The organism is Mycobacterium intermedium, from assembly GCF_002086275.1.
GTDB lineage: Bacteria > Actinomycetota > Actinomycetes > Mycobacteriales > Mycobacteriaceae > Mycobacterium > Mycobacterium intermedium.
Genome location: NZ_MVHT01000004.1, coordinates 1 through 114972 on the forward strand (window position 1 = coordinate 1; position 114972 = coordinate 114972).

A 114972-nucleotide genomic window follows, 5' to 3' on the forward strand; every position below is an offset into this window, starting at 1 on the left:
GGGCCCGGCAGCCCGGCCGCAGCCACCGCAGCGCCACCGTGGGGGGGTGCGGCGCGGCACGCCGTTTGGCGGCGAGGGGCGGCGGCCCCCAGCGACGGCCATTGATTGCCCTGCCCGGGAAAGACGAATGCGGTACGCGGCCTGGCACTCTGAGAGGATCGGGTCACCAGCGGGTGCTGGCGATTGTCGGCCAGCGCGCACAGCCCGGCCTCCAGTTCGCTGCGGTCCGCTGCTCGCACGAGAGCGCGGTGGCGACGCACGCGCCGGGTGCGCAGCAATGTAGCAGCCACCGCGTCGGGTGTCGCCTCGGCTCGGCCCCGGCCGCGCAGATATTCGCGAATCGCGGCTGCGTCCTTTGCGATCAGCTCTTCTTCGTGCGCACTGAGCAACACCGGCACGCGGTTGTCAGGCAGTCGGGCGTCCGGCATCATGCGGCGTCCGGTATCGCGACAATCACATGCGCATTGGTGCCGCTGATGCCGAATGCGGAAACGGCCGCGATTCGCTGCCCGTCCACGGCGGGCCACGGTGTGAGTTGCTGTGCCAGCCGTAAACCCTGGTTTTCCCAGTCGAGTTCGTGACTGGCTTCAGCGGCATGCAAGGTAGCTGGGATTGCACCGTGTTCGGCGGACACCAAAACCTTGGCCAGTCCCAGTCCGCCGGCAGCGGCTTGGGCGTGCCCAAAGTTGGACTTCACCGAGCCCAATAACGGACCGCGGCCCGGTTCGGTTTCTCCGTATGTCTCCGCCAGCGAATGCAATTCAGTGAGATCACCCAATCTGGTTCCGGTACCGTGTCCTTCGATCATTCCGACCTGTTCGGGCCAAACACCTGCCTGCCGCATGGCCCGGCGGAACAAGCGGCCCTGTGCCGCGCCAGACGGGGCGCTGATGCCCACACTTCTGCCGTCCTGATTGATCGCGCTGGAGCGGACTTCGGCGAGGACCCGCCTACCGTCGCGTAGTGCGGCCGACTTACGTTGCAGCACGAACATCGCCGCGCCTTCTGCCCAGACAGTTCCGCTCGCTGACGCACTGTATGGACGGCAGTGGCCGTCGTCGGAGAGGGCCTGGTGCTTGGAGAACTCGACGAAGAATCCGGGCGAGCCCATCACGCATACGCCGCCGGCCAGCGCCATGTCACAGTCGCCCGCCCGGAGGGATTGACCGGCAACATGAAACGCTGCCAGTGCCGACGAGCATGAGGCGTCGATCGTCAGGGCCGGACCGGCGAGGTCCAACAGGTACGAGATCCTGCCGGAGATTACGCCGGATGCGGTGCCGGTGATCAAATGGCCGCTATGGCGGGAGAACTCCGCCATTTGCGGACCATATCCGGTGAGGTAGGCGCCGACGTAGCAGCCAACGTCGTGTCCGGCCAGGTCATCCGGATTAATGCCGCCGCTTTCCAAGGCGCGCCAGGCGACCCGCAAGGCGACCCGCTGCTGTGGGTCCATTGCGATCGCCTCGCGTTGCGAAATCCCGAAGAACGCCGGATCGAATGTCGTTGCGCCGCACAGGAACCCGCCAGAATCGAGAACGCGCTTGAACCCGGGACGGCATGAGCCGGTCAGCAGTTCACGAATGGGCCATCCACGATCGGTGGGCAGCGGGCTCAACGCTTCCTGGTTCGTCGACAGCAGCTGCCAGTAGTCCTCGGCCGTTTCGATACCGCCGGGCGCTTCGACGGCCATGCCGACGACGACGACCGGGTCATGGTCGACGTTTTGAGGAGGGCTACCAGACATCGAAACGATTTGCTACGACCCGATGGCGGGGAGTCGACGCAATAACGCCCGACGGCGGGCTCAGCTCAGTCCGCACCGCGCCCCCGACCTGACTGAGCGCGACGGCACCGTTGGGACAAGGAACCAGCTCAAGATTGCTACCTCCACTCGTTGGCGCTTGGCTTCCCGATGGTTTTGTGGTGGGCACATGTCATCGTCGTTCCGGTGAACCGCGCGGTCTCAAGGACCGGCGACGGACCGGCGACACCAACCGGCAACTCGATTTGTCTGCGTTGTCTGGCGCTGAGTACCCGAGCGGGCCGGATGCAAACTGTGAAAGAGATGTGAATCGCGCAATCCGCTTAGTTGTTTCCGAGGGCGGAGCTGTTAGGGCGCAATCGGTTTCGGCACTTCCGAGCCCGAGCAGGTGTTTACTGTCCGGTCAATTCAGCGTCAGACTGTTGTCAGACATCGGTGATAACTCGATTGGCGAGGGTGTTGATGTGGTCATTGATGTAAAAGTGCCCACCGTCGAAATACGACGATGAGAACGAGCCGTCGGTGTGATCGGCCCACCGCTGCAGTGACCGCGCATCGACACGGCGATCCTGCCGGGCGCCCACGGCGTGGATATCGGCGCGAATGCGCACTCCGTCGGTGCATTGGTAGCGGTTGAGTGCCTGATAGTCGCAACGCGCCGCGTTAATTAGCAGTTTCGCAAATTCTTCGTCGGCCAACAGTCGGGGGTCGGTTCCACCCAGGTTGGCAAGATCGTCGAGTAGCTGCCTGTCGTTTGTCGGCAGTTCAGGAAGGTTCCTGACGGTTGCAGGCACCGGACCGGCCGACACCCAAAGTTTTTGCACCGCAATGCCGTGTCTTTCGGCGAGACGGGCGAACTCGAAGGCCACCACGGCGCCCATGCTGTGCCCGAACAGGCGCAGCGGTGCCACCCGGCGCCAGGGTCCCGCCTGAAACAGCCCGCGGGCAAGGTCGGGGATCGATTGCGGCGGCGGGTGATGCAGCCGCTCGGCGCGCTGCGGGTACTGCACGATGAACGTATCGCCACCGCCGGCCAAGGCGGTTGCGAACCTTCGGTAGCTCGCGGCGGCGGCTCCCGCGTGCGGAAACACCACGGTACCGCCGCGGTACGGCTGCCGGTTTGCTCCGGGCACATGCTTGATCCATGGCGCAAATACGGTCGGCGGAGGATTCGTCCTAGTCATTGTGTTCTCCTATGGACTCGGCGACTCGGGCCGCTCTGTTTAGCGGGCGGGTCATGCCTGCTGGGGACGTGATCGTCCGCGCAATACGGCAGTTCCCCGACAGGCCGATGTCAAACGCGCGCGGCACGCATAGATGACGTGTGTTGAATCACGTTGTACGTCCGCGTCAATACGGAACGAGTCGCTGTCCTGGCGTGCGGTTGGTGGACGAAATGGACAGCGAGCGAATGCGTCCCGAATCGAGTCCGCTTAGCATCGATAAAAGCGGCTACTCTGCGGGCAGCGGCCGTGCATGGGTGTCCAGCCGCACGTACACCAAGAAACCGAAAGCTCACCATTGCTAGACCAGTACAATCGGTGCGCGCGTCTGTGAGAAGCAACGTGTCCAAGCCCGAAGCGCGGCAAGATAATCAGCTGTCGTTCATGGATCAGGCCATGTTCTCTTCAATGCGTGCCATCGGGCGCTCCGCAGTCGTCCAGTGTGTGTGGATTTACGAGCACGACATTAACTTGGCGGGGCTGAGGCGGTTTCATCAAAATCTCGGCCGCGGATTGTTGGGGCGGCGCATCGAGCGTTCAACGCTGCCTTTCGCTCGCGACCGTTGGGTGTGCGACCCCGGACCCGCCGATATTGTCATTGACCAGCGCGTTCGCCCCCGTTGCGAACTGAGTGACTGGGTGGACGAATGTGCGCAACGACGGGTGGATCCCGAATATGGGCCCGGTTGGCACCTTGCGATGGCGCCCCTGACTGACGGCTCGACCGCGGTGAGCTTGGTGGCTTCGCATTGTTTGATCGACGGACTGGGAATCGTCGGCGCGGTCGCGGATGCGGCGAGCGGCAAGACCGCGGAACCTGCTTATCCGCCCCCTCGCTCACGAACCCGACGGCGCGCAATAATTGAGGACGCCCGCCAAACCGCGCGCGACGCACCCGAGATCGGACGGGCGGTCGTCGCGGTGGGCAAAATGACGCGTGGGCGGGCTGATTCGGCCAAGTCGACAAGACCGCCGTTCGACGCCGCGGACGACGTTGCCGGTCATGAGCCAATTGCGGTGCCCGCCATCGTCATCCATATACCAGCAGATGATTGGGATGCACGCGCAAGAACGCTTCGCGGAAGAAGTCACCACCTCGCCACGGGATTGGCGGCGAAACTCGGTGAATATCTGGGGCGCCGACGTGCCGATGACGGTTACGTCATTTTGCAGGTTCCACTCAGCGACCGCACAGAAGGCGACACCCGCGCCAACACGCTCGCGTTTGTCAGTGTGAACGTGGACCCGACCGGCGTAACCAGCGACCTGACCGACACCCGTGCCGCGATCAGGAAAACCTTCGAGTCTTTGCGGAATGCGCCAGAACAGGCATCGCCGACGACTGCGCTCTCTCCGCTGGTCACATTCGCGCCGAAGCGCTTACTGAAGCGGGTGACCGAGGAGGCATTCGCCTATGCGGATCTTCCGGTGGCGTGTTCCAGCATGGGCGATCTGACACCCATGGCTGCCCGCCCCGATGGAACCGAGGCCGAATACGTATTCGGTCGCGGAGTGATTCAAGGCATCACGCGGGAACAACTCGAGCGTACCCACGGCGAGCTCGCCCTGTGGTTCCTGCGAATCGGTGGCATGATGTGCATCACCGTCGCCGCTTATCAGCCTGGTGGGAGCTACTCCAAGCGCGAACTGCGCGCGCTGGTAGCGAAAACGCTGGCTGAGTTCGACCTCAACGGCGTGATCGAATGAGCTGGCGCTCCGTGGATATCGTTGTGCCGCGCGTTCATTCGCTCCTCTCTTTGATTAATTCCGGCTGCGGTGGGTAAGCCATGCGCGTGACACCCCTGCATGGTCGCCGACCCGCCGTCGTTACGCGCAAACCGGCAAACGGCTGGACCCACACCGAGTCGCCGTCAACCAATTTGCCTCCGGGGCCGCCACGAATAATCCCCAAGGCGCTGCAGGGGATTGCGTTCTTCACCCAACGGCGCTGGGTCACTGAACAGCTCGCGCGCCGCTACGGCGGAGCGTTCAGGCTCGACGTCCCGGTGTTCGGCCGGCTCGTGGTCGTGGTCGATCCGAGTTTGGCCAGGCAGATCTTCAGAAACAGATCGGACGAGCTTGGCGCCATCCAGCCAAACCTGAGTCGCCTCTTGGGTTCGGGTTCGGTGTTCGGGCTTGAGGGTGAGGATCACAGGCAGCGACGGAAATTGCTGGCTCGCCCCTTTCACGCCAACAATATGAAGAACTTCGAGCGGATAGTCGAAGAGGAAACGCTGCGGGAAATCGAGACGTGGCCCAACGGAAAGGCTTTCGCCACACTACCGCCGATGAAGCGGATCACGCTCAATGTCATCTTACGGGCGGTCTTCGGGGCGGAAGGGGACGACTTCGAGGAGTTGCGACGAGTTATCCTGCCGTGGGCCAAATTAGGCTCTCGGCTGTCTACGCTTCCGATGCCGGCCAAAACGTATGGCCGTTACACGCCGTGGGGTCGCCTGGCCGAATGGCGTAAAAAGTACGACGCAATCGTTGATCGAATGATCGATAAGGCACGGGCCACTGCTGCGACGGCGGACCATACCGACATCCTTTCGCTGATGTTGCAAAGTACATACGATGACGGCTCAGGCATGTCACGCAAGGATATTCGAGACGACCTGCTGACACTCCTGGTTGCCGGACACGAAACCACGGCGACCACCCTGGCCTGGGTGTTCGACCGGCTGAGCCGCGAGCCGGAAATACTTTCGGCGCTCGTCGAGGAAGCGGACACGGACGACAACGAATTGCGCCATGCTGCGATCTACGAGGTCCAACGCACCAGGGCCGTCATCGACTTTTCCGGTAGGCGGGTGCGGGCACCGGCGTTGAAACTCGATGATTGGGTGATCCCGAATGGCTACTCCATTGTGGTGAGTATTTCGCAATGCCACGCTAACTCAGATGCGTTTCCCGATCCCGGTCGCTACGATCCGCAGCGTTACATCGACGGTAAGCCGTCGCCCTTTGCGTGGATACCGTTCGGCGGTGGCACGCGGCGCTGCGCAGGCGCCGCATTCGCGAAAATGGAAATGGATGTGGTGTTGCGGACTGTATTGCGCCACTTGGTAGTTGAGCCCAATTCAGCGGGGCCGGAGAAACTACGTGCGGGTGGCCTTGGGTATCTCCCGAAAGATGGTGGTCGGGTCGTCGTGCGGCCACGTGCGAGTTAGCGTCGCTGCCGACAGACAGCATTGTCTCAGTTTGAATCCAGTGTTATTCCAGTTTGAAGCCGTACGATTCGGCTACAGGTAGTCACTATGAGCGCAATTGCCGTCGCCCCCGTTCTTGTCGTCAAGGGCGGTGGAACACAACGTCGTTTCGCGGCAGGTTGCGACGCGGTCGTGGGTAGCGACCCGCGTGCCGACCTTCCGCTCGCCGATCCCTCGATAGCCGGTGCCCACCTGCTTTTGCGGTTTGATCGGGACAGGTGGGTGGCGATCGACAACGGCACGCGCGGCGGTACTTTCGTCAACCATCGCCGCGTGCAGTCTTTCGACATTTGCGACGGCCAAACTGTCAACATCGGCGATCCCGAAGGCCCGTGTCTGACTTTTGAAGTAGCAACGGAGGGGAAGTCGGCCGAGCGACCACCAACCGCGGCGCCGACCCGTGCAGTCCAGGCGCACCCGCACCCCGGTCCGGCTCGGGGTCTGGTGCCGGCTCAGCCGCTGCATCCTGTCAGCCACCCACGGCCTACTGAGGCGTCGACACAACCGAGCGCGCTGCCACAACGTCGGCCGCGCAAGGTAATCAGCCAACGTCTGGCGCCCCCGCCGCCCCCGCGGGACGTGGTCCCGCCCCGACGGATGTCCACACCCGATAACGCGCCGCCGGATACCTCAAACCTCGCGACGAAGGCGCTACGGGTCCTTCGGCCGCGAGTAAGCAAATCGGAACTGCCACCGGGTATTACGACGATCGGCCGTTCCAAGGACAACGGCATCGTTGTCTCCGACGTCTTGGCATCGCGTTGCCATGCTTTCCTGGTCCAAACGCCCATCGGCACCGAAATTCGGGATTTCGACAGCACGAACGGGACGTACGTCAACGGGATCCGCGTCGGATCAGCCCTGCTGGAAGAGGGCAACGTCGTCACCATCGGCAATACCGATTTGGTATTCGCCGACGGAAAATTGCTCGACGAAAAGCAGGCCGAGAGGCTAGTCGGCGGCTTGCAGGTCAACTCCGTGCGGTTCAGCGTCGACGGTAAGGAACTGCTCGACAACGTCTCTCTGGCCGCTCGGCCGGGCACCCTGACCGCAATCATCGGCGGCTCGGGCGCGGGTAAAACCACCCTGGCCAGGCTCATCGCCGGCTACACACGGCCCAGCGCCGGTTCGGTCACTTTTGACGGACACGACATTCACGCCAATTACACCACCCTGCGAAGCCGGATCGGCATGGTCCCGCAGGATGATGTGGTTCACCGTCAGCTGACGGTCAACCAGGCATTGGGGTACGCAGCCGAACTACGGCTGCCGCCGGACACCAGCAAGGCCGATCGCGACCAGGTGGTGGCTCGAGTGCTCGGGGAGCTCGGGCTCAGCGAGCACGGCGACACCAGGGTCGACAAACTGTCCGGAGGGCAGCGCAAACGCGCTTCGGTGGCGTTGGAGCTGCTGACGGGGCCGTCCTTGCTGATGCTTGACGAGCCGACCACGGGTCTCGACCCGGCGTTGGATTCTCAAGTCATGGTCATGCTGCGCGAGCTCGCGGATGCAGGCCGCACGGTGGTGGTGGTGACGCACTCGGTGTCCTATCTCGACCTGTGTGATCAGGTGCTGTTGATGGCGCCCGGCGGCAGAACGGCCTATTTCGGCCCACCCGACCAAATCCAATCGGTGATGGGAAGTACCAACTGGGCCCGCATCTTCCTCGACGTGGGCGCCAATCCCGAAGAAGCCAAGCGGCGCTTCCTGTCTCAAAAGCGGGCGGAGCCCCGCCTGCCGAGGGCGGCGAGGCCCGGCGACCTCGGCGAGCCGGTGAACGTCGACGTCAAGCGGCAGTTTCTGACGCTTGCGCGGCGCCAAGTTCGGTTGGTCGTTTCCGACCGCTACTACACCGCATTCCTAGCCATCCTGCCCTTCATTCTCGGGGCGCTCGCGTTGACCGTTCCGGGCCACTCCGGATTTGGCTATGCCGACCCAAACGGTAAGACGCCCGCCGAGCCCGCGCAGATTCTGGTCTTGCTGATTGTTGGGGCTGTCTTCATGGGGAACGCCCTGACCATCCGTGACCTGATCGGCGAGCGCGCCATCTTTCACCGAGAGCAGGCCTTCGGCGTGTCCACCCGTGCCTACCTGATGGCCAAGGTGGTCGTGTTCGCCGGCTTCGCGACCCTGCAAGCCGCCGTTGTCACCACCATCACCCTCATCGGTAAAGGCGCGCCGACTAGGGGTGCGGTGCTCTTGGGTAATCCGACGCTGGAGCTGTTCGTGGCCGTCGCGACGACGTGCGTTGCCTCGGCCATGCTGGGGTTGGTTCTCTCGTCGGTGGCTCGCTCCAGCGAACAGATCCTGCCGCTACTGGTGGTGGCGATCATGGTGCAGCTGGTGTTCTCCAGCGGGATGATCCCTGTGACAAACCGCGTGGTACTTGACCAGCTGTCCTGGCTGGCGCCCGCACGTTGGGGGTTCGCCGCGTCCGCGGCGACGATCGACTTGAATGCCGTCGAACCCAGTCCGTTCAGCCCGAAGGACAGCCACTGGAACCACGACGCGGGCGCGTGGCTGCTGGACATGGCCATGCTCGCGGTGTTGTCCGTCGTCTACGGCGGGATCGTACTGTGGAAGACCAGGCTGAAGCGCTGACGCTGGGCCGTCCACGGTAAGCGTTTGACCAGCTCAGCTGGTGGTATTGGCATTCTCTTTTTTTGCAAGTACGTTATGCACTGATGGATAACGCAGCACACACCCCATCGGGTATTCCGCGCGCGCTGATATCGGCGCGGACGGCAACCTGGAACGAGTCGCGCTGAATGGCCGCCCGCATCCTGATCGCCAAGCCCGGTCTCGACGGGCATGACCGCGGGGCCAAGATCGTTGCCCGCACTTTGCGCGACGCCGGCTTCGAGGTCATCTACACCGGTATCCGGCAACGCATCGAGGACATTGCTTCGATCGCCGTCCAGGAGGACGTCGCTGTCGTCGGATTGAGCATCCTGTCCGGTGCGCACTTGGCGCTGACCGCCCGCACCATCGAGGCCCTGCGCGCGGCCGACGCCGCCGATATCGCCGTGGTCGTCGGTGGCACCATTCCACACGCCGACGTGCCCAAGCTCCTTACCTCCGGGGCGGCGGCGGTGTTTCCCACCGGAACGCCGTTGGACACGTTGGTGCGCGAGATCCGCGCGCTGACCGGCACCCCCGACCCGGACTCCCAAGCGTCGGAGGAATCTTGCGCGTCGGAGTAATGATCGGCGCCGAGCGCGGCGATATGGCCCGCAAGGTGGCCAAGCTGGCGTCCGACATCGAATGGGCCGAGTCCGCGGGTCTGGACACGGCTTGGATGCCGCAGGTGCCAGACGACTTCGACTGCTTGACCATGGTGTCGCTGATGGCCGCGCACAGTTCACGCATCGAGTTGGGCACCGCCGTGGTACCGCTGCAGGCCCAACATCCTATTGCGCTTGCCCGCCAAGCGCTTTCGGTGCATGCGGTGACCGGTGGCAGGTTGGCGCTGGGCGTCGGACCGTCACACCACTGGATCATCCGGGACATGCTCGGCCTGCCGTATGAGAAGCCGGCCGCCTACACCCGCGATTACCTCGAGGTGCTCAACGCCGCCATCGCCGGCCCGGGACCGGTTGACGTCGAGAACGATTCATTCACGGTGCACAATCCGACCGTGTTGGCGGCGGACCCCCCGATGCCGGTGCTGGTCGCCGCGCTCGGGCAGGTGATGCTGCAAATTGCCGGTGAATTGGCCGACGGTACGGTGTTGTGGATGGCCGACGAGCGTGCAATCGGTGAACACATCGCACCGAAGATCACCAAGGCGGCCGCGGATGCCGGACGTCCCGCGCCGCGGATCGTGGCGGGCATCCCGGTATGCCTTTGTGAGCCTTCCCGAGTCGAAGAGGCCAAAGAACGGGCCAACCGCATCCTGGGTGAGGCCGAGGTGTCGCCCAACTACCAACGACTGCTCGAGCGCGGCGACGCCCGGGATGTCGGTGACCTGTGCGCGGCCGGTGACGAGGCTGGGATCCTGGCGCGGATGCGCCGCTTCGCCGACGCGGGTGTCACCGATTTGTCGGTGCGGCTGTTGCCCATTGGAAACAACCGCGACGAATTGGTGGCTTCCAAACGGCGCACCCGGGAGATGATCGCAGAGCTTGCCGCGGAGCTGCGGTGAGTTCCGCTGATAGGAAAGCCGGGCCGCTGGCAGGAATTCGAATCCTCGAGGTCGGCACCATGCTGGCCGGGCCGTACGCCACCATGCTGCTCGCAGATCTCGGCGCCGACGTCGTCAAGGTCGAGCCACTTGCCGGTGAAATCTCACGCGGTGTCGGCAACAGCTACTTCGACAGCCTCAACCGCAACAAGTCCAGCGTCAGTCTGGACCTGAATTCCGAAGCCGGACAACAACAACTCGGTGAACTCGTCAAGGATGCCCATGCGCTGCTGGTGAACCTGAAGCCCTCGGCCATCCGCAGGCTCGGGCTCACCTACGACTCGCTGCGTCGGTGGAACGAGAAGATCGTCTGCGTGGCCATCACCGGGTTCGGCCTGAATGCCGGCGACGACCCGGCATTCGACTACGTGATCCAGGCCGCCACCGGCATCGCCGCTTTGACCGGTGACCCCGACGGACCCCCGACGCTGCCCGGCTATTCGTCGGCGGACAACTCCACCGGAATGTGTGCGGCGCTAGGTCTTTTGGCCAAGATCATCTCCGGCACGGGTGGACAGGTCGACGTGTCGCTGCAAGACGTGATGCTGTCGCAACTGAACTACCACGCCGCGGCCTACCTCAACCACGGCGTGGAGCCGCAGCGGCGTCCCAACGGCGCGCACTCGTATTACGTTCCAGCGCAACTTTTTCCGACCGCCGAGGGTTATCTGGCCCTGTTCATCACCCATGACGGATTCTGGAGATCCTTTGCCGGCGAGGCGGGTATCGGCGGATTCGAGACGATGGCCGAACGGGTGGCCAGGCGGGACGAGGTGTTGGCCGTTGTCACGGCCATGCTGGCGACCGACACCGCCGCCGGCTGGGAACAACGCCTGCGTCCGCTGGGCGTGCCGGCGGCCGCGGTTCGCAGCCTGCCCGAGGCGCTGGAGGCAACCCCGGACGTGGTTGTCAATGCTGGCGATCTGCGTTTTGTCGGCACCCCGATCCGCGTTGCCGGCTACCAGCCCGAATACCGCCCAGCGCCGGTATTGGGTGAGGGCCCTCGGTCCTAGCGGGTAGCCCGTTCGCACCGGTCGTCGGGCAGTACGGAATATATCCCTGGGCGACGACGCTTCAACCCGTCAGGAAACGGGAAGGTCGGACCATGACAAACCAGCACCGGGCGACCGCGACCGGGTTCCATCGGGGTGAGCTCGCCGTGCAGCGCCAGGCTGGTGTGCAGACCCAAGCTGCTCGACTGGTGTCAATGGTCGCCGGCGGCGAATTGCGCGCCGGTACGGGCTCATTTCTCGCCAAGGCCACGTTTGCCGCCATCGCCGCCCGTGACGGAGCAGGTCGACTCTGGACGTCGCCGCTGTTCGGGCCGCCCGGCTTCCTGCGCGTGGAATCGACGACCAGGCTGCTGATCGATACCACGCCGCGCGTCTCGGATCCGTTGCGGGACTTGCCCGCCGGGCAGCCGGCGGGCTTGGTCGTCATCGACTTCGCTACCCGCCGCCGGGTGCGCATCAACGGCATATTGGCCGCCACCTCGGGCGGACTGGCCGTCGACGTGGAGCAGGCGTATGGCAACTGTCCGCAGTACATCCACCCCCGTCACCTGTCCGTCAGCGCACCGAGTGGTGCGGAAGACGGCCCAGAAACGTTGCGTGGCGATCGGTTACAGCCACAGGACATAGCTTTCGTCCACGCGGCGGACACGTTCTTCTTGGGCACCACACATCCCGAATCCGGCAACGATGCCTCTCATCGCGGTGGGCCGGCTGGCTTCGTCCACGCGGCACCCGATCACTTGTGGTGGCCCGACTATCCGGGCAACAACATGTTCAACAGCTTCGGCAACCTGGCCATCGACCCCACCGCCGCACTGTTGTTCGTCGACTTCCGCAGCGGCGCAACGCTTCAGCTCTCCGGCACCGCGACCGTGCGCTGGGACGCGGGTCCGGTAGGCGAGGACACTCCGACCGGGCGGCGCGTGGTGTTCGCGCCGCAGCAGGTGATCGCCATCGAATCAGCACAGCATTCGCTCGCGGCGGCGGACTAATCCGGCATGGGTCCCGTCAGGTGCGCTTCGGCAAGCTTGCGGAATGCCAACACCAACCGGCTCCTCTCGCCCGCGCGGGTGGCCAGGACCACGTGGCTGGGTTCGACGCCTTCCAACGGAACGGTGGTGATGTCGGGGCGCACCGTGCTGCCGTGGTAGCCGGCGGTGATCGCCACCGCTTGGCCCGCGGCGATGAGTTCGAACTTGTCCTCGAGCGCCTCGATGAATGGACCGTCGGGTGCACGTGTCCCGTCGGGGCGGGGATCGATGCGCCAGAAGGCGCTAAACGCCGGATCGGAGTGCCGCAACCGTGGCATTGGTTCGTCGGCGATGTCCTCCAGGGTCGCCGACTTCCGGCCCGCCAGGCGGTGGTCCAGGGGCACCGCCAGAACCCGAGGCTCGTCATAGAGGACGGTCACGTGCAGTTGGTCGGTGGGGAATGGCAGTCGGGTTACCAGCGCGTCGACCCGATGATCCAGTAGCGCATCCCGACCCTCGGTCCAACACAGGTGCAGCACTTGGACATCGGCGTCGGGATGTTCGCGGCGCAATTCGCGTACCGCCGGTGTGGCGATGAGACCGCTCGTGTAGCCGATGGTGATGTGGTGGGGCTGGGCGGCGGCTCTTGCCTGGGCCGCGGCCTGGGTGGCGGAACGAAGCAGTGCCTTGGCGCGCGGCAGGAACACCTCGCCGGCCTCGGTCAGCCGGGTGCCCTGCGGCGTGCGGTCCAACAACCGGACCCCCAGTTGCTGCTCCAAGCGGCGGATCTGCCTACTCAACGACGGTTGTGCGACGTGCAGCGCGGCGGCAGCTCGACCGAAGTGGCGGTGCTCGGCCACCGTCACGAAGTAGCCGACGAGTCGCAAATCGAGGTCTACTACCAGCGATGTCGCGTTCGTCATGCGTTCTAGCTAACCACACTTTGCGGCAAATCAGTCCTGAAAACCGTACCAAGCTGCGGTGATGCCGATAGTGCATCGCGCCATCTGAAATAGGACTTGGACACCCGCGCCGGTCACGTCATTGACTGGTGGCACGAAAACTCAGCAACTGGGCAAGCAACTGGGAAGAGGGATCAAGCCATGCACGTCTTTGTCACCGGGGCCACTGGACACATCGGTGCCGTCGTCGTCAGCGAACTCCACGCGGCCGGACACCAGGTCACCGGCCTGGCGCGGTCAGACGATTCCGCCGCCGCCCTCGAGGCGGCCGGCGTCACCGCGCTTCGGGGGGATCTGGAAGACCTTGACGGTCTGGCCGCTGCCGCGGCGGCTTCGGACGGGGTCATCCACCTGGCCTTCAGGCACGACTTCGCCGACTGGGAAGGTGCCGCCCAGACGGACCTGCGCGCCGTCAACGCCATGGGCGAAGCGCTCATCGGCTCCGATCGGCCATTCGTCATCACTTCTGGAACGCTCATGCTGGCTTTCCGGGGAGAGGGCGGCTTCGCGACCGAAGACGAGACCCTGCCCAACGGACCGCGAATCGACTCCGAGAACGCCGCGATCGCCCTGGCCGAGCGCGGAGTGCGATCGGCGGTCGTCCGGCTGGCGCCCCTGGTGCACAGCGATCTCGATCACCACGGCTTCGCTCATCACCTGATTGGCGTCGCCCGTGACACCGGCGTCTCCGCGTATATCGGTGACGGGTTCAACCGCTGGCCGGCCGTCCACACCCTCGACGCGGCACACCTGTTCTGCCTGGCCGTCGAAAAGGCCCCGGCCGGAACGATTCTGCATGGGGTCGCCGACGAAGGAGTGCCGTTCCGCGACATCGCCGGCGTCATCGGCCGTCATGTCGGTGTGCCGGTGGTCAGCATCCCGCTCGAGCGGGCGGATCATTTCGGATTTCTCGGCCCGTTCGCATCGGCGGACAACCCGACCTCGAATGCCTTGACGCGCAAACAGTTTGACTGGGACCCGCAGGGGCCGGGGCTGATCGAGGATCTAGACGCGGGCCACTACTTCAAGTGACCGAAAGCGCTTGCGGCGTGGCCTGCTAGCCTTCCGGGCGGTAGTCGGTGATCTCCTCGAGCAACCGCATCACCGGTGGTGGATCGAACTGCAGGGCCGACGACATGTGCAACTTGTGCCCGTTGGCCTGCATGTTCTGCACCACAGCCGCTAGATCGTCCCCCTCGATCTCGTACAGGGCCACATACGGCCCCTTGCCGTCGACCGGCCTCAGTCGACGGGCCGAGACGATTCCGTCCAGTGCCACAAGCTCTTTCAGGTGGATCTCGTCGTACCAGGTGTTGTACTCCTGGTCGCGATCGGGCGAACTCGGGTAGGTCTCGACGTAGACGATTCCTTTGGCCATGTCGCCGCCTCTCTACTCGTAGCGAACCGTGATCGGTGCGCCGTCGGGAACTCCCTGGCACGTCAGGATGTATCCCTCCGCGACCTCGTCGTCGTCGAGGGCGTCGTTGACGCGCATGGTGGCGGTGCCTTCGACGAGCTTGGCCATGCACGTTCCGCAGTTGCCGGCCTCGCAGTTGAACGGCGGGTCCAGTCCGGCCCGACGCGCGCTTTCCAGCAGGGTCTCACCGGGCACCAGTGGGACCGTGGCCTTCCTGCGGTCGAGGTGGATCGTGACCATGCCGGGCTCCGTCATGTCCGCCGTGCGACCGCCTTCCTGTACTTGCGTTCTTTATTATAGAGAATACTATTCTCGCCAGGCGATAGTATCTTCTCAACGATCTGCCGGAGAGGAACGAGACGTGTGACCGAGCCCGCCGCGCTCGTGTTCGAGGAGCGGCGATTCAGCCTGCCCGAACTCGACGCGCTGGCAGGTGGGCTGGCCGCCACCCTGCGCAAACGAGGTGTGCAGGCCCGCCAGCGGGTCGCGGTCATGTCGTCCAACCGGCCGGAATTCGTCGCGGCCCTCTGCGCGATCTGGAAGCTGGGCGCGTCCGCCGTCCTCATCAGCCCCGCCTGGAAGCGCGACGAGGTCGACCACGCCCTCGGGCTGACCGCCCCAGCGCACGCCGTGGGCGATCATCCGGTGTTGGCGGACGCGATGCCGATGCTGCACCTCGACGAACCCATCGCCCCTGTCACCGGGGCAACCACCCCGCGCGGCGAGCCGGCGGCCGGCGATGACGCGGTGCTGGTGTTCAGTTCGGGCACCACCGGCCTGCCGAAGGCGGTTCGACATACCCACGCATCACTGGAAGCGGCGGTTCGCCATTGGCGCGACGCACTGCAGTTGACCGAGCGCGACCGCATCCAGGTCGCCACGCCGCCGTCGCACATCCTCGGTCTGCTCAACATCGTCACGGCGCTGCGCACCGGCGCGTGGGTGCGACTGCACTCCCGGTTCGACGTCGACCGCATGCTGCGACACATCGAAAGTGACCGCATCACAATCGAAATGGCGGTGGCGCCCATCGCCCTGGCGGTCGCCGCGCACCCCGCACTGGAGTCTTTTGACCTCTCGTCGTTGCGCTACATCATGTGGGGGGCAACGCCGGTCACCGCCAGCATCGCCGAAACCGTGACGCGGCGGGCCGGCGTCGGCTGGGTTCCGGCCTACGGCAGCACTGAGTTGCCAGTCATCGCCTGTAACCCGCTGGACGGCCCGCGCCTTGATGCCGTCGGCCGCGCGGTGCCGGGGGTGGACGTGCGGGTGGTGTCGCTGGACACCGGGCAGCCGGTGGGCCCGGGCGACGTCGGTGAGATCCAGGCGCGGTCAAACTCCTTGATGGCTGGCTATTTACCCGATGCTGCGACTGGCGAAGCGATGCAGGACGGGTGGTATCGGACCGGCGACGTCGGCTGGGTCGACGCCGACGGTTGGTTGCGGATCACCGACCGGCTAAAAGAGATGATCAAGGTGCGCGGCTTCCAGGTCGCGCCGGCCGAGATCGAAACGGTGCTGCTCGGCCATCCGGCGGTCAAGGATTGCGCGGTGTTCGGCGTGCCCGACGGTGCCAACGGTGAGGCCGTCGTCGCCGCGGTGGCCACGCATAAGCCGGTCGAGCCCGCCGAACTCGCCGCCCGCGTCGATGCGAAATTGGCGTCCTACAAACGCCTGAGTCGAGTCGTGTTCGTGCCTGACGTGCCCCGGTTGCCATCGGGCAAAGTCTTGCGCAGAGTGCTCAAGGAGAGCTATGGATGTACGTCTGACGGCTGAACAGCAGCAACTACGTGACGCTGCGGCCAAGATGGCCGATGACCTGGGCCCCGGTGCGGTGCAAGACCTGGCTGACGAGAGCCGAATCTCCCGTCTGGACCGGCAGGTTGAGGCGACCGGCTGGCGGTCGCTGCGCTCGGACGGAGCCTCTGGCGTCGAAGTCGCCATCGTGGCAGAGGAATTCGGGCGTCGACTCGTCGACACTCCGTTCCTCGGTCCGGTCCTGGCCGACGACCTCGCCCGCCATTTTGAGGCGGAGGCGCCCGCAGCGACGATCGCGGTCGACGGGCGCGCCATCGACGCGCGCGGGTTTCGACGTGCCCTGCAGCTGACCGGCAACACCGTACTGGCAGTCGAGGTGGAACCCGGTGAGATCGGTGCGGATCTGACCAGAACGAGTGCCGCGCTTGCGGATTCGCCAGTCGTCGTTGGCGACGTGTCGATTGATGTCGCCCAACGGTGGCTGGCCCTGGCGTTGGCCGCCACCGCGGCAGACCTGGTCGGGACCGCGCGCGGCGCCCACGCCTTGGCCTGCGACTACGCGAAAATCCGTGAGCAGTACGGCAAGCAGATCGGCTCGTACCAGGCCATCGCGCACCTGATGGCGGAGAGCCTTGCGCTCATTGAAGGTTCGATCAGCGTGCTGCGGCACGCCGCGTGGGCGGTCGACGAGTTGGAGCCGGCTGCAGCCATCCGGGCGAGCCGAGTGGCCAAGGTGTACTGCGCGCGCGCCACCCGAACCGTGTGCGAGACCGCGATACAGGTGCACGGCGGCATCGGCAACACCTGGGACTGTCTCGCACACGTCTACCTGCGTCGGGCGCTGACGTCCACCGAGCTGTGGCCGGTAACTCTGAAGGAGATCGATCTTGGACTTTCGTGACGCACCTCAGGAAGCCGCGTTCCGGGAGCGCCTGCGATCCTGGCTTTCGGTGCACGCCAAGGAATATGCCGGCTCGGGCGACGAATACTGGGAGCGCCAGGGCGAATGGCATCGGGCCCTGTACCAGGAGGGCTTTTTCGGACTGTCGTGGCCCCGGGAGTACGGCGGTCTCGAGTTGCCCCCGGTGTATGACGTCATCGTGGATGAAGAGCTGGCCCGCGCCGGCGCTCCGCCTCGGCCCAGCGTGGGTTATCTGGTGTACGGCATCGGCCGGCACGCCAGCGACGAACTGCGGCAACGCTTCCTGCCCGGGATCATCAACGGAACGGAACGGTGGTGCCAAGGTTTCAGTGAGCCAGGCGCCGGCTCCGACTTGGCGTCGCTGACCACCACCGCCACCCGCGAAGGCGACACCTACGTCGTGCACGGGCACAAAATCTGGACGAGCTACTCCGACGTCGCCGACTGGTGTCTGCTGCTGGCCCGCACCGATCCGACCGTCAAACGGCATCGCGGTATTTCGGCGTTCATCATCGAGATGAAACAGCCTGGGGTGCAACAGCATCCGCTGCGTATGATCAACGGGGTCACCAACGAGTTCGGCCAGGTGTTCTTCGACGGCGCGAAGGTCCCGGCAGACCGGATGGTCGGTGCGCCGGGCGACGGCTGGGCGGTCGCCATGACGGTCGTCGGCCACGAGCGGGAACCGTCCACGTTGGGCTACGCGGCCCGATACAACAAGCTGGTTCGGGAGATGGCGGCGCGTAGCGACGGCGAGATCAGCGACGAGTTGGCCTGGGCGGCGGTCCAGGCCGAGATGCTCACCCATCACGTGCGCCGGCGGCTCTCCGAACAGCTCGACGGAGTGTCGCACGGGCCGGAGGGGTCGCTGGATAAGCTGCTGATGACCTGGGTGGAGCAGTCCGTCGGGCATGCCGCGCTGGCCGTCGCGGGTACCCGTGATCCAGACCTGCTCAGCGCTTACCTGTACAGCCGGGCCCAAAGTGTGATGGGCGGGACATCGCAGATACAAAAGAACATCATCGCTTCGCGAATCCTGGGATTGGGGGTTTGACGTGTACGACATGCCAACCGAAATCGACGTTCGCGCCGACGGTCCGCTGCGCATCATCACGCTGAACCGCCCGGACGAACTCAACGCCGTCAACGACAGCCTGCATGTCGGGCTGGCGCGACTGTGGCAGCGATTGACCGACGACCCGACGGCCCGCGCGGCCGTCCTCACCGGCAGCGGGAAGGCCTTCTCGGCCGGCGGCGATTTCAACTATCTGGCCGAACTTGCGCAAGACGCCGACCTGCGGTCCAAGACCATTCGCGATGGTCGCGAGATAGTGCTGGGCATGGCGCGTTGTCGAATCCCGGTGATAGCGGCCGTCAACGGCCCAGCGGTCGGGCTCGGTTGCAGCCTCGTCGCGCTGAGCGACATCGTCTACATTGCCAAGGACGCGTTTCTGGCCGACCCGCATGTGCAAGTCGGCTTGGTGGCGGCCGACGGCGGACCGCTGACCTGGCCGCTGCATATCAGCCTGTTGCTGGCCAAGGAATATGCCCTGACCGGAACCAGGATTCGCGCAGAGCGGGCCGTCGAGCTCGGCCTGGCCAACCACGCCGTGGACGACCCGTTCACCGAAGCGGTGGCCTGCGCCAAGCGCATCCTGGAGCTGCCGCAGCAGGCGGTCGAAAGTACCAAGCGGGTGCTGAACATCCACCTCGAGCGCGCCGTCCTGGCCAGCCTGGACTACGCGCTGTCCGCCGAGAGCCAGTCGTTCGTCACGGAGGACTTCCGCAACATCGTCACCAAGTTGACGGCGGGTAAGAACTGAAGCCGGTCAAATATCGTGCTGCCGAAGAAATTCGCGCATCACGCGGTCGAACCGTTCGGGCTCTTCGATGAACGGCAGGTGCGCCGATGATTCGAAGAACTCGAACCGCGAACCCTTGATGCGCTGATGCATCTCACGCATGTGTTCGGGTGAGCATTCGTCGTACTTGCCCGCGAGAAGCAGTGTCGGCACGCGGATCTCGTCCAGCCGGTCGAATACGTCCCAGTCTTTGACGGTGCCGACGATGCGAAAGTCGCTGGGGCCGAACATGGTCTCGAAGATCTCGACGCCCATGTTGCGGAAGGCGTCCTCGAGTTCCTGCGGCCAGGGGAGTTTGCGGCACAGGAACGTCTCGTTCCACGTCCTGATCGCCGCTTGGTATTCGGCGGAGTGGGTGGTGCCAGCCGCTTCGTGATAATCGATCGCCGCCTGCGTCGCCTCGTCCAGTTCGGACTTCAGGCGGGCGACGTTGGCCGCGAACAACGGGATGGACGCCGCGCTGTTGGAGATGGTGAAACTGGCTGCGGCGGCCGAGGTGTCGAGCAGGTGTTGCAGCGCCAGCATCCCGCCCCACGAGTTGCCGAAAAGATGGAAGCGGTCCAGTCCGAGTCCGTGCACCACGGCGTCCATTTCGGCGACGGAGCGTTCGATGGTCCACAGGGTGGTATCGGAAGGGCGGTCAGAATTGCCGCAGCCCAACTGGTCCCAGAAAATGACCTCGCGCTCGTCGGCCAGCCGCTTCAGGGCGCTGATGTAGGTGTGCGGCAGGCCGGGGCCGCCGTGCACCGCGAGCAGGGGCAGGCCGGGCCCGCCGCCCACGCGCTGGAACCACACCTTTCCGCCCGGGACGGCGATCGTCCCCTCCCGCTGACTCATGGTTGCTAGCCAACCATCCAGCAACCGGATGGCGCGGTAGTGGCCCTTCTTGCAACTCAAACTCTCAGAATGCGAGAATATTGTTCTCGTCAACGTGTGGATGGAGTAGACCTGTGCCCGAAGCCGTCATCGTGTCCGCCCTGCGCACCCCGATCGGTACCGCACGCAAAGGGACGTTGCGCGACACCACCGCTTTCGAACTGGCTCACCACGTGGTCAGCGAAGCCGCCAGCAACCTCGACCCGGCGCAGATCGATGATGTGATCCTCGGCGAGGGCCTCTATGGCGGGGGTGTGGTTGCGCGGCACGCGGCCATCACCGCCGGGCTGAGCCACGTGCCCGGCCTGGCCCAGAACCGGCACTGCGCTGCCGGGCAGGCGGCCGTGCAAAGCGCGGCGGCCAGCATTCGCGCGGGAATGGACCAGCTCATCATCGCCGGCGGGGTGAACTCGGCCTCCACCACGCCGCGATCTTTGATTAACGTCGACGGCGAATGGGTCGGTTGGTTCCCCCCGACCCACCCTGACCGGCCTGACGCGCCCAACATGGACATGTCGATCACCGTCGGCTGGAACGCGGCGGTGAGCGCCGGGGTCAGCCGTGAGGAGATGGACGCGTGGGCGTTGCGCTCGCATCGCAACGCGATCGCCGCTATCGACGAAGGACGGTTCAAGGAAGAGATCGTTCCGATCGAGACCCCGCACGGGCTGTTCGCGGTCGACGAGCACCCACGCCGGGACACCACCCTGGAGAAGCTCGCGGCTCTGAAGCCGCTGCATCCGGAGATCGAGGGTTTCTCGATCACCGCCGGCAATGCGTGCGGTGCCAACGACGGTGCAGCCGTGCTGACCATCGCCAACGAGCGGCTGGCCGACCAACTTGGCCTGCCCCCGCTGGCGCGGGTCCTGTCGTGGGCATCCGTGGGGGTCGATCCGGCGGCCACCGGCCTGGCGCCGGTCGAGGCGATCCCGAAAGCCCTTAAGCGCGCTCATCTTTCGATCTCTGACGTGGACCTGTTTGAGATCAACGAAGCCTTCGCGTCCATGTGCGTGGCCACCATCAAGCTGCTGGACCTGGATCCTGACCGGGTTAACGTCAGTGGCAGCGGATGTTCGCTTGGGCACCCGGTGGCGGCGACCGGAGCCAGGATGCTGGTCACGCTGGTCCACGAACTGCGCCGGCGCGGCGGCGGTGTGGGAGTCGCGGCGATGTGTGCGGGCGGCGGGATGGGTTCGGCGACGGTCATCGAAGTCCCGGCACCCTAATCAAGACCCCAAGCGGCCCGGATGGAGATAGCCGACCTCATTGCCAACGCGCGCAACGGTTCTCAACGCGCAGCGGGTCGGTTGTTGAGCCTGGTCGAAAGTGACCGCCGGGATGAGGTGCTGGCCAGTATCGGTCCGCAGGCGGGGCACCAGCTTCTCGTCCTCGGGATCACCGGCCCACCGGGCGCGGGCAAGTCGACGACGATAGCCGCTTTGGTGGGTGCCTACCGACAGCGCGGGTGCCGGGTGGCCGTCCTCGCCGTCGACCCGTCCTCCCCGTTCAGTGGCGGGGCACTGCTCGGCGACCGCATCCGAATGACCCAACACATCAACGATTCCGACGTGATGATCCGTTCGGTGGCCAGCCGCGGCCACCTGGGCGGGCTGGCCGCCGCCGTACCCGCCGCCATCCGACTGCTGGGAGCCATCGGCTACGGCGTGGTCCTGTTGGAAACCGTGGGTGTCGGGCAGTCCGAGATCGAGATCGCCGCCGTCGCCGACCCGACCGTCGTCATCCTCAATCCCGGCGCGGGCGACGCAGTGCAGGCCGCGAAGGCGGGCCTGCTGGAAGTCGCGGACATCGTCGTGGTCAACAAGGCCGACCGCGACGGGGCCGAACAAACGGTGCGGGATCTACGGGCGGAAACCAAGGCTCCGATCGTCAGTCTGGTCGCCGCACGCGGCGAGGGTCTCGACGAGCTGATGGCCGCCATCGACAGCCATCACCGCACCGACAGTCGCGCCCGCCGGTTGGCCCGGGCCCGGGCTCAGATCCTGTCCCTGGCGCAAACCCGGCTGCGGGCTCGGGCGGATCTGGATCGCCTCGCCGAGTCGGTGGTCGACGGTGACGACGATCCCTACTCGGCCGCCGAACGACTGCTGTCGCCGGCTCCGCAGGACGACCGATAGCCGATACTCTGGGCTGGTGGCCATGGCTTTCGGTTGGGCCGAGGACCCAGAGATCGACGCGGCGTTCGAAGACACAACAGTCACACCAGTCACTCGAGGCGGCGGGTGACGGACCGCCCGCCTTTGCAGGACAAATCCCAACAGCGGGAAGGTATTTGGCGTGACCCGGCTTAGTTGTCGCTAGGAGTCGGGCATGGCGACACCCGTTCCCGCCAGAGTCGAACGTGCGCCATGTGCGCCGATCTACGGCGTCTGCGACGCCCGTCCCCGTTCTGAGACCGATTGCCCGGTCGCCGCCGCATATCCGGCCCGGTAGCCGAAAACCATTGCCGGTCCCAATGTTCCGCCGGCACCGCCATAAGCGCGACCGGTCGCGCCGGCCATCGCATTGCCCGCTGCGAACAGGCCGGGTATCGGCCGCCCGCTGACATGGAGTACCCGGCCGTCCCGGTCGGTGCGTGGTCCACCTTTGGTGCCCATCGCGCCAACCTGAACGGGCACGGCGTAGTAAGGCGCCGTGTCGATGGGGCCCAGCGTTTTGCCGGCGAGTGTGGTGGCGGTGTGGTCGCCCCAATAGCCGTCGTAGGCACTGGAACCGCGCCCAAAGTCTGGGTCATGGCCGGCGGCGACGTCGCGATTCCACCTCGCGATCGTTTGCTCCAAACCCGCGGCGTCGATGCCGGTCTTGGCCCCCAGCTCGGCGAGATCCGCCGACTCGCAGAACCACTCCGGGACGGGAGCGCCCGGCTCGACACCGAGAAATCCGTAGCGCTGCAGGTGGATCGAGTCGAACACGATCCATGCCCGGTCGTTGACATACCCGCCGCGGGGGTCGAGGTAATGGAAGGCGCCGGCCATCGAGTTGTATTCGCCTGCCTCGTTGACGAACCGCCGCCCGGCCCGGTTGACGATGATGCTGCGGGGACGCGTTCGCTCCAGCCGGACGCTGCGACTGCGCGGCTTGTCGTCGATGGTGTCGCCCGGGATCTGAACGATCGGCACCCACCACGCTTCGCCCATGTTGGCCAGATCGGCGCCGAGTGCCATCGCCATCCGCAGCCCGTCGCCGGTGTTGTTCGGGGGTGAGACCGCGCCGTGCATCGGTCCGCGCAAGAAGGCCTGCACCAGCGCCGGATCCCACTCGAACCCGCCGGTGCCCAGGATGACACCGCGCCGGGCGCGCACGTCCATGCTCTGCTCGGGCCCGGCGATCCGCGCGCCGACCACGGCGTCGCCCTCCACAATCAGCTGCTCGGCGCGTGAATTGACACACGGTGCCACCCCGGCATCCAGCAGGCCCTGCAATAGACCGGCGACCAGCGCCGTGCCCGCCACGCACAGGTCACCGGCCCGTGCCACGTCCGCGTGCAGTCGGGCCCGGGTTTCGGCGTCGAACCCCACATTGGACCAGTCGGCGGGAAACGCCGTGATCCGTTCCGACCAGTCACCCAGCACCCCGAGATCGAACGGCGCCGCACTCAGCGAACGCCCGCCGCCCGGCTGTCCGCCCGGCAGTTCCGGCTGGTAGTCGGGGAAGCCCTCCGCGACCTCGAAACGCAGGCCGCTGTGCTTCTCGACGAAGTCCAGCATCAACGGCCCGGTCCGCACGAAGGTTTCGACCAATTCGTCGTCCATCGAGCCGAAGGATTGCGCGCGTAGGTATTTCAGCGCGTCGGCCACCGTCAATTCCCGATCGGGTGCACGGTTGTGCGCCGGGATCCACGCGATGCCACCAGAAACCGCGGTGGTTCCGCCTACGGTGGGCGCCTTCTCGAACACCTTCACCGAGGCGCCGGCGGTGGCCGCCGACAGGGCCGCCGTGAGTCCCGCACCGCCACTGCCGAGTACGACGACATCGAATTCGTGATCCCAAGCCATGCCGGGTATCCCTTCAGCTCAGCAGTGCCGACAACTTGTTGGCGGCCTTGATGACAGCGTCCTTGCCGCGCATCACCACGTCCTCGCGATGGGAGATGAGGTTGATGCAGGCGGGCGGACAGGGAGCCGGGCGCGGCACCGCAACCGCCAGTCCATAGGTGTTCGGTTCGATCTCACCGTGCGTGATTACCCAGCCGCGTTCGCGGGCCGTGGCGACGAGCTCCCGCTCGCCCGGGCGCGGTGGCATGCTCGCCAACAGCGCGATCCCGGCGGCACCGCGGTCCAGCGGATAACGGCTGCCCTCATGGAAGGCGAGCTGATAGGGAACCTGGGTCGGCACGATCACCGCGACCGCCACCTGCTCGTCACCCTCGGCGACCAACAACGACACGGTGGTGCCGAGTTCGTCGGCCAACGCGCGCAGCGTCGGCGCGCTCAATTGGCGCAGATTGTTGTCGAAGGACGCACCAAGGACGGCCAGCCCCGCCGCCGGTCGGTAACGCCCATCCTCTCCCTTGGCGACCAGCCGAAATTGGGTCAGCGTCGCCAGCAAGCGATATGCGATGGTCCGGTGCACCCCGACCTGGTCGGCGACCTCTTGCATGGTCAGCCCCTGCGGGGCGGCGGCCACCAGTTGCAGCGCCGTGAGCCCCCTGGCCAGCGTTTGTGAACCCGTCGCCGCGCCCGTCACAGGCTTGACATACCCCCACGTGAGGGCAAAGCTCTATACATATCGCACATTGAGGTGCGATATTAGCACACAGAGCCCGGGGGTCATTGAGGACAGTGGCGGAGTTCGAGAGCGTGTGGAGCGACCTCCAAGGCGTCGCGTTCGAACAGGGCTACCTCGAGGCTGGGGGAGCTCGGACCCGATTCCTGCGCGCGGGCGACCCAGGCAAACCGGTGCTGATGCTGCTGCACGGCTCCGGTGGCCACGCCGAGGCCTACGTTCGAAATCTGGCCGCGCACGCCGAGCACTTCTGGACGTGGGCCATCGACATGCTCGGCCACGGCTTCACCGACAAGCCGGGCCATCCGCTGGAAATTCGGCACTACGTCGAGCATTTGATGGCGGTACTGCGTGCCATCGGCGCTCGGCGCGCCAGCATCAGCGGCGAATCGCTCGGCGGATGGGTGGCCGCGCGCGCCGCCATCGACCACCCTGATGTGGTGGACCGACTGGTCCTGAACACGGCCGGTGGATCGCAGGCGGATCCCGTGGTGATGCAACGGATTATCGACTTGTCGATGGCCGCTGTGCAGAACCCGACCTGGGAGACCGTGCAGGCGCGGATCAAATGGCTGATGGCAGACAAGGCGAAGAACTACGACGATCTGGTGGCCAGCCGGCAGCGGATCTATCGGCAGCCGGGCTTCGTCGCTGCCATGCGTGACATCATGGCCCTGCAGGACCCCGAGATTCGTGCGCGAAATCTGTTGGGACCGGAGGAGTACGGGTCTATCACCGCACCCACCTTGGTGCTGTGGACAAGTGATGACCCGACGGCCGACGTAACGGAGGGCCGGCGGATCGCATCGATGATCCCCGGCGCCCGATTCGAACTGATGCCGGGCTGCGGGCACTGGCCGCAGTACGAGGATGCCAAGACGTTCAACCGGCTGCACATCGACTTCCTGCTGGGACGTTGATGGCCGGCGCCGGGCACGAATGCGACGTCGTGGTGGTCGGCGCCGGCCCCGTAGGGCTGACCCTGGCCAATATTCTTGGCCAACAGGGCATCAACACGCTGGTGGTGGAGGAACGCGAAACGCTGATCGACTATCCGCGCGGCGTTGGACTGGACGACGAAGCGTTGCGCACGTTCCAATCGATCGGATTGGTCGACCAGGTCCTGCCGCACACCGTGCCCAACCAGATTCTGCGGTTCTTCGACGCCAAGCGCCGGATACTCGCCGAAATGGCGCCGCCCGACGCGCGTTTCGGCTGGCCCAAGCGCAACGGCTTCGTGCAACCCTTGGTCGACGCCGAATTGCTGCGAGGGCTGGACAGATTCGACAACGTCGAGGTCTGGTGGGACCGGCCGATGACTTCTTGCGTGCAGACCGACCAGGCCGTGACCATCGAACTCGGTGGGCAGAGCGGGCCGATGACGGTCCGGGCACGCTACGTCGTCGGCTGCGACGGCGGGCGCAGCACGACCCGGGGAATGATGGGCGTCTCGTTTGACGGCACCACCTCATCCACCCGCTGGTTGGTCGTCGACGTCGCGAATGACCCGCTGGGCCACCCCAACAGCGAGGTCGGCGCCGACCCGGAACGCCCCTACGCCTCGATCTCGATCGCCCACGGTATTCGCCGGTTCGAGTTCATGATTCACGCCGACGAGTCCGACGAGCTGGCCGAGGATCCGGCCTTTCTGACCAGAATGTTGGCGCGGATGGTTCCGCGCCCGGACCGGGTCGAGGTGATCCGACGCCGGGTCTATACCCACCACTCGCGGATAGCCGGAGCGTTCCGCAGCGGCCGGCTGCTGCTGGCCGGCGATGCCGCGCACCTGATGCCGGTCTGGCAGGGGCAGGGCTACAACAGCGGCATCCGGGATGCCGCCAACCTGGGTTGGAAACTGGCCGCCGTGGTCAGCGGCCGTGCCGAAGACCGCCTGCTAGACACCTACGACCAGGAGCGGCGCAAACACGCCCGAGCGATGATCGACCTGTCCACCATGGTGGGTCGGGTCATCTCGCCAACCAACCGCCGCATCACAGCGGCCCGCGATCTGCTGGTTCGATCGGCGTCAATAGTGCCTTCCCTCAAGCGGTATGTGCTCGAGATGCGGTTCAAGCCGATGCCGCGCTACGAGCATGGAGCCGTCGTCCATGACGAGCCCCGCCGGGCGGACTCGCCAGTGGGGACGCTGTTCATCCAGCCGCGGGTCGACACCCGCACCGAGCAGAACGTGCTCCTCGACGAGGTGCTGGGCTCCTGGTTCGCCGTGTTGTGCTGGAACAACAATCCCCGCACGATACTCGGCGACGAGGCGTTTGCGACGTGGAAAGCCTTGGGTGCCCGGTTCGTTGCCGCACGCCCGCTGACACAGCTCCATTGGACCGGGCACGACGATCCCGACGTCGAGATCGTCGGTGACCGGTCCGGAGTCTTGAAGGGCTGGTTCGACGTCCACCGAGAGTCGGTCGTGTTTCTGCGGCCCGACCGCTGCATCGCCGGCGCCTGCATCGCCCAGCTCGCTCCCGAACTGAGCGGGTCCCTGATCGAGGCGCTGTCACTCACACTGAAAGGGGGTGACGTCCAAAGTGCCACTGGCTCTGTGCTGTATGTCCCACAGCCCGCTGCTGAATCTACCGGGGCCACCGCGGGACCTGCTTGACGACGTGGAAGCCGCGATCGCCCGGGCGCGCGGATTCGTCACCGACTACGACCCGGAGTTGGTCGTCATCTTTGCGCCCGACCACTACAATGGGTTCTTCTACCGGGTGATGCCGTCATTCTGTATTGGCATGCAGGCCAACGGTGTCGGCGACTACGGCACCCATGCCGGCCCCCTCGACGTACCCGGCGACATCGCGGGCGAGTGTGCGAAGGCCGTGCTGGCCGCCAACGTCGATGTGGCGGTGTCGGCGAACATGGACGTCGATCACGGCACCGTCCAACCCCTGGAGAAGCTGTTCGGCGCGGCCACCGCGAAGCCGGTGATACCGATCTTCATCAACGCGATCGCCGTGCCGCTGGGGCCGTTGCATCGCTGCCGTGCCCTGGGAACCGCGGTCGGCGCCTTTCTGGGCACGTTGGACAAGCGAGTGCTGGTGATCGGATCGGGTGGCCTCTCGCACAGCCCCCCGCTACCCACGTTGGACACCGCGACTGCGGCCGTGCGGCAACGAATCGTGGACGGTCAACCGATGACGCCGGAGCAACGGCAGGCCCGCCAGACGGCGGTCATCGACGCCGCCAGAAGCTTCGCCGGCGGCGACAGTGACCTGCAGCCCCTGAACCCGGCCTGGGACCATCGCTTCTTGGAAGTCGTCGACCGCGGCCGCCTCGAGGATCTCGACAGCTGGTCGAACTCGTTCGTGACGCATGAGGGTGGCAGTTCCGCGCACGAGATCCGCACCTGGGTAGCCGCTTTCGCGGCGCTGGCGTCGGCGGGGCCGTACCAGACCGCGGTGCGTTACTACAAGCAAGCAGCCGAGTTGCTCGCCGGGTTCGCGGTCCGAACGGCGGCGCCGGTCGCATGACACCACGAGCCGCGGAACCATCCGGTCGCTTCGACCATGCCGTCGATGTGCTGGTCGTCGGCTCCGGTGGCGGCGGGATGACGGCCGCGCTGACCGCGTCCGCATCCGGCCTCGATGTGTTGGTGATCGAAAAGTCCAGCAAGTACGGCGGATCCACCGCGTTGTCGGGCGGGGGCATTTGGGTGCCGGGTGCGCCCGCGCAACGCCGGGAGGGTTATGTCCCGAACCCGGAAGGCGTCGTCGAGTACCTGCGCCAGATCACCGACGGCCTGGTCACCGAGGCGCGCCTGCGCCAGTACGTGGAATCGGCGCCCCGAATGCTGGAGTTCTTGGAACGCCTTTCGCCCTGGCTCGAGTTCGTCTGGAAGCCCGGCTATGCCGACTACTATCCGGAACTGCCAGGCGGATCCGAGCTGGGTAGCACCATCAACGTGCCGCCCATCGATCTGCGCGTGCTGGGTGATGACGAGTCGACGCTGCTGCAGCCGCTGGCGTTGGCGCCCAAGGGCATTTGGTTGGGGCCGAAGGAATTGCGCTCGTTCTACCGGATCAGGCAGTCCTGGGCCGGAAAGGCTGTGCTGCTGAAGCTGATTGCACGCATGGTGCGGGCGCGTGTCTTCGACGAGCGGATGGCGGCGATCGGCCAGTCGCTGGTCGCCAGGCTCCGGCTGGCGATGCGGGAACGCGGTATTCCGCTGTGGCTGGACACGCCGCTGGTCGAGTTGCTCACCGACGCCGACGGATCGGTGGCCGGTGCGCTGGTGGAAAGGAACGGCACCCGGCAACGGATCGGGGCGCGTGGCGGCGTGATCCTGGCGAGCGGGGGATTCGACCACGACTTGGCCTGGCGCAAGGAACATTTGCCAGAGATCGACCAGGACTGGAGCTTCGGCAATCCGGCCGCCATGGGCGACGGCATCCGGGCGGGCCAAGCGGTCGGCGCGGCCGCCGACCTGCTCGACGAGGCGTGGTGGTTCCCGGCGATCCAATGGCCGGACGGCCGCATGCAATTCATGCTCAACGAGCGAATGATGCCGGCGCAGTTCATCGTCAACGGGGAGGGCAAGCGCTTCATCAATGAGGCGGCGCCCTACATGGACTTCGGCCACGCGATGATCGAAGGCCAGAAGTCCGGGGTGACGCGCATCCCGTGTTGGCTCATCACTGATCACCGCTCCTTCAATCGCTATGTCGTGGGCGGTCATCTGCCCATTCCGAAGATTCCCGGCGCGCCGGTGCCCACCGGACGCAAGATCCCCAAAGCCTGGCTGGATTCGGGCGTGGTGAAGGCCGCGACGAGCTGGGACGATTTGGCCGCCAAGATCGGCGTCCCGGCGGAACAACTTCGGGCCACGGCCGCGCGCTTCAACGAGCTGGCGCGCAAGGGCCACGACGACGATTTCAACCGCGGCGACAGCGTCTACGACAACTACTACGGCGACCCGACATTGCCCAATCCCAACCTGTATCCGCTGGGCGCCCCGCCCTACTACGCGTTCCGCATTGTGCTCGGCGACCTGGGCACCTCCGGCGGACTTCGCGTCGACGAGTACGCGCGGGTGCTGCGAGAGGACGACACGGTGCTGCCCGGACTGTATGCGGTGGGAAACACCTCCGCGCCGGTGATGGGACGCAGCTACGCCGGGGCCGGCGCCACCATCGGCCCGGCCATGACCTTTGGCTTCGTCGCGGCGAAACACGTTGCCGACCGGCGCGTTACGAATTCGGAGTCGGACGCAGAAGCCGCCCAGACCCTTAATTCTCCTAGGAGGTAGCAAATGAAGATCTCATTGTTCTACGAGTTCGCCCTGCCCCGCCCCTGGGCGCCCGACGACGAACGGGAGATGCTGCAGGACTGCCTCGACGAGGTGGAGGCCGCCGACAAGGCCGGTTTCTCCACGGTATGGCTCACCGAGCACCACTTCCTCGAGGAGTACTGTCACTCCACCGCGCCCGAGATGTTCCTCGCCGCGGCGAGCCAGCGAACCAAGAACATTCGGCTCGGCTTCGGCATCATGCACCTGCCGCCGGCGGTGAACCACCCCGCCCGAGTGGCCGAGCGCGTCGCCACCCTCGACCTGATCTCGAACGGGCGCGTCGAATTCGGCACCGGCGAGTCCTCCTCCGTCGGTGAGCTCGGCGGATTCAACATCGATCCCGCCGACAAACGCGCGCAGTGGGAGGAGGCGCTCGAGGTGGCCATCCGGTGCATGGTCGAGGAGCCCTTCACCGGCTTCAACGGCGAACACATCCAGATGCCGGCCCGCAATGTGATCCCCAAGCCGTTGCAAAAGCCGCATCCGCCCGTGTGGGTCGCCTGCACACGCCCGTCCAGCGTCCAGATGGCAGCCCAAAAGGCCATTGGCGCACTGAGTTTCGCCTACACCGGGCCGGGCCCCCTGGCCGAGCGGGTCAACGGCTACTACAAGGAGTTCGAGGAGAGCGGCGTCCCGGTCACACCGGCGATCAACCCCAACATTCTGGCCATCGGCGGCGACCTGTCGATGATGGTGGCCAAGACCGACGAGCAGGCACTGCAACGCCTCGGCAAGGGCGGTGGCTTCTTCTCCTTCGGCATCATGCACTACTACATGACCGGCGTGCACACCCCGGGACGAACCGGCGTCTGGGAACGCTATCTGGAAGAGGTGGAGAAGGACCCCACCCTGGCGTACGGACCCGGACGCGGCGCGATCGGGTCGCCGGCCACGGTTCGTGAGTTCCTGCGTGGATACGAGGAAAGTGGTGTCGACGAGATCATCCTGCTGCTCAACCCGCGCAGCCACGAGGGCACCATGGAATCCATCGAGCTGATGGGCAAGGAGGTCCTGCCCGAATTCATCGAGCGCGACGCGAAGGCGGTGGCGGACAAGGCCGCCCGACTGGCGCCGGTGATCGAGAAGGTCGAAGCTCGTCGGCCGGAACCGACGGCCCCGCAGTTCGACGAAAGCTACTCATTTGGCGGCCTGCCGACCGGCCGCGGCGGAAAGTTCACGGCCAGTGAGATTCCGGAGGCCATGGCCGAGATCAACGAGGGACGCGTCCAGGCCGCACAGCGCTTGAAGGAGCAGCAGCAGGGCAATTGAGTCCGGAAACTGACCAGGTCGGCAATCGACGATGGCAATCGAGGAATTGTGGCGCTACGACGGCCGCCGCGCCGTGGTGACCGGCTGTGCGTCGGGCATCGGTGCACACGTGGTGCAGCAGCTGACCGAGCTCGGGGCGCACGTCGTCGGGCTGGACAAGCGTCGGCCGGCGGTGCCGGTCAACGATTTTCACGAGGTTGACCTCGCCGACGCGGCCTCGATCGATCAGGCCGTCGCATCCATCGCGGGCGGCATCGACGCGCTGTTCAATGTCGCCGGCGTGTCGTCGGGCATCGGCGACCCGGAGTTGGTCGTCACGATCAACTTCCTGGGGCTGCGCCACCTCACCGAGGCGCTGATCCCGCGTATGACGGCGGGATCATCGATCGTGAGCGTGGCCTCCCTGGCGGCAGCGGGGTATCGCGAGCACCAGCGGGACGTCGTGCCGTTGTTGAACACCGCGACCATGCAGGAGGGAATTGACTGGTGCCGAAGCCATCCGGATGTCGTGGGGACCGGCTACCAGCTGTCCAAGGAGGCGGTGATTCTGTACGGCATGCGCAACGTCACCGCACTGGGCGCGCGAGGCATCCGGATCAATTGCACCGGCCCGGGGGTGACCGAGACGCCGATCCTCGACCAGCTGCGCACCGCCTACGGGCAGCAATTTCTCGACGACATACCGAAGCCGCTGGGGCGGGTGTCCGACCCGGCCGAACAGGCTGCGGTCCTGCTGTTCTTGAATAGCCGCGCAGCCAGCTATATTTCGGGCCAGGTCATCTGGGTCGACGGCGGCAACGTGGCAGCGGCTATCGCCCATGAACTCGAGGGAGGGCGGGCGTAATGGCTACCATGGCCGATTTTCGGAAAGCCGCACGCGATGTCTCGAACTGGGGGCGCTGGGGTGAGGCCGACGAGCTCGGCACGCTGAACTTCATCACCGCCGAGAAGGTGCAGCAGGCCGCGGGGCTGGTCCGGCACGGCAAGGTGTTCCCGCTCGGAGTCGACTTCGGCTCGTCGGGACCGCAGGGCGCTTTCGGGTTCCGGCACAACCCAATTCATGTGATGACCGTGGACGGCGGCGACGCGACCACGCTGGCCCGATACGGGCCCGGATGGACGCAGAATGCGACAGCGAGCCAGCTGGCCGGGTACTTCGCCGACAGCTTCTTCCGTTTCAACGACGACATGGTCGTCATGCCGTTGCAGGCGGCCACGCAATGGGACGCGCTGTCGCACGTCTACTACGAAGACCAGCTGTACAACGGATTCCCGGCCGGTTCCGTGACGAGCATGGGTGCATTCCACTGCGGCATCGACAAGGTCGATGTCAAGGGCATCACCTCGCGGGGGGTGCTGCTCGACCTGGTGCGCCACCGCGGCGCCGAGGTCTTCCTGGAACACGGCAACCCGATCACTCCCGAGGAGCTTGACGACGTCGTCCGCGCGCAAGGCGTGACCGTCGGCAGCGGGGACATCGTGTTGATCCGAACCGGCTGGTGGACAAGGTTTCTCATGACGGGCAACAAGACGGAACCGTATTCGGGTCTGGACTGGCGCTGCGCCCAGTGGCTGCACGATCACGAAATAGCGGCGGTGGCATCGGACAATCTCCAGGTCGAAGACCCGGTGTCGGGAATCGAAGGTCTGTTCCTGCCCTTGCACCTACTGTGCCTGCGCGACATGGGCATGATGCTCGGAGAGTACTGGGACCTGACCCCGCTGGCCGACGACTGCGCCGCCGACGGCGTCTACGAGTTTCAGCTCATCGCGCCACCGCTGCGATTCGTCGGCGCGGTCGGCTCCCCGGTCAATCCGATCGCGATCAAGTGATGGAGATCCACCGCAGGACCACCGTTGTCGACGGATTGCTAACCGGCTATCTCGAAGCGGGCGACGGTGATCCCGTGGTACTGCTGCACGGCGGCGAGTTCGGTGCCAGCGCCGAATTGGGTTGGGAACACAACATCGCCGCGCTCGCCACACGGTACCGGGTGCTGGCGCCGGACCAGCTGGGATTCGGGCAATCGGCGAAGGTCATCGACTTCGTCAACAGCCGAGCCATGCGCATTCGGCACGTCGCCCGCTTCTGCGAGCAGCTCGGCGTCGCTTCGGCGCACTTCGTCGGAAACTCCATGGGCGCCATCAATTTGCTCACCGACACCACCGCGGACAACCCGGTGTTGCCGGTCCGCAGCCTGGTCGCCATTTGCGGTGGGGGAGAGATCCAGCAGGGCAAACACTTTGATGCGCTGCAGGATTACGACGCCAGCCTTCCCGCGATGCGCCGCATCGTCGAGGCACTGTTCTACCACCCTGGCTATCCGGCCGACGACGAGTACGTGCGCCGGCGCCATGAGTCCAGCGTCGCGCCGGGCGCATGGGAAGCGGTGGCGGCAGCACGATTTCGGCGCCCCAACGCGGCACCGCCGGCCATCCCGTCGAGCGTGAGGCGGTACGAGCGGATCAAGGTTCCGGTGCTGATCATCGAAGGCGGCAACGACAAGCTGCTGCCCGCGGGATGGGCGGCGGACATCGCGGGGCGGATCGAGGGAGCGCGTTCGGCGGTCGTCGATGGTGCCGGGCATTGTCCGCAGATCGAGCAGCCCGCGGCCGTCAACGAGTTGTTGTTGCGTTTCTTCGCCGACCAGACCTGAAATCTCCCGTATCGGCGTTAGAGGGTGCATTCGCGTCTGCTCGCGGGGGATAGGCTGCATGACGATGATCCACTGGGACGAAGAGCATGACGTGGTGGTGGCCGGGTCGGGGGCCGGCGGGGTCACCGGTGCCTACACCGCCGCTCGTGAGGGACTCGACGTGCTGTTGGTGGAAGCGACCGACAAATTCGGCGGCACCACCGCATACTCGGGCGGCGGCGGGGTGTGGTTTCCCTGCAACCCGGTACTGGTGCGGGCCGGCGTCGACGACACCATCGAGGACGCGCTGGAGTACTACCACGCGGTGGTCGGCGACCGCACGCCGTACGAACTGCAAGAGACCTACGTACGCGGCGGCCCCCGGCTGATCGAGTACCTCGAGGCCGACGAGTCCATCAAGTTCGACTTGCTGCCCTGGCCGGACTATTTCGGCAAGGCGCCGAAGGCCCGGAAGGATGGCCGACGGCACATGGCGGCCCGGCCGCTGCGGGTCTCGAAGGCTCCGGAATTTCGTGAGCTGGTTCGCGGTCCCCTGGACAACGATTGGCACAATGCCCCGGTCCCCGAGGACTACTTCATCGGTGGCCGCGCGTTGATCGCCCGGTTCCTCGCGGCAATTCAGCGCTACCCGAATGCGACGCTGCAATTGAACACCGCGCTGGTCGAGCTGGTGGTCTCCGAAGACAAGACATCGGTAATCGGTGCTGTCGTCGAGACCGAGGGGCGGCGCAAGGCGATACGCGCGCGCCGGGGAGTGCTGCTGGCGGCCGGTGGATTCGAGAGCGACGACGGGCTCCGCAGCCAGTGGGGCGTGCCGGGTCAGGCGCGGGACACCATGGGCCCGTGGGGAAACCGCGGGTTGGCACATCAGGCGGCGATCGCGATCGGTGCGGACACCGACCTGATGGATCAGGCGTGGTGGTCCCCGGGGCTGACGCATCCCGACGGAAGATCCGCGTTCGCACTGTGGTTCACCGGCGGCATCTTCGTCGATCAGGACGGCAAGAGGTTCGTCAACGAGTCTGCCCCGTATGACCGGATCGGCCGCGTCATCATCGGCCGTCTGGAAGACGGGTCGATGACGCTGCCGTACTGGATGATCTACGACGACAAGGACGGCCAGGTGCCGCCGGTCAAGGCCCCGAATGTCTCGATGGTCGAGCCGGAGAAATATGTGGCCGCTGGGCTCTGGCACACGGCCGGTACGCTCGCGGAGTTGGCCGCCAAGATCGGCGTTCCCGCAGGCAGTCTGGCCGCGACCGTGGCACGGTTCAACGCATTCGTCGCAACCGGAGTCGACGAGGACTTCGGCCGCGGCGACGAGCCATACGACCGCGCGTTCTCTGCCGGCAAGTCACCGCTCGTCGCGATCGACCAGGGTCCCTTCCACGCGGCCGCCTTCGGCGTATCGGACCTGGGCACCAAGGGCGGGTTACGTACGGATACCGCGGGAGGCGTCTTGAACACCGACGGCAACCGTATCCCCGGCTTGTACGCGGCGGGCAACACCATGGCGGCGCCGAGTGGAACCGCCTACCCGGCGGGCGGCAATCCGATCGGTACCAGCATGCTGTTCAGCCACCTGGCGGTGAAAGACATGCTCAAAGCGACCTAGAACGTGTAATCCAACCGGGTCATCATGCCGGCGTCTTGGTGATAAGTGTTGTGGCAGTGCATCACCCAGGTTCCGGGGTTGTCGGCGATCAGTACCGCCCGGAGTTTCTGCTTGGGCAGGACGATCACGGTGTCTTTTCGGGCGCCGGGCGTGCCGTCGGCGTTGAGTATCTGGAAAGTGTGGCCGTGCAGATGAATTGGGTGGTACATCATCGTGGTGTTGTCGAACGTCAGGGTGGGCCGTTGCCCCTCTTTGACGTGCAGTGGTTTGGTCCTGCTGTAGGGCTCGCCGTTGATCGTCCAGTCATACTTGGTCATCGTGCCACCGAGGACGACGGGTAGGTCAAGACTGTCCTCTGGGGGAATTCCGAGATTGACTCCGGTAGTGGCGGTGAACATTTCGACCGTGCCGACACGTTTGTCGAGTTCTGCCGGCTTGAAGCCGGGGTCGGGGGCGCTGCCAGCCCCGGTCTTGAGCAACGCACGCGCCAGCGCATTCTTGCCTTCCGCGACCGCGACCAATGGAAAGACGCCCGAAGCGGCGGTAACAATGACGTCATAGCGTTCGGCCATGCCGATCAACAGCGCGTCGACTTCGGTGGGAATCACCGGGTAGCCGTCAGTGTGGGTGACCGTCATCGAATGCCCGGCCAACGCGACACGAAATGTGGTGTCGGAGCCGACATTGATGATTCGAAGCCGGATTCGCTGGCCCGGCGTAGCCTCGAAAGAAGTTGCGGCAGCGGGGATCCTTCCGTTGATCAGGTAGTACGGATAGGCGATGTCTCCGGCGTCGCCACCGAGCAGCTTGCTCGTGCCGACGTCGCCACCCGACATGCCAGGCATATCCGGCTTGGTCGTCGCACTGGTCGAGGGTGCCCCGTTCGTCGGGCTGGTCGTCCCGTTAGTGGTCGTGGTGGGGCTGGTCGGGCTGGTCGTTGTAGTCGGTGGAGTCGTCGTGGCGGTCGTGGTCTTGTTCGGATCGGTCAGTTCGTCGAAAAGCTGTTGTGGGCTCTTGCCAACGCCGTCTGTCCAATCATCAAGAATGACAATCCATTCCGTGTCATAGTCGGCCGGCTCGTTCGGATCGTCGACGATCACCGGCAGATACAGGCCCTTGTCGCCATCTAGGCCGGTGTGCGGATGGGCCCAGTAGGTGCCTGGGTTCGGGACGGAGAACCGATAGGTGAAGCTCTGGCCGGCGGGGATGTTGGGCGTGGCGGGTTCGGCGCCATCCATGTCGTTGCGTAGCGCGATGCCGTGCCAATGCACCGAAGTCGGATGGTCGAGACGGTTGGTCACTGCGACGACGAGTTCGTCGCCGACGGTCGCGCGGATCAGGGGGCCCGGGACCGCGTTGCCGAAAGCCAGCGTGTGGGCGATTACCCCGCCCAGGTCGATCGCTGCCGGCTGGGGGCTCAGGTCGGCGGTCACTGTCCGCCCGCTGTGCGGGCGGGCTCGCTCGGTGGCGGCGATGGCGTTGGACAATTGCTCGGCCGGCGTTGGAGGCGGGGACTTGCCACACGCGGCCAGGGCGAGGCCGCCGGCGAGGCCGGCCCCGATGAATCCGCGCCTGCTCAGTTGTGCTGCACCGAACGGGTACCGCCCTGCTGGCACTACCGGCATTCTGCGCTCCTCGTCTCGGGTTGCCTCGCCGCTGTGCATTTACCCTGCTAGGGCGCTCGTGATTGCGCAACCTCAACCGACTTTACTATATACCCCTAGGGGGTATATAGTCCTCGGCATGAACCTCCGCCGCCCGGCCCGGCCACGATCCGTGATCGTTGCGGTCGTATCGGTCGTCCTGGCGTTGGCGCTCTCCGCGGTAGCCGCTCAGTGCTGGTTCCCGCAGGTCCACTCGCACGCTGTCCAGACGGACCATCCGGTGACGACGGTTCTGGGTGGCGATTACGCGAAACACGGCGACCACGCTCACCTGAGCGATACCTCGAAGCCACCGTGCCCGGACCAGGCGGCGATCGCCGTGCTGCCGCGCGTTGCCCAGCCGGCACTCGATTCGTCCGCCGTGGCGGCGGCCGCGGAAACCGTCCCGGTGCCGGTCTACCAGCTCGTTTCCTCCGGACGCGGTCCGCCAGAGTGGCAGCGGTCCGCTATCAGCGGACGCGACCTGTTGACTCGATACTGCCGATCTCGTCGCTGAGCGGCCAGTGCCAGGTTGTGGCGAACCTGCCGCGACCGGTGCTCGCTGGCCCCCCTCAAATAGCCGCGCACGATTCGCGGCACCGAAGCAGAAGCGACGAAAAAATGAACAACCTCCTCATTCCCAACCGGTCTCACTTCACCTCCGTCCGTCCGCGTGCCGCCCGGCAGCACTACCGCCTCATCCCCGAGGGGTATCAACGCACGCTGGGCAGAAACCGCCACCCGGGCACCATCGTCGGTAACACCCCGGTGCTCTGGATACCTGGGACATCGGAACCCGCCGAGGTGGCGGACCGCGGATTTTGGGCCAAGCTGGAAGGCTTCAACCCCGGCGGCATGAAAGACCGTCCCGCGCTACACATGGTTGAGCGTGCCCGCGCTCGAGGTGACCTCGCGCCCGGGGCCGCGATCATCGAATCGACCAGCGGCACGCTCGGATTGGGTCTGGCCCTGGCGGGCCAGGTGTATGGTCACCCCGTCACTTTGGTCACCGACCCGGGACTCGAGCCGATCATCTCGCGCATGCTCGCCGCCTATGGTGCCCGCGTGGACATGGTGACCGAGCCGCACCCGGTCGGGGGCTGGCAGCAGGCCCGTAAGGACCGGGTCGCTGAGCTGCTCGCCGCTGACCCGGGCGCCTGGAATCCCAACCAGTACTCCAACCCTGACAATGTGACTGGGTACCGTTCGCTCGCAATGGAGTTGATCGCCCAGTTGGGGCGGGTCGACGTGCTGGTGTGCTCGGTGGGCACGGGGGGACATTCGGCGGGTGTGGCCCGCGTGTTGCGCGAATTCAACCCGGCCATGCGGTTGATCGGGGTGGACACCATCGGTTCCACCATCTTCGGACAACCAGCGTCGAGCCGGCTGATGCGCGGGCTCGGTTCGAGCATCTTCCCGGACAACGTCGACTACGGCGCCTTCAACGAGGTGCACTGGGTCGCCCCCGCCGAAGCCGTCTGGACGGCCCGTGAGCTGGCCGCCAACCACTACGCCAGCGGCGGCTGGAGTGTCGGGGCGGTTGGGCTGGTTGCCAAATGGGCGGCCCGGAACCTGCCGTCCGATGCCACGATTGCCGCGGTCTTTCCGGACGGGCCGCACCGCTACTTCGACACCGTTTACAACGACGAGTACTGCGAGGAACACGGCCTGCTCGCGGGGCCCCCGGCGGACGAACCGGACCAGATTGCCTCTCCCGCCGAGGCGGTGGTCACCCGCTGGACCCGGACAACCACGGTGCTCAATCCGGCTCGGGCGGTGGCGTGATGGATGTGCTGGCGCAGTTCCGCAGCTTCAACCGCCCCAGTCAGGTGCTGATGATCAATCAGTTCGGCATCAACGTCGGGTTCTACATGTTGATGCCGTACCTGGCCGACTATCTGGCCGGGCCGCTCGGATTGGCGGCCTGGGCGGTGGGTTTGGTGCTGGGTGTGCGCAACTTCTCCCAGCAGGGCATGTTCTTTGTTGGCGGCACGCTGGCTGACCGGTTCGGTTACAAGCCGATGATCGTGGCGGGATGTCTGATTCGCACCGGCGGCTTTGCGCTGCTGGCCGTGGCCCAGTCCTTGCCCACCGTGTTGATTGCCTCCGCGGCAACGGGTTTCGCGGGAGCGCTGTTCAACCCCGCGGTACGGGCCTACGTCGCGGCCGATTCCGGTGACCGCAAGATCGAGGCGTTCGCGGTGTTCAACATCTTCTATCAAGCGGGGATTCTGCTTGGCCCGCTGGTCGGATTGGCCATGCTGATGCTGGACTTCCGCGCGACCGTGCTGGGTGCCGCGCTCGTGTTCGCCGTGCTGACGGTGGCGCAGCTGTTCGCCTTGCCGCAGCACGCGGCCGACCCCGATGCCGAGCGCACGTCGATCCTGTCCGACTGGCGGACGTTGATTGCCAACCGGCGCTTCCTGGCGTTCGCGGTCGCGATGTCCGGTGCCTACGTATTGTCGTTCCAGATCTACCTCGCGCTTCCCATGCAGGCCGCGGCCCTCGCGCCGGGCCACCAATCCCTCTTGGTGGCGGTGATGTTCGCGGTTTCCGGGTTGGTCGCGATAGCCGGTCAATGGCGCATCACCCAGTGGTTCGCCGCGCGCTGGGATCCGTCGCGCAGCCTCGTCGTAGGCGCGATGATCCTGGTAGCGTCGTTCGTTCCGCTGTTGTTGGTGCCCAACGGCCAACGTCTCGGGAATGCCGCCGCGATCACCGCGCTGCTGCTGTCCGCCGGTCTGCTCGCCATCGCCTCGGCGGCGCTGTTTCCCTTCGAGATGCGCACCGTGGTGACCTTGTCGAGCAACCGACTGGTGGCGACGCACTACGGGTTCTACAGCACCATCGTCGGAGTGGGCATCCTCGTCGGCAACATCACGGTCGGCTGGCTCACGAGCGTGGCGCACCGTCTCGGCGCCGATGAAATCGTTTGGGGAACGCTGATTCTCGTAGGAGCCGCAACGATCGCGGGGCTCTACCGACTCGACAGACGCGCCGTCGATCAGCTCACGATCTGATAGAGCACTCGGGTGTACTTCTGCGTGCGTTCCGATCCGGCGGGGGTCACGTGACCCATCCTGTTCATCACATAGGACATCGTCATCCGCCGGTCCAGGTCCATGATCACCATCGAGCCGCCCCATCCGCCCCAATAGCAGATCCGCCCGTCCGGGATGTCCGGTACCGCTTCCGGTTTCGGGAGGGCGTATCCGATGCCCCAGCGGGTGGGCATGCCCAGCACCAGATCTATGCCGTTGGCCTGCTCCTGAAAGATCAGATCAACCGTCTCGGGGCGCAGCAGCTGCATGCCGTTTACGTTGCCGCCCAATGATATTGCGGAAAGGCACCGCACCAGCGAGCGCGCATTGCCGTGCCCGTTGGCCGAGCCGATGTCCGCACGCCGCCAAGCGGTGGTCTGTGCCGTCAACGCTCCGTCAGGAGTCGGCGGAAGGGTGCCGAATGTCTTGCGCATCGGGGAATCTTCTGGCATCAAGTCCAGCGGCAGGTCGAACGCGGGCGGCGGGACCAACTCGGCGATGCGGGTGTCGTCTTCGGGGCGCGCGCCGATCTGGAAGTCGGCTCCTAGCGGTCCCGCAATCTCCTCGCGCACAAATTCTTTGAGTCTCATCCCGGTGATCCGGCGTACTACCTCACCCACTATGTGGCCGATGGTAACCACGTGATACCCGGACGCGGTGCCGGGCTCCCACCACGGCGCCTGGGCGGCGAGTCGCTCGGTCGACCGGTCCCAGTCGTACAGGTCCTCGGTGCTGAACGGCGGTTCCCAGCCGCAAACCCCCGAGGTGTGGCTCAGAACGTGACGCACTTCGATGGTGTGTTTGCCGTTTGCGGCGAACTCCGGCCAGTATCGGGCCACCGGGGCGAAAGGATCGACTTCGCCGCGGTCGATCAGCAACAGCGCCGCCAGGGCGGTGATGTTCTTGGTGCTGGAAAAGACGTTGACGATCGTGTCCCGATCCCATTGTCTGGTCTTTGCGTGGTCGGCATATCCGCCCCAGATATCGACGACCGACTCCCCGTCGATGTCGACCGTTATGGCGGCGCCAAGTTCACCGCCCGTGGTGAGTTCTTCAGCCAGCGCGACGGCAAGGTCGCTGAAGCGTGGGTCGTGATGTCCGGCGAGGACGGCATCCACCGCACAGAACTGCTGGGTCATTGTTGATCTCCTCGGTAGTGGTCCTTCGACTATGCGGCGCGGCCTGTTGGCTGGTCATTGGTCGGATCGCGTAACTGCGTAGGGCCGCAATTCGCGGGTCTATACGCGTTTGTGCTGATGTGGCAGCGCCCCGGCGCGGGGGACGCTGGCTAACATGGGTAAGTCCAAACCCCGCGCGGATGTACCACCGGTGAACTGGAGCGAGCCTGGCGTGAGCGAACTGCCGACCGGAACGGTGACGTTGCTGCTGGCCGACATCGAAGGATCCACCGCCCTCTGGCAAACCAGCGCAAGCGAGATGACCACTGCCGTGGCACGTCTCGACGCGACCTTGTCACGACTGGTGGACGCCCACCACGGGGTGCGTCCGATCGAGCAGGGCGAGGGCGACAGCTTCGTCATCGCTTTCGACCGCGCAAGCGACGCCGTAGCGTGCGCGTTGGCGTTGCAGGGCGCCCCGCTGGCACCCATCCGACTGCGCGTTGGCCTCCATTCCGGCGAGGTCCAATTGCGGGATGACGCCAACTACATCGGCCCGACCATCAACCGCGCGGCGCGGGTACGCGACCTGGCACACGGCGGGCAGGCCGTGCTCACCGCCGCCGTCGAGCAATTGGTAGCCGATCACTTGCCGCCAGGAGCGTGGCTGACCGACTTGGGCAGTCACCACCTGCGCGATATTCCACGCCCCGAGCACGTTTTCGGGCTATGCCATCCTGATCTGCGCGTCGACTTTCCGCCGCTGCGCTCCACGAGCGCCGCCGCCACACCGGCATTCCCGATCCTGCTCACCAAGTTCGTCGGCCGCACCAGCGAAATCGCCGAGCTGGCAAGGTTGCTCCACGAGCATCGGTTGGTGACGCTGACCGGTGCGGGCGGCGTCGGAAAGACACGGTTGGCGGTGCAACTCGCGGGACAAGCGCCAGACGTGGTGGGCGGGTCGATCCACTACGTTGATCTGGCCCCCATCAACGACCCCGACCTGGTGGAGGCGGCGATCGCCAAAGCCTTTGGCCTGCAGGATCAATTGGACCGGTCCGCCATTGACAGCGTCAACGCCCGGATAGGTGACCGTCGCTTGCTGATCGTGCTGGACAACTGTGAGCACCTGCTGGAGGCGTCGGCGGCGAGTGTCGTTGCGCTACTCGGGAGTTGTCCCAATGTGCGGGTGTTGGCCACCAGTCGCGAGCCGCTGCGCATCGCATCTGAGGTCAATTGGCAGGTTCCCTCGCTGGGACTCGCGGACGAGTCCGTCGAGTTGTTCACCGACCGCGCCCGCCAGGTCCGTCCGGACTTCACCGTCAACGACGGCAATGTCAACGCCGTTCACGAGATCTGCCGACGCCTCGACGGTATGCCCCTCGCGATCGAACTTGCCGCCGCTCGGATGCGGGCGATGTCGGCCTCCGACATCTGCGACAGTTTGAATGACCGATTCATGCTGCTCACCGGCGGCGCGCGCACCGCGGTACGCAGGCAACAGACGTTGCGGGCATCGGTCGACTGGTCCCACTCGATGCTGGCCGCGGCCGAGGCGACCTTATTTCGCCAATTGGCGGTTTTCGCAGGAGGTTTCGACCTCGACGCGGTGGTGGCGGTGTGCGGCGACGGAGTGATGCAGCGCTATCACGTGCTCGACCAGCTGACCTTGTTGGTGGACAAGTCTCTGGTGCAGGCCGACAACACCGCGGAACGGACGCGCTACCGAATGCTGGAGACGATCCGCGATTACGCGCTGGAGAAACTCGTCGAGGCCGGCGAAGCCGACGCGCTGCGGCAAAGACACCGCGATTACTACACGGCACTGGCCGCCGGGTTGGACACGCCTGCGTGCAACAACTTCCGACGGGTCGTCGCTGACGTCGAGGGTGACATCGACAACCTGCGGGCGGCGTTCGCCTACAGTCGCGAAAGCCGTGAGCCCGCCCGGGCGCTGCAGATGGCGTCCTCGCTGCTGCCGCTGTGGGAGGGCCGGGGCCAGCTGCGCGAGGGATTGAAGTGGTTTGAGGCGATCTTCGACGACGAGGGCTTCGACCCCGACGCCATCGAGCCGGCCTTGGCCGTTCGCGCACTGGCCGACAAGGCGGTCCTCGATGCCTTGGTCGCGGCCTTCGACACCGACAAGCGGGCGGAGCACGCCCTGGCACTGGCGCGCGAGCTCGATGATCCCGCGTTGTTGGCCCGGTCTCTCACCGCGTGCGGCTGCGTCGCCGGCCTCGATTTCGATTCGGCGAAAGGACATTTCGCCGAGGCGATCGACCTGGTAAGGGCGACCGGAGATGATTGGCGGCTCAGTCAGATTCTGAGTCGACTGGCATACCTGGCTGCGATGGAAGGCGACCCGGTGGCCGCCAGCGCGCTCGGCGCCGAAGGTGCTGACCTGGCCGAAGCTCTTGACGACTGGCCCAAAGCGCACGTATGTCGCTGGTCGATCGCCATGGCCCAGATGCTTCGCGCCGACCTGACCGGCGCCATCGACACCTGCCGAGAATTATTCGTGGCCTGTGAAGCCAGCAGTGATGTCCTCGGCATGATGCTGAGCCTGATCACCCAGGGCTGTGCCCTGATATTTCGGGGCGATGTTGCCGCGGCCAAGGCTGTCGGACGATCCGCGATCAGCGCAGGAGCAGAACTCGACGCCGTGCTGGAACGTTCCGCCAGCACGGTCCTGGCGTTGGTCGCCGTGGCCAACGGTGATGCGCCCTCCGCACGCGAACTCGGCAGGAGAATCTGGGAACTCCCCGGTGTCCACCGCGGCTCGGTGGCGGTCAGCGCGGTTGCCATGTGCGCTCACGTCGAGGGCGACCTGGCCAGGGCGCAGGAACTGGCCGACGAAGCCGTCGCCACTCTCGCCGGGTGGCACAAGTCGTGGGCACTGTGCACTCGTGCATACATCGCCGCTGACCTCGGCGACCACGACCGGTCGCGACGTGACGCCCAGCAGGCATTGTCGATTCTTGCCGACACGCAAAGCCGGCTTTGTCTCCCCGCCATTTTGGAGTGTCTGGCCAGGGCGGCGGCTGATGACGGCGGTTACGCTGAGGCGGCGCGGCTCCTAGGAGCTGCCGACGCCGTCAGCAACCGCACCGGCGAATCTCGATTGCCCATCTACCAAGCCGGGTACGAAGCTGCCGTGGAGGCCTGTCGTAATGGCCTCGGGGTGGACGACTTTCAGGCCGCATGGGCAGACGGTGCCGCACTGTCCGACGAAGACGCCATCAGTCATGCATTGCGCGGGCGGGCCGACCGGAAACGACCGGCGACCGGCTGGGCGTCCTTGACCCCCGCGGAACTCGACGTGGCACGGCTGGTCAGCGAAGGGCTGTCCAACAAGGACATCGCCGAACGGCTGTTCATCTCCCCGCGCACCGTGCAAGCCCACCTCACGCACATGTACACAAAGCTGGGTTACAACTCGCGCGTGCAGCTTGCGCAAGAGGCTGTGCGCCAGAGCAATTCGTCTTAGACCACGGATCAGACCACGGATCAGACCGCAGCGCCGCCGCCGTCGACGTGCAAGGTCGAGCCGGTGACAAAGCTGGCCCGCGGCGAGCTGAGGAAAAGCACTGCCTCGGCGATCTCGGACGCGAATGCGGTGCGTCCCAACGGCAAAGCCCGGCCGAGCTCTTCGTTGGTCTCACCCCACTCGGCGTCGACCCCGGGAGTGCGAGTGGGGCCCGGCGCCACACTGTTCACCCGCACACCGCTCGGGCCGAATTCCGCGGCCCAGCTACGGGTCAGCGACTCCAGCGCGGCCTTCGAGGCGCTGTATCCCGACGCTCCGGGGATGCCCTTGAAGGCGGCCATCGTGGTGACATTGACGATGCTGCCGCGGCGGCGCTGCAACATGCCCGGAACCAAGCCGGCGACAAGGAAGTACGCTCCGCGAACGTTGGTGTCGAACATCGCCTCAAAGCTCGGCATTTTCTGGTCGACGGTCAAGGCGGCGGGAAAGCTGGCGGCGTTGTTGACGATGATGTCGACCGCACCGCACTGCTGCACCAACGATTCCACCGACCCCGCGTCGTTCATGTCGGTCTGGACGAACCTTGCGTTCGCGCCGATGGCTTCGACCGCTCGCGCCCCCCTGGCCGAGTCGCGGCCAGAGATGATGACGGTGGCGCCTTCGCTTGCCAGCAGTCGCGCCGACTCGAGTCCTATGCCGGCGGTCCCGCCGGTTACCAGTGCGGTGTGGTCGATCAGTTCCATCGGAAATCGGCTCCTTCGAAGGCCGGGCTACTGGGCGCCGCTAGGCACCTGGGAGGCCAGCCAGTCGCTGAATTTCGTGGGGTAGATGGTCGCCTCTTCGCCTTCGATGGGAACGATGCTCTTTTCATCCAGCACCGCGCCGTAATAGCGAGCAGCAGGGTCGGTCACCACCCGGCGCGGATCTCCCGTTGCCGCGAAGCGGTCGCGGATGAAGTCGTCCATGCCTTGCTTTTCGGGGCCGGCGATATTGATCACCCCGTTGACTGGTTCGCCTAAAGCCGCACGCGTGACCGCGGTGGCGACATCCGCGGCGGCAATGGGCTGGAAGGCCCCGTGCGGTGCTCGAACGGTGTCGGCTTCGGTCAAAGAATCGGCAATGCCCCCAACGAATTCGAAGAACTGAGTGGCGCGCACGGTCGTGTATGGAGAACCCGATTCGGCGAGCACTTTCTCCTGGGCGATTTTGCCTCGCATGTAGCCGCTCTCAGCCGCCCGGTCGGCGCCCACGATCGAGAGCGCAACGTGGTTCTTCACGCCGGCAGCCCGCTCCGCCGCCAGGAGGTTGCGGGTGGAGGTGGTGAAGAAGTTCAGCACGTCCGCATCGGACCACGACGGCGAATTGGACACGTCCACCACCACGTCGGCGCCCTTGACGGCCTCGGCGACGCCTTCGCCCGTCAACGTGTTGACACCCGAACTCGGCGACGCCGATACCGCCTCGTGGCCCTGTTCGGAAAGCATGCGCACCACCTGCGACCCGATCAGCCCGGTCCCGCCGACCACCAAAACCTTCATGAGTACGCCCTCCCGATGTTGCGCGATGAACTGGTATGTCCAGCATCGCCCGACCCCTGGGCCGCAGGAACCCTTGAAAGTCCGTAGTTCACCCCGTGATGGCGCCACGCAGTTGCCGACGCGACTTGATGCCGAGCTTCACGAACACCTTGCGCAGATGCCATTCCACGGTGTGGGTACTGATGAACAACTGCGCCGCGATCTCCGGGTTGGTCAGGCCTTCACCGGCCAGCCGAGCGATCTGCGCCTCCTGGGCCGTCAGCTCGCTGCCCGATGCGGCAGATCGCTTGCTCACCTTCTGTCCCGTCACCAGCAGCTCTCGACGGGCACGTTCGGCGAACGCGTCGGCGCCCATTCGCGCGAACATCTCGTGCGCGGTGTGCAGCTGCGCCCGGGCGTCGACGCGGCGGTTGCATCGGCGCAGCCACTCGCCGTAGATCAGGCGGGCTCGAGCGAGGTGGACGGCGATCCGCGTGTTGCTCAGTCTGTCGATCGCCTCCTGGTAGAGGCTTTCGCATTGCTGATCATCGGCCAGCAACGCCCGGGATCGAGCCAAAATACCTGCGGCCCAATCCGTTCCGCTGTTCACCGCGCGCTCTTCCAGTTGTCGGAGCGCGTCCAGGGCCGTCTGCCGCTCGCCGGTTCGGGCACCGGCCTCGATGAGTTCGACGAGCGACCAGCCGAACAGGCCCAAGTCCTCGTCGTCGCAAGCGCGACGGGCGGCGGTGAAGGCGTCCTCGTAGCGTCCGATCCCGTTGTACAACAGGGCGGCGGTGTAACTCGTCAGGCCGACGACGCGTCCCTCGCCCCGGGCGACCCCGTCGGCGAGCGCCGATTCGATCAGCTTCAACCCGTCGGCCTCGGCGCCGCGCAAGGCCGCCAACAACACCGAGTGATACTTGAGCGGCGCGTAACCCGTTGCCGCGGTGATGGCATCGGCTTCCTCGATGAGCGCTGAGGCCGCGTTGAATTCGCCGGCCTGCACGTGCACCCCCGCGCGGTAAACCAGAGCCATCGGCAATACGGCAAGCGCACCCGAGTCGCGGGCGAGTCGCACCGCGTGGGTGGCCAGATGGTGCCAGGTCTCGTCGTCCCACAACTCGTGCGCTGCCGATTCTTGGACGATGGGGAAGGCCTGCCAGAACCATCGCAGGCCGTCGGCGTCGTCGCGCTCAGCTTCCGTACGCAGCAGGGCCAGCGCGTCGCGCAGCGTCGACAGGCTCGCCGCGTGACCGTCGGTGGCCCGGATGGCGATGCCGTCCAACAACAGGTCCACGGCCCGTACCGGCGAGGCTGCGGGGGGAGCCGTGCGCGCCGCTGCCGCTGTCATCGGGATGCCGCCGTAGGGGCACAGTCGGCCGCCGAACAGCGCCGCTCCTACCGCCTCCAGGTATGTCTCCCTGGACTGCGCGATGTCGAGGTCGGCAAGTTTTCGAGCCGCATCCAGCAGGCCGACTGCCGCATCCGACACCGTCGGCGCATCGACCTCGCCGCTGCGGCTCCTGGCGAACACGATCTGGGCGCGCAGTCTGGCGATCCGGGCCTGCTGCAACGTGTCCAGTGATGCGGATTCCGCGACCCTGATCAACTCGTCGGCGGCGTCGAAGGCGGCGGCGTCGCGCTTGGCCTGAGCGGCGGCGAGCGCTCGGGCGCCGCGGCGCGCCGGGTCGGAGGTCAGCTCGGTGGCGCGCGCCAAGAACGCGGCCGCGGCAGCCATGCCCCCGCGGGCCTGGGCGCGGTCCGCCGAGCGCTCCAGTTGAACCGCGACCGACTCGTCGGGCCCGTCGGCCGCGATTGCGAGATGCCACGCGCGCCGGTCCGGGTCGGCGTCGGAGTCGGTTGCCTCAGCCAGGGCCCGGTGGGCGCGTCGGCGTTCCATCAAATCCGCGCTGCGGTAGGCGGCCGAGCGCACCAGCGGATGGCGGAAACGCACCCGGGTGCCTACGTCGATCAGCCCGGCCGCCTCGGCTCCGGTCGCCGCGTCGTTGGGCAGGCCCTGCTGGTCGGCGGCGCGCATCAGCAGCGCGGCATCTCCTACCGGCTCCGCCGCGGCGGTCAACAACAGCTGTTGGGTATGGCCCGGCAACGAACGGATCCGACGGACAAAGGCCTGCTCGATCTGCCCGACCAGTGGCCGCGCGTCGGGGCGCCCGAATCCACCCGCCAACTCCTCGACCGTCAGGCCCTTCGGCAATTCCAACAAGGCCAACGGATTGCCCCGAGTTTCGGCGACGATGCGGTCGCGCACCTGGTTGTCCAGCCGGCCGGGGATGACCGAATCCAGCAGCGCGCGGGCATCGGCGGGGTTGAGCCCCTCGACGCTCAACTCGGGCAGACCGGCCAGGTCGTCGCGTCGTTCCTCGAGTGAGTCGTCGCGTACCGCAAAGATCATCGCGACGGGTTCGGCGATCAGGCGACGCGCCACAAATGCCAACGTTTGTGCCGATACGCGGTCGAGCCACTGTGCGTCGTCGACGAGCGCGATGAGGGGCCGGGTTTCGGTTGCCGCGCCAACCAGGGTCAGCACGGCCAGACCGACCAGGAAGCGGTCGGGCGCCGAGCCGACCTTGCGGCCGAACGCGACGTCCAGCGCATCCCGCTGGGGCGCTGGGAGGTTGCCGAAGCAGTCCATCAACGGTGCGCACAGTTGATGCAAAGCCGCGAACGGAAGTTCCATTTCGGATTCCACGCCGGCCACCCGCGTCATCCGGAACCCCGAGGCTCCCTCGGCGACGAAGTCCAGCAGCGCGGTCTTGCCGATACCCGCCTCGCCGCGCAAGACGAGCACCTGGCTCTGGCCCGAGCGAGCCAGGGACGTCGACCGTTCCAGAGTCGTGCATTCCGCTCGGCGACCCTGCAATCGTAAAGCTCGATCGGTGTTGACCACTGTTGCCGATGACCCTACCCATTCCGGTGAGCAGGGCGTTAAATCAATTGCTTGACTTAATAGCAGCGACGCCGATTAACTCGTCGTGTGGTCAACGAACTGGCGGACAATGTTGCCATTGTCACCGGCGGAGCCTCTGGCATCGGTCGTGGCCTGGTCGAACGGTTTGTGGCCGAAGGCGCCCGGGTGGTCATCGGCGATATCGAAACCGACGCGGGGGAAGCCCTCGCGGATGCGCTCGGCCCCGCGGCGTTGTTCCGGCGCACGGACGTCGCCGATCCCGCACAGGTAGCGGGGCTGGTGGCGACGGCGGTCGAGCGCTTCGGCGGTCTGCACGTGATGGTGAACAACGCCGGGATTTCGGGACCCTTGCGGCGCTTGCTCGACGACGATTTCGCGGATTTCCACCGCATCATGGCGGTCAACGTCCTTGGGGTGATGGCCGGGACCCGCGATGCCGCACGACACATGGCCACCAACGGCGGTGGGTCCATCATCAACCTGACCTCTATCGGCGGCATTCAAGCCGGCGGCGGGGTGGCTACCTACCGCGCGTCCAAAGCCGCGGTCATCCAATTCACCAAGTCCGCGGCGATCGAGCTGGCATCTCACGAGATTCGCGTCAACGCCATCGCGCCGGGCAACATACCGACGCCCATCCTGGCGTCGTCGGCCGAGGGCGTGGACCGCGAGGAACTCGAGCGCTTCGAGGCGAGGATTCGGCAGACCATGCGTGACGACCGGCCGCTCAAGCGCGAAGGCACGCCCGACGATGTCGCGGAGGCGGCGTTGTACCTCGCCACCGAGCGGTCCCGCTATGTCACCGGAATCGTGTTGCCTGTCGACGGGGGGACGGTAGCGGGCAAGGTGATCCGTTCCGGCAAGCGCCAAGACAAAGACAGGTAGTCGACTACGCATGTGCTGCGTGGCTTCGGCGCCAAGGATTTAGGGCGAAGCCGTCAAGAAGGCACTTCTGCCAACCACCGCCCGGGGGCCGCCATGACCATCACCGTTGATCGACCGTGTCCGAAGGTCTTCGATGCCGATCTGCCGCAGATCGACTACGAGGATTGCCAGAGCCCGGATGAGGCACACCAGATTATCAGCGAGGCGCGCCGCCGGGCGCCGATCGCAATCGGGCCGCACGGGCCAGAGGTGCTCAGCTACGAACTCGTTCGAAATGTGCTGCGCAATCACAGATTCCGGGTACCGCAAGGAATGTTCCTGGCCGCGCAGGGAATCACGAATGGTCCGCTCTGGGACCGGGTGGCTACCAGCCTGATCAGTCTCGACGGGCCAGCGCATCACCGCCTGCGGCGACTGGTCTGCAAAGCCTTCACCCCACGCGCCACCGCGCGACTACGCACGACGGTCATCGACGTGATCAACGAGCTCGTCGACGGCCAGACGGGCAGCCGACGTTGCGATGTGGTGACCGACATCGCCCGCCAATATCCGATCCCGATCATCTGTGCGCTCCTGGGCGCACCGTCGCAGGATTGGGAGCTGTTCTCGGCCTGGACGGAAGACATCTTCAAGGTCTTCGACTGGAACGTCGCCGAACACGAGCGGGTCATCCTGGCGGCGTGGGAGGCGCTGGACGCCTACATCGACGAGATGGTCGCCGCCCGACGCCAAACATTGACCGACGATCTGCTTTCGGAGCTGATTCGCGCCGAGGACGACGGCGACAGCCTGAGCGCCGACGAGCTGCGGATGCTGGCAGCGGGCCTGTTGATGGCCGGCACCGACACCACGCGAAATCAGCTGGCCGCCTCGGTGCAGGTGTTATGTGACCACCCCGAGCAGTGGGCCCTACTTGGCCGACGCCCCGAGCTTGCGACGAACGCGGTGGAGGAGACGATGCGCCACTCGCCCATCGCACCCGCGATGCTCCGCATCGCTCTTGAGGACGTAGAACTTGCCGGCGTCATGATCCCGGCCGGCACCCTGGTCCTGGCGAATATGGCAGCGGCGAACCGCGATCCCGCTGTCTACGACGATCCCGACCGCCTCGACATCACCCGCGATGGCGCACCGGCGATGCAGACATTCGGCGCCGGCATGCACTACTGCCTCGGCGCAAATCTCGCCAGACTCGAGCTCGCCGAGGCTCTTTCGATCATGGCTCGGCGCATGCCCAACGCTCGGCGCACCGGTCCGGCCCCGTGGAAGCCGCTGAGCGGCATAAGCGGACCGACCACGCTGCCTATCGAGTTCGACTCCGAACAGCCGGCCGCCTAGCGCGAGCGGAGCAACATTAAATCAATCGCTTGACTTAAAACCGTGCAGGCGGTTGACTGGCGGAATGACCACCCTCGGCAGGCCCGTGCGCAGCGAGCGGGCCAGTTCCACGCAGGAGGCCATCCTGGTGGCGGCCGAGCGGCTGTTCGCCGAGCACGGTGTGTTCGCGGTCTCCAATCGGCAGGTCAGCGAGGCCGCCGGCCAGGGCAACAACGCCGCGGTGGGCTACCACTTCGGCACCAAAGCCGACCTGGTCCGCGCGATAGAGCACAAGCATCGCGGCCCCATCGACCAATTGCGGGAGCAGATGGTGGCGGCGCTGCCCGCTTCGGCCGGAATGCGGGACTGGGTGGCCTGTCTGGTCCGACCGCTGACCGACCACTTGGAGGAACTCGGCAACCCGACGTGGTACGCACGCTTTGCCGCGCAGGCCATGACCGACCCCGCCTACCACAACATCGTCGTCAAGGACGCGCTCAGCTCACCGTCGCTGGTGCAGGTGATCGACGGAATCAACAGCTGCCTGCATGACCTGACGGTGAGCGTGCGTTCCGAACGAAACATCATGGCCCGCAACCTGTTGATGCACACCTGCGCGGATTTCGAGCGGGCGCTCGCAGCAGGCACCGCGGCGCCGCACTGGTCCTGGCGGGCGGCGGCCACCGGCCTCATCGACGCGATCGTGGGCCTGTGGTTGGCACCCGTTACTGAGTCCGATTAAGAGCAGATTGATGAAAATAGTTGTAAACCAAGATATTTGCGCCTCATCGGGCAACTGCGTCATGAACGCGCCCGAGGTGTTCGACCAGCGTGACGAGGACGGCGTCGTCGTCCTGCTCAACGCGAACCCTCCGGCCGAGCTGGCCGAGGGCGCCCGCAAAGCCGCCGCTTTTTGTCCGGCGATGGCGATCCAGATCGAGGAGTGACCGTGTCGGAAACGCTGGCAACCACACCGGACGTCGACCCCGGGATACCCGACTATCCGATGGCCCGCGCGGCTGGGTGCCCGTTCGCGCCGCCTCCGGACGTGATGGCGCTGGCAGCGGCCACGCCGCTCAGTCGCGTCCGGATCTGGGACGGCAGCACTCCCTGGCTCATCACCGGTTACGAGCAATGCCGGGAACTGTTCTCCGACGCGCGCGTCAGCGTGGACGACCGCATCCCCGGGTTTCCGCACTGGAATGCCGGCATGCTGGCCACGGTGCACAAGCGGCCGCGATCGGTCTTCACCTCCGACGGCGAGGAGCACACCCGGTTCCGGCGAATGTTGTCCAAGCCGTTCACGTTTCGTCGCGTCGAAGGTCTGCGCCCCACCATCCAGCAGATCACCGACCAACACATCGACGCGATTTTGGCGGGCCCGCAGCCGGCCGACATCGTCACCGCTCTGGCCCTGCCGGTCCCGTCGCTGGTGATCAGCCAACTGCTCGGTGTGCCCTACGAGGACGCCGCACTGTTCCAGGAGCATGCCAACGTCGGTCTGGCCCGCTACGCGACGGGCGAGGAAACGGCCAAGGGCGCGATCAGCCTGTACAAGTACATCATCAAGCTGGTCGAGGCCAAGATGGAGAACCCGGCCGAAGACGCGGTCTCGGACTTGGCCGAACGGGTCAAGGCCGGCGAACTCAGTGTGAAAGAAGCCGCACAGCTGGCCAATGGACTGCTGGTTGCCGGCCACGAAACCACCGCGAACATGATTGGGCTTGGCGTGCTCGCCCTGCTCGAAAACCCCGACCAGGCAGCCGTATTGCGTGATGCCGAAGATCCCAAGATCGTCGCCAATGCGGTCGAGGAGCTACTGCGCTACCTCAGCATCATCCAGAACGGCCAGCGCCGCGTCGCCGTCGAAGACATCCCTATCGCCGGCCAGGTCATCAAAGCCGGCGAAGGAATAATCATCGACCTGGCCCCGGCGAACTGGGACCCGCACGCGTTCACCGACCCCGACCGGCTCTACCTGCACCGCTCGGGCGCCGACCGCAATGTCGCATTCGGTTACGGCCGGCACCAGTGCGTGGGCCAGCAGCTGGCACGTGCGGAACTGCAGATCGTCTACCGCACGCTGCTTCGCCGGATTCCCACGCTCGCCCTTGCCGTTCCGATCGACGAGATCCCCCTCAAGCATGACCGGCTCGCCTACGGCGTTTACGAACTGCCGGTCACCTGGTGAAAGGTCAACGATGACAACAGCAAGCACCTTGTACCCGCCCGGAGGCTTTGGCGCGCCGAAGGATCGGCGCGGGCACGCCAGCGGCAGCGACGTCGGTCTGCCCGAGGGAACCGTGGTGTTCTCCGCGGACAACCACATTTCTCTGGCCGCAGACATCTTTTACGAACGTTTCCCCGACGACCTCAAAGACAAGGCGCCGCGCATCTGGTACGAGGACGGCGCCTACCAAGTGGGCCGCAAAGGACAGTCGTTCCTGCCCGGGGACTTCAGCGCGGTGCTTATGCAGTACGACGACCTGCCGGGCGCGGCGAGCACCAACATCGAGGCCCGTATTCAGGAGTTGCGGGAGGACGGCGTCGACAAGGAACTCGCCTTCCCGAACGCCGTTCTGGCCCTTTTCCACTACCCTGACAAGAAACTGCGGGAGCTCGCGTTCCGGATCTACAACGAGTACATCGCCGAACTGCAGGAGCGTTCGAACGGTCACTTCTACGGCGCCGGGCTGATCAACTGGTGGGACCCGGAAGGGACGCGCAAAACCCTGGCCGAGTTGAAGTCATTGGGGCTCAAGACGTTTCTGATGCCGCTCAACCCGGGCAAGGACGACGACGGCATCCCGATCGACTACGCGAGCACCAAGATGAGCGCCGTGTGGGACGAGATCGAGGCTGCCGGCCTCCCGCTCACCCACCACATCGGCGAGACCCCGCCGAAGAGCCCGTGCGAATTCAACAGCGTCGTCGTCGGGATGATGATCAACATCGACGGATTCCGGGAAACCTTCTCCAAGTACATCTTCGGCGGCATCCTCGATCAGCACCCAGCGCTGCGGATCGGCTGGTTCGAAGGCGGGATCGCCTGGGTGCCCTGGGCGCTGCAGGACGCCGAGCACCTGGTGGCGTCCTATCAGCACATGTTCAACCGGCCGCTGGAACACGAGGTGCGCTACTACTGGGACAAACACATGAGCGCGTCGTTCATGGTCGACCCGCTGGGGCTGGAGTTGATCGACCGGATCGGCGTCACCAAGGTCATGTGGTCGTCGGACTACCCGCACAACGAAAGCACCTACGGCTACTCCGAGAAGTCGTTGGCAGCCGTCGTCAACGCCGTCGGCCCGGAGAAGGCGGTCCGAATCGTCAGCGACAACATCACCGAATTCCTGGGCCTGTGACCACTTTCGCAGACACCATTCCCGAGGTACCCGACCTGATCCGGATGCGCCGGGAAACCGGAGCGCGGCTGCGCGCCGCGATGGCCGACCGTGGCGTCGACGTTCTGGTGCTGCTGGGAAACAATGCCGTCGTCTATGCCACCGGAGCGAGCTGGCCGCTGGGGGACGCCGGCGTATCGTACGTGGAACGACCGGTCGCCGTGGTGCTGGCGGACGACGAATCGCCGCACCTGTTCCTACCGTTCCGTGAGGGCGCCTCGCAGGAGTCGGATCTGCCCGCCGACCATCTGCACGGGCCCGTCTATCTCGAATTCGACGAAGGCGTGGCGAATTTCGCCCGGGTGCTGGCGGATCTGGTTCCGGCCGGTGCCGTGGTCGCCGTCGACGAGTTCACCGGCGCCATGTCACGCGCCCGGAACACGTTGTTCCCCAACGCCGCTCCCGTCGACGCTGCGGCCGTGATCAGCGCCGCCAAGGCGATCAAGACCCCCGACGAATTGGCGTGCATCCGCACGGCGGTACGGATCACCGACGAGGCGATGGTCGAAGTCCACAAGGCTCTGGCGCCCGGGATTCGCCAGATCGATCTGTCGGCCACCTTTTTGCGTCGGGCCTTCGAATTAGGCGCCATGGCCAGCATGCTCGAGCCGATCTGGCAGGTGATGCCGCCCAGCAAGGCCGAGGGCGTGTGGACTACTCATGGCGATCTGGCGCTGCCGCTGCTGACCACCGAGCGTGAACTGGCCGCCGGGGATGTGCTGTGGACCGACGTCAGCATCACCTACCGCGGCTACTGTTCGGATTTCGGCCGCACCTGGATCGTCGGGCGGGACCCGACACCGCGGCAGCAGGCCCAGTTCGACCGGTGGCAGGAGATCATGACCGCCGTGCTGAGCGTGGCCCGCGCCGGGGCCACCGCCGCGGATCTCGGGCGCGCCGCCATCGAAGCCAACGGCGGCACCCGGCCTTGGCTGCCGCACTTTTACCTGGGGCACGGCATCGGCGTCAACGCGGCCGAGATGCCCATGATCGGCACCGATCTCGGTGACGAGTTCGACGAGAACTTCGTCCTGCAACCGGGCATGGTCCTGGTGCTGGAGCCAGTGGTGTGGGAGGACGGGACCGGCGGCTACCGCAGCGAAGAAGTGCTGGTGATCACCGAGGAAGGGTCGACACGATTGACCGACTACCCCTATGACCCCTATGTCTGTTGACGTCCTGCCCGACGACCGCGCCCTGCGCTGCGCGCGACGAGAGCGGGCGCTGGCCCAGATGGCGGCTCATGATCTCGACGTCCTGGTCCTCGGACGACAAGCCAACGTCCGATACGTTTCCGGCGCACCGCAACTGTGGGTCGCGGGAACCCGGCCATTCGGCCCCACCTGTGTGCTGGTACGCGAGACCGGCGCGATTCACCTGCTCAGCACCTGGGACGAGGGCGTTCCCGACGATATCCCGCACGAGCACCTGTACGGCATCTCCTGGAATCCGGCGAACACCATTGCGGCGCTGCGGCGCATCGACGGCGCGGACACTGCCAAGCGCGTCGGAACCGACGCCCTGTCACCGGTTTTCGCTCAGCTGCTGCCCACCGCGTTTCCCAATGCCGAATTGGTCGACGGCGAACTGGCGATGCGGGCCGCGCGGCGGATCAAGACCGGCGAAGAGCTTGCCGCGCTGCGCGAGGCCGTCACCGTGGCCGAAAAGGGGCTAGCCGCGGCACTATCCGAGTTGCGACCGGGCGTCAGAGAACAAACACTGGCGGGAGTGCTGTTGGAGGCATTGGCGGCCGGTGGGGTGAGCACCCCGTCGAATCAGGACGTCGCGTGGGTGACGGCGCGTGAGCACCCATGGCGGCGCGGGAGCGGTGACGGCCGCGTTCAAAACGGCGACCTGGTGGCATTGTCCGCGGGCGTCCTGGTCGGTGGTTACATCGCTGAAGTGGGCCGGACTTGGCCCGTCGGCAGTATCGACGGTGCAGCAGCACTGTACCGGCGCTGGGGCAGGCTGTGGGATGGCCTCTTTGCCGCGTGCCGGCCCGGCGCGACAGCGAGTGGCCTACTCGCCGCCTACGACGCCGTGGGGGAGGCGCCACCGCCCATGCCGGTAGCGCGGGGCTTGGGGATGGGCTTCGACCCACCCGTCATCTCGCCGCTGTTACCGGAGACGGCGAAGGGTGAAAGGTTGGACCCGGGCATGGTTCTCGCTGTCACCGGGTACGTCTGGGAACCCGAGGTGGGCGCGGTCTTCGGTCGCGAAGCGGTGTTGATCACCGACGACGGACCCGAGGTTTTGACCTCCAGCCCGTTCTGGCAGGAGTAGCCGTGCCGGCCGAAGCAGATGTGCCGGCGAAGAAGATCATCCGGTACCACCAGCTCACCAACTTTCCGCCGGAATGGCGACTGAGCACGAAGGTGCGCAAGAGAAAGTGCAAGGGCTAGTGGTCGAGCCGCCGTTGGCCGGCTACACGGTCGTCGACCTGTCCACCGGAATCGCGGGTGCCTACTGCACCAAACTGCTGGCCGACGGAGGCGCGACGGTCATCAAAGTCGAACCGCCAGAAGGCGATCCGCTGCGCTCCTGGTCCTCCTCCGGCGCCACGATCCAACCGGGTGCCGACGGCGCATTGTTCTCCTTCCTGGCTGGCGCGAAGCACAGCGTCGTTGCCGATCCCGACACCGACGCCCAGTTCGTGGACCGGTTGCTTGCCGCCGCCGACGCTGTCGTCTGGTCCGCCGGCTCTGAAGTTGCCGAGCACCACGAATTTGCGCCGGATGAGCTGCATCGGCGCCATCCGCACCTCACGGTCACCTCGATCACACCGTTCGGGCTGCGAGGCCCGTGGCACGACCGGGCCGCGACCGAGTTCACCCTGCAAGCATGGTCGGGCGGCATCATCGGGCTGGGCCGCGGGCAGCCCGAGCGGGCGCCGGTATTCGTCGGCGGGCAGGTCGGGGAGTATCTGGCGGGAGCCTTCGCGAGCGCGGCGACGTTGGTGTCGCGGTACCGCGACGCGGGTGAGTTGATCGATCTGTCGATGTTGGAAACTCAGATCCTGTCGCTGACCTATTACCCCGTAACGTATTTCGAAATGCTCGGCCGACCGTGGCGCGATGCCCGGCGGCTCACCGTACCGGGGGCCGCGCAAGCTCAAGACGGTCTGGTGGACCTCGGCTGCGGCACCGCGCAGCAGTGGTTCGACCTGTGTGCGATGGTCGGTCACCACGAGTGGATCGACGAAGACTCTCCGCTGACGATCACCGAGCAGGCCAACCTGCACGCCGAGGAGATCTACGCGTGGGTGCGCAGCCATCCCGTCGACGAGATCCGCGAACTCGCGACGGCCTTCCGCATCCCCAACGCACCGGTGGCCAATGGCGCGAATATCACCTCCCTGAACCACTTTCGAGAGCGCGGTTCGTTCGTGCGCAATCCCCGCGACGGCTTTCAGCAGCCGAACCACCCGTATCGGATGCGGCCCGCACGCCTGCGGCCACCAACCCCGGCCCCGAGACTAGGCGAGCACACCGCGTTGTACCGGGCCGCCACCAGCAAGCCCCGGACGGACCCCGGCACGGGCTCGTCTGCAAAGCGGTTGCCGCTCAGTGGACTTCGCGTGCTGGATATGACAACATTCTGGGCAGGCCCTAGCTGTACGCATTATCTGGCTATGCTCGGCGCCGACGTGATTCATGTCGAATCCACCCGCCGCCCCGATGGCACCCGAATGATCGCCGGCATTCCCGCTACCGAATACCAATGGTGGGAGAAGTCGCCGATCTTCGCGGCCCTCAACACGAACAAGAAGGGCCTGACCCTGGACCTGCAGAGCCCGCGCGGTCGCGAGTTGCTGCACCGACTGATCGCCACCTGTGATGTGGTCGCCGAAAACTTCACCCCCCGTGTGCTGGATCAGATCGGGCTGGATTTCGGCACGGTCCAATCGATTCGGCCCGACGTGGTGATGGTCCGGATGCCCGGGTTCGGTCTGGACGGGCCGTGGCGCGACAATCCGGCGTTCGCGTACGTCATCGAGGCCGCGTCCGGGGTGAGCTGGCTGACCGGCTATCCCGATCGTCCGCCGTACGAGCCCTATTCGGTGGGCGATCCCAATGCCGGCGTCCATGCCCTCAACGCGCTGCTGCTGGCTTTGGAGCACCGACGCCGCACCGGCCAGGGCGTGCTGGTGGAAGCGGCGATGGTCGACGCCGCGCTGAACATCTCGGCGGAGCAGGTCATCGAACACTCCGCGTACGGAGCACTTCTCGAGCGTGCGGGTAATCGCGGGCCGACCGCCGTTCCGCAGAATCTCTACCGCACGGTCGATGTCGATGAGTTCGGTCGGCTCGACTGCTGGGTGGCCATCGCGGTGCAAACCGACGAACAGTGGGGGATGCTGTGCAATGCCCTCGGATCACCTGCGTGGGCAACGGATCCGGCGCTGTCTACCGCGTCCGGTCGAAGGGAGCGCGAAGACTTCATTGACGAGCGGTTGGCCGCCTGGTGCGGACAGCGCAGCGGCGACGACATCGTTGCGACACTCTGGGAAGCCGGTGTGCCGGTGGCCAAGGTGATACAACCGCACCGGCAAGCGGAGCTAGCCCAACTGAAAGCCCGCGGATTCTTCGAACTCGTCGACCACCCCGTCCAAGCCCACGACAACCCAGTGCGGTTCAGCACGGTGCCCATGAGATTGTCGCTCGGACCGGATACTTTTCATCGCCAGTCGGCGCCCCGGCTGGGGCAGCACAACCATGAACTGCTGACCGAATTGGGTCTGACCGATGCCGAAATCGCCGAGTTGGAGTCCGATGGCGTCATCGGATATACGCCGGCTACCTACTCCAAGATCTGAAGGCGACGACCATGGCCATCGACCCCTCGAATATCCTGCTCACCGGCCGGGTCGCGGTGGTGACCGGCGGGGGAGCGGGCATTGGTCGCGGCGTAGCGGCTGGGCTTGCGGCATTCGGTGCGACGGTGGCGATCTGGGAGCGCAACCCCGAATCCTGCGCTCAGGCCGCCAAATCCATTGGCGTGCTGGGGATAGTGGCCGACGTCCGCGACAGCGCTCAGGTGGACGATGCGTTGCGGCGCACTGCCGCCGAGCTCGGCCCGGTCACGATACTGGTGAACAACGCGGGTGGGGCCTTCTCCTCTCCGATACTGGAAACCAGCGAAAACGGTTGGGACGCCCTGTATCGGGCCAACCTTCGCCATGTGCTGCTGTGCAGCCAACGAGTGGCTCGACAGCTCGTCGCCGCCAAGCTGGGAGGCAGCATCATCAACGTCACATCAATCGAAGGAGTGCGCGCCGCACCGGGTTACGCGGCATACGCGGCCGCAAAAGCCGGCGTGATCAACTACACCAAGACCGCCGCGCTGGAGTTGGCGCCCCATGGCATTCGGTGTAACGCGATTGCGCCCGATATCACCGTGACCGAGGGACTCGCACAGCTCGGCGGGCCGGATGCGTTGGCGGGCGTCGCCAACATGGTGCCGATGGGACGTCCGGGGCATGTCGACGAGATCGCCGGTACCGCAGTCTTTCTCGCGTCCGATATGTCCAGCTACATCACTGGTCAGACGATCCACGTCGACGGCGGTACGCACGCGGCGGCCGGCTGGCACCACCATCCAGACACCGGCGAATACCAGCTCGCGCCTTAGCGCGAGCAGACGCTAAATTGCATTTTTCGGCGCGGAAATATGCAATTTTGTGTCTGCTCGCGGAGGTGATGGGGGCGATTAGTGGCGCCAGCCTTCCGCGGCCTGTTCATCGAAGGTCCGGTCGATGCGCTCGAACCGGCGGCGGATCGAGGCCCGGGATGCCTCGTGCGGAAGCACGTAGAGGCGGTTCGCCAGGATCGCATCGGCGATCAACTTGGCGAAGGAGTCCACCGTCACGGTGTCGTCCTGCGCCGGCAGCGAACCGACCGAACCCGTCACATCGGGCGATGACGCCAGGCCGTAATCCGCGCCTCGGATCCGCTCGGAATTCGAAACCAGTTTGGTCTCGATGACCATAGGACACAGCACCGACACCCCGATCCCCGCGTCCTTGACCTCCCGGGCCAGTGTCTCCGCCAGACCGACGACGCCGTACTTGGCAACGCCGTACGCCCCGAGACCCGCATTGGGCACCAGCCCCGCGAAGGACGCGGTGAAGGCCAGGTGGCCACCCTTGTTCTGTTCGAGCAGTCTCGGTAGAAACGCCTCGACGGTGTGGATCGACCCCCACAGGTCGATATCGATCACCCACCGCCAGTCCTCGTGCGTCATCTCCGCAATCGGGCCGGCCACCACGATGCCGGCGTTGCTGAATACGACGTCCACCTGGCCCAGCAGCCGAAACGCCTCGTCCGCAAGGTGAACCACCTCGTCGAGGTGCCGAACGTCGCATCCGACGCCATGTGCCTCGACGCCCTCGCCACGCAGGTGGGCGACGGCGTGTTCCAGCCCGGGCTGGTCGACGTCGGCAAGCACGACCTTGGCTCCGCGGCGGCCGAACTCGGTAGCGGTGGCAAAGCCGATGCCACTCGCGCCGCCTGTGATGACCGTTCCGAGCCCTGCGAAGCTAGAAATTCCGCCCATAGAACGGAACCCTATTTCAGGCAGCTCCCCGCATCGACCGGCAGGGTGACCCCGGTGACGTAGCGCGCCTCATCGGAGGCCAGGAACAACACCGCGTTGCTGATGTCCTCTGCATCCACCCACGGGACGGGCAGGGTGTGGAACATCTGACAGATCGGGGCCATGTCGTCGGGTCCCGGGTTCTCCAGATCGGGGCGGAACATTTTCCAGGTGCCCTCGTTCATGATCATCCCGGTGCTCACGTGGGTGGGATGCACCGAGTTGACGCGAATCATGTGTTGCCCCAACTCGACTGCGAACGAACGCATGATGCCGACCACGCCGTGCTTGGCCGCGACGTAGTTGCCGCAATGCGGATACGCCTTCAGGCCGCCGACCGACGACGTCAATATGATTGAGCCACCCCGTTTTCCGGCGATGATGTGTGGCACACCGGCTTTCACCGTTTTCCAGACGCCGGTCAGGTTCACGTCCATCATTTCCTGCCAGTCGTGTTCGGTGCACTGGTCCAGGGTGTCACCGCCATTACCGATGCCGGCATTGGCGACGATGATGTCCAACCGGCCCAACTGCTCGACGCCGGCGTCCACCGCGGCCTTGAGGTCGTCGTAATTGCGCACGTCGACCTCGGCGGTGAAGATCCGCCGGTTGAGGCCCTTCACCAGATTTGCGGTTTCGGCCAGATCTTCCGGGGTTGCCGGCGGGATCGGGCTGGTTTCCACGACTCGCTTGCAGACGTCGATGGCGATGATGTCGGCGCCCTCTTGCGCCAATCGCACCGCGTGGCTGCGGCCCTGACCGTGCGCCGCCCCGGTGATGAAGGCGACTTTGCCTTCAACGCGTCCAGTCATTTTCTCTCCTATCGGGCTCTAACCGGTGCACCGGCCTCAGCCGATAACGGCCGGCATGGTCTCCCAACCCCGAACGGTGGATGTCGGGGAAAGCTTTGCGTTTGACAGGTCGACCTCCCATTCCGGGAAGCGCTTCAAAATTTCCTCCAGTGCGATGCGGCCCTCGAGTCGAGCCAGCGCCGAACCGAGGCAGTAGTGGGTGCCGACGCTGAAGGTGAGGTGCTGATGCGGCTCGCGGCGGATGTCGAAAACGTCACCGTCCGGCGGGAATTGGCGGTGGTCGCGGTTGGCCGCACCGATGAGCATCATCATGACGCTGCCTTCGGGAACCGTCCGGCCGTAGTACTCGACATCCCGCGTGACGTACCGCGCCACGTGCGGCGCCGGCGGTTCGAACCGCAGCAACTCCTCGATGGCGGCCGGAATCAATGACGGGTTCTCGACCAGTGCGCGACGTTGATCGGGGTGTTCGGCCAGCACCTTGCCCGCCCACCCGATCAGCCGGGTGGTGGTCTCGTTGCCGGCGCCGGACACGACGGTGATGTAGGTCAGCAGTTCCTCGCGGCGCATCCGGCGCACGGTGCCGGTCTCGTCCTCGAATTCGGCGTTGAGGAGTTCGGTGGTGAGGTCGTTCGACGGATTCGCCGCGCGCCAGTCGATGTAATTGCCGAAGAAGTCGCTGCTGAGCATCGCTTCGGCCGAGAACTCCATCGGCTTGCCGGCCTCGGTGCGCATCTGCGCGTTGGCGAAATCCCGTGCGGCTTCTTGTTCTTCCTCGGGCACACCCAGCAGCATGCCGATCACCCGCATCGGCATCTGGGCGCCGAGGTCGGTGACGAAGTCGAACCGTTCGCCGCCGATCAGCGGATCCAAACTGCGCGCGCAGAATTCGCGGATCTTGGGCTCCAAGTCGTTGATCTTGCGCGGAGTGAACATGCGCGACAACAACTTCCGGTGGACATCGTGAATGGGGGGATCCGAGAAGATGAGCACGCCCGGCGGCATCTCGATGTTGGCTCGGATCAGTTCGAGGATGGCGCCCCTGGCCGAGCTGAACGTTTGGTAGTCCACCAACGCGTTGTCAACGTCGGCGAAGCGGCTCAACGCGTAGAAGTCGTGCTTTTCGTTGTAGTACAGCGGCGCCTCTCCGCGCAGCCGGCGGAAGGTCGGGTAAGGGTCGGCGTTGAGCTCTACGTCGTAAGGGTCGAAATAGACGTCGCTGGCTGCGCTGACTGTCACGGATTGCCGCCTCTCGCCGTAACCGGGTCTTGCCGCAACTGAACCCTGTCATCACCCACCGATAAGTGTCAACGAGGAATCCGTTTTAGCTATTTGCGGTTCTTGTTATCAGAGAATAGCGTTCTCAAGATCGTGACTCAAACCACCCACGTGCGATATTCGCTCGCCGCGCGAATTAAGAGGAAAAACGCGTCGCCCTAGTCGGCGGCGAAGCCCCGTGAGCAGAAATCCCACACCTCATCGGCGGTGATGGGATGCACCGTCGCGTCGTCCTCGCCACCACTGGATTGGGCGATGAACATGACCGTCTGCATCGTCATGGCCGCCATTCGCTTCGCGTTGACGCCCGCGCGCAACTTGCCGACCTGCGCGGCGGCTTCCATGAGCTCGGTGAGCAACGTCAGCAGGGGTGCGTGCGCCACCTTGACCTCGGCCGGGTGGGTGACCAGCAGCCGCGGGGCAAAGTCGGTGAACAGCGGTCGCTGGGCGGTGGGGTCGGGGCGGGAGGCCTCGTAGAGCAGCTCGACGGCGACCTTCAGCCGCTCGAGGGGGTCGGTGTGGCTCTCCGTTGCGGCGCGGATCTGGTCGGCGGAACGGCTGAGGGCGTCCTCGAACAACGCGAGCAGCAGTTCGTGTTTACCGTCGAACTGCAGGTAGAAGCTGCGCAACGACTGGCGCGAGCGGTCCACGACCTCCTGAACGGTAAAGTCCGTGCTGCCCTTCTCGATGATGATCGCCTGCGCCGCGTCGAGGAAGCGCTGAACGCGCTGCGCCGCCCGCAGTTTCGCCGTCTTGATGGACCGCTCGACCGCGCGCTGCTTCCAGGCCGGCTCTTCGCTCGGGTCGGTCACGGGCGGCTCACTTGATTGCCGCGCGGGAAGAACATGGTTGGACTGTACCGGAGAACGCCGTGCCATCGGTGTGCTCGACCTCCTCACGGGCGTCGTTTCGGAGATTGTAACTTGCCTACGACGAGAATACTATTCTCTTAGATGTGTGTTGGGAAGCAAAGTTGCGAGAGCGAATCCCGCTAAGCGCCCGGCCAGCCCCATGAAGCCTCGAGGAGTCCCGTGCAGCTGACCTTCGACGCCGATGTCGAGGCATTCCGCGCCGAATTTGTGGCGTTTCTCGATCAGCACTTGCCTGACCACTCCGAGGGGTTCGAGCGGCCGCGGTCGTGTTCGCACATCCCGGAATGGGCACGTCGGTGGCAGCGCCTCCTGTTCGACAACGGGTGGCTGCTGCCGGGCAATCCACCCGAATTCGGCGGGCGCAACGCCTCGCTGCTGGAGCAGTACGTGTACCTGGAGGAGTTGGCGCGGCGGCGGATCTACCACAGTTTCAATCCCCAGGGCATCGGCATCATCGCGGCATCGTTGCTCACTTTCGGTAACCCGGAGCAGAAGCAGCGCTGGGCGGTGCCGATCTTGCGCGCCGAGATCACCGCGTCCCTGGGCATGAGCGAACCCGGCGCCGGCTCGGACCTGGCGTCGCTACGAACACGGGCGGTGCGCGACGGCGACCATTTCGTGGTCAACGGGCAGAAGGTTTGGACGTCGGGTGCCCACGACGCCGATGTGCTGCTGACATTCGTACGCACTGACCCGGCGGCGCCAAAGCACAAGGGAATCAGCGTGTTGCTGATTCCCACCGATACTCCCGGCGTGGTTCGCCGCCCGTTCGCATCGGTATGTGGCCACGACGACGTGGATTTCAACGAGGTGTTCTTCACCGACGTACGCGTGCCGGTGGCGAATCTGGTGGGTGAACTCAACGGTGGCTGGCGCGTCGCACACGGCTCACTCGGGCACGAACGAGCGATGCTGTGGATGGACTACGCCAACCTATTGCATGAGCTGACGGTCGATTTCGGCCCCTCGGGCGCCCTGGAGCGCGACAGCTACGCCACCTTGGTGATGGACGCCCAGGCGCTGCGGCTACTGGGTTCGGCGGCGCTGGCGAAGGCGGCCCGCGGAAATGAGGACGTACCGGCCCAGTCGGTGTTGAAACTCCTTGGCTCCGAGGCCTTACAACGCGGCACCGAGAATGCGCTGAACGCCGCCGGGGCCGGCGGACTTGTGCATCCCGCGATGACGTCGGCTTTTGCTCCATTAGATCTCGACGGCCACTATGGCAGTTGGTTCGACCGGTACGCCCGTACCTTCGCCGCAACGATCGCCGGCGGGACATCAGAAATACAGCGCAGCATCATCGCCCAACGCATACTCGGGCTGCCGCGCAACTAGCCGCCAGGTTTCACCCAAACCCGGGGGTTTACCCGGGGTCAGCGCGTCGTCGTGGGTGCCAATGTTTATTCGACACAGCATGGCCGGCGGCTGACGGGCCGTCCCTATCGAGGATGACCTCAATGGATTCCAGCGTTCTCAGCCAACTCGCAGCGGTACTGTCCAGGCCCGACGCGGTTCTGACCGATACCGATGCGTTGACCGAACGAGGTCGTGACTACTGGGGGTTCGGTGGCGTGCCGGGGGTGGCCCTTCGCCCGGCATCGCGCACCGAGGTGGTCTCGGTCTTGCGCATCGCGGCCGCACATCACATACCCGTCGTGACGCGGGGCGGCGCGTCGAACTGCAGTGCCGGCATGATGGCCGCACCCGATGTGGTGATGCTCGACATGTCGGCGATGAATCGCGTGCTGGCCGTGGATCCCGACGCGCGCACCGCACGTGTCGAGGCCGGCGTCATCAACGCCGACCTGCAGAAGCAGTTGCTGCAGTACGGCCTGTGCTTCTCGCCGGACCCGGTCTCGGCGCCACTGTCGACGGTCGCCGGCAACATCATCGAAAACGCCGGTGGACCACACGCATTGAAGTACGGCGTCACGTACAATCATGTGCTCGCGGTCGAATTGGTCCTGGCTGACGGCACGGTGGTGAACCTGTCCGCCGAGGATGACGGCGCGGACCTGCTCGGGGTGATCATCGGGTCGGAGGGAACGCTCGGCATCGTTACCGAAGCAACCGTGGCGCTTCGCCCCATCGCCCCGGTGACCCACAGCCTGATGGGTAGCTTCGCCTCGGCGCATGATGCCGCGGACGCCGTCGCCGACATAATCGGCACCGGTACGGTGCCGGCCGCTTTGGAATGGCTCGATCGCGCGGGAATTGCGGGGCTACAGGCGTTTACCGACACCGGCTACCCCACCGACGTGGATGCGATCGTGCTGGTCGACGTCGACGGCACCGCCGAGGAAGTGGAGCGCGACGCGGCGACGGTCGAAAAGGTGTTGCGGCGCAAGTCCGTCGAGGTGCGGGTCGCCACCGACGACCAGGCTCGCGAAAAGCTCTGGTACGGACGCCTGCACGCACCCGACGCCGTGGTACGCAGCGGCCACGACTACTTCATCGGGGACGTCACCGTGCCGCGCAACAGGATCCCGGAAATGCAAGAGGCCATCCAGCGGGCCGCGACTCGGCATTCCGACGGACTGTTGTTCATCGCGGTGGCCGGGCACGCCGGTGACGGAGACCTGCACCCGATTTCATTCTTCGATCGGACCAATCCCAAAGCCGCGGCGGCATTGGAAGCTGCTAACAACGAAATCGTCGATGCCGCACTGGACCTCGGTGGAACGCTGACCGGCGAACACGGCGTCGGCACCGAGAAGCGCCAGTTCATGACCAAGCGGTTCACCCCCGTCGAGATCGCCGCGCAGCGGGCCGTGAAGCGTGTCTTCGACCCTGCTGGACAACTCAATCCCGGGGTGCTGCTTCCCGACCTGTCGGCGGACGAGCCCGTGGTGAACCTCTTCGAGGAAACGGTGCGGGTGTCGTTGGACCGCTACCGTGGGGGCCCCGCCGTGCCGACAGATTTTGACGACGCGGCGCCGGTCGCCGCCACACACATCGAGCTCAACGCGGCGAACCTGAGCTTGAATGTCGGTGCCGGAGTGTTGCTCACCGACCTAGCCGCCTTCCTGGCCGAGCACGGCATGGGTTGCAGCGCGCTACCCTCCGACCTCGGCGACGACCCCCGCACGAGAAGCGTCGGCGCGCTCATAGCCACCGCAAGCGGCGCGGACCGGCACGCCGTGCGCAATGGTCTGCTCGGCTTGGAAGTGGTCCTGACCGACGGGCGTGCACCGGCCCGGTTCGGCGGCGAAACCATGAAGGACGTGGCGGGCTACGACCTGAAACGCCTCTTCATCGGCTCCCACGGGGCATTCGGCGATATCGTGTCGGCGATCTTCAAGGTCAACTGCTTGCCGGCGGCATGAGCAGGGTGGAGCCGCGCGTCTTACGCGATTCCAGGTCGCGGTGTGCTTGGGCGGCGTCGGCCAGCGCATAGCGCTGACCAATGCTGGGCTCGACCGTGCCGCTGCCGATAGCTCGGAAGAGTTCCGTTGCACGCCAGGCAAACTCGTGGTATGTGCGGTTGAAATGACTGCGCAGCGGGCGGGTCAGGTACACGGAACCCGCGGTGTTCAGCCGTTGCGGATCGACCGGTGGAACCGGCCCGCTGGCGGCGCCGAAAAGTACCAGCGTGCCGCGAATGGCCAGGCTTGCCAGGCTGGCATCGAAGGTTGTTCGGCCGACTCCGTCGTATACCGCGGCCACGCCGCGGCCGTGGGTCAGTTCCCGGATGACTGAACCGAATTCGGCTGGATCGGCCGGGTAGTCAAGGACGTGCGCCGCTCCCGCCTGCCGTGACCGGTCCGCCTTGGCCGGGGTCGACGTCGTTGTGATCACCCGAGCGCCAACACTGGTAGCCCACTGGGTCAGGATGAGGCCGACGCCGCCCGCGCCGGCATGCAGCAGAATGGTGTCACCCGGCTTCACCCGGTATGCGGAGTTGATCAGGAAGTGCGCCGTCAGACCCTTCAACAGCGACGCGGCCGCGACATCGCTGGCGATGTCGTCCGGCACATGTGCGGCGAAAGCTGCTGGTGTGACGCAGTATTCGGCATAGGCTCCGACCGCGTCGGCGGTAGCGACACGGTCGCCCGCCTGAACCGTGGAGACGTGCGAGCCGACGCTGACGACGGTGCCGGCAACCTCATTACCCGGTGTGAAAGGCAATGCCTTTGGGTACCGCCCCGATCGGAAATGGGTGTCGATGAAGTTGACCCCGATCGCCTCCGACTTGATCAGCACGCCGTCGGCGTCGGGCTCCGGTTCTGGAACTTCGGTATAGCTGAGAACTTCGGGCCCACCGGTTCGACTCACCCCCACCGCGCGCATGCGGTTACGTCACTGCGCGGCCAACCACGCCTGTTCTTCGCCCGGATTGGGGAGCGCTCGCCCGCCCTCCATCGCGAAGTGCGCGGGACTGTTTTGAATGATGACCAGGACGCGGTGCGGCGGAATGCCGGTCACTTCGGTGGCCGCATTCGCCACTTCGGCCAGCAGTTGGCTGGTTTCGTCATCGGGATGACCCGTGCGCACCCAACCGTTGATGAGCAAGGGTTGCGCCGGTTGGGCATCGGTGTAGACGGAATCAGCGGGTAGCTCGTTGAACACCACGTTGATATAGGTGCTGGGCACGTGATTGACGCGGGAATGGATCTCGGTGATGGCGGCGGCCAGATTGGCCTTGGTCTGCCCGTCAAGCGTCGAGGCGGCCGTGGTGATGGTGTAGACGGGCAAGTGTGTCCTCCTCAGCCCAGGAATGGTAGTTGGGGAATGGTGGGCGCCACGATCACCGTCGGTCCGTCCGCGGCCAGCGCCGCGGAGAATTCACGGGCCAGGGCATCGCTACTGTCGACCGTCACCGAGCGGCAGCCGAATCCCTTTGCCAATGACTCGATGTCGAGGCCGGGTAGATCGAGGCCGGGTACTCCGGGCGTCTTCTCCAACAACGCAAACGACTTGAGGATCGCATACTCACCATTGCGCAGCACAACGTACACGATGGGCAACTTGTGCTGCGCGGCGGTCCAGATCGCTTGAATCGAATATTGAAAGGAACCGTCCCCAATGGTGGCGACGACCGTGCGCTTGACGCCACGGGCACGGTCGCCGAGCGCGATGCCGACGGCCGCCGGTACACCCCAACCGATTCCGCCACTACCGGTGGCATAGAAGCCCGCGCTGCGCGTGGTGGGAAGCCACGTCTGCTGTTCAGCAATCGTCGAAGTCGACTCCATCACCACCGCGGCATCCGCCGGCTTGAGAGTGCTGATGACCTCGTACACCGCATTAGCGGTCATCGGCGCGGACGCCGGTAGGTCGGACTTGCGTTCGTGCGTCAACGGGGGCGGAGGCTGCCGGTCCGCGGGTACCTGCACCGCCTCGGTCAGGAATGTCAGGGCATGCTTTACGTCACCGACCAAACTGTCTCCGACCGGCGCCACCGCAGCACGGTCCGGACTGGAAGTGATCTGCAGCAGTTCGGTGCCTTCGGGCAGATACTCGCCCGCCACGTAGGGGTAGTAGCGGAACACTTCCGCGCCAACTACCACCACCAGGTCGTAGCCGTGCAGCACCTGTTCCACCCCGGCGATGGTCATTGGCAGCATGCCGGCGTAGAGCGGATGGTCTTCCGGGAACGAGACGCGGTCGGGTAGTGCGCTGCCGTAGACGGGCGCCTTCAACTTCTCGGCGAACGCGACACCGGCATCCCAGGCGCCGGCGCGGTCCACCTCGGGACCCAGCACGAGAGCCGGACGCTGGGCGCCGCTGATGCGTTCGGCGAAGTGGCGCAAGCGATCTGCGTCGGCGTGGGTCCGTTCGGCGATAGTTCGCACCACCGCGGGGCCAAGCGCCGGCTTCTCCCAGTCATCCAACGGGATCGACAGGAATACGGGGCCGGCGGGCGGCTGCAGCGCCGTGGCATAAGCGCGCATGAACGCGGCCGGGACGTCTTCCGCGCGCGCCGGTTGGTAGGCCCATTTAACCCACGGCTGCGGCAGCACCGTCGCATCCCTATTGGCCAGGTAGGGGTCGCACAGCAGCATTTCCCGGGTTTGCTGACCGGCTGTGACGATGAGCGGGGTATTGGCCCGGTATGCCGCCACCAGACTGCCGACCGCATTGCCGGTGCCCGCCGCCGTGTGCAGATTAACCAGCGCCGGCCGTCCGGTGGCCTGGGCGAAGCCGTCGGCAATGGTCAGCACCGACGCTTCCTGCAATGCCAGCACATAGGTGAAGTCGTCCGGAAAGTCCCGCAAGAAGGATTGCTCGGTTGATCCGGGATTCCCGAAGACCGTCGTCAACCCCAGCTTTCGGAGCAGTTCGAAGGTGACGCCGTGCACGTCCTTTGCGTCGGCCATCTAGACACGACCTTTCTAAATCGAGACAGAGGAAGGGCGGGCCGTCGGCCGCTCAGCTGTCCACCGCTGAAGTCAAGCACCGGTGGCCACGTGCCGACCCCGGGTAAACCCCCGGTTTCGACGCGCCCCGGGAACGATTTCCTGCGACCATGTTTTTCGTGCGCGACAATATGCGCGGTTTGCTCGGCCGTCGGCAGCAGCAGCAGCAATTGGCGGGGCTGCTCGGTGGCGCGCGCGAGGGCCACAGCGGAGTGCTCGTTGTTCGCGGCGAGCCTGGTATCGGCAAGACCGCGCTGATCGACCACCTGCTTGACCAGGCGGCCGACTTCCGCGTCATCCGCACCAGTGGAGCCGAGTCCGAGATGGAACTGGTTTACGCAGGGGTGCAACAGGTTTGGGCTCCGCTACAGGAGTCGATGGGGCGGCTGCCCAAACCCCAGCGCGGCGCGCTGGAGGTGGCACTCGGCATCAGCGAAGGGGACGGGGCGCCGGATCCGCTCTTGGTTGGGCTGGCTCTGCTCACGTTGCTGGCCGACGCGAGTGCGGGTCAACCGACGATCTGCGTCATTGACGACGCGCACTGGGTTGATCTGGTTTCCATGCAAGCGTTCGGATTCGTGGCACGACGACTACTGGCAGATCGAATCGTCATGATTTTTGCTGCTCGACGGCCTTTGCCCCAACTGGCGAACTTGCCCGAACTGGTCCTGTCGGCCCTGTCGGAGCGGGACGCACGGACACTGCTGACGAGGCTGATGCCGGGCCGGCTCAGTGATCGCGTGCGCGACAGCATCATCGCGGAGTCGAGAGGGAACCCGCTGGCGCTGCTCGAATTGAGCCGCTCCCTCGGTCCGACCGAACTCGCCGGCGGCTACGGATTGGCACGGGCGAAATCGATCCCCGGGCGCATCGAAGGCAGCTTTGTCGAGCAGTTCAACGACCTTCCGGCGCCCACCCGCACGCTGTGTCTGATCGCGGCCGCCGAACCCACTGGAGAACCCTCCTGGCTGTGGGCCGCCGCGAAATTCTTGGCAATCGACGCCGACGCGGCGGCGCCCGCCGAAACGGCCGGGCTGCTCTCGGTCGACGGCCGCGTCCGGTTTCGCCATCCGTTGGTCCGGTCGGCAATCTACGGGTCGGCACCTCTGGCGGAGCGCCGACGCGCGCACGAAGCCCTCGCCCGTGCGATCACCGGTTCGACCGCCTCCGACCACCGCGCCTGGCATCGAGCGCATTCCCTTGCGGGCCCGGACCCGGAGGTCGCCGACGAGCTGGTTGCCGCGGCCGAGCAGGCCCGCGCCCGGGGCGGTACCGCCGCCGCGGCGGCGTTCTTGGCAGCGGCGGTCGACGCAACCCCGGATGACCAGCCGCGGGCCCGGCGTGCGCTGCAGGCCGCTCAGGCCAAGCTCGACGCCGGCGCGCTGGACACCGCGACTCAGCTGTTGACCCTGGCCACCGATCTATCGGATGACGAATCCATCACTGCGCGAGCCGATCTCATGCGTGCCAGGCTGGCCTGGGCGGCGCGCCGTGGTCTCGACGCTCCGCCGCTGTTGTTGGCAGCGGCGCGGCGCCTCACCGGCATTGACGCTGTGTTGGCGCGGGACACCTATCTCGAGGCGGTGATGTCGGCCCTGATCGTCGGTCGCTTCGGAGCGGACAGCGCGGGTTCGCCGGTGTTCATCGCCCGTGCTGCTCGCCGCGACATTTCCCTCGATCCCCACGACACGGTCGATATGTTGTTGCAGGGCCTCATCGTCCGGCTCATCGACGGTTATGTTCCGGCGGCGCCGCTGCTCAGGGAGGCGATTGCGCAATACGTGCGCGAAACCCGGACCGGAACCGCGGATCCCAGGTGGCATGACATCACGAATCGGGTCTGCCTCGATGTGTTCGACCAGGACGCGTACGACTTCCTCGCCACGCAGCAGTTGGAAAAGCAGCGTGCCGCGGGCGAATTGACGCTCGCGTCCTCTTCGTTGTCGACCTATGCCGGGGTCTGCGTCACACGGGGCGACTTCGGGGCGGCCGAGGCCGCGCTCGAGGAGGTACAGATACTGGCGGCCGCGACCGGAACCCCTCCGCACCTTTCGATCGAACCGTATCTGGCCGCCTACCGCGGGCAGGAAAAGCGGTGCCTCGACTACGTCAGCGCCACGATCGAGGGAGCCTCCGGGCGCGGTGAAGGGACCGAGGTATCCGTCGCGCTCTACGCTGCGGCGATCCTACACAACGGGCTGTCCCACTACCCGAAAGCCTTGGACGCTAGTATGTCCGGACTCGGCGACTACGACGACGTCGGCATGGCGGGCTACTTGCTGACCGAGGCGGTCGAAGCCGCCGCCTACTGCGGTGAAACATCGCTAGCCACCGAACTTCTCACCCGCCTTCGCGAGCGTGCCGAGGCGAGCGGAACCGAAGTCGCGCTCGGGATCGCGGCGCGCTCCGACGCATTGACCGGGCACAGCGCCGAACCCGACGCTGACTTCCAAACCGCGCTACTGCACTTGCAGCGCACGCCCGTCGCTGTCTATTTGGCCCGCACCCACCTGGTCTACGGCGAATGGCTGCGCAGAGCCAACCGGCGCGCCGATGCCAGGATCCAACTGCGGTTGGGCTACGACATGTTCGCCAAGATGGGCGCGCAAGGCTTCGCCGCACGAGCGCGCCGTGAACTCCAGGCGACCGGTGAGGCGGTGCATAAGCCGGTGAAGGGCACTGCGGTCGCATTGACGACCCAGGAACGGCAGATCACCAGCCTGGCGCGGGAAGGTTGCACCAATTCCGAGATCGGCGCCCAGCTCTACATCAGCCCCCGCACGGTGGAATGGCATCTGGGCCGAATCTTCGCCAAGTTGGGTGTCACGTCACGACGAGAGTTGCGCGGCCTCAGTCCCGAACTGCTGGTTTAGAGCTGAACCAGCCGCGGCGCAAAACCCTTGTCGCGCAGCATGCCTCCCGCTTCCCGGGTCAGCTCCCGGGCGCTGCCGAAGAGCCCGTCCAACACCAACGCCCGCTTGACGTGCCGGTGCAGCTGGTGTTCGGCGGTGAAGCCGATGCCGCCGAGCACCTGCTGGCAGTGGCGGGCGGTGGTCAGTGCCGCCTGACCGGCCGCGGCTTTGGCCAGCAGGGTGGCCAGTTCGTCGGGTTGTTCCGTGGCGGCCTGCAAAGACGCTTCAGCGCCCTCGATGGCCACCAGCGCCTCCGCGAGTCGGTGGCGCACCGCTTGGAAAGACGCGATGGGACGGCCGAATTGAACGCGGTCCAGAGTGTGCCGGCGGGCCAGGGACAGCATGGCCCGACTGGTGCCGACCAGCCACCAGCCCAACGCCCGGCGGGCCGCGTCCGTCGGGACGGGTTCCCCGGCCGTCACCCGCCGCAACGGCAATTCCTCATCCAGCGCCGAGGTCACGATATCGGTGCGTTCCCACACCACCCAGGAGCCACCCGCATACGGCAGCGGCACCGTGGTGCCGCCCGGTTGTCCGGCGGCCCGCAGCACGACGTCGTTGAGGACGGGTGCCTGCGCTCCGGTCTCACCGAGCAGGCGGAATACCAAAGGTATTGCAGTACCCGGGATTTCGTCGAGCATGTCGAGCCAGCCGAGCTCGGACAACGACGCGTCCAACTTGGCCCCGGAAGCGTCCGTCATCGCGGTGCGCAACGAGTCGGCCAGCAACTGCAGCTCGGGGTCGAGAGCCACGGCGGTCACTCCTTCCCCAGATCGAGCAGCCGGCGCGCGATGATATTGCGTTGTATCTCGGCGGTTCCGCCGTAGATGGTTGCCGCGCGCGAGTACAGGTACTCCGGTCGCCAGGAAGTGTCGTCGAGTTCGAGCGCGCCGGGCAGCAGGTCGTGGACGGTGTCGTAAAGCCGTTGCTCTGCGGTGGCCAACAGCACTTTGTCGATGGACGTGTCTGGCCCCAGGCGAGTTCCGCCGGCCAGTCGGTGCTGGGTTGCCCGCGATCGGCAGCGCAGGGTATGCAGCGCCAGATACGCCGCACCCAAAGCGGATTCGTCCGACTCGGGGTTGTCGGCCGTCTCGGCGATCAGCGCGTCGAACCGTGCGTACAGATAGGCGATCCGTTGCCAGAAGCACGTCGAGCGCTCGTAGGGCAGCAGGTCCATCGCCAGCCGCCAGCCGTCGCCGGGTTGGCCGAGCATGCGACTGGACGGGATCACCACGTCGTCGAAGTACACCTCGCAGAACTCGTCGACGCCGTGCATGGTGCGTAACGGGCGAACGGTGATGCCGGGTGTGTCCAGGTCGACAAAGAAGGCGGTGATCCCGTCATGGCCTGGTGCGGTACGGGTGAGCAGGATGCATCGGGTGGAGAACTGCGCGAAGCTGGTCCACACCTTTTGTCCGTTGACAATCCAGTCATCGCCGTGCGGGGCGGCTCGAGTGGACAGCGAAGCCAGGTCGCTTCCCGAGCCGGGTTCGGAGAAACCCTGGCACCAGTGCTCGCGGCCGCTCAGCAGCCGCGGCACCATCTCTGCGGCGAGTCCCGGTGCGGCGTAGTCGATCATCGTGGGGGCCAGAACCTCGAGCATTGAGTACGGGCCGGGTTCGGCCAGGCGGCGCCCGACAACCTCCTCGCCGACGACCGCGCGCAGTAGCGCGGGGCCGCCCAGGCCGCCCACTTCCACGGGCCAGCCGTAGCGCATCCAGCCCGCGTCGTACAGCGCCGCGCTGACCCGGGCGAATTGGTGCATGTGGCCCTGCAGCGAACGGTCGGGCCCGGGTGTTAGATCGTGCTCGTCGAGCCAGGCGCACAGGTCGGTCCGGAACTGCTCGACCGTCGGGACGGAAGTCACGGGGCTGGGCGGCCCACGGCGTGCGGGCGTCCGGAGTCGTGTGCTCCGCTGCGGCGAATGAACGTCATGGCGCGGGTTTTCAATCGCCAGCCGTCATCGGTTCGCACATAGGTGTCCCGGTAGTAGCCGATTCGCATGTCGTGCGCGGAGTGTTCGATGAAGCACAGCGGTTGGGTGCCGCTGGCCGTATCGCCGTCCAGGTCGACCAGCGCGGTCCCGGTCATGAACAGACCCTTGGGCGCCGCGGCAACCAGTTCCGGGAACTTGTCCAGGGTGTAGGTGTCACCGAATGCGCTGTAGGTGCCGTCGGGGGTGAAAACGCTTACCAGGCCTTCGATATCGCCCTGGGTGATGGTCACCGCGTATCGGGCGAGCAGTTGCTGGATCTCGACCAGGTCGTCAGTTCTGGTTGGCTGCTGAGTTGACAAAGACCTTGCCGCCTTTCATGACGAAGCCGACGTTACGGGTAACGGTGATGTCGTCCAAGGGGTTTCCGGGCACGGCGATGACATCGGCGAGCATGCCCTCGGTGAGCCGCCCGAGATCGTTTGAGTTGATCAGTTCGGCCGCCGTCACCGTGGCTGCGCGCAGTACCGCCAACGGCGGAAGGCCCCATTCGACCAGGGTGACGAGTTCGTCGGCGTTCTTCCCGTGCGGTATTGCGGGTGCGTCGCTGCCAACGGCGATCTTCACCCCGGCGTTGAACGCCGCAAGGATCGATGTTCGCGACATGGGGAACATCTCGGCGGCCTTGGCCTGCAGTTCGGGTGGCGCATGCGACACGTCCATGGCTTCGGCCAAGCGGCGGGTGCTCACCAGGAAGGTGCCGTGCTCGACCATCGTCGCGATCGCTTCGTCATCGACGAGAAAGCCGTGTTCGATGCAGTCGATGCCGGCGGCCACCGCGTGTTTGACGGCGTCGGCGCCGTGCGTGTGAGCCGCCACGCGCAGCCCGCGCCGGTGTGCCTCGTCGACGATCGCGCACAGCTCCTCGTCCGAATAGTGTTGTGCCCCAGGAGGACCCGTCAGCGACATGACTCCGCCCGAACAGCAGACCTTGATCAGTTGTGCGCCGTGCTTGATCTGGTAACGCACCGCCCGGCGGATTTCGTCGACCCCGTTGGCGATGCCTTCCTCTACGGTCAGTTCCAACGCGTGCGGTGCGAACGCGGCGAACATCGTCGGGTCGAGGTGCCCGCCCGTCGGCGTAATCGCATGTCCGGCAGGCACAATTCGGGGTCCGTCGATCCAGCCCGCGTCAATCGCCTTGCCCAGCGCGACATCCAGCAGGTACCCGCCGGTCTTGACGAACAGTCCGAGATTGCGCACCGTCGTGAACCCGGCGCGCAGGGTGCGGCGCGCGTTGCCGACGGCGCGCAACACCCGGGTCGGGGGATCGTCCTGCACCTGGGACAGCCCGGGCTTCTCCCCGCGCCCGCCCATCAGGAGGTTGACCTCCATGTCCATCAGCCCGGGCAGCAGGATCTGGTCCCCGAGGTCGAGCAGTTCGCCCTCTGGTTCGCCGCCGACGCCGACTATGCGGTCGCCGTCGATTTTCAGCACGCCGGGCCGGACGATCCGCCCGCCGTCAACGTCGAGCAGTCCGGCCGCCTTGAGCGTCAGCACCGGTTAGATCACCGGCTCCCGAATGCACTCCACCCAAGCCGCGCCGCTGTCAGGGACTCGCGGTTGCTTCCACGCCTCGACCGGAAACGACACCATCACCAGCGATTGCATCACGTGCATCAGTGTGCGTGCATCCTCAGGCAGGTCGTCGAGCGGGTACTGGTCGCAGTAGGCGATGACATCGTTCAGGAGCGGGAACGCGACGTCGTAGAACTCCTGCATCTCGCTCATGGTGGAGGCCAGCCGCTTGGCATAGCGCTCGGGCTCGGTGGCCAGGTCCCAATCCAAAAATGGCTCCAGCGCGGCGAATTCAGACGGTAACGCCACGGTTGGCAACCTCCTTCTTCCAGCCGGTCACGTATTCGTCGGTCACCTTGTGCAGGTGGCGCAGCAGGATTTCCTGGTCGCACAGCGGGAAATCGCTGACCACCTTGGTGCCGATCATGGTCTGGGTGGCCTCCAGGGTGTTGGCGTCCTGCAGTGCGTATTCCTTGAACGTCACCGCGGCCAATTCCTGGGCCAGTCGCTCCCGCGCGTTGCGCGGCGGAACGAAGTACAGCGTGCACTCGAAGATGTGCTTGTCCACGGCGGTGGGCCAGTAGTGATAGGTCAGGAACCAGCCAGGTTCCCAGATCAACAGCATGAAGTTCGGGTAGAAGTGCCAGGAGTCGATGCCCCACTGCTTGACCTTCTTGGGGTTGACACCAGGCGGCAACTGATCCAGGTTGGCGATGACTTCGGGCTTGTCCCAAGGTCCGAACAATCCCGAGCGCAGCACCTGGTCCATCGGCTTGACCATGCTCATGTCCGCGGGTGGCGCCTGGCCGCCCCAGGTGGAGATCATGCCGTGTGGACTGGCCAATTCGTAGTGCAGCGCCTCGAAGCCGTACTTCATGATCTTGGCGGCTTCTTCCTTGGTGTACTGGCCTTGGTGGAGCACGGGCGCGTGGTAGAACTCGGCGAAGGCGTCGATGAACAACTTCCAGTTGCTGCCGACTTCGGCCCGGTAGGAATAGGTTTCGGTCATGGCGTCGAAGGGATAGCCCTCGATGCCCTTACCCATCGGGCCGAGGTAGTCGATCAGCGGCTCGGCGTTCTGGTCAAAGTTGATGAAAATGAAGCCTTCCCAGACTTCGCACCGCACCGGTATCAGGCCGTAGTCGGCCTTGTCGACGTTGAAGAACTCATCCTCTTGCTGGATGAAGGTGAGATCACCGTCCAGGCTGTACCGCCAGGCGTGGTATTTGCAGGTGAACTGCCGGCAGGTGCCTGACGTTTCCTCATGTGGAAAGTCGTTCCACACCAACTTGTTTCCGCGGTGACGGCAGAGGTTGTGGTACGCCTTGATCGAGCCGTCCTTGGTCTTGACGACGATCACCGACATGCCTTTGCCCGCCGACGGCAGCTCTTTGGTGAAGTAGCTGCCGGTGCGCGGCAAGCGGTTTATCCGGCCGACGTTGAGCCACGTTCGCTTGAAGATCGCCTCGCGCTCGGCCTCGAAGAAAGCCGGGTCGATCGAGTCGGTGTAGTCGACCGGCGCGGTGCCCAGCTCGGGGTAGTTCTCGGTCCAGCTTCCGGCGGCTGGCTTCGGGAAGTGAGCCAATGTAATTACCTACTCTCCTGTGTCTATGCCCCGTGGTCGATGCCGTCTCGCTCGACCTCGACGCCAAATGTGTTGAAGGCCATGGCCAGCGTGGTGTAGCAACCGACTGTGAAGACGTAGTCCATGAGTTGGCGGTGGTCCAGGCGGGCGCCGAGTGCGGCCCAGGTCTGGTCGGACAGCTCGGACTTTTCGTCGAGTTCATCTACCCCGGTGATCACGGCGCGCTCGAAATCGTCCAAGCGGCGGCCCCACTCCTCGGGGTGCCGTACGGCCTCGATTTCGTCGTCGGTGACGCCCAATCGTTTGGCTATGTTCGCGTGATGCGTCCACTCGTAGGCGCACTGGCGCCGGTGGGCGACCCGCAACACGGCGAGTTCGCGAATCCGGGCCGGCAACGTGGAGTTGAACAGGTGCACGTTGAAGCCGAGGAATGCCTTGGCGAGCGCTGGGTGATGGGCGAATGTCGACAACGCGTTGCCGGCGCCCCTCGGGTTGCGACGTTCGGGGGGCAACATGCCGGCGAGTGACTTTTGGACAGCCTCGTCCCACTGGTCGGCAGGCAGCGGCGGCAGGCGCATCCCGGGAGCATCCTCTCAGAATAGAGAATCACATTCTCATTTCTAACCAATAGACTTGCACGAAACACCTGTCCGGTCAATCCTGACGAGTGCGTCCGCGGGCAGCGAGCCGCGGCGTCGCGGAACAAGAATTAGTTTTCCGGCGCGGTGCCGGGCGATTTGCCTAGTCGTTGGCCATTCGACGCGGGCGGGGAGGTATCAACGCGGGTTCTGGATGTTGATTCTCACTTGGCGAGAAGATAGTTTTCAACAGTAGAGAGCTATGCGGATGCGGCGGCTCGTCAAAACTCGCGCGGGTGCCGCGCGCCCGACGGACTCTCGACGGATTCAACAGGAGAGGGGACGGTCATGAACAAAGAGGACATGATCCTCATCAGCGTCGACGACCACACGGTCGAGCCGCCGAACATGTTCAAGAACCATCTGTCCAAGAAGTACATCGACGACGCGCCGCGGCTGGTGCACAACGCCGACGGTTCGGACATGTGGAAGTTCCGCGACACGGTGATACCCAACGTGGCGCTCAACGCCGTCGCCGGCCGGCCCAAGGAGGAATACGGGATCGAGCCCACCGGTCTGGATGAGATTCGGCCGGGCTGCTACAACGTCGACGAGCGGATCAAGGACATGAATGCCGGCGGCATTCTCGCCTCGATCTGCTTCCCGTCCTTCCCGGGCTTCGCCGGTCGCCTGTTCGCCACCGAGGATCCCGACTTCTCGCTGGCTTTGGTGCAGGCCTACAACGACTGGCACATCGAGGAATGGTGCGGCGCGTACCCGGCGCGGTTCATTCCGATGGCGATCCCGGTGATCTGGGACGCCGAGTTGTGCGCCGCCGAGGTACGTCGGGTCGCGAAGAAGGGCGTGCACGCGCTGAGCTTCACCGAAAACCCCGCCGCGATGGGCTATCCCAGCTTCCACAGCGAGCACTGGAACCCGCTGTGGGAAGCGTTGTGCGACACCAACACCGTGATGAACATACACATCGGGTCCTCGGGACGGCTGGCCATCACCGCCCCCGACGCGCCGATGGACGTGATGATCACGCTGCAGCCGATGAACATCGTGCAGGCCGCCGCGGACCTGCTGTGGTCGCGGCCCATCAAGGAGTACCCGGACCTCAAGATCGCGCTCTCCGAGGGCGGGACGGGCTGGATTCCCTACTTCTTGGAGCGCGCCGACCGGACCTACGAGATGCACTCGACCTGGACGAAGCAGAACTTCGGCGACAAGTTGCCGTCGGACGTGTTCCGCGACCATTTCCTGACCTGCTTCATCAGCGACAAGGTTGGGGTGTCGTTGCGCAACATGATCGGCATCGACAACATCTGCTGGGAGGCGGACTACCCGCACAGCGACTCAATGTGGCCCGGCGCTCCCGAAGAGCTGTGGGATGTGCTGTCGATCAACAATGTGCCCGACGACGAGATCAACAAGATCACCCACCAGAACGCGATGCGCTGGTACTCCTTCGACCCGTTCACGCACATCACCCCGGAACAGGCGACCGTCGGCGGGTTGCGTAAGGCCGCCGAGGGACACGACGTGTCCATTCGGTCGCTGAGTCACCACAAGGAGACGCGAGAGGGTTCGTCGTTCGCGGAGTTTGCCGCCACTGCGAAACAGATCACCGGCAATCAGGACTGAGGGCCCCCCAGCGGCATCCGGCGAGCAGACGCAAACTCGTATCAATCGGCCCGCGATCATACGAGTTTGCGTCTGCTCGCGCTAAGAGAAAGTGCGAGGCGGGATGGAATTTGAGCTGACCGAGGATCAGGAGCTGATCCGACGGTCCGTGGCCGAGTTGGCGTCGAAGTTCGACGACCACTACTGGATGGAAAAAGACCAGGCGCACGAATTCCCCACCGAGTTCTACCGCGCCATCGCCGACGGCGGTTGGCTCGGGATGACCATCCCGACCGAATACGGCGGCCATGGGCTCGGCATCACCGAGGCCACCATCCTCCTCGAGGAGGTGGCCAAATCCGGTGGCGCGATGAACGCCGCCAGCGCGATTCACCTGTCGATCTTCGGCATGCAACCGGTGGTGGTGCACGGTTCCGAGGAGCTCAAGGCGCGCACGCTGCCACCCGTCGCGCGCGGCGACGTGCACGTCTGTTTCGGGGTGACCGAACCCGGCGCCGGGCTGGATACGTCGCGCATCACCACGTTCGCCAAGCGTGATGGTGACCGCTACATCGTCAACGGCCGCAAGGTGTGGATCTCAAAGGCCTTGGAGTCCGACAAGATCCTGTTGCTCACCCGGACCAAGTCCTACGACGAGGTCACCAAGAAGACCGACGGGATGACGCTGTTCCTCACCGATCTCGACCGCAGCCGGGTCGACATCCGTCCGATCCGCAAGATGGGCCGCAACGCCGTCAGCTCCAACGAGTTGTTCATCGACAACCTGGAGGTTCCCGTCGAAGACCGAATCGGCGAGGAAGGCAAGGGATTTCACTACATTCTCGACGGCCTGAATCCGGAGCGGATGCTGATCGCGGCCGAGGCCCTGGGCATCGGCAGGGTCGCGCTGGAAAAGGCCGTGAAATACGGCAACGAACGCGAGGTGTTCGGTCGTCCCATCGGCATGAATCAGGGCCTGCAGTTCCCGCTCGCCGACTCGTTGGCCCGCCTGGACGCCGCCGAACTGATGCTGCGCAAGGCCACCTGGCTCTACGACAACGGCAAACCCTGTGGGCGCGAAGCCAATACGGCGAAGTACCTGTGTGCCGACGCCGGATTCACCGCGGCGGACCGGGCGTTGCAGACCCACGGCGGCATGGGCTATGCCGAGGAGTATCACGTCACCCGGTACTTCCGCGAGGCGCGGTTGATGAAGATCGCGCCGGTCAGCCAGGAGATGATCCTCAATTTCCTGGGCTCGCACGTGTTGAAACTGCCGCGCAGCTACTAGGTAGTTTGTTAGTCGCCGGACGTGCGTCGAACGTGTAGCGACGGCCACGCTCGGCGGGGCATATGAACCATCGATCGGAGCAGATCAATGCGTGAAGCAGTCATCGTAGAGGCCGTCCGCACCCCGGTGGGGAAGCGCAACGGCGGACTGTCCGGGATGCACGCCGCCGACCTGTCCGCCGTCGTCCTCAACGAACTGCTGGACCGCGCGAACATCGGCGTGGAGTTGATCGACGACGTGATCTGGGGCTGCGTGTCGCAGGTGGGCGACCAGTCGAGCAACATCGCGCGGTTTGCGGTCCTCGCCGCGGGTTGGCCGGAAAACATCCCGGGCACCACCGTCAACCGAGCGTGCGGGTCCAGCCAGCAGGCCCTTGACTTCGCGGCACAGGCGGTGATGTCCGGCCAGCAGGATGTCGTGGTGGCCGGCGGCGTTGAAGTCATGAGCCGCGTTCCGCTTGGTTCGGCCAGGGCTACCGGGATGCCGTACGGCCCGAAAGTCCTTGCCCGCTATGAGGATTTTTCGTTCAACCAGGGTCTGTCGGCCGAGATGATCGCCAAGAAGTGGGGACTTTCCCGCACTCAGCTTGACGAGTACTCCGCGTTGTCCCACGAGCGTGCGGCCGCGGCTCAGGACAGCGGCGCCTTCACCGTTCAGATGGTCCCGGTATTTCCCGACGATGTTACGGTCGTCGACGCCGACGAGGGCGTCCGTCGCGGGACCACGGTGGAGAAGCTGGCCGCGTTGAAGCCCGCGTTCGTCGAGGACGGGGTCATCCATGCGGGAAACTCGTCCCAGATTTCCGACGGCGCCGCCGCTCTGTTGGTCACCACGCCAGAGATGGCGCTGGAGCTGGGTTTGACGCCGATCGTGCGGTACCGGGCGGGCGCGGTCACCGGCGCCGATCCCGTGCTCATGCTCACCGGCCCCATTCCGGCCACCGAAAAGGTGTTGCGCAAGTCCGGAGTTCAGCTCGGCGAGGTCGGCGTCTTCGAGGTGAACGAGGCGTTCGCGCCGGTGCCGCTGGCGTGGCTGGCCGAAACCGGTGCCGACCCGAGTCTGCTCAACCCGTTGGGCGGCGCGATCGCGCTAGGCCACCCGTTGGGCGCTTCGGGTGCTGTGCTCATGACGCGCATGGTGCATCACATGCGCGACAACGGGATTCGTTACGGCCTGCAGACGATGTGTGAGGGCGGGGGCACTGCCAACGCCACGCTGGTCGAGCTGATGTCTTAAGACGAGGTATGCGCGGCCCTCTTGTGGACGTCGGCAAACCAACCTACTGTGTGTTCAGTAGGTTTGACAGCCGCCCGCCCAGCCCCTAGGAGTGCGGTGCCCGACGCACGGCCGTACGACACACTTCTCGCCAAGGGCGAGGACCGCAAACAGCGGATCCTTCAGGTCGCCCAACGGTTGTTGTCGCGCAACGGCTGGCGCAGTACGACGCTGGCGCAGATCGCTCGCGAAGCCGGCGTCTCCCCGGCGGGCCTCTTGCATCATTTCGAGTCCAAGGAGCAGTTGCTGCACGCCGTGCTGGACGCGCGCGACCTCGACGACGAGACGCACGCCGACCGGGGCGGCGATCTGATCGGCGAGATCGCCCAGGTTGCCGACCGCTTCAACCGAGCCCCCGACCTGGTGGGCACGTTCACCGTGTTGCTGGTGGAGAACATCGCCCCGGACGCTCCGCTGCACGACCGCTTGGTCGCTCGGCAGCGTGACGCGGCCCAGATCGTTGCCGACGGCATCCGCCGTGGTCAGGCCGCCGGCCGTTTTCGCAACGACATAGATCCCGACGTCAAGGCGGTGGAAATCCTCGCCTTCATCCACGGAATGGAAATGACATGGTTGCTCGATCCTTCGATCCCGCTGACCGAGGTGTTCAAGGAATACGCGGAGGCGCTGGCGCGCGACTTCTCGCCTCAGAACAAGTAGCGCAGGACATGCGATACCGCCTCGACGTCGTCGCGTCCAGCGTGGTCGACGTGGTCGCGTTTGCCGGCGGCTGGCTCTTCGACCGCGCGATGGCGGGTTGGGATGTCACGGTGCTGCTCACCGATCATCCGGACGACCGCCCGCTGCACATCCTCGGCGCCCGGACGCTCGACTTGGAGGTCGCGCTGGCCTCGGTGGGGACCCGTCCCAAGCCGCAGGCGTTGGCGGCCGCGGCGGACTTGCTCGGCTCCGATCCACGGGTGCGGAACGGGGTGTTGCAGGCGCTCGACCACGGCGTCACCGAGGTCACGCTGTGGGGGCAGCGGTGGCCGGTCGAACTCGATGACAGCGTCGGCTTGGTCCAACACCGGTTGAGCATGGCGGCGCAGATATTCAAGGCTCGGGCGCTGGCCGCCGCCGCGGCCGCGGAGACCTCGGTAGGGGCGATCGAAACCTTCCGCAGCGGGCTGATGGCCCACCCGTCGGTCGCCGCTGACCTGGTGCCCGCCTAGGCGGCAGGGCTTCCGTGACCGGGCGCCGCGCCCGACGTTGACGACGCATAGGCCGTGTGGAAATCTGATACTCAACCATGAGAGGCTGATTCTCATCAGATGAGATTCGAATGGAGCTCTAGATGGTGAACGACTACGCCGAAATGAACTTCTTCCGCGATAGTCGGCTCGTCCAGGACCCGTATCCCTACTACGAGGCGTTGCGCCAGCAGTGTCCGGTGGCGAAGGAAAACCATCACGGCGTCACCATGATCACCGGCTGGGATGAGGCCTGCGCGGTGCTGAACGATGCCCAAACTTGGTCTTCATGCATTTCGGTGACCGGGCCATTCCCGGGCTTTCCGGTATCGCTCGAGGGGTTGGGCGACTCGGACATCACCGAACTGATCGAGCAGCACCGCGACGAGTTGCCGTTCAGCGATCAGCTGCCCACCCTGGACCCGCCGACCCACACCAACCACCGGTCCCTGCTGATGCGGTTGATCACGCCCAAGCGCCTCAAGGAGAACGAGGACGCCATGTGGGCGCTCGCAGATCAAGTGCTGGACGAATTCCTGGCGCCGGGAAAGGGCGAGTGGATCAAGGGTTTCGCGGGGCCGTTCACGCTGCTGGTCATCGCCGACCTGCTGGGCGTGCCTTTGGAGGACCGCGACAAGTTCGTCAACGGCATCCGTGAGCACTCGGGCGGCGGTATCGGCGGTACCGGCGACAAAGCGCTGGCGCACAGCCCGCTGGCGTTCCTTTACGGTCTGTTTTCCGACTATGTCCGGGACCGTCGGAGTGCGCCGCGCGACGACGTGTTGACCGGCCTGGCGACCGCCACCTATCCCGACGGCTCGATTCCCGACGTCGAAGACGTGGCCCGGGTGGCCAGCAATGTCTTCTCCGCGGGCCAGGAGACCACGGTGCGGCTGCTCGGCGCCTCCCTGCAGATCTTGGGCGAGCGTCCCGAGATTCAAGCGCAGCTGCGCAGGGACCGCAGCCTGATCCCCAACTTCATTGAGGAGGCGCTGCGCATCGAGAGCCCGGTCAAGGGCGACTTCCGGATGAACCGGGTGCCCGTCAACGTTGGCGGTGTCGACCTGCCGGCCGGCACCACCGTGATGGTGGTGCAGGCCGCGGCCAACCGGGATCCGCGGCGGTTCGAAGAACCCGCCACGTTCGACCCGGGCCGCAAGAACGCCCGTCAGCACATCGCGTTCGGGCGGGGCATCCACAGTTGCCCTGGCGCCCCGTTGGCGCGCGCCGAAACCAGGGTGGCGCTCGAACGGCTACTCGACCGGACTACCGACATCAGGATCGATGAGACGGTCCACGGACCGGCCAATGACCGCCGCTACCAATATGTTCCGACCTACATCCTGCGCGGGCTCACCGAACTGCACCTGGAGTTCACGCCGGCATGAAGGTTTGGGTTGACGACGGGGTATGTCGCGGGCACGGCATGTGCCTGACGCTGTGTCCGGAGGTCTTCAGTCTGACCGACGACGGCTACGCTGAGGCGATGACTTCCGTCGTGCCAACGGAATTGGAAGAGGCCACCCGCGAGGCCATCGCGAGCTGTCCGGAGCAAGCCATCAAGGAGACCTGACCCTCCCCGGTGCTGAGCAGACGCAAAATCGCTTAAAACACAACAGTTTAGGCAAACTTTACGGCTGCTCGCGGAAGGGTTCTACTCCTGAATGGAGATGGCCTGCCGGGGGCATTGCCGCACGGCATCGCGCACGAGTTCCTCGTTCTCCGGGGTGACCTCGGGCTGAAGCACGTGCAGCATGTCTTGGTCGTCGAGGAGGAAGACTTCGGGGATGATGCCCATGCACACCCCGTTGCTTTCGCAGAGGTCCCAATCGACTTCAATTTTCATCGCAATACCTACCGAATAACTTTGACGGGTACGTTCTTCCAGCCTGCCACGTTCTGCATCTGCACGCGGTTGCAGTTCTCCCAGTCCACCTCGTAACGCGGCATGAAGTCCAGCAGCTTCTCCAAGGCGATCGCGCTTTCTATGCGCGCCAGCGCCGCGCCGAGGCAGCTGTGGATGCCGTAGCCGAAGCTCAGATTCAGGGCCTCGTGTCGGTCGCGGTCGATGTCGAATTCGTCGGGATTCGTCCAGGCAGCGGGGTCCCGGTTGGCCGCGCCATTGATCAGGAACACCGGTTTCATGGCCGGAATCGTCACGCCATGCAGTTCGACCTCTCTCGTCGAGCACCGAACCTGGTACTGGGAAGGGGCCTCGTATCTGAGCAACTCTTCGACGGCCGCGGGAATCTTGCTGCGGTCTTCCAGCAGCTTCTGCCACTGGTCGGGGAACCGCGCGAACACCACCGGTGCGTTGCCGATCAGCTTGGTGACGGTCTCGGCACCGGCGCCGCCCAACAGCGTTGCAAAGCCGGCGATTTCAATGTCGTCCAGCTTGGTCATCTGGCCGTCTTCACGCTCGATCTCGGCGTTGATCAACTTGGTGAACAGGTCGTCGCGCGGTTCGGCGCGGCGCTGCTGCAGGATCTCGTAATACAGCATCCAGGTCTCGATGTTGGCCTGCATGCCGCGCTCGCCGACCTCGACCTGCCCGGGCTCGCGGTGCAGCGACTCGTCGATGAGGTACCGCACTCGCTGGGCATGCTCCACGGGGACGCCCAGCATCGTCGTGATCACCTCGACGGGGAACGGGCCGGAGAAGTCCTGCACCACATCGAATCGGTCGGGATCGGCCTTGCTGAGGTACTTGTCGATCTTTTCGGCCACCATCTCGCGCTGGGCTTGAATGGCGCGCGGAGTGAAGACCTTGTTGAGCAGGCTGCGCATGTGCCGGTGGTCGGGCGGATCCATGAAGATGATCGACTTCTGCTCCGGAGGCTTACCGGTGCGCACCATCGACAAATCGATGCCATACGCGGACGAGAACAGCTCGAAGTTCTTCAGTCCCGCAGCGACGTCCGCGTGCCGGGTCAGCGCGTAGAAGTCGTACTCCTCGCTGTAATAGACCGGTGCCTCTTCCTGCATCCGCTTGTACGTGTCCCATGCCCCGTTGAAGAAGTCCTCGGAAAACGGGTCGAAGACGACCTTGGCTGTCGTCACTGCAACCTCCTCGACGTTGAGTTGGGAGCCGGATTACTTAGAGCTGAATCACTGACTGTAAGGCTAACGGTAGCGGTGTCGGGGTGCACCGCAAATGATCCGATGGTCGCGCCGCTGTTCATCGCGGATACTCCATGAGCGTCAGCGCGGCATCGGCCGCATCGAGCACGACTCCCGCGCGGGCGGCGGCCGCGTCGGCCAGGTCGGCGATGAGTCGGACGTCCTTCTGCAGCAGCCCGCCGGCGAGTCCGGCCATCCGGTCCAGATTGCCGGTGCCGCCAATGGTGTTGAGCGCAAAGCTGTTACCGCTGCTACGGGCAAAGACCTCGGTGAGCCGCTCGGGTGCGACGCCCAAGTCCCTGGCCAGCGAAAGTGCGGTGGCCGCGGTGCCCAGATTGGCGGTGAACAACAGGTTGTTCAGCAGCTTGGCGGTCTGCCCGGAACCCAGCTCGCCGAGGTGAACCACCGCATTGGCGTAGGACTCGAAGACGGGGCGGCAGCGTTGCACAACGTCGGCGTCGCCGCCGGCCATCACCAGCAGGCGCCCTTTTGCCGCGGCCGGACCACCGCCGCTGACCGGAGCGTCGATGACCGAAACACCCTGTACCGCGGCCCTCTCGGCCAATTCGCGACAGGTTTGTGGGTGTACGGTGCTGTGCACCGCGATGATGCCGCCGGGTGCCAGGTCGGCCAGCACCCTGTCACCGATCTCCTGGACGTCGGAGTCGTTGACCACGCAGACGCAAACCAGATCGCTGGCGGCGGCGAGGTCAGCCGGTGACGCTGCGGCCCGCGCCGGGGTGTCGGCGAATGGCTCGAGGGTTGCGGACCTACGGGCCCACAGCGTGGTCGGGAAACCGGCGTCAATGATCCGCCGCGCCATTGGGGCGCCCTGGCTGCCTAAGCCGACAAATCCGACGCGCATCAACCGGCCTCCGCCGCGTCACCCGCCGAACGGGCCACGCATTGGTCTACGAACGCGAATACCTTGCGGTGGTAGTCCGCGGCGTTGCGGCCGAGACTGAGGTTATGCCCGGCATCAGGCTGCGTGTTGGCGGTGAAAAGTGGGGACTGCGTGAACATTTCGGCGATTTCGGCCAGATTTTCGTCGTCGCTGCGGTACACCCGGTCGTGCTCACCCAGGGTGAATCGCACCGGAACCCGCACCGACGCCGCCAGTTCAGGGAAGTAGCGGTGCGGCCAGTTCAGTGCCACATCCCGTTCGTAGGGCGGTGACGCCGCCGAGTTGGTGATGCCGCGCAGAATGTCGGGCGGGTAGAGGCGCATCGGCTCCCACAGCAACTCGCGCGTACCGGGCGGACGCTCCTTGATCGCGGCCGCTTTCATGATTTCCTTGGCGGCATCGTGATAGCGCCGCCCGGTGCCACCGAGTTCCAGCCCCAACAGGGCGGGCCCGCGCGTCTGGTCGGCCGCCATCCGCGTCGCGAGTTCGCAACCGCCCGAATGGCCCAGCAAGAACAACCCCGCACCGCGTGGCTGCTGACCCAGAATGCGGTCGACGGCGCCATAGGCGAGATCGACGCGTTGCTGCGGCGTTTGCACGGCCTCCGGGTAGGGCGCCGAGCTGCCGTGGCCCGGTCGGTCGAGCGCGATCACGGTGAACCCCAGGGTGGGACCCATTCGCAGCAAAGACAATTCGGGATGCCCGGGGCAGTCGAAGTAGACGGCGGTGGTGCCGCCGCCATGGATGGCTACGACGACCGCTTTCGGGTTTTCGGCCGCGGCGATGACGCCGGACATCGGAACGCTGTCGACGATGACGACCCGCGGGCGGGGATTGCTCATGCGTCGGCCCGCAGCAGGATCACGCCGCTGGGGGTCAACCCGCCGCTGCTGACCACGCCCACGCGGGCGCCGGGGACCTGGCGTGCGCCCGCCTCCCCGCGCAGCTGAGTGACGGCCTCGTGTACCAGGCCCATGCCGTGGGTGCGGCCGTGCGACAGCTGCCCGCCGTGGGTATTGAGCGGCAGCAGGCCGTCACGGGCAATGTTCTTGCCGCCGTCCAGAAAGTCCTTGGCCTCACCGATACCGCAGAACCCGAGCGCCTCGATCCAGGACAGGCAATTCATGGTGAAGCCGTCGTAGAGCTCCGCGACATCGACGTCGGCGGGCCGCAGCGAGGTGCGAGTCCACACATGCGCGGCCTGGCCCAGCACCTGGGGCTCGTGGGTCAGCGTGCTCTGGTCCCAGTCGATGCGTTCGATGATCTGCGTCCCGACCGCCTCCACCAGCACGGGCGGTTTGGCGAGATCGCGTGCGGCGTCGACGGCCGAGACGATCACGGCGATGGCTCCGTCGCACGGAACGTCGCAGTCGTAGAGGCCGAACGGCGTGGTGATCGGCCGGGCGTTGACGTAGTCGTCCATCGTCAGCGGTGACTGGTAGACCGCGGTCGGGTTGAGTTCGGCATTGGCACGTTGGTTCAGCGCGATCCAACCAAGCGTCTCTTTCGTTGTGCCGTAACGGTGAAAGTGCCGCTGGGCGTTGATCGCCAGGGTGTGTGCGGCCGAGGTGGCGCCGAACGGGTATTGCCAGCTGTCGGTGCGGCCGCCACCGAAAGGTGGGGTGAGTTTGCCCTGCTTCATCAGCTCGTTGAAGGTGGCTTCCCACAGGGTTCGGAAGCACAGCACATGACGGGCCAGGCCGGCGGCGACCGCGAGCATCGCGGCGATCACCGAGCCGCCGGGGCCGAAGGTCTCCATGCCGCCGTTGTGCCACGCCGGCCGGATACCCAACGCCGCCTCCAGCGCGGTCACCCCGCCCTCGCCGAACCCGCCGAGGTTGCCGCCTCCGGGGTACGTGGACAGGCCGTCGATGTCGTCGAACTTCAACCCGGCATCGGCGACGGCGGCTTCGCAAGCCTGGACCGTCAAGGACAGTGGCGGCACCATCAATCGGCGACCTATCGGTGACATGCCGATACCGGTCAGCGCGACCTTGTCCTCGAACTTCTCCGTGGTGAGCATGGGGCGGACGTACTCGTGGAAGCGCTCCGGGGCGATCTCGTCGACCGGCAACGGGCCGGGCGTCTCGTCCGCCGCTGGCCGAAACAGCGGTAGCCAGACATCTTCCACCTGCTCGAAGACGACCTCCAGTGGTTGGCCGATTTCCAGTCCTTCGGGATCGCTGTCGACGATGTTGGTGGTCAGCCGAATTCGGGGATCCTCGACGATCGCCACCTGCGCGACGACGTAAGGCGCCGGCAGCGCGGGCAAGCTGAACCGGTGGTTCACGGTGAACCCGGACAGGGTCGCCCTCCCCGACACCGCTCGTACGCCGATGTCCCGGGATCGGCAGTAGCGGCACACCGGGGCGGGCGGATGGATCAGCGACGCGCAAGCCCGGCATTCCTGAAACCTGAGCGTGCCGTCGGCTCCCGAAGTCCAAAAGAATTCGTTCTGGTCGGTGATAAGGGGCAGCGGGCGTCCGGGGTTCGCCGACACGTCACCTCCGCGGGCTGGGGTGGTAGGACCGTTATGCGAAACTGAGAATTACGTTATCACCCGTCCAGCGGCGGGTACCAGGCAGCGCCGCGGTGGGCCTGCGGCCGCTCGTCATTTGCCGAGTTGCGTGGCGACGGCTTGCCGTTTTCCTTAGGGTGGGTCCACGGCGAACAAACGGGGAGGGTCGTTGGAAGAGGGGACGCCGTTCGGTCACCACCCGAACACGCCTTTGCCACCCCCGGGCCCGCCGATGTTCGGTGCGCCGCCACCAACACCGCCGCCCCCGCAGCCGTACGCCAGCCAGCCGCCGCCGCAGTGGTCGCCTTACGGTCCGGTGCCATACCCGCAACCGGGACACTTCGGGCCGCCGCCGCCCCCGCAGCCGGGACTGTCGCGAAACGCGAAGATCGCACTTTTCGCCGGCGTCGCGGCCGCTGTCGTCCTCGTGGTGGTCCTCGTCGTGGTTTTGGCTGTCGCCACATCCGGCGGTGGCTCGAATGTCCCAAGTACGCGGGCGAGTTCGCGGTCGTCCGCACCCACCTCGTCGGGGCCGCCGTCGGCGCCGTTGGCGCCCCCAGCCGCGCTGCCGCTGCCCAAGCTTGAGGTCGGGTCGGCAATCGCGGTGGATAACGCGGGCGCCGTTTTCATCGCTGACAGCGACGGTCAAATCACGGAGTTGGTGGCCGGATCGTCCAACCCGACGCCGCTGCCGTTCAGAGGCCTCGAACAACCCAGCGGCATCGCCGTGGACGACAAGGGCGCCGTCTACGTGGTCGACTACGTCCAGAATCGGGTGTTGAAACTCAAGGCCGGCTCGTCCAAACCCACCGAGCTGCCCTTCACCGGCCTCAAGGGCCCGACCGACGTGAAGGTCGATCACGGCGGCAACGTCTTTGTCTCCGACAGTTACGGCCGCCGGGTGTTGAAGCTGGCCGCGGGCGCCGGCGCGGCAACCGCGCTGCCGTTCCAGAACCTCAAAATGCCTCAGGCTCTGGCGCTGGATCCCACTGGCGCGCTTTACGTTGTCGACTTCTCCGCCAACCGGGTGCTGAAGCTGGCGGCAGCTTCAAACACCCCGACTGTGCTGCCGTTCACCGGCCTCAATTGCCCGACGGGTGTGGCCGTGGACCGCAACGGCAACGTCTACGTCGCCGACCGGAACAATCACCGAATCGTCAACCTGGCCGCGGGCTCATCGCGGCAGACGGTGTTCTACGCGGCCGGGAAGGAAGTGACCGACTTGGTGATAGACAGCAACGACCGCTACCTCTACGCCCTCAGCGAGGGCGAGGTGCTCAAGATACAGATCGGTTGAAAGCTCTCCCGGATTAGCGGGTAAAGCCCCACTGTGCTTCGTTCGCTTCGATTTTGAGGTGCTCGACGGGGTCTTCATCGGCGGCGGGGCCGGGCGGGTGCGCGACAGTGGGTTGGCGGTCACCGAATTCGGTGATGGCGTGCACCGGGCAGTCCAACAACGCCCGCATCACCGCATCGTGGTCCGCTGCTGCGACGGTGCCATCCCCGATCAGGGAGGCGTAGCCCCAGTCGTCGAGCGAAAAGTAGTTGGGCGCATGCTTGGCGCACAACCCGAATCCGTCGCACACGGTGCGGTCCAGGCGGATTTTCATGAGTCGCTCACCGCCTCGGTTGCCTGGTAGGGACGTTCGGCGCGGAATGCGCCACCGGCGCAGTCCTGACAGGTGCCTTCCAGGTGACGGGCCACCTCGTCGGGGAACTGGTCGAGCAGCGTCGCCGCGACATTGGTGGCGGCGTCCAAGGTTGCGCACGCGCCGCGCCCGCGCAACACCACCGACCATCGGCGCAGCCGCGCCAGATCGTCGGACGTCGCCGCGAAATCCCGCAGCGCTCCGCCGACGGCTGCCATGGCCGCCGTTCCGTTGAAGCACGATCCGCACTGCCCCGCATTTTCGCGGTCGAAGTAAGCCAGCACCGAGGCTGCGACCGCGACCGGGCAGTCGTCGGTGATGAGTGAGATTGCGCCGCAGCCCAGTCCGCTGCCCAGCCCTCGCATCGTCTCGTGGTCTAGGGACACATCCAGCACCACCCGATTGAGCAGCCCGGCGAAGTAGCCGCCCATCAACACGCCGCGCACCTGTTCAGCCGAAACACCGTGCAATGCCAGCAGTTCGGTGAACCGCAGGCCGTGCGGTAGTTCATACAGGACCGGGGACCGGTTGGCCCCGGTGATGGTGGCCAGAAAGGTTCCCGGCGACGTCACCGTTCCCTGGGCTCGAAACGCCGCCGCGCCGTGGCGTTGTAGGTACGGCACGTTGGCGAGGGTTTCGACGTTGCTCACCAGCGTCGGGCGCCCGTTGACGCCCACTTCGAAAGGGCGCGGCGGCTTGTCGGTCGGTTTCGCCGGCCCGCCGTTTATGGCGCGGACAGCAGCGGTTTCCTCGCCGGCCACGTAACCCGGCTGCACGGACCGCAATTCGATGCCGACACCGCCAAGGGTGTCCGAGTCCAGTTCGTTGAGGGCGGCTTCGACGCGGTGGGCCGCATCCGGGTCGGACACGTAGACGTAGGCGCGATCGGCGGCCACGATCGCCGCGGCCAAGCGCAGTCCGTCCAGCACCAAATGGGGTCGGTTGCGCAGCAGCCAGCGGTCTTTGATCGAAGCCGGTTCTCCCTCTTCGCCGTTCGCGACGACCACCGAACCGCCCGCGACCCGCCCGTTGTCCCGCACCGCGCGCAGCTTCACTCCCAGCGGGAACGCGGCACCGCCTCGGCCGACCAATCCGGCGGATTCGACTTCCTTCAGCAGCTTTTCGGTATCGGTCAGCGCAAGATACCCGCCCTGCTCGCGGTACTCCGCCAGGTCCTCTGGGCCGGGGCCTTCCCTCAGCAGTCGGGGCGGACAACCCGGCCAGGCGGCCGTCTTGACAGCGGCTTCGGTGGTGTTCATGGCTTGCCGGTTTCCACGGTGACTAGGCTAGCCCGCATGCGGACGGCGGTGGTGCGGGTCAACGTCGACCCCGGCCGTGTGCTCGCAGCCGAGCAACTACGCGAAGGCATGGCGGTCCTCCTCAGGCTGGTCAGCGAGGCCGGCGTCGACCTGGCTCGCAGGGACGTGAGCCGAGACGTCGAGTTGCTCGTCACCGGCGACGACGTCGAGTCGGCAAAAAAGACGGCGATCGAACTGTGCGCCAACGCTTTCAACACTTCCCCGGTGGCAGGCGTCGTCACCTTCGTCAGCCGCGGCACCGATGACGACGCGCACGGCGTGCTGGCCGGGTTCGGACTCAGCGGAGAGATCGTTCGCGAGCCGGGGGACGACGGCTACGACATCGTCTATGTGACCCTGCGTGAAGAAGACCTCGAGCGGGTTCCGGAAAGCCGTATCCACACGGCGCTGGAGGCGTCGCTGAACTGCGAGGTCCACATTCGCACGCGGTGAGATCATTGCCGGCCCTTACGAGTCCAGGAATTCCAGGATCGCCGGTGCCGCCAGCACCCAGGTGTCGAACATGTTGAAGTGCTTGACCTTGCCCGACGCGCGTTCTTCGGATGCTCGCTCCCAGGCGTCCTCGGGCCAGGGCGGGTCGATGAGCTTGGATCCCTTGATCAGGCAACTGACTTCCAGTGACGTCCGCTTGGGGTGATCCAGGTCGTTTTCCCCACCACGAATGATCAACGTGGGCACTTTGATTCGGTCGAACATTTCGTCGTCGACGCCGGGAATCGTCTGCCCCGGCTTGGACACGAAGGCGTTGAGCCAACGCAGCATCACCTTGAGGAACTCGTCCTTGTCGAAGTCGAGGAAGCGCTTCTCGTTGGCGGGATTCTGCGCGATGCGCTCGCGCCACTCCTGCAGCTTGATCACGCCGTCCATTCCGGTGCCGCGCACCGCAAGAATGCTCGGGATGATGTAGTACGAGCCCAACACGAAGGTGCCGTAGATGCCGCCGACGATGTTCCACACGACCAATTTGGTGACCAGTTCTGGGTAGAGCATCGTGGTCAGCATGGAATCCCTTGCCCCGCCGGATCCTCCGGCCAGGATGCACCGATCGAATCCCAGTCCCGTGACCAGTTTGTGCAAAGTTTCGGCGCGCATGTGTGATTCGCTCTGCCCGTAGAACTGCACGTCCGAGGCGCCGCAGTTGGGTCGGTCCCACAGCAGCACGCGGTAGCCGCCGTTCTTGAGGGCTTCGGCCAGGGGGCGCAGGCCGTCGATGTCCTTGCTGAACCGGCCGCCGGGCGTGAGTGCGATGAGATCACCAGTCTCGCCGAGGATTTCGTAGACAACCCGGCCGCCGTTCACCTCAAGTGAGGACACGCGATTCTCCTGTTGCGTCGTCACGCCGTCACCAATACGTCATTGCCGACGACGCGCACCGGATAGGTACGAATGCTCCACTCCGGCTTGACCGCGGTGGTGCCCGTCGCCAACTCGAAACCCCATTGATGCCAGGGGCAATAGATGTATTCCAGATCGCGCACCATCACTGCATCCCCGGGGGCGGTCTCGTCGACGGCGGTGAGCCCCCGCGTTCGTCCGGAACACAACGGACCACCTTGGTGTGGGCAGTAATTCGCGATTGCGTAGAAGTTGCCGTTGACGTTGTAGACGCCCACGCCGTGCCGCCCTATCGGCACCAATTTGTGGGTACCGGGCGGGATCTCGTCGACCGTTGCGACAACGTGCTCGCGGCCCTGGGCGAGGCGGGGCCGTTTGACTTGTTCTTCCAACTCAGTGGACCCGAACTTGACCCTCGAGCACCGGAACCGTCTCCGGGAGGTGATATGTCGCGATGCCGTTCTTGAACATGACCGCGTCCCGGGCCGCTTTCGGCAGATGCTTGACCAACCAGCGCGGGTCGTCGAACGTCCAGTGCGGGTAGTCCGAGGAGAACAACAGGATCTTGTCGCACTCCATCCATTCCAGCGCGCGAGTCAGCTCGGTCTTGTCCTCGGGGTAGTCCAGCGGTTGGGTGGTGAACTTGATGTTGCTCTTGACGTACTCCGAAGGCTTTCGCTTGATGTCCAGCCGCGACTTGCGGGCCTCGTAGATCGCGTCCATGCGCCACATCAGCGGCAGGATCCAGGTGAACGCGTGCTCGACGAAGACGATGCGCAACGTCGGGAACCGGTCGAAGACGCCGTCGAAGATCAGGCTCATCACCTGGTTGGCCGCCAGCAGCGAGTAGGTGACCATGAAGTCGTGGTTGTAGCTGGGGAAGCCCACCGGAGGGGTCGGTAGCTCTTCGAAGTGGCTGCGGGACAGGTGGCAGCTCACCGTGATGTCGTGCTTGGTGGCCGCCGCCCAGATCGGGTCGTACTTCGGGTTCCCCCAGGACGGCCGCGGCTCGGCCTTGATCAAGATCTGTGCCATGTAGGGGTGGCCGGCCCAGCGTTCGATTTCGCGGACCGACGCTTCGGGGTCTTCGATGGCAAGACAGATCGATCCGCGCCACCGCTGGTGCCAATTGTTGTGGCTGTCGAGCCAGTGGTTGGCCTGCCAGTCGTTCAGTGCGACCGACATCGCGTGCTGGGCCTCCGGGATGCGCGCCGGATAGGCGGCGGGTTCCAGGATCGCAATGTCCGCGCCGGCCTCCATGATCAACTGGCGAAACGCCATGTCCGGGTCGCTGCCCGGGAATTCGTTGTCGGGCGGAAAGGTGTCGACGCGCATTGCATAGGCGTGCGCGTAATCCGGTGCGTCGTAGTAGATCTGATCACCCACGCTGCGGGCGAGGAAGTACTTGCTGCGCCACGGCTCCGGGATGTACTGGGTGATTTCTCCGCGCTTGGGCACCGGGTGGACATCGGAGTCGACGCACCGGACGGCGATGCGCTCGGCGGCGGGGACACGCTCGTGCATATGGGTCAGCGTCATCCTGGACTCCCTCGTCTCCCTTGTTCACTACTCATTCTGCGACCGCCCCTACGATCTAGCCAGGTCGGCGGCGATGTCGATCCCGTAGAGGTTGGCCGCATTGCGCCAGCAGAGCTTTTCGCGCTGCTCGCTGGACAGCGCCGGCGGTAGCTTGCGGACGTCGGCGCACTGCCAGTGCGGGTAGCTGGAGCCGAACATCACCATGTCGTCCTTGCCGGTGAAGCTCATCCATTCCCCCGCGTAGTCAGCGTCGCCCGGGCCGTCGAGGCTGCCCTGGACGAAATACGTGTGGCCGGGTAGGTAGTCACTCGGGATCCGCGGCGCCCATGGCGTCTGTTCGAGGTGTGGTCGGCCGAACGTGTCCATCCGCCAGATGAAGGGTGTCAGGAAGTCCGCAGCACCGTCCGCCCAGACGAACTTCACCGTCGGAAACCGTTCGAACACGCCCTCGGCGATCATGTTCATCAGGTGGTAGATGTAGTTCAGCGCCATGAAGCTGACGTACTGCTCGTAGGTTCGGGTGTTGCCGGACGGGGTTGGCGGATAAGCGATGCCCGAGCCGACCTCGATGTGTACGGCCACCGGTAAGTTCGCTTCGGCGGCGGCCTCCCACAGGGGCCAGAACTGCGGCTTCCCGTACAACTCGCGGGACTGCAGTGGGACGCCGATCTGCACCACGCGGGGGTGGTCGCGCCACTTTGCCAGCTCGCGCAGCGCGCCGGCGATGTCGTCGGGATTGACGCGGATGGTGCCGCGGAACCGGTCGCCGAATTCGTCGGACTCGAGCCAGCGTGACACCAGCATTTCGTTGTGGGCGGCGTGCAGGGCGCTGCCGAGGTGACGGTCGGGCATGATGCCGCGTCCCATGGGATGCAGGACCGCTACGTCGACGCCACGCTTCGAAAAGAGTTCTTCGGCAACGATTTCCACACTTGAACCGGGATATTCGCGGTTCGGCCCGACGGCGCTCGGCAGGTACTCCCCGCCGGGTGCCTGGTACCAGTCCATTTCGTAGTCGGGGAAACCGCGGCTCTTGAACGGCTCACGCAGAAAGCTGCGCAGGTCTTTGTTGGACGGATGGAAGATGTGAACGCTGGCGTCAATGAGCGGCGTGCGTGTTCCGTCAGCATGTTCGATCACGAAAGCCGCCCTCCGGCTTTGGTAGCCACGGGGAAACCCAAGGGGCCAGTTGATAGGGAATCTAACATTCTCGTCGGCTGCCAATCAACGGATCATTGGTAAGCAATTCGGTTAGTAATCGGGCCTGGTAGAGGCTATTTTTCGGAGATAAAGCGCAAGCGTCGTTCTTCAATAGGTATAATACCATTCTCCGATTCGTCAACAGGTCTCGCGTTTGTCGGCGAGGTTGCCCGCACGCTGAGCGCCGGCGATCTACCTATGACCTACCGACGATGACGCCGGCGGCCTTTTCCAAGGGCTTGACCACGGTCGTGAAGTCCGAATCCGGGCCTTGGTCGTCCGCCACGGCCTCCCACAGCCTTCCGATCGTCTCGGCGACGTCAATTGGCACCCCGAGCGCTCTGGCTTCATCCAGATAGAGACGCACGTCTTTGACCATCAGCCCGGTGGCGAAGCCGTAGTCGAAGGTGCGTGGCAGGACCGCCCGCGGAAACTTGTCCCGGCTCGCGCTCGTCCCGCCCGAACCCGCATTGAGCACCTCGAGCATGACCTCAGGGTCGAGACCGGCCTTGACGCCCATCACCAGCACCTCCGCCGTTGCCGCCAACACGTTCGCCGCCAGGATGTTGTTCGCGAGCTTCATGGTCTGGGCGGATCCGGGCTTGGCGCCGACGTAGAACGGTCGACCGAACGTCTCGAGGATGCTTCGCACCGCGTCGAATTCGTTGCGCGGCCCGGAAAACATCAGGGTCAGAGCGCCTTTCTCGGCGCCGCGGACACCGCCGCTGACCGGGCAGTCCAGCGCGACGATGGCGCGCTCGGCGAGGAGGTCGTGGATTCGCACCGCGGTTGGACTACCCACTGTCGACAGGTCGACGTACCGCTTGACCCGCGAGCCCTCGGTCACACCCGTGGCGCCGGTCGCCACCTCGAGAGACGCGGCCGGTGACGGCAGACTGGCCAGCACGGTTTCGGCACGATCGGCGACGTGCTTGGGTGACGTCGCTCGGACTGCCCCGAGCGCGGCCACCCGGTCGAGCGCGTCGTCGCGGATGTCGAAGGCGACCACGTGATGGCCGCTCTCGATCAGCCGGCGCGCAACCGGAAAACCGATGTTGCCCAAGCCGATAAAGCCCAGTTCCATCGTGACCTGCCTCGCTTTCGATCCGCCTAATGCTCGTCCAGCTCGGCGAAGAACTCGCCCGCGGTGCGGAAGCTGTCAACGGCGGCGGGCACCCCGGCGTAGATGGCGACCTGCAGGAAGATCTCCCGGATTTCCTCGCGGGTAACACCATTGGTCACGGCGGCCCTTAGGTGTGTGCGAAGTTCGTGCGGGCGGTTGAGCACCGACGTCATGGCCAGATTCAGCATGCTGCGGGTCTTGCGGGTCAGGCCGTCCCGTCCCCACACCGCGCCCCAGCAATATTCGGTGATCAGATCCTGCAAGGGCGCGGTGAATTCGTCGGCCTCGGCGATCGCCTTGTCCACGTAGTCCTTACCCAGAACTTCGGAACGGATCTGGCGGCCCCGCTGATATGTTTCGCTGTCCAACGCCCAACTCCTCTGACTAGGTCCACTGCATTGCAGCGTAGGGTCGACGCGGTGAGGATGACGCTGCCGGACCTCGTACCATTCCACGCGGCGCGCCTGGCGAGCAGCGTGCGCGAGGCGCCTAGGCGCTCTTGAGCGCGGCGACCGTTTCCAGGTCGTCGAGCGCATCGACCCCGCGCCGCAAGCCCTCCATGACGATGTCCTCGGCTTGCATCCCGCCCATGCCCGCGACGATCAGCGGAGCCACATATGCGTACAGCGCGCTTTGGCGGTACCGCAGCCACAGCTCGTCCCGATCCAGGTCCGGACCATCACACGCGGCCAGCGCCCGGCGATAGTGGTCCAACAGATCGCGTTCGGCCGCCCGTCGGTCTTCGAGCGTCAGGCTGGTGATCAGCGTGTAGGCCAGTTCCCGCGACGCGTGTCCGCGCCGCACCGCCTGCCAATCCAGCAGTCCCGCCCGGCCGTCCCGGAAGTAGATGTTGCCGGGGTGGGCGTCGCCGTGCATGACGGTGTGCGGGGGAGCGTCGATGACGGCGGCAACCGCACGGTAGTTGTCGGCGATGAAGCGGCCCTGGTCGTAATCCAGGTTGACCGAGCCCTCGCTGCGCTCGTTGAGGCGCTTGAGCGACGCCTTCATCAAGGTGCCGGTCAACAGCGAAGTGTCGTCGCCGGACGGCGTGTAAAGCCAACCCAACCGGCTGCTTCCGTTGCGCGGCAACCGGTCCCAGAAGGTGGCGTGCAGTTCGGCGAGCAATTCGACGACGAGGCTGGCCTGGTCGATGGACAGCGGGTGCAGCGTGTCGGGGAACTCGCACGAAGCGGGCAGATCTTCGAGGACCAGGAGGTAGCGGCCGGTCCAGTTGTCGAATACCGCGCCGTAGCATTCGGGGACACCGGAGATTTGCGGCGCGAGCTCGCGGTAGAAGCGAACTTCGGTGTGCCCGAGCCGGCCCAGTTCACCCACCATGCGGGTCGCGGCCGTTGCTGCCGTGAGCTTGACGAACACGGAGTCGGGAACCTCTTTCCCGGTCAGGACGAGTCGTCCCCGGGACGAGGTCCCGGCGTCGCTGCCGAGGACGCGGACGGTCCGGACGGTGGTGCCCATGACCCTGGACAGCACGGCGGCGTTGACCTGGTCGATCGTCCGGGGTAGGCCGACGCGGCTGCCGAGGACCGCGTCGGTGACGATGCGGCTCGCTCCCCGGCCCAGGTGAGTGGCCAGCCCGAGTGCCGAAATGGCTGGTGTCACGGGGTTTTTCATGCTTGTCCGATTGCGAGGTGTTGAGGACGGGCCAGGCCGCCTAATTGACAATTCTGACAATAATACGATGTTGGCTGTTTGATACCACAGGTCTGTTCTTGGTTTCCGGCAAGCGAACGCATCCCCGGAGCTGCTCAATGCCCTCGGCTAGCGTGCCAGGAATGAGCCGAGCCAGGGGCGTGCCTGCATGACCAGTTGGGCTTCTTACGGGGGTGAACAACTGCTTCGTGCTGCCGTCGGAGTGCCCGAGGACTGGATGTTGGCCGGTCGCATCGTGGTCGGTTGGCCCAAGGCCAAGCACGGGCGCGTCCGTCGTCGTCCGGTCGCGCAAGTCGTCAATCTGGACCACTGGGACCAGTCGGCCGACCAATTGTTTCCGAACGACCAGGCACTTCGGTCGAATTCATAATCCGTTGGGCGCGAGCGCTTCCGGTCCGTATTTCTGCTCGATCATCGTCCACGGGTCGGCGTACGGACCGCGGTGGTCACGTCGGTTCTGGAAGGCGAAGTATGCCCGTACCAACGGGCGGAGGGCGGGGCTGAGCGCCTTGAGTAATAAGCGGAGCCGGCCCACCGACTCGGCGATCCACGCCACGGTCTCGGACCAATCGTGTTCCTGGAATTCAAGCAGTGCTTGAGATTCGGTGGTGTCGAACCATCCGGTGAAGCCCCAGCCGCGGTCGTCGTCGGGATTTGCCGGAAAGCCGATCGAGGGACCGAGCCGGCCGAGGCCGACGGCTTCCATCATGTCGTCTTGCAACTGGCTCATCAGCTGAGCGCATTTCTCGTCGCCGGCGATCATCAGGACCTTGCCGTCGATGGTGTCGCGACGGTCTACCGCGTTGGCGAAGGCCAGGGACGCATCCCGAGCGTCGATCGCGTGCATGCGGTTGTCCACCGGGGTGGAGCGCACCAATACCAGGTGGTCGCCGTCGAAGTTGGCGGCGCCATCCGGGGAGACGATCGCCCCCAGACGCAAGATCGCGTGGGGGAGGCCGCTTTTGGTGATGGCGGCCTCGGCCAGAGCCTTGTCCTCGCCGTATTGGTCGATCGGGTTGACCGGCGTTTCGGCGGTGATGAGCTCGGGTTGTCGGTGCGGGTTGCGCGAGCCGTACACCGCTGCGCTGGAAGCGAACACGAACAGTGGTGGCGCGCTAAGGGCTTGGGCCGCGGTAATGAGGTTTCTGGTGCCATCCACGTTGACCCTGCGGGCAAGGCGCGGATTGCGATACGACAGTGGCGCCACGACCGCCGCCAAATGGACTATCGCGCCGGGCTGGTGCCGATCGATGACGGCGGTGACGGCGTCGGCATCGGTGAGGTCGGTGTGTTCGACGATCAGCTTGCCGGGGTCGGCGACTGTGGTCAGGGCGTCGACGGCGGGGGCCGTCTTGTCGTTGGCCAGGTCCATCGCGATCACGGTGCGGCCGCGGCGCAGCAGGATTTCGGCGCAGCGCTTGCCGAGTTGACCGAAAGCGCCCGTGACAACGATGGTTTCGGGGCGGTTCATTTGCCGAACCTGCGGGCCAGCGCGGAACCGGCGGCACGCAGCCGGGGCGAGATGCGTACCGAGAACAGCGGATTGAACACGTCCTCACGGACGCGGGTCAATGTGGAGGACTTGATCCGCCATTGGCCGTCGATCTTCTCGTAGGTCTCGTGGTAATGACCGCGCCCGTTGAGGTTGACGCCCGGGGCCAGACGGACCACATCCTCGAGCGCCCACACCCCGGTCGCGGTGGTGGCCGACGTCAATTCGATTTCGGGCGCGTGCACCTGATGCACCGTCGGGCGCGACGGCCTGCCGAATATGTTGCGGACGAAAGCGACGAACTCTTCGGCGCCGGCGACGCGCTCGCCGCCCGACGGCGTGGTGTCGCTGACGAAATCGTCGGTGAACAGTTCGCGCCACTCATCCCATCGTTTGGTGTCCAGGAAGCGGCAATATCGGGCCTTGAGCTGTTTGATCGCTTCGATCTCACCCAGGGTGGTTGCGGCGTCCAACGTGGTCCCTTCCACCGTGATCGGTTCGCACCTCAAACCTCATAGCCAAATTGAGAGATTACTACTTCCACTTGAGAGAATGCTATTCTCACAACGCGGTGAGGACAGGAGGCGGCCGACGATGCTGTTGGAGTTCGATGCGGATCAGCGCCTGTGGCAGGACACGGTGCGCGACGTCGTCACGAAACAATGTCCGCCCTCCCTGGTGCGCAGCGTGGCCGAAAAAGGCGTCGACACCAGCCCGCTGTGGAAGGTCTACCTGGACCTCGGCTGGACCGAGCTGAACGAACCGGACAGCGCGGTGGAACTGGCGATCGTGCTCGAAGAGCTGGGCCACGCCACCGATCCCACACCGTTTCTGGCGACGATGAGCCAGTTCGCGCCGTTGGCCGGACCGCAGTTTGACCCGCACCAGTCGGGCTCCGCCGTGTACTCGGGGGTGACGGCGCGCCGAGACGCCGACGGCTGGGTGCTGGATGGAACGGCGCGCCATGTGCTCGACGGCGACCGGGTGGACCGGTTGGCGGTGGTGACGGAGGCGGGCGTGTTCGTCACCGAGGCCAGCCAGGTCTCGGCCCGGCGTGAGGCGGTATTCGACCCGGTGTTACACGTGGCGGACCTGACGTTCGCTCAGGTCCGGGTTCCCGACACAGCCCGGGTCGCCGTCGATGCCGAACGCGCTCGTCACGTCGCGTTGACCGGCATGGCACTCACGATGGTCGGCGCCTGCCAACGCATCCTCGATCTGGTGCTCGAGCACGTGCGCAGCCGTCACCAGTTCGGGGTGCCGATCGGCTCGTTCCAGGCGGTTCAGCACAAGGCCGCCGACATGCACGTCGCCGTGCAGCGCGCCCGGGCTCTGGCCTATTTCGCCGCGTTGACGATCGCCGCCGATGATCCTCGTCGGCGCTTGGCCGCCGCCATGGCCAAAGCCTCGGCCGGCGAGTGTCAGTCGCTCGTCTTTCGACACGGCCTGCAACTGCACGGCGCAATGGGTTTCACCTGGGAGAACGACCTGCAGTTTGCGCTGAAGCGGGCCAAGGCGGGTGAACTGATGCTCGGTGGGGCGGCGGAGCATCGGGCACTGATTGCCGAGGAGTACCGTGCAGCTGACTTTTGATTCCGACGTCGAGGAGTTCCGGGCGGAATTCTCGGCCTTCCTCGACGAAAACCTCCCTCCCGCAAGCGAAACGCTGGAGCGCCCGCGCTCGGTGTCGCATATGCCGCAGTGGGCGCGCCGCTGGCAGCGCCTGCTCTTCGACAACGGCTGGCTGCTGCCCACTCAGCCGCCGGAGTTCGGTGGGCGCAACGCGACCGTGCTGCAGCAGTACGTCTACCTCGAGGAACTGTGCCGGCGCCGGATCTACCACAGTCTGAATCCGCAAGGCGTGAATATCGTTGCGGCGTCGCTGTTGTCATTCGGCAGCGATGAGCAGAAACGTCGTTGGGCGGTGCCGATACTGCGTGCCGAGATCACCGCCTCGCTGGGCATGAGTGAACCGAGTGCGGGTTCGGATCTGGCATCGTTGCGCACCCGGGCGGTGCGGGACGGCGATTACTTTGTGGTCAACGGGCAGAAGGTGTGGACGTCGGGAGCCCACGACGCCGATGTGTTGTTGACCTTTGTCCGCACCGATCCCGATGCGCCGAAACACAAGGGCATCAGCGCCTTGGTGATACCGACCGACACCGAAGGGTTGGTGCGTCGGCCTTTTCCGTCGATATGCGACATCGACGACCTGGATTTCAACGAGGTGTTCTTCACCGACGTCCGGGTGCCCGTGGAGAACCTGGTCGGCCCGCTCAACGAGGGGTGGCGGGTGGCCAATGGGTCTCTTGGGCACGAACGCACGATGATGTGGTTGGGCTTCGCCGACCGGATGGACAACATGCTCGCCGACTTCCATCCCGTCACCGCACTGGACCGTGACCAGTACGCCAGCACGATCATGGACAAGCAGGCGTTGCGGTTGCTGGGGTCGGTGGCGCTGGCTCGCGCCGCTCGCGGTGAGGATGATACGGCCGCGATCTCGGTGCTGAAATTGCTTGGCTCCGAGGCAGAATTGCGTATTAGTCAACATGCGCTAGAGGCTGCGGGGCCCGATGGACTGGTACACCCCGCGTTGACCGGTCCGTACGCGCCGATGAACCTCGACCATTACTTCGCTAGTTGGTTCGAACGCTACGCCCGCAGCTTCTCGGGCACCATCGCCGGCGGGACGTCTGAGATCCAGCGCAACATCATCGCACAGCGGGTGCTCGGGCTGCCCCGCGGCTAACCTTTCACCGCGAGCAGACGCAAACTTGTGTGATTGCAGGCGATTACACCCAAGTTTGCGTCTGCTCGCGGGGGATTGGTGTGTCCTAGACCGGGTCGAACTTGGTGATCAGCCAGTTGCCGTCAATGCGGCTCAAGCTCACCAGGACACTGCTGGCCGACACGGAGGGATCCGGATTGTCTTTGCTTGTGGTGATCTGGTTGACGTACACCAGGACAACGGCCGAGTCCGGGTGCAACTCCGACACCGCGGTCCCCACAACGTGGGCAGTGGTTTTCAGCGCCTTCTGCCTGGCCGCCGGGGCCACGATCTGCTCGGTGAATTGGTTGTAGTACGACAGGAAATTGCCGGAAAGGTGTGCCTTGGCGGTGGCGAAGTCCTTGTCGAGCGACTCGGGTGAATACGAGAGCAGCGCAACCGTTCCCTCGGAGGCCGCGCTGGCAACCGCGCGGGCGACGCTGGGATCGGTTTGTCGGTTTGGCTGATAGCGCTCGACGTACACCCACGTCGCCACACCCGCGGATATCAGCAGCAGGAGCATCAGGGTCGCAGGAACGACCTTCACCTTGAGCGGCGCGCGTGACCGGGTACGCGGCTCGCGTACGGTTCGTATGGGGGAGTCGTCGATGGTTTCGGTGGTTTCGATGTCTTGGGTTTGATCGGTCACGGCACGAACTCCAATTTCGACATCTTGTACTGTCCGCCTTCTTCGGTCACGGTTACCCGCAGCCGCCACACGCGCGGTTCGTCCTTGGCGCCATCGGCATTGGTGATCGTCGAGGTCGCCGAGACCAACACCGATGCGGAATGCTCAGCCATGGATTCGACGGCCGCCGCGTTGATCGTTCCCTGCGTTACTACTTGGGACTCCTCGACCACCCGCACGAAATCCTTTGCACGCTGCTGAAATTCGTCGCGGAACTGGCCGGTGGAGCTGTCAAGCAGCCGCTGGACGTCCTCCTTGGCCCGGTGGAAGTCCAAAGACGCCATGTTGACCACGCCCTGCTTGGCCCCGGCGATGAAGTTCGCGGCGCGCTGTCGCCGCTCGGCGGCGTTGTGGTCTTCCCACACCATGTATCCGCTTGCGCCGGCAAATGCGCAGATGAGGATGATCGCAACCACTTTGACAGTTGCTGATAGTGACGGCAGCCGGGTTGCGGCCCTGATCCGCCTCGGCCGCCGCGATTCCGGTGCCGCAACCTCGACGGTCGCTTCTGCGGTCTCCTCATCGGACTCTTCGACGTCGAGGCTTTGTTGGTCGGCGGTTTCTACCTCAGTGATCTCGGCCGATTCGGATTTAGCCTCGGCCGCTTCGGTCTTCTCCTGCGCTTCGCGCCGTAGCCGGGCGACACGGGCACGCGCGCGAGCGGCGGCGGCCAACGCTTCTGCTTCGGCGGCTTCTGCCTCGGCTTCCTCCAGCAATGCCATCGCCTCGGCTTGCGATATCGCCGAATCTTGGGACGCTGGCTTCGCCTTACCCACTGCGCTTCCCGCGCGTCATCATCATCGACATAACTCCGATATCAATTGAGTAGGCACGCGCTTCGATGAAGCGGGCGAGCCGGTGCGCACGTCCACCCGGGTTCTGCGCGGGAATCGTTGCCGAAAACAAAGGCGTTCGCGGCTACCATCGCACAAGCGTGAAGGGATAAGTGTCGGTGCCTCCTGGTCCGCCGCCACACCCGGTGTCGTACGTGGTGACCAATTCACCGCTCAATGTGACCGCGTCCCACGAATAGACGTCATGCGAGGGAAAAAACTGGACCACGCAGCGCACACCGTCTGGCACATCGACGGTCATGGTGTAGCGGCCATTGGACAGCCACGCGTCTGCTTTGTAGGGCGCCGCTTGCCCGTTGGGTTGCGGCACCGCTTGGATGGTCAGACATCCCGGTGCGCGAGAAGTGCACGGCCTGATCGCCCAGATCCAGCTGTGGCCGCGGTCCCGGTCCGTGTTCGCCAAATAGTTGCCAACCTGCATGTCCGCGTGGGCGGCCGGCGCAATTGTCAGCCCGGCCAAGGCAAGCGCAATGCCAACTGCGAAAGTCTTCACCGACGCGTCTCCCATCTCTAGCACACGCGCTTGGACTCAATATAGAGCGCGGCCACACTGCACAGGCCTAGTCTGAAAAATCGTGCGCGTCAATGGGCCGGCCATGAGGGGCAGCGCGACGGCCGGGATTGCGATCGCCACTAGTCGATGACCGCGGCTTCCTTGCGCTCCGTGACGGGCCTGGCGAGCTCTTGTTCATCGCAAATGCGTTGCAACTTATCCAGGGTTTCGTCGAGACCGGCACCGACCCGGCGCCCGGGCGTGAAGGTGGCCGGCAGCTTGCGCATGCCCTGAATGACACCGATGCTCTCGTAGTGCACGGCGCCATCGGGATCGCAGTGGTAGTCGGGCATCCTGTCAAGCACCGCGGTCAGCATGGACTTGAACACGGTGCGCGCCACGTTCGATCCGATGCACCGATGCACGCCGATACCAAAGCTGAAGTGCCGGTTGCCCTTACGGTCAAGGACGATCGCGTTCGGTTCGGGGAACACCGACGGGTCGCGATTGGCCATGGCCCACGAAACCCACAGCCGCTCACCCTCTTTGAACCGATAGCCATTGACTTCGACATCGTCGGAGAATGTTCTGCCGTCGCCGGGTGCCGGGGTGAAGAAGCGCAAGAACTCCTCGGTCGCCGGGTCGAGCAGGGTGTCCAGGTTGTCCCGCAGGCGTTCTCGCTGCTCGGGATTCTCCGAAAGCCATTCCAGCGAATGCGCGGTCAGCGCCGTCGTGGTGTCGAACCCGCCGCCGATGACCAAGCCGAGATTGCCCAGAATCTCCAGGTCCGGAGCCGGTTCGCCGTCGATCCGCATCTGCAGCAGCCCATTCACGATGCCGGGACGTGGATTCTCGCGAATCTCCAGCATGTTGTTGACCATGTCGAGGCCCATCTCCCGGTGCATCGCGGTGACCCGCTCGATGTCGGGGGAATGCTCCGGGGTGTATACGGCGGCATGGACCGGCTCGCTGTATAGGTTCCACTTCTTCAGCGGGATGCCCAGCATCGCCAGCGTCAGCACGGCGGGCACGATGTTGGCCAGATCGTCGACGAAGTCGATGTGGCCCGTCTCGATCTTCTCGTCCAGACAGGCGCGGGTCACGTCGTCGATGAACGGCTCCCAGCGCTTGACCGCGGCAGGGGACAGATATGGGTTCAGCACCGTGCGGTAGGTGCGGTGCTCGGGGTCATCCATTTCCAGGATGCCGCCCCGTACTACGCTCGCTCGGCTGGCCGTCGGGATCGAAATGCCTTTGTAGCCGCGTCGTTCACCGTGGATGTCGTGATCGTTGGAGACCGCCGGGCATCGTGCCAGCTCGAACACCTCGGTGCTGCCGGCCGCGACCCAGTGTCCGCCGTAGGTGTCCGTCCACGCCATCGGGCACCTGGCGTGCATCTCCTCGGTGATGCTCTCGAACTTCTCCCGGTAGTCGGCCGCGTGCCGATCGAAGTGGTACGGGTTCTTCTTCCGATCGCTGTCGCTGACGATGTCGTCCACACTCAAAGTGGCCTGCCCCTTTACGTTTCGTTCGTCACGAGGATGGCCTGCTCCGGACAGGAGTGCGCGGCTTCGCGGACCCGGTCCTGTTGGTCGGCCGGAACCACCTCGCTGACCGCCGAGGAACTGCCGTCGATGTCGCTGAGCTGGAAAGCTTCCGGAGCGATCATCGCGCACAGCGTGTGGCCCTGGCAGCGTTCGGGATCAACCCATACCTTCACGGTGTCTCCTTGAGCTCAGGTGTTGCGGCCGCCGTTGACGCCCAATATCTGACCGGTGATGTAGCCGGCTTCTTCCGACACCAGAAAGGCGCACGCGGCGGCGATATCTTCCGGCCTGCCTATCCGGCGCACCGGAGTCCGAGCGATGGTCTGCTCCACGTCGCCGAGCAAGCCCTGGGTCTCGGCCTTCCGCAACATCGGGGTGTCGATGAAACCGGGAGGCACGGCGTTGACCGTGATGCCGCTCGGCCCGTACTCGAGTGCCAGCGACTTGGTGAGCCCGTTGACCGCGGACTTGGCGGCCACGTAGTGCGCCATAAAGGGTTGGCCGGAATGCGCGCTCGACGAGGAGATGTTGACAATCCGTCCCCAGCCGGCCTCCACCATGTCGGGCAGCACCGCCTGGATCGTGTGGAAGACCCCATTGAGGTTGACATCGATCACGCGCTGCCAGTCCTCGAAGGTGATGTTGGTGAACTTCTTGAACCCGTCCAGACCGGCGGCATTCACCAGAACGGAGATCGGGCCCAGCCGGTCGCGGATCGCCGAGACGGCGGCGTCGACCTGCGACCGGTTCGTCACGTCGGCGGTGTAGGCGAGGTCGTCGTCCGACGGCTTGAGGTCGATCGTCGCCACGTCGAGACCGTCGGCACGCAGCCGACGCGCGACGGCCAGACCGATGCCGGATCCACCACCGGTCACGACGGCGGTCTTCATGTGGAGGCCTTTGCTACAAGGCGTTGCATCTCACTCAAAAAGAATCTCCCTCGCAATTATGAGAACCTTACTCTCGCGCCGAAGCGGCTCGCAAGCGAGTGCGAAAAAGCCTTCGGCCTGCGGTGAGAGGCCGCAGGCGCGTTCTGTTGAGCGGTCGCTCAGCCGGTCAGTGACTTTGTCCCGTTCCTGAGGATTTGTTGAATTCTCCGGGCTCGAATGTAGTATTCGCCGGGGAAGAGAATGAAATTTTCGTGACACTCACCACACTGGGGGTTTGACCATGCCTGCGCAGACACGGCTCAAGGGGGAGGCATGAACCCGCTGGAGGGCATCCGCGTCTTGGAGGTCGCGATGTACGGGTTCGTCCCGTCGGCGGGCGCCGTCCTGGCCGAATGGGGTGCCGACGTGATCAAGGTCGAGCATGCGGTGACCGGCGATCCCCAGCGCGGCCTGCGGCAGACCGGCATGCTGCGGGTCGAGGGCGACCCCAACCCCAACATCGAGCACGCCAACCGCGGCAAGCGCAGCATCGGCCTGGACATGTCGGTGCCCGAGGGCAAGGAAGTTCTGCACGAGTTGGCCCGGCGGTCCGATGTGTTCCTCACCAGCTTCCTGCCTGACGCTCGACAGAAGTTCGGGATCGACGTCGACGACATCCGTGCGGTGAACCCGAACATCATCTACGCGCGTGGCAGCGCCCTCGGTCCGCGTGGCTCTGAGTCCGACAAGGGCGGCTACGACATGACCGCGTTCTGGTGCCGGGCGGGAACCGCGGCGACGATCACGCCGATGGGCTACGAGGGGATGATCAATCCCCCGGGACCTGCCTTCGGCGACACGATCTCCGGCACCAACCTCGCCGGCGGCATCGCGGCGGCGTTGCTCAAGCGCGAGCGCAGCGGCGAACCGTCCGTCGTCGACGTTTCATTACTCGGTAGCGGCGTCTGGTCGATGGGCCACACGGTGGCGCTGACGAACCACCTCGGTCAGTTGCTGCAAGCGCCGCCGGCCGGCGTCCACGGTTCGCCGATCAACCCCCTCGTGGGCGTATACCCGACGGCCGACGGCCGCCACATATCCCTGGTGATGATGCAGCCCGGCAAGTACTGGGCCGACGTGTGCAAGCACATCGACCGACCGGACTTGATCGACGACCCACGCTTCGCCGACGCGGAAAGAATCGCCGCCAACACAGCAGAAGCGGTTGAGATCTTGAAAAAGGTCATCGCAACCCGCACGCTTGCCGAGTGGAGCGAACGCTTTGCCACTCTCGCCGGGCCCTGGGCACCGGTGCAGGACACCCTGCAAGTGGCAGCCGACCCGCAGATCCGCGCGAACGAATATATAGTCCGCGCAGGCGAACTCGACCTCGCCGCCAACCCGGTGCAGTTCGACGTCACGGCGCCGCAGACCGGCCCCGCTCCCGGATTCGCCGAGCAGACAGACGAAATCCTGTTGGAACTAGGGTTGGACTGGGACCGCATCATCGAACTGAAGACAGCCGGCGCCGTCACCTAGGGGCTTGAGTGTGTAGATGCGGAGGGCGAAACTCATATCGGTTCACGGGGTGTCCGATAACGGTTTTGGTTTTCCATTCCGCTGGAGCGCTGGATGAGTAATAATCGCTGCACGCTGCAATTCGTGGACGCTGGGCCGGGCCGGCATCGTGTTGCGGCGCCAACTCACGCAACGGAACGGAGGGCTGGCGTGAGGAGGGAGACCTTGAACGGCCTCGCGAAGCCGAGATCTTGCGATTCGCCGCACATTTCGTCCTTGACGTCCTTGTCGCCGCGAGTTTGGCCTCTCGAGCCGAAGGCGCCTGTGGTCGATGGCGAATAGGTCGAACAAGGACGCGAATCGCTGGTCACCCGGAATATCGCTGCCCTCAGGCTTCTCCGGGGCAATGCAGGCAGTCGGTGGCCTGTTTGCGATGTCGGCAGACGCGATCCGGTTCCTGTTCCGCAGGCCCTTCCAGACGCGGGAGTTCTTCGAACAGTCCTGGTTTGTCGCCCGCGTCTCGTTGTTGCCCACGCTGTTGGTGGCGATTCCGTTCACGGTTCTGGTGAGCTTCACGCTCAACATCTTGTTGCGCGAACTCGGCGCCGCGGACCTCAGCGGTGCCGGTGCCGCTTTCGGCGCGGTCACTCAGGTCGGCCCCCTTGTGACCGTGCTGATTGTGGCCGGTGCCGGGGCGACCGCGATGTGCGCGGACCTGGGTTCGCGCACGATCCGCGAAGAGATCGACGCGATGGAAGTGTTGGGTATCAATCCAATTCAGCGTTTGGTGACGCCGCGCATGCTGGCCGCCGGACTGGTTGCGCTACTGCTGAACAGCCTGGTGGTCATCATCGGCATCCTTGGCGGCTACATCTTTTCGGTATTCGTTCAAGACGTTAATCCCGGTGCGTTCGCGGCGGGCATCACGTTGTTGACCGGCGTTCCGGAGATGATCATTTCGTGTGTCAAGGCAGCGCTTTTCGGTCTGATCGCCGGATTGGTCGCATGTTATCGCGGGCTCACGGTGTCGGGCGGCGGCGCCAAGGCGGTGGGCAACGCTGTGAACGAAACCGTGGTGTTCGCGTTCATGTCGCTCATGGTTGTCAATGTAGTTGTCACCGCTATCGGTATCCGGTTCTCGACCAAGTAGCGCGAAGGAGGTGTAGGACACGCGATGGCACTGCGCGCTACCTATCCGCGTCTGACGCGACAAATCGAAAGACCGGTCGTCGCCTTGGGGCGAGTGGGCGATCACACGGTGTTCTACGGCAAAGCGCTGGCAGGTATACCATTCGCGGTCACTCGTTACCGGCGGGAGATCATCCGCCTCATCGCCGAAATCAGCATGGGTGCAGGGACTTTGGCGATGATTGGCGGGACGCTCGCGATTGTCGGGTTCATGACGCTCGCCGCGGGCGGCACGCTGGCGGTCCAGGGATACAGCTCACTGGGCAACATCGGCATCGAGGCGTTGACCGGATTTCTTTCAGCGTTCATCAACGTTCGCATCGCAGCGCCAGTTGTCGCGGGTATCGGTTTGGCAGCCACCTTCGGTGCCGGCGTCACGGCTCAGTTGGGTGCCATGCGGATCAACGAAGAAATCGACGCCCTGGAATCCATGGCGATCCGGCCGATCTCGTATCTCGTGAGTACCCGGATCATGGCCGGAATGTTGGCGATCACGCCCTTGTACAGCATCGCCGTCGTCCTGTCGTTCCTGGCCAGCCAGTTCATCACCGTGATGCTCTTCGGCCAATCAAGCGGGTTGTACAACCACTACTTCACCACGTTCTTGAATCCGATCGACCTGCTTTGGTCGTTCCTGCAAGCCATCGCGATGGCGATCACGATCCTGTTGATCCATACGTACTACGGCTATTTCGCATCGGGCGGACCGGCCGGCGTAGGGGTCGCGACCGGTAACGCGGTGCGGACTTCGCTGATCGTGGTCGTGTCAGTGATCCTCCTGGTTTCGCTCGCCGTTTACGGCGCCAACGGAAACTTCAACCTGTCCGGCTAGGGAAACGGTGATGAACGCGGTGGAAAGAAAGTGACGCGCAGCTCCGGCCGAGCGTACGTGCGGCCACTGCTTGGGCTGGGGACCGTCGTGGTGATCGTGGCGATCTTCACGCTGGCGGTGACCCTGTTCCGGGGCGATCTCACCGACACCGTGCCGGTGACCGTGATCTCACAGCGCGCCGGCCTGGTGATGAACGCCGACGCCAAGGTCAAGATGCGCGGCGTGCCGGTGGGCAAGGTTGAATCGATCGAGCCGCTGCCGAACGGCCGGGCGGCGATCCACCTGGCGATCTACCCGTCGCAGTTGCAATACATTCCCGCCGACGTGCACGTCAACATCGCGTCGTCGACGGTGTTCGGCGCTAAGTCGGTCGAGCTGATAGCGCCGGACAATCCCTCGGGGCAACGGCTACGTGCCGGCCAGACGCTGACGGGCGACCACGTCATGGTCGAAATCAACACGGTATTCCAGCAATTGGTGGAGGTGCTGAACCAGATCGACCCGGCGAAGCTCAACGAGTCGCTGGGCGCACTGGCACAGGCTTTCAGCGGGCGGGGCGCCAAGCTTGGCCAGTCGCTGAGCGATTTCGATTCGTTTCTGGCCAATCTCGAGCCGAGCCTCCCCGCACTCCGTCACGACCTCACGGTCTTACCGGAGGTGTCGAACGCCTACGCCGACGCGGCGCCGGACCTGGTGCGGACCGTCTCCAACGCGTCCCGGATCAGCCAGACACTCGTCGACGAGCAGAGCAACCTGGATGCATTGCTGATCAGCGCGATCGGCTTGGCCGACATCGGCAACGATGTCTTGTCCGCGAACCGTGAACCCTTGACTAATGTGTTGCATCTGCTGGTGCCGACCACCGATCTGACCTCCGAATACCACGAGGTGTTCACCTGCGCCCTGGGCGGTCTGGTAGTGCTCTCGCACGCCCCGCCATTGTCGGAACCGAGTATCAACATAACGGCGAGCCTCACATGGGGCGGCGAACGCTATCGGTATCCGACGAATCTGCCCAAGGTCGCGGCGACAGGCGGCCCGCAGTGCATGGAATTGCCGCGAATACCGTTCAACTCGCATCCAAAGCAGCTGATCGCAGACATCGGCGCCAACCCCGTGGGGTACGGAAACCAGCAGTTGCTGATCAACTCCGATCTGCTCAAACAGCTGTTGTACGGGCCGATCGCCGGACCGCCACGCAACTCCGTCGGGATCGGAATGCCCGGATGAGGACACGCGCCCCACTGATCAAAGTCGCGATCTTCGCGGCCGTGATGGCCCTGCTGACCGCCACCTTGTTCTTCATCTTCGGCCAGTACCGGACCGGTTCCACGACCGGATATTCGGCGGTGTTCTCCGACGTGTCGCG

General features: G+C 65.3%; 105 protein-coding genes and 2 pseudogenes (1 of these 107 only partly in view). 57 read left to right on the forward strand and 50 right to left on the reverse strand.

Annotated elements, in window-relative coordinates:
* From BST27_RS02095 to BST27_RS02105, 3 genes and pseudogenes are all read right to left on the reverse strand, one after another.
* Nucleotides 1-431 (reverse strand): annotated as a pseudogene (locus BST27_RS02095) (mycobactin polyketide synthase MbtD); the annotation flags it as partial.
* Nucleotides 428-1747: a beta-ketoacyl [acyl carrier protein] synthase domain-containing protein gene (locus BST27_RS02100; protein ID WP_069418168.1), complete on the reverse strand. Its 1320-nt coding sequence runs from the start codon at nucleotides 1745-1747 to the stop codon at nucleotides 428-430. The pseudogene BST27_RS02095 and the gene BST27_RS02100, both read right to left, overlap by 4 nt.
* 443 nt (nucleotides 1748-2190) lie before the next feature.
* Nucleotides 2191-2949 carry a thioesterase II family protein gene (locus BST27_RS02105; protein ID WP_069418167.1) on the reverse strand — a complete coding sequence of 253 codons (759 nt, stop codon included), beginning with the start codon at nucleotides 2947-2949 and terminating at the stop codon, nucleotides 2191-2193.
* 381 nt (nucleotides 2950-3330) lie between these two features.
* On the opposite strand from BST27_RS02105, the gene BST27_RS02110 reads away from it, so the two are divergent.
* The 7 genes from BST27_RS02110 (at nucleotide 3331) to BST27_RS02140 (ending at nucleotide 12388) form a co-directional block, all read left to right on the forward strand.
* Nucleotides 3331-4695 (forward strand): condensation domain-containing protein, encoded by a 1365-nt coding sequence (locus BST27_RS02110; RefSeq protein ID WP_069418166.1) that lies wholly within the window; start codon nucleotides 3331-3333, stop codon nucleotides 4693-4695.
* 80 nt (nucleotides 4696-4775) lie between these two features.
* Nucleotides 4776-6161, forward strand: coding sequence for a cytochrome P450 (locus tag BST27_RS02115; protein WP_079220176.1), 1386 nt, complete (start codon nucleotides 4776-4778; stop codon nucleotides 6159-6161).
* Nucleotides 6162-6248: 87 nt separating this feature from the next.
* Entirely contained in the window at nucleotides 6249-8801 is a 2553-nt protein-coding gene (locus BST27_RS02120; protein WP_069418165.1) for an ATP-binding cassette domain-containing protein, read from the forward strand.
* A gap of 167 nt (nucleotides 8802-8968) precedes the next feature.
* Nucleotides 8969-9403, forward strand: a complete 435-nt coding sequence (locus BST27_RS02125; RefSeq protein WP_069418164.1) for a cobalamin-dependent protein — start codon at nucleotides 8969-8971, stop codon at nucleotides 9401-9403.
* On the forward strand, nucleotides 9388-10344 hold the full coding sequence (locus BST27_RS02130) for an LLM class F420-dependent oxidoreductase (RefSeq protein WP_069418163.1): 957 nt from the start codon (nucleotides 9388-9390) through the stop codon (nucleotides 10342-10344). Before BST27_RS02125 ends, BST27_RS02130 begins: the two co-directional genes overlap by 16 nt.
* Complete coding sequence (locus tag BST27_RS02135; RefSeq protein WP_264000455.1) at nucleotides 10341-11396, forward strand: CaiB/BaiF CoA transferase family protein; 1056 nt, start codon at nucleotides 10341-10343, stop codon at nucleotides 11394-11396. The genes BST27_RS02130 and BST27_RS02135 overlap by 4 nt, the downstream gene beginning before the upstream one ends.
* 92 nt (nucleotides 11397-11488) lie before the next feature.
* Nucleotides 11489-12388 carry a pyridoxamine 5'-phosphate oxidase family protein gene (locus tag BST27_RS02140; protein ID WP_069418161.1) on the forward strand — a complete coding sequence of 300 codons (900 nt, stop codon included), beginning with the start codon at nucleotides 11489-11491 and terminating at the stop codon, nucleotides 12386-12388.
* Here the strand turns inward: BST27_RS02140 and BST27_RS02145 are convergent.
* Nucleotides 12385-13290: a LysR family transcriptional regulator gene (locus BST27_RS02145; protein ID WP_069418160.1), complete on the reverse strand. Its 906-nt coding sequence runs from the start codon at nucleotides 13288-13290 to the stop codon at nucleotides 12385-12387. The genes BST27_RS02140 and BST27_RS02145 overlap by 4 nt on opposite strands.
* Before the next feature lie 180 nt (nucleotides 13291-13470).
* On the opposite strand from BST27_RS02145, the gene BST27_RS02150 reads away from it, so the two are divergent.
* Nucleotides 13471-14361: an SDR family oxidoreductase gene (locus BST27_RS02150; RefSeq protein WP_069418159.1), complete on the forward strand. Its 891-nt coding sequence runs from the start codon at nucleotides 13471-13473 to the stop codon at nucleotides 14359-14361.
* 25 nt (nucleotides 14362-14386) lie between these two features.
* On the opposite strand, the gene BST27_RS02155 is transcribed toward BST27_RS02150, so the two are convergent.
* Nucleotides 14387-14707, reverse strand: coding sequence for a DUF4286 family protein (locus tag BST27_RS02155; RefSeq protein ID WP_069418158.1), 321 nt, complete (start codon nucleotides 14705-14707; stop codon nucleotides 14387-14389).
* Between the two features lie 12 nt (nucleotides 14708-14719).
* Complete coding sequence (locus BST27_RS02160) at nucleotides 14720-15001, reverse strand: 2Fe-2S iron-sulfur cluster-binding protein (protein ID WP_069418157.1); 282 nt, start codon at nucleotides 14999-15001, stop codon at nucleotides 14720-14722.
* Between the two features lie 108 nt (nucleotides 15002-15109).
* Here BST27_RS02160 and BST27_RS02165 point away from each other — a divergent pair, with 108 nt between their 5' ends.
* From BST27_RS02165 to BST27_RS02180, 4 genes are read left to right on the forward strand one after another with little or no spacing between them, the layout of a single operon-like run.
* Nucleotides 15110-16522: a class I adenylate-forming enzyme family protein gene (locus tag BST27_RS02165; protein ID WP_069418156.1), complete on the forward strand. Its 1413-nt coding sequence runs from the start codon at nucleotides 15110-15112 to the stop codon at nucleotides 16520-16522.
* Complete coding sequence (locus tag BST27_RS02170; protein WP_069418155.1) at nucleotides 16500-17405, forward strand: acyl-CoA dehydrogenase family protein; 906 nt, start codon at nucleotides 16500-16502, stop codon at nucleotides 17403-17405. Before BST27_RS02165 ends, BST27_RS02170 begins: the two co-directional genes overlap by 23 nt.
* Nucleotides 17392-18480 carry an acyl-CoA dehydrogenase family protein gene (locus BST27_RS02175; protein WP_069418154.1) on the forward strand — a complete coding sequence of 363 codons (1089 nt, stop codon included), beginning with the start codon at nucleotides 17392-17394 and terminating at the stop codon, nucleotides 18478-18480. The genes BST27_RS02170 and BST27_RS02175 overlap by 14 nt, the downstream gene beginning before the upstream one ends.
* Nucleotide 18481: 1 nt before the next feature.
* Complete coding sequence (locus BST27_RS02180; RefSeq protein ID WP_069418153.1) at nucleotides 18482-19249, forward strand: enoyl-CoA hydratase/isomerase family protein; 768 nt, start codon at nucleotides 18482-18484, stop codon at nucleotides 19247-19249.
* Between the two features lie 6 nt (nucleotides 19250-19255).
* On the opposite strand, the gene BST27_RS02185 is transcribed toward BST27_RS02180, so the two are convergent.
* A complete protein-coding gene (locus tag BST27_RS02185; RefSeq protein WP_069418204.1) occupies nucleotides 19256-20125 on the reverse strand; it encodes a proline iminopeptidase-family hydrolase in 870 nt (289 codons plus the stop codon).
* Between the two features lie 113 nt (nucleotides 20126-20238).
* On the opposite strand from BST27_RS02185, the gene BST27_RS02190 reads away from it, so the two are divergent.
* Together BST27_RS02190 and meaB are read left to right on the forward strand one after the other, a co-directional pair.
* Nucleotides 20239-21390, forward strand: a complete 1152-nt coding sequence (locus BST27_RS02190) for a thiolase family protein (RefSeq protein ID WP_069418152.1) — start codon at nucleotides 20239-20241, stop codon at nucleotides 21388-21390.
* A 21-nt stretch (nucleotides 21391-21411) separates the two neighbouring features.
* Complete coding sequence (meaB, locus tag BST27_RS02195) at nucleotides 21412-22299, forward strand: methylmalonyl Co-A mutase-associated GTPase MeaB (RefSeq protein WP_069418151.1); 888 nt, start codon at nucleotides 21412-21414, stop codon at nucleotides 22297-22299.
* Between the two features lie 243 nt (nucleotides 22300-22542).
* On the opposite strand, the gene BST27_RS02200 is transcribed toward meaB, so the two are convergent.
* Nucleotides 22543-24177, reverse strand: a complete 1635-nt coding sequence (locus tag BST27_RS02200; protein ID WP_069418150.1) for an FAD-dependent oxidoreductase — start codon at nucleotides 24175-24177, stop codon at nucleotides 22543-22545.
* Nucleotides 24178-24190: 13 nt separating this feature from the next.
* Nucleotides 24191-24868, reverse strand: a complete 678-nt coding sequence (locus tag BST27_RS02205) for an IclR family transcriptional regulator (protein WP_069418149.1) — start codon at nucleotides 24866-24868, stop codon at nucleotides 24191-24193.
* Nucleotides 24869-24963: 95 nt separating this feature from the next.
* Between BST27_RS02205 and BST27_RS02210 the strand changes: the two genes are divergently transcribed.
* From BST27_RS02210 to BST27_RS02250, 9 genes are read left to right on the forward strand one after another with little or no spacing between them, the layout of a single operon-like run.
* On the forward strand, nucleotides 24964-25827 hold the full coding sequence (locus BST27_RS02210; protein WP_069418148.1) for an alpha/beta fold hydrolase: 864 nt from the start codon (nucleotides 24964-24966) through the stop codon (nucleotides 25825-25827).
* On the forward strand, nucleotides 25827-27524 hold the full coding sequence (locus tag BST27_RS02215) for a bifunctional 3-(3-hydroxy-phenyl)propionate/3-hydroxycinnamic acid hydroxylase (RefSeq protein ID WP_069418147.1): 1698 nt from the start codon (nucleotides 25827-25829) through the stop codon (nucleotides 27522-27524). Before BST27_RS02210 ends, BST27_RS02215 begins: the two co-directional genes overlap by 1 nt.
* Nucleotides 27472-28392: a 3-carboxyethylcatechol 2,3-dioxygenase gene (locus BST27_RS02220; RefSeq protein ID WP_069418146.1), complete on the forward strand. Its 921-nt coding sequence runs from the start codon at nucleotides 27472-27474 to the stop codon at nucleotides 28390-28392. The genes BST27_RS02215 and BST27_RS02220 overlap by 53 nt, the downstream gene beginning before the upstream one ends.
* Nucleotides 28389-30167, forward strand: a complete 1779-nt coding sequence (locus tag BST27_RS02225; protein WP_069418145.1) for an FAD-binding protein — start codon at nucleotides 28389-28391, stop codon at nucleotides 30165-30167. Before BST27_RS02220 ends, BST27_RS02225 begins: the two co-directional genes overlap by 4 nt.
* A gap of 3 nt (nucleotides 30168-30170) precedes the next feature.
* Complete coding sequence (locus tag BST27_RS02230; protein WP_069418144.1) at nucleotides 30171-31478, forward strand: LLM class flavin-dependent oxidoreductase; 1308 nt, start codon at nucleotides 30171-30173, stop codon at nucleotides 31476-31478.
* 31 nt (nucleotides 31479-31509) lie between these two features.
* Nucleotides 31510-32322: a coniferyl-alcohol dehydrogenase gene (locus BST27_RS02235; protein WP_069418143.1), complete on the forward strand. Its 813-nt coding sequence runs from the start codon at nucleotides 31510-31512 to the stop codon at nucleotides 32320-32322.
* Nucleotides 32322-33311, forward strand: coding sequence for a cyclase family protein (locus BST27_RS02240; RefSeq protein ID WP_069418142.1), 990 nt, complete (start codon nucleotides 32322-32324; stop codon nucleotides 33309-33311). The genes BST27_RS02235 and BST27_RS02240 overlap by 1 nt, the downstream gene beginning before the upstream one ends.
* A complete protein-coding gene (locus BST27_RS02245; protein ID WP_069418141.1) occupies nucleotides 33311-34135 on the forward strand; it encodes an alpha/beta fold hydrolase in 825 nt (274 codons plus the stop codon). Before BST27_RS02240 ends, BST27_RS02245 begins: the two co-directional genes overlap by 1 nt.
* Nucleotides 34136-34193: 58 nt before the next feature.
* Nucleotides 34194-35750, forward strand: a complete 1557-nt coding sequence (locus BST27_RS02250; RefSeq protein ID WP_069418140.1) for an FAD-binding protein — start codon at nucleotides 34194-34196, stop codon at nucleotides 35748-35750.
* Here the strand turns inward: BST27_RS02250 and BST27_RS02255 are convergent.
* Nucleotides 35747-37375, reverse strand: coding sequence for a multicopper oxidase family protein (locus tag BST27_RS02255; RefSeq protein ID WP_069418203.1), 1629 nt, complete (start codon nucleotides 37373-37375; stop codon nucleotides 35747-35749). The genes BST27_RS02250 and BST27_RS02255 overlap by 4 nt on opposite strands.
* 118 nt (nucleotides 37376-37493) lie before the next feature.
* On the opposite strand from BST27_RS02255, the gene lpqS reads away from it, so the two are divergent.
* From lpqS to BST27_RS02270, 3 genes are all read left to right on the forward strand, one after another.
* On the forward strand, nucleotides 37494-37910 hold the full coding sequence (lpqS, locus tag BST27_RS02260; protein WP_069418139.1) for a putative copper homeostasis (lipo)protein LpqS: 417 nt from the start codon (nucleotides 37494-37496) through the stop codon (nucleotides 37908-37910).
* Nucleotides 37911-38014: 104 nt separating this feature from the next.
* Entirely contained in the window at nucleotides 38015-39178 is a 1164-nt protein-coding gene (locus BST27_RS02265; RefSeq protein WP_069418138.1) for a PLP-dependent cysteine synthase family protein, read from the forward strand.
* Nucleotides 39178-40413, forward strand: a complete 1236-nt coding sequence (locus BST27_RS02270; protein ID WP_069418137.1) for an MDR family MFS transporter — start codon at nucleotides 39178-39180, stop codon at nucleotides 40411-40413. The genes BST27_RS02265 and BST27_RS02270 overlap by 1 nt, the downstream gene beginning before the upstream one ends.
* Here BST27_RS02270 and BST27_RS02275 read toward each other — a convergent pair.
* Nucleotides 40398-41573: a serine hydrolase domain-containing protein gene (locus BST27_RS02275; RefSeq protein WP_069418136.1), complete on the reverse strand. Its 1176-nt coding sequence runs from the start codon at nucleotides 41571-41573 to the stop codon at nucleotides 40398-40400. The genes BST27_RS02270 and BST27_RS02275 overlap by 16 nt on opposite strands.
* Nucleotides 41574-41727: 154 nt before the next feature.
* Here BST27_RS02275 and BST27_RS02280 point away from each other — a divergent pair, with 154 nt between their 5' ends.
* Nucleotides 41728-45039 carry a helix-turn-helix transcriptional regulator gene (locus BST27_RS02280; protein WP_079219539.1) on the forward strand — a complete coding sequence of 1104 codons (3312 nt, stop codon included), beginning with the start codon at nucleotides 41728-41730 and terminating at the stop codon, nucleotides 45037-45039.
* Between the two features lie 20 nt (nucleotides 45040-45059).
* Here the strand turns inward: BST27_RS02280 and BST27_RS02285 are convergent, their stop codons facing one another.
* The 3 genes from BST27_RS02285 to BST27_RS02295 all read right to left on the reverse strand — a co-directional run bounded on the left by BST27_RS02285 (nucleotide 45060) and on the right by BST27_RS02295 (nucleotide 49437).
* Nucleotides 45060-45782 (reverse strand): SDR family NAD(P)-dependent oxidoreductase, encoded by a 723-nt coding sequence (locus BST27_RS02285; RefSeq protein ID WP_069418134.1) that lies wholly within the window; start codon nucleotides 45780-45782, stop codon nucleotides 45060-45062.
* Nucleotides 45783-45809: 27 nt separating this feature from the next.
* The gene (locus tag BST27_RS02290) at nucleotides 45810-46577 is read right to left on the reverse strand and encodes an SDR family oxidoreductase (protein WP_069418133.1); all 768 of its coding nucleotides are present in this window, start codon (nucleotides 46575-46577) and stop codon (nucleotides 45810-45812) included.
* 88 nt (nucleotides 46578-46665) lie between these two features.
* Entirely contained in the window at nucleotides 46666-49437 is a 2772-nt protein-coding gene (locus BST27_RS02295) for a helix-turn-helix transcriptional regulator (RefSeq protein WP_139804977.1), read from the reverse strand.
* A 114-nt stretch (nucleotides 49438-49551) separates the two neighbouring features.
* Here BST27_RS02295 and BST27_RS02300 point away from each other — a divergent pair, with 114 nt between their 5' ends.
* From BST27_RS02300 to BST27_RS02345, 10 genes are all read left to right on the forward strand, one after another.
* Entirely contained in the window at nucleotides 49552-50370 is an 819-nt protein-coding gene (locus tag BST27_RS02300) for an SDR family NAD(P)-dependent oxidoreductase (RefSeq protein WP_069418131.1), read from the forward strand.
* A 93-nt stretch (nucleotides 50371-50463) separates the two neighbouring features.
* Nucleotides 50464-51708: a cytochrome P450 gene (locus tag BST27_RS02305; protein WP_069418130.1), complete on the forward strand. Its 1245-nt coding sequence runs from the start codon at nucleotides 50464-50466 to the stop codon at nucleotides 51706-51708.
* 64 nt (nucleotides 51709-51772) lie between these two features.
* Nucleotides 51773-52429, forward strand: a complete 657-nt coding sequence (locus tag BST27_RS02310; protein WP_069418129.1) for a TetR/AcrR family transcriptional regulator — start codon at nucleotides 51773-51775, stop codon at nucleotides 52427-52429.
* A gap of 10 nt (nucleotides 52430-52439) precedes the next feature.
* On the forward strand, nucleotides 52440-52634 hold the full coding sequence (locus BST27_RS02315; RefSeq protein ID WP_069418128.1) for a ferredoxin: 195 nt from the start codon (nucleotides 52440-52442) through the stop codon (nucleotides 52632-52634).
* A gap of 59 nt (nucleotides 52635-52693) precedes the next feature.
* Entirely contained in the window at nucleotides 52694-53878 is a 1185-nt protein-coding gene (locus BST27_RS02320) for a cytochrome P450 (RefSeq protein WP_139804981.1), read from the forward strand.
* A 112-nt stretch (nucleotides 53879-53990) separates the two neighbouring features.
* On the forward strand, nucleotides 53991-55052 hold the full coding sequence (locus BST27_RS02325) for an amidohydrolase family protein (RefSeq protein ID WP_197518079.1): 1062 nt from the start codon (nucleotides 53991-53993) through the stop codon (nucleotides 55050-55052).
* Nucleotides 55053-55096: 44 nt separating this feature from the next.
* Nucleotides 55097-56266, forward strand: a complete 1170-nt coding sequence (locus tag BST27_RS02330) for a M24 family metallopeptidase (RefSeq protein WP_079219545.1) — start codon at nucleotides 55097-55099, stop codon at nucleotides 56264-56266.
* A complete protein-coding gene (locus BST27_RS02335; RefSeq protein WP_069418126.1) occupies nucleotides 56256-57374 on the forward strand; it encodes a M24 family metallopeptidase in 1119 nt (372 codons plus the stop codon). Before BST27_RS02330 ends, BST27_RS02335 begins: the two co-directional genes overlap by 11 nt.
* 118 nt (nucleotides 57375-57492) lie before the next feature.
* Entirely contained in the window at nucleotides 57493-59907 is a 2415-nt protein-coding gene (locus BST27_RS02340) for a CaiB/BaiF CoA transferase family protein (RefSeq protein WP_232007211.1), read from the forward strand.
* Between the two features lie 11 nt (nucleotides 59908-59918).
* Nucleotides 59919-60722, forward strand: a complete 804-nt coding sequence (locus BST27_RS02345; RefSeq protein WP_069418124.1) for an SDR family NAD(P)-dependent oxidoreductase — start codon at nucleotides 59919-59921, stop codon at nucleotides 60720-60722.
* A gap of 78 nt (nucleotides 60723-60800) precedes the next feature.
* On the opposite strand, the gene BST27_RS02350 is transcribed toward BST27_RS02345, so the two are convergent.
* The 4 genes from BST27_RS02350 to BST27_RS02365 form a co-directional block, all read right to left on the reverse strand.
* A complete protein-coding gene (locus BST27_RS02350; protein WP_069418123.1) occupies nucleotides 60801-61646 on the reverse strand; it encodes an SDR family NAD(P)-dependent oxidoreductase in 846 nt (281 codons plus the stop codon).
* Between the two features lie 11 nt (nucleotides 61647-61657).
* Nucleotides 61658-62497 carry a mycofactocin-coupled SDR family oxidoreductase gene (locus BST27_RS02355; protein WP_069418122.1) on the reverse strand — a complete coding sequence of 280 codons (840 nt, stop codon included), beginning with the start codon at nucleotides 62495-62497 and terminating at the stop codon, nucleotides 61658-61660.
* A gap of 36 nt (nucleotides 62498-62533) precedes the next feature.
* Nucleotides 62534-63736 carry a cytochrome P450 gene (locus BST27_RS02360; protein ID WP_069418121.1) on the reverse strand — a complete coding sequence of 401 codons (1203 nt, stop codon included), beginning with the start codon at nucleotides 63734-63736 and terminating at the stop codon, nucleotides 62534-62536.
* Between the two features lie 197 nt (nucleotides 63737-63933).
* Nucleotides 63934-64587, reverse strand: a complete 654-nt coding sequence (locus tag BST27_RS02365; RefSeq protein WP_069418120.1) for a TetR/AcrR family transcriptional regulator — start codon at nucleotides 64585-64587, stop codon at nucleotides 63934-63936.
* Between the two features lie 219 nt (nucleotides 64588-64806).
* On the opposite strand from BST27_RS02365, the gene BST27_RS02370 reads away from it, so the two are divergent.
* Together BST27_RS02370 and BST27_RS02375 are read left to right on the forward strand one after the other, a co-directional pair.
* Complete coding sequence (locus BST27_RS02370) at nucleotides 64807-65982, forward strand: acyl-CoA dehydrogenase family protein (protein WP_069418119.1); 1176 nt, start codon at nucleotides 64807-64809, stop codon at nucleotides 65980-65982.
* 122 nt (nucleotides 65983-66104) lie between these two features.
* Complete coding sequence (locus BST27_RS02375) at nucleotides 66105-67973, forward strand: FAD-binding oxidoreductase (protein WP_232007205.1); 1869 nt, start codon at nucleotides 66105-66107, stop codon at nucleotides 67971-67973.
* On the opposite strand, the gene BST27_RS02380 is transcribed toward BST27_RS02375, so the two are convergent.
* From BST27_RS02380 to mdlC, 3 genes are read right to left on the reverse strand one after another with little or no spacing between them, the layout of a single operon-like run.
* The gene (locus BST27_RS02380; RefSeq protein WP_069418117.1) at nucleotides 67951-68937 is read right to left on the reverse strand and encodes a quinone oxidoreductase family protein; all 987 of its coding nucleotides are present in this window, start codon (nucleotides 68935-68937) and stop codon (nucleotides 67951-67953) included. The genes BST27_RS02375 and BST27_RS02380 overlap by 23 nt on opposite strands.
* A 9-nt stretch (nucleotides 68938-68946) precedes the next feature.
* On the reverse strand, nucleotides 68947-69342 hold the full coding sequence (locus BST27_RS02385; RefSeq protein ID WP_069418116.1) for a tautomerase family protein: 396 nt from the start codon (nucleotides 69340-69342) through the stop codon (nucleotides 68947-68949).
* Nucleotides 69343-69353: 11 nt separating this feature from the next.
* Nucleotides 69354-70967 (reverse strand): benzoylformate decarboxylase, encoded by a 1614-nt coding sequence (gene mdlC, locus BST27_RS02390; RefSeq protein ID WP_069418115.1) that lies wholly within the window; start codon nucleotides 70965-70967, stop codon nucleotides 69354-69356.
* A 149-nt stretch (nucleotides 70968-71116) separates the two neighbouring features.
* On the opposite strand from mdlC, the gene BST27_RS02395 reads away from it, so the two are divergent.
* Complete coding sequence (locus BST27_RS02395; RefSeq protein WP_069418114.1) at nucleotides 71117-73879, forward strand: helix-turn-helix transcriptional regulator; 2763 nt, start codon at nucleotides 71117-71119, stop codon at nucleotides 73877-73879.
* Here the strand turns inward: BST27_RS02395 and BST27_RS02400 are convergent.
* The 7 genes from BST27_RS02400 to BST27_RS02430 all read right to left on the reverse strand — a co-directional run bounded on the left by BST27_RS02400 (nucleotide 73876) and on the right by BST27_RS02430 (nucleotide 79592).
* The gene (locus tag BST27_RS02400) at nucleotides 73876-74619 is read right to left on the reverse strand and encodes an acyl-CoA dehydrogenase family protein (RefSeq protein WP_069418200.1); all 744 of its coding nucleotides are present in this window, start codon (nucleotides 74617-74619) and stop codon (nucleotides 73876-73878) included. The genes BST27_RS02395 and BST27_RS02400 overlap by 4 nt on opposite strands.
* Before the next feature lie 56 nt (nucleotides 74620-74675).
* Nucleotides 74676-75683 carry an acyl-CoA dehydrogenase family protein gene (locus tag BST27_RS02405; RefSeq protein WP_232007210.1) on the reverse strand — a complete coding sequence of 336 codons (1008 nt, stop codon included), beginning with the start codon at nucleotides 75681-75683 and terminating at the stop codon, nucleotides 74676-74678.
* Between the two features lie 98 nt (nucleotides 75684-75781).
* Complete coding sequence (locus tag BST27_RS02410; protein ID WP_069418112.1) at nucleotides 75782-76213, reverse strand: nuclear transport factor 2 family protein; 432 nt, start codon at nucleotides 76211-76213, stop codon at nucleotides 75782-75784.
* Complete coding sequence (locus BST27_RS02415; protein WP_069418111.1) at nucleotides 76185-77411, reverse strand: metal-dependent hydrolase family protein; 1227 nt, start codon at nucleotides 77409-77411, stop codon at nucleotides 76185-76187. Before BST27_RS02415 ends, BST27_RS02410 begins: the two co-directional genes overlap by 29 nt.
* A 3-nt stretch (nucleotides 77412-77414) precedes the next feature.
* Nucleotides 77415-77738: a hypothetical protein gene (locus tag BST27_RS02420; RefSeq protein WP_069418110.1), complete on the reverse strand. Its 324-nt coding sequence runs from the start codon at nucleotides 77736-77738 to the stop codon at nucleotides 77415-77417.
* A complete protein-coding gene (locus BST27_RS02425; protein ID WP_069418109.1) occupies nucleotides 77722-79014 on the reverse strand; it encodes an aromatic ring-hydroxylating oxygenase subunit alpha in 1293 nt (430 codons plus the stop codon). Before BST27_RS02425 ends, BST27_RS02420 begins: the two co-directional genes overlap by 17 nt.
* Nucleotides 79015-79037: 23 nt before the next feature.
* Nucleotides 79038-79592 (reverse strand): carboxymuconolactone decarboxylase family protein, encoded by a 555-nt coding sequence (locus tag BST27_RS02430; RefSeq protein WP_069418108.1) that lies wholly within the window; start codon nucleotides 79590-79592, stop codon nucleotides 79038-79040.
* A 348-nt stretch (nucleotides 79593-79940) separates the two neighbouring features.
* On the opposite strand from BST27_RS02430, the gene BST27_RS02435 reads away from it, so the two are divergent.
* The 7 genes from BST27_RS02435 to BST27_RS02465 all read left to right on the forward strand — a co-directional run bounded on the left by BST27_RS02435 (nucleotide 79941) and on the right by BST27_RS02465 (nucleotide 86547).
* Nucleotides 79941-81239 carry an amidohydrolase family protein gene (locus BST27_RS02435; protein WP_069418107.1) on the forward strand — a complete coding sequence of 433 codons (1299 nt, stop codon included), beginning with the start codon at nucleotides 79941-79943 and terminating at the stop codon, nucleotides 81237-81239.
* Nucleotides 81240-81342: 103 nt separating this feature from the next.
* Nucleotides 81343-82509: an acyl-CoA dehydrogenase family protein gene (locus tag BST27_RS02440; protein ID WP_069418106.1), complete on the forward strand. Its 1167-nt coding sequence runs from the start codon at nucleotides 81343-81345 to the stop codon at nucleotides 82507-82509.
* 87 nt (nucleotides 82510-82596) lie between these two features.
* Complete coding sequence (locus BST27_RS02445) at nucleotides 82597-83745, forward strand: thiolase family protein (RefSeq protein ID WP_069418105.1); 1149 nt, start codon at nucleotides 82597-82599, stop codon at nucleotides 83743-83745.
* A 96-nt stretch (nucleotides 83746-83841) separates the two neighbouring features.
* On the forward strand, nucleotides 83842-84444 hold the full coding sequence (locus BST27_RS02450) for a TetR/AcrR family transcriptional regulator (protein WP_069418104.1): 603 nt from the start codon (nucleotides 83842-83844) through the stop codon (nucleotides 84442-84444).
* Nucleotides 84445-84452: 8 nt separating this feature from the next.
* A complete protein-coding gene (locus BST27_RS02455) occupies nucleotides 84453-84956 on the forward strand; it encodes a hypothetical protein (protein ID WP_069418103.1) in 504 nt (167 codons plus the stop codon).
* 122 nt (nucleotides 84957-85078) lie between these two features.
* Nucleotides 85079-86362 carry a cytochrome P450 gene (locus BST27_RS02460; RefSeq protein ID WP_069418102.1) on the forward strand — a complete coding sequence of 428 codons (1284 nt, stop codon included), beginning with the start codon at nucleotides 85079-85081 and terminating at the stop codon, nucleotides 86360-86362.
* Nucleotides 86359-86547: a ferredoxin gene (locus BST27_RS02465; RefSeq protein ID WP_069418101.1), complete on the forward strand. Its 189-nt coding sequence runs from the start codon at nucleotides 86359-86361 to the stop codon at nucleotides 86545-86547. Before BST27_RS02460 ends, BST27_RS02465 begins: the two co-directional genes overlap by 4 nt.
* A gap of 81 nt (nucleotides 86548-86628) precedes the next feature.
* Here BST27_RS02465 and BST27_RS02470 read toward each other — a convergent pair whose 3' ends face one another.
* From BST27_RS02470 to BST27_RS02490, 5 genes are all read right to left on the reverse strand, one after another.
* The gene (locus tag BST27_RS02470) at nucleotides 86629-86820 is read right to left on the reverse strand and encodes a ferredoxin (protein WP_069418100.1); all 192 of its coding nucleotides are present in this window, start codon (nucleotides 86818-86820) and stop codon (nucleotides 86629-86631) included.
* Between the two features lie 8 nt (nucleotides 86821-86828).
* Nucleotides 86829-88034, reverse strand: coding sequence for a cytochrome P450 (locus BST27_RS02475; RefSeq protein ID WP_069418099.1), 1206 nt, complete (start codon nucleotides 88032-88034; stop codon nucleotides 86829-86831).
* Between the two features lie 118 nt (nucleotides 88035-88152).
* A complete protein-coding gene (locus BST27_RS02480) occupies nucleotides 88153-88959 on the reverse strand; it encodes an NAD(P)-dependent oxidoreductase (protein WP_069418098.1) in 807 nt (268 codons plus the stop codon).
* A complete protein-coding gene (locus BST27_RS02485; RefSeq protein WP_069418097.1) occupies nucleotides 88959-89840 on the reverse strand; it encodes an alpha/beta hydrolase in 882 nt (293 codons plus the stop codon). The genes BST27_RS02480 and BST27_RS02485 overlap by 1 nt, the downstream gene beginning before the upstream one ends.
* Nucleotides 89837-91498 (reverse strand): thiolase C-terminal domain-containing protein, encoded by a 1662-nt coding sequence (locus BST27_RS02490; RefSeq protein WP_069418096.1) that lies wholly within the window; start codon nucleotides 91496-91498, stop codon nucleotides 89837-89839. The genes BST27_RS02485 and BST27_RS02490 overlap by 4 nt, the downstream gene beginning before the upstream one ends.
* Nucleotides 91499-91685: 187 nt before the next feature.
* Between BST27_RS02490 and BST27_RS34415 the strand changes: the two genes are divergently transcribed.
* A complete protein-coding gene (locus tag BST27_RS34415; RefSeq protein WP_139804978.1) occupies nucleotides 91686-92813 on the forward strand; it encodes an NHL repeat-containing protein in 1128 nt (375 codons plus the stop codon).
* A 13-nt stretch (nucleotides 92814-92826) separates the two neighbouring features.
* On the opposite strand, the gene BST27_RS02500 is transcribed toward BST27_RS34415, so the two are convergent.
* Both BST27_RS02500 and BST27_RS02505 read right to left on the reverse strand, forming a co-directional pair.
* Nucleotides 92827-93126, reverse strand: coding sequence for a ferredoxin (locus BST27_RS02500; RefSeq protein ID WP_069418094.1), 300 nt, complete (start codon nucleotides 93124-93126; stop codon nucleotides 92827-92829).
* Nucleotides 93123-94424, reverse strand: coding sequence for an NADH-ubiquinone oxidoreductase-F iron-sulfur binding region domain-containing protein (locus tag BST27_RS02505; RefSeq protein ID WP_069418093.1), 1302 nt, complete (start codon nucleotides 94422-94424; stop codon nucleotides 93123-93125). The genes BST27_RS02500 and BST27_RS02505 overlap by 4 nt, the downstream gene beginning before the upstream one ends.
* A gap of 36 nt (nucleotides 94425-94460) precedes the next feature.
* On the opposite strand from BST27_RS02505, the gene BST27_RS02510 reads away from it, so the two are divergent.
* Nucleotides 94461-94916: a hypothetical protein gene (locus BST27_RS02510; protein ID WP_069418092.1), complete on the forward strand. Its 456-nt coding sequence runs from the start codon at nucleotides 94461-94463 to the stop codon at nucleotides 94914-94916.
* Nucleotides 94917-94931: 15 nt separating this feature from the next.
* On the opposite strand, the gene BST27_RS02515 is transcribed toward BST27_RS02510, so the two are convergent.
* The 7 genes from BST27_RS02515 to BST27_RS02545 form a co-directional block, all read right to left on the reverse strand.
* Entirely contained in the window at nucleotides 94932-95798 is an 867-nt protein-coding gene (locus tag BST27_RS02515) for an alpha/beta fold hydrolase (RefSeq protein ID WP_069418199.1), read from the reverse strand.
* 20 nt (nucleotides 95799-95818) lie between these two features.
* Nucleotides 95819-96211 (reverse strand): Rieske (2Fe-2S) protein, encoded by a 393-nt coding sequence (locus BST27_RS02520; protein WP_069418091.1) that lies wholly within the window; start codon nucleotides 96209-96211, stop codon nucleotides 95819-95821.
* A gap of 1 nt (nucleotide 96212) precedes the next feature.
* Nucleotides 96213-97358, reverse strand: a complete 1146-nt coding sequence (locus BST27_RS02525; RefSeq protein ID WP_069418090.1) for an amidohydrolase family protein — start codon at nucleotides 97356-97358, stop codon at nucleotides 96213-96215.
* 48 nt (nucleotides 97359-97406) lie between these two features.
* The gene (locus BST27_RS02530) at nucleotides 97407-98498 is read right to left on the reverse strand and encodes an amidohydrolase family protein (RefSeq protein ID WP_069418089.1); all 1092 of its coding nucleotides are present in this window, start codon (nucleotides 98496-98498) and stop codon (nucleotides 97407-97409) included.
* Nucleotides 98499-98754: 256 nt separating this feature from the next.
* Complete coding sequence (locus BST27_RS02535; RefSeq protein WP_069418088.1) at nucleotides 98755-99642, reverse strand: NAD(P)-dependent oxidoreductase; 888 nt, start codon at nucleotides 99640-99642, stop codon at nucleotides 98755-98757.
* Between the two features lie 26 nt (nucleotides 99643-99668).
* Nucleotides 99669-100049 carry a carboxymuconolactone decarboxylase family protein gene (locus BST27_RS02540; RefSeq protein ID WP_069418087.1) on the reverse strand — a complete coding sequence of 127 codons (381 nt, stop codon included), beginning with the start codon at nucleotides 100047-100049 and terminating at the stop codon, nucleotides 99669-99671.
* 121 nt (nucleotides 100050-100170) lie between these two features.
* Nucleotides 100171-101313, reverse strand: a complete 1143-nt coding sequence (locus tag BST27_RS02545) for a phosphotransferase (RefSeq protein ID WP_069418086.1) — start codon at nucleotides 101311-101313, stop codon at nucleotides 100171-100173.
* A gap of 181 nt (nucleotides 101314-101494) precedes the next feature.
* On the opposite strand from BST27_RS02545, the pseudogene BST27_RS02550 reads away from it, so the two are divergent.
* A pseudogene (locus BST27_RS02550) lies at nucleotides 101495-101722 on the forward strand (nitroreductase family protein); the annotation flags it as partial.
* On the opposite strand, the gene BST27_RS02555 reads toward BST27_RS02550, so the two are convergent.
* Both BST27_RS02555 and BST27_RS02560 read right to left on the reverse strand, forming a co-directional pair.
* Nucleotides 101717-102823 (reverse strand): NAD-dependent epimerase/dehydratase family protein, encoded by a 1107-nt coding sequence (locus tag BST27_RS02555; protein WP_069418084.1) that lies wholly within the window; start codon nucleotides 102821-102823, stop codon nucleotides 101717-101719. The pseudogene BST27_RS02550 and the gene BST27_RS02555 sit on opposite strands and share 6 nt — an antisense overlap.
* On the reverse strand, nucleotides 102820-103317 hold the full coding sequence (locus BST27_RS02560) for a nuclear transport factor 2 family protein (RefSeq protein WP_069418198.1): 498 nt from the start codon (nucleotides 103315-103317) through the stop codon (nucleotides 102820-102822). Before BST27_RS02560 ends, BST27_RS02555 begins: the two co-directional genes overlap by 4 nt.
* A 121-nt stretch (nucleotides 103318-103438) precedes the next feature.
* Here BST27_RS02560 and BST27_RS02565 point away from each other — a divergent pair, with 121 nt between their 5' ends.
* A complete protein-coding gene (locus BST27_RS02565; RefSeq protein WP_069418083.1) occupies nucleotides 103439-104437 on the forward strand; it encodes an acyl-CoA dehydrogenase family protein in 999 nt (332 codons plus the stop codon).
* Entirely contained in the window at nucleotides 104421-105596 is a 1176-nt protein-coding gene (locus tag BST27_RS02570) for an acyl-CoA dehydrogenase family protein (protein WP_069418082.1), read from the forward strand. Before BST27_RS02565 ends, BST27_RS02570 begins: the two co-directional genes overlap by 17 nt.
* Nucleotides 105597-105681: 85 nt before the next feature.
* Here the strand turns inward: BST27_RS02570 and BST27_RS02575 are convergent, their stop codons facing one another.
* From BST27_RS02575 to BST27_RS02600, 6 genes are all read right to left on the reverse strand, one after another.
* Nucleotides 105682-106209 carry a hypothetical protein gene (locus BST27_RS02575; RefSeq protein ID WP_372515494.1) on the reverse strand — a complete coding sequence of 176 codons (528 nt, stop codon included), beginning with the start codon at nucleotides 106207-106209 and terminating at the stop codon, nucleotides 105682-105684.
* Nucleotides 106210-106259: 50 nt separating this feature from the next.
* A complete protein-coding gene (locus BST27_RS02580; protein ID WP_372515493.1) occupies nucleotides 106260-107078 on the reverse strand; it encodes a hypothetical protein in 819 nt (272 codons plus the stop codon).
* 142 nt (nucleotides 107079-107220) lie between these two features.
* The gene (locus tag BST27_RS02585; protein WP_069418080.1) at nucleotides 107221-107664 is read right to left on the reverse strand and encodes a hypothetical protein; all 444 of its coding nucleotides are present in this window, start codon (nucleotides 107662-107664) and stop codon (nucleotides 107221-107223) included.
* 125 nt (nucleotides 107665-107789) lie between these two features.
* Nucleotides 107790-109154, reverse strand: coding sequence for a cytochrome P450 (locus BST27_RS02590; RefSeq protein ID WP_069418079.1), 1365 nt, complete (start codon nucleotides 109152-109154; stop codon nucleotides 107790-107792).
* Nucleotides 109155-109168: 14 nt separating this feature from the next.
* On the reverse strand, nucleotides 109169-109369 hold the full coding sequence (locus BST27_RS02595; RefSeq protein WP_069418078.1) for a ferredoxin: 201 nt from the start codon (nucleotides 109367-109369) through the stop codon (nucleotides 109169-109171).
* 15 nt (nucleotides 109370-109384) lie between these two features.
* A complete protein-coding gene (locus BST27_RS02600; RefSeq protein WP_069418077.1) occupies nucleotides 109385-110086 on the reverse strand; it encodes an SDR family NAD(P)-dependent oxidoreductase in 702 nt (233 codons plus the stop codon).
* A 312-nt stretch (nucleotides 110087-110398) separates the two neighbouring features.
* Between BST27_RS02600 and BST27_RS02605 the strand changes: the two genes are divergently transcribed.
* From BST27_RS02605 to BST27_RS02625, 5 genes are all read left to right on the forward strand, one after another.
* Entirely contained in the window at nucleotides 110399-111604 is a 1206-nt protein-coding gene (locus BST27_RS02605; protein ID WP_069418076.1) for a CaiB/BaiF CoA transferase family protein, read from the forward strand.
* Between the two features lie 310 nt (nucleotides 111605-111914).
* Entirely contained in the window at nucleotides 111915-112733 is an 819-nt protein-coding gene (locus BST27_RS02610) for an MlaE family ABC transporter permease (RefSeq protein ID WP_069418075.1), read from the forward strand.
* A gap of 24 nt (nucleotides 112734-112757) precedes the next feature.
* Entirely contained in the window at nucleotides 112758-113603 is an 846-nt protein-coding gene (locus tag BST27_RS02615; protein ID WP_069418074.1) for an ABC transporter permease, read from the forward strand.
* Between the two features lie 30 nt (nucleotides 113604-113633).
* Nucleotides 113634-114833, forward strand: a complete 1200-nt coding sequence (locus tag BST27_RS02620; RefSeq protein ID WP_232007203.1) for an MCE family protein — start codon at nucleotides 113634-113636, stop codon at nucleotides 114831-114833.
* Nucleotides 114830-114972, forward strand: partial view of an MCE family protein gene (locus BST27_RS02625; RefSeq protein ID WP_069418073.1) — the beginning only. The gene runs 880 nt beyond the window's last position; the window shows 143 of its 1023 coding nt (coding positions 1-143); it begins with the start codon at nucleotides 114830-114832; its stop codon lies beyond the right edge, outside the window. The genes BST27_RS02620 and BST27_RS02625 overlap by 4 nt, the downstream gene beginning before the upstream one ends.

What these genes read in the sequence shown, in the direction of transcription:
- BST27_RS02100 (WP_069418168.1), bottom strand. Translation starts at nt 1,747, where the DNA reads ATGTCTGGTAGCCCTCCTCAAAACGTCGACCATGACCCGGTCGTCGTC.
- BST27_RS02105 (WP_069418167.1), bottom strand. Translation starts at nt 2,949, where the DNA reads ATGACTAGGACGAATCCTCCGCCGACCGTATTTGCGCCATGGATCAAG.
- BST27_RS02115 (WP_079220176.1), top strand. Translation starts at nt 4,776, where the DNA reads ATGCGCGTGACACCCCTGCATGGTCGCCGACCCGCCGTCGTTACGCGC.
- BST27_RS02120 (WP_069418165.1), top strand. Translation starts at nt 6,249, where the DNA reads ATGAGCGCAATTGCCGTCGCCCCCGTTCTTGTCGTCAAGGGCGGTGGA.
- BST27_RS02125 (WP_069418164.1), top strand. Translation starts at nt 8,969, where the DNA reads ATGGCCGCCCGCATCCTGATCGCCAAGCCCGGTCTCGACGGGCATGAC.
- BST27_RS02140 (WP_069418161.1), top strand. Translation starts at nt 11,489, where the DNA reads ATGACAAACCAGCACCGGGCGACCGCGACCGGGTTCCATCGGGGTGAG.
- BST27_RS02145 (WP_069418160.1), bottom strand. Translation starts at nt 13,290, where the DNA reads ATGACGAACGCGACATCGCTGGTAGTAGACCTCGATTTGCGACTCGTC.
- BST27_RS02150 (WP_069418159.1), top strand. Translation starts at nt 13,471, where the DNA reads ATGCACGTCTTTGTCACCGGGGCCACTGGACACATCGGTGCCGTCGTC.
- BST27_RS02155 (WP_069418158.1), bottom strand. Translation starts at nt 14,707, where the DNA reads ATGGCCAAAGGAATCGTCTACGTCGAGACCTACCCGAGTTCGCCCGAT.
- BST27_RS02160 (WP_069418157.1), bottom strand. Translation starts at nt 15,001, where the DNA reads ATGACGGAGCCCGGCATGGTCACGATCCACCTCGACCGCAGGAAGGCC.
- BST27_RS02170 (WP_069418155.1), top strand. Translation starts at nt 16,500, where the DNA reads ATGGATGTACGTCTGACGGCTGAACAGCAGCAACTACGTGACGCTGCG.
- BST27_RS02185 (WP_069418204.1), bottom strand. Translation starts at nt 20,125, where the DNA reads ATGAGTCAGCGGGAGGGGACGATCGCCGTCCCGGGCGGAAAGGTGTGG.
- meaB (WP_069418151.1), top strand. Translation starts at nt 21,412, where the DNA reads ATGGAGATAGCCGACCTCATTGCCAACGCGCGCAACGGTTCTCAACGC.
- BST27_RS02200 (WP_069418150.1), bottom strand. Translation starts at nt 24,177, where the DNA reads ATGGCTTGGGATCACGAATTCGATGTCGTCGTACTCGGCAGTGGCGGT.
- BST27_RS02215 (WP_069418147.1), top strand. Translation starts at nt 25,827, where the DNA reads ATGGCCGGCGCCGGGCACGAATGCGACGTCGTGGTGGTCGGCGCCGGC.
- BST27_RS02220 (WP_069418146.1), top strand. Translation starts at nt 27,472, where the DNA reads ATGTCCCACAGCCCGCTGCTGAATCTACCGGGGCCACCGCGGGACCTG.
- BST27_RS02225 (WP_069418145.1), top strand. Translation starts at nt 28,389, where the DNA reads ATGACACCACGAGCCGCGGAACCATCCGGTCGCTTCGACCATGCCGTC.
- BST27_RS02230 (WP_069418144.1), top strand. Translation starts at nt 30,171, where the DNA reads ATGAAGATCTCATTGTTCTACGAGTTCGCCCTGCCCCGCCCCTGGGCG.
- BST27_RS02235 (WP_069418143.1), top strand. Translation starts at nt 31,510, where the DNA reads ATGGCAATCGAGGAATTGTGGCGCTACGACGGCCGCCGCGCCGTGGTG.
- BST27_RS02240 (WP_069418142.1), top strand. Translation starts at nt 32,322, where the DNA reads ATGGCTACCATGGCCGATTTTCGGAAAGCCGCACGCGATGTCTCGAAC.
- BST27_RS02245 (WP_069418141.1), top strand. Translation starts at nt 33,311, where the DNA reads ATGGAGATCCACCGCAGGACCACCGTTGTCGACGGATTGCTAACCGGC.
- BST27_RS02250 (WP_069418140.1), top strand. Translation starts at nt 34,194, where the DNA reads ATGACGATGATCCACTGGGACGAAGAGCATGACGTGGTGGTGGCCGGG.
- BST27_RS02255 (WP_069418203.1), bottom strand. Translation starts at nt 37,375, where the DNA reads ATGCCGGTAGTGCCAGCAGGGCGGTACCCGTTCGGTGCAGCACAACTG.
- lpqS (WP_069418139.1), top strand. Translation starts at nt 37,494, where the DNA reads ATGAACCTCCGCCGCCCGGCCCGGCCACGATCCGTGATCGTTGCGGTC.
- BST27_RS02265 (WP_069418138.1), top strand. Translation starts at nt 38,015, where the DNA reads ATGAACAACCTCCTCATTCCCAACCGGTCTCACTTCACCTCCGTCCGT.
- BST27_RS02270 (WP_069418137.1), top strand. Translation starts at nt 39,178, where the DNA reads ATGGATGTGCTGGCGCAGTTCCGCAGCTTCAACCGCCCCAGTCAGGTG.
- BST27_RS02275 (WP_069418136.1), bottom strand. Translation starts at nt 41,573, where the DNA reads ATGACCCAGCAGTTCTGTGCGGTGGATGCCGTCCTCGCCGGACATCAC.
- BST27_RS02280 (WP_079219539.1), top strand. Translation starts at nt 41,728, where the DNA reads ATGGGTAAGTCCAAACCCCGCGCGGATGTACCACCGGTGAACTGGAGC.
- BST27_RS02285 (WP_069418134.1), bottom strand. Translation starts at nt 45,782, where the DNA reads ATGGAACTGATCGACCACACCGCACTGGTAACCGGCGGGACCGCCGGC.
- BST27_RS02290 (WP_069418133.1), bottom strand. Translation starts at nt 46,577, where the DNA reads ATGAAGGTTTTGGTGGTCGGCGGGACCGGGCTGATCGGGTCGCAGGTG.
- BST27_RS02305 (WP_069418130.1), top strand. Translation starts at nt 50,464, where the DNA reads ATGACCATCACCGTTGATCGACCGTGTCCGAAGGTCTTCGATGCCGAT.
- BST27_RS02310 (WP_069418129.1), top strand. Translation starts at nt 51,773, where the DNA reads ATGACCACCCTCGGCAGGCCCGTGCGCAGCGAGCGGGCCAGTTCCACG.
- BST27_RS02315 (WP_069418128.1), top strand. Translation starts at nt 52,440, where the DNA reads ATGAAAATAGTTGTAAACCAAGATATTTGCGCCTCATCGGGCAACTGC.
- BST27_RS02320 (WP_139804981.1), top strand. Translation starts at nt 52,694, where the DNA reads ATGGCCCGCGCGGCTGGGTGCCCGTTCGCGCCGCCTCCGGACGTGATG.
- BST27_RS02330 (WP_079219545.1), top strand. Translation starts at nt 55,097, where the DNA reads ATGCGCCGGGAAACCGGAGCGCGGCTGCGCGCCGCGATGGCCGACCGT.
- BST27_RS02335 (WP_069418126.1), top strand. Translation starts at nt 56,256, where the DNA reads ATGTCTGTTGACGTCCTGCCCGACGACCGCGCCCTGCGCTGCGCGCGA.
- BST27_RS02345 (WP_069418124.1), top strand. Translation starts at nt 59,919, where the DNA reads ATGGCCATCGACCCCTCGAATATCCTGCTCACCGGCCGGGTCGCGGTG.
- BST27_RS02350 (WP_069418123.1), bottom strand. Translation starts at nt 61,646, where the DNA reads ATGGGCGGAATTTCTAGCTTCGCAGGGCTCGGAACGGTCATCACAGGC.
- BST27_RS02355 (WP_069418122.1), bottom strand. Translation starts at nt 62,497, where the DNA reads ATGACTGGACGCGTTGAAGGCAAAGTCGCCTTCATCACCGGGGCGGCG.
- BST27_RS02375 (WP_232007205.1), top strand. Translation starts at nt 66,105, where the DNA reads ATGGATTCCAGCGTTCTCAGCCAACTCGCAGCGGTACTGTCCAGGCCC.
- BST27_RS02380 (WP_069418117.1), bottom strand. Translation starts at nt 68,937, where the DNA reads ATGCGCGCGGTGGGGGTGAGTCGAACCGGTGGGCCCGAAGTTCTCAGC.
- mdlC (WP_069418115.1), bottom strand. Translation starts at nt 70,967, where the DNA reads ATGGCCGACGCAAAGGACGTGCACGGCGTCACCTTCGAACTGCTCCGA.
- BST27_RS02395 (WP_069418114.1), top strand. Translation starts at nt 71,117, where the DNA reads ATGTTTTTCGTGCGCGACAATATGCGCGGTTTGCTCGGCCGTCGGCAG.
- BST27_RS02400 (WP_069418200.1), bottom strand. Translation starts at nt 74,619, where the DNA reads ATGACGGACGCTTCCGGGGCCAAGTTGGACGCGTCGTTGTCCGAGCTC.
- BST27_RS02405 (WP_232007210.1), bottom strand. Translation starts at nt 75,683, where the DNA reads ATGCACCAATTCGCCCGGGTCAGCGCGGCGCTGTACGACGCGGGCTGG.
- BST27_RS02430 (WP_069418108.1), bottom strand. Translation starts at nt 79,592, where the DNA reads ATGCGCCTGCCGCCGCTGCCTGCCGACCAGTGGGACGAGGCTGTCCAA.
- BST27_RS02435 (WP_069418107.1), top strand. Translation starts at nt 79,941, where the DNA reads ATGAACAAAGAGGACATGATCCTCATCAGCGTCGACGACCACACGGTC.
- BST27_RS02440 (WP_069418106.1), top strand. Translation starts at nt 81,343, where the DNA reads ATGGAATTTGAGCTGACCGAGGATCAGGAGCTGATCCGACGGTCCGTG.
- BST27_RS02445 (WP_069418105.1), top strand. Translation starts at nt 82,597, where the DNA reads ATGCGTGAAGCAGTCATCGTAGAGGCCGTCCGCACCCCGGTGGGGAAG.
- BST27_RS02455 (WP_069418103.1), top strand. Translation starts at nt 84,453, where the DNA reads ATGCGATACCGCCTCGACGTCGTCGCGTCCAGCGTGGTCGACGTGGTC.
- BST27_RS02460 (WP_069418102.1), top strand. Translation starts at nt 85,079, where the DNA reads ATGGTGAACGACTACGCCGAAATGAACTTCTTCCGCGATAGTCGGCTC.
- BST27_RS02465 (WP_069418101.1), top strand. Translation starts at nt 86,359, where the DNA reads ATGAAGGTTTGGGTTGACGACGGGGTATGTCGCGGGCACGGCATGTGC.
- BST27_RS02470 (WP_069418100.1), bottom strand. Translation starts at nt 86,820, where the DNA reads ATGAAAATTGAAGTCGATTGGGACCTCTGCGAAAGCAACGGGGTGTGC.
- BST27_RS02480 (WP_069418098.1), bottom strand. Translation starts at nt 88,959, where the DNA reads ATGCGCGTCGGATTTGTCGGCTTAGGCAGCCAGGGCGCCCCAATGGCG.
- BST27_RS02485 (WP_069418097.1), bottom strand. Translation starts at nt 89,840, where the DNA reads ATGAGCAATCCCCGCCCGCGGGTCGTCATCGTCGACAGCGTTCCGATG.
- BST27_RS02500 (WP_069418094.1), bottom strand. Translation starts at nt 93,126, where the DNA reads ATGAAAATCCGCCTGGACCGCACCGTGTGCGACGGATTCGGGTTGTGC.
- BST27_RS02505 (WP_069418093.1), bottom strand. Translation starts at nt 94,424, where the DNA reads ATGAACACCACCGAAGCCGCTGTCAAGACGGCCGCCTGGCCGGGTTGT.
- BST27_RS02510 (WP_069418092.1), top strand. Translation starts at nt 94,461, where the DNA reads ATGCGGACGGCGGTGGTGCGGGTCAACGTCGACCCCGGCCGTGTGCTC.
- BST27_RS02525 (WP_069418090.1), bottom strand. Translation starts at nt 97,358, where the DNA reads ATGACGCTGACCCATATGCACGAGCGTGTCCCCGCCGCCGAGCGCATC.
- BST27_RS02535 (WP_069418088.1), bottom strand. Translation starts at nt 99,642, where the DNA reads ATGGAACTGGGCTTTATCGGCTTGGGCAACATCGGTTTTCCGGTTGCG.
- BST27_RS02545 (WP_069418086.1), bottom strand. Translation starts at nt 101,313, where the DNA reads ATGAAAAACCCCGTGACACCAGCCATTTCGGCACTCGGGCTGGCCACT.
- BST27_RS02555 (WP_069418084.1), bottom strand. Translation starts at nt 102,823, where the DNA reads ATGAACCGCCCCGAAACCATCGTTGTCACGGGCGCTTTCGGTCAACTC.
- BST27_RS02565 (WP_069418083.1), top strand. Translation starts at nt 103,439, where the DNA reads ATGCTGTTGGAGTTCGATGCGGATCAGCGCCTGTGGCAGGACACGGTG.
- BST27_RS02585 (WP_069418080.1), bottom strand. Translation starts at nt 107,664, where the DNA reads ATGGGAGACGCGTCGGTGAAGACTTTCGCAGTTGGCATTGCGCTTGCC.
- BST27_RS02600 (WP_069418077.1), bottom strand. Translation starts at nt 110,086, where the DNA reads ATGAAGACCGCCGTCGTGACCGGTGGTGGATCCGGCATCGGTCTGGCC.
- BST27_RS02605 (WP_069418076.1), top strand. Translation starts at nt 110,399, where the DNA reads ATGAACCCGCTGGAGGGCATCCGCGTCTTGGAGGTCGCGATGTACGGG.
- BST27_RS02610 (WP_069418075.1), top strand. Translation starts at nt 111,915, where the DNA reads ATGGCGAATAGGTCGAACAAGGACGCGAATCGCTGGTCACCCGGAATA.
- BST27_RS02615 (WP_069418074.1), top strand. Translation starts at nt 112,758, where the DNA reads ATGGCACTGCGCGCTACCTATCCGCGTCTGACGCGACAAATCGAAAGA.